Annotated in this window: 103 protein-coding genes, 4 tRNA genes, 1 other RNA gene and 2 pseudogenes; 26 read left to right on the forward strand and 84 right to left on the reverse strand. The window is 57.9% G+C overall.

From position 1 onward, the window contains the following. Window positions 1-502: 502 nt before the first annotated feature. From CLG94_RS10690 to CLG94_RS10710, 5 genes are all read right to left on the reverse strand, one after another. Window positions 503-578: transfer RNA gene (locus CLG94_RS10690), tRNA-Phe, on the reverse strand. 233 nt (window positions 579-811) lie between these two features. Then, window positions 812-1699, reverse strand: coding sequence for a 3-hydroxyacyl-CoA dehydrogenase family protein (locus CLG94_RS10695; protein ID WP_107563404.1), 888 nt, complete (start codon window positions 1697-1699; stop codon window positions 812-814). A 15-nt stretch (window positions 1700-1714) separates the two neighbouring features. Then, window positions 1715-3055: a replication-associated recombination protein A gene (locus CLG94_RS10700; protein ID WP_107563406.1), complete on the reverse strand. Its 1341-nt coding sequence runs from the start codon at window positions 3053-3055 to the stop codon at window positions 1715-1717. Then, window positions 3036-3764, reverse strand: coding sequence for an orotidine-5'-phosphate decarboxylase (pyrF, locus tag CLG94_RS10705; protein WP_107563407.1), 729 nt, complete (start codon window positions 3762-3764; stop codon window positions 3036-3038). The genes CLG94_RS10700 and pyrF overlap by 20 nt, the downstream gene beginning before the upstream one ends. Window positions 3765-3869: 105 nt before the next feature. After that, the gene (locus CLG94_RS10710) at window positions 3870-4622 is read right to left on the reverse strand and encodes an MBL fold metallo-hydrolase (RefSeq protein ID WP_107563409.1); all 753 of its coding nucleotides are present in this window, start codon (window positions 4620-4622) and stop codon (window positions 3870-3872) included. A gap of 89 nt (window positions 4623-4711) precedes the next feature. Here CLG94_RS10710 and CLG94_RS13340 point away from each other — a divergent pair, with 89 nt between their 5' ends. Then, window positions 4712-4870 (forward strand): hypothetical protein, encoded by a 159-nt coding sequence (locus CLG94_RS13340; RefSeq protein ID WP_161954143.1) that lies wholly within the window; start codon window positions 4712-4714, stop codon window positions 4868-4870. A 61-nt stretch (window positions 4871-4931) separates the two neighbouring features. Here CLG94_RS13340 and CLG94_RS10715 read toward each other — a convergent pair whose 3' ends face one another. The 6 genes from CLG94_RS10715 to smpB form a co-directional block, all read right to left on the reverse strand. Next, window positions 4932-5327 carry a Spy/CpxP family protein refolding chaperone gene (locus tag CLG94_RS10715; protein ID WP_107563411.1) on the reverse strand — a complete coding sequence of 132 codons (396 nt, stop codon included), beginning with the start codon at window positions 5325-5327 and terminating at the stop codon, window positions 4932-4934. Window positions 5328-5423: 96 nt separating this feature from the next. Continuing rightward, window positions 5424-6887 (reverse strand): glycogen synthase GlgA, encoded by a 1464-nt coding sequence (glgA, locus tag CLG94_RS10720; protein ID WP_107563413.1) that lies wholly within the window; start codon window positions 6885-6887, stop codon window positions 5424-5426. A 42-nt stretch (window positions 6888-6929) separates the two neighbouring features. Then, window positions 6930-7006, reverse strand: a tRNA-Asp gene (locus tag CLG94_RS10725). Window positions 7007-7113: 107 nt separating this feature from the next. Further along, window positions 7114-7188, reverse strand: a tRNA-Val gene (locus CLG94_RS10730). A 348-nt stretch (window positions 7189-7536) separates the two neighbouring features. After that, window positions 7537-7887, reverse strand: a transfer-messenger RNA (tmRNA) gene (ssrA, locus tag CLG94_RS10735). Window positions 7888-7975: 88 nt separating this feature from the next. Beyond that, window positions 7976-8455, reverse strand: coding sequence for an SsrA-binding protein SmpB (smpB, locus tag CLG94_RS10740; protein WP_107563415.1), 480 nt, complete (start codon window positions 8453-8455; stop codon window positions 7976-7978). Window positions 8456-8709: 254 nt separating this feature from the next. Here smpB and CLG94_RS10745 point away from each other — a divergent pair, with 254 nt between their 5' ends. Next, complete coding sequence (locus CLG94_RS10745) at window positions 8710-9084, forward strand: HU family DNA-binding protein (RefSeq protein ID WP_489752984.1); 375 nt, start codon at window positions 8710-8712, stop codon at window positions 9082-9084. Between the two features lie 158 nt (window positions 9085-9242). Here CLG94_RS10745 and CLG94_RS10750 read toward each other — a convergent pair whose 3' ends face one another. From CLG94_RS10750 to CLG94_RS10785, 8 genes are all read right to left on the reverse strand, one after another. Beyond that, window positions 9243-9767, reverse strand: a complete 525-nt coding sequence (locus CLG94_RS10750) for a YacP-like NYN domain-containing protein (RefSeq protein WP_107563419.1) — start codon at window positions 9765-9767, stop codon at window positions 9243-9245. A gap of 9 nt (window positions 9768-9776) precedes the next feature. After that, entirely contained in the window at window positions 9777-10484 is a 708-nt protein-coding gene (gene thiE / locus CLG94_RS10755) for a thiamine phosphate synthase (protein ID WP_107563420.1), read from the reverse strand. 39 nt (window positions 10485-10523) lie between these two features. Next, window positions 10524-11300, reverse strand: coding sequence for a thiazole synthase (locus CLG94_RS10760; protein ID WP_107563580.1), 777 nt, complete (start codon window positions 11298-11300; stop codon window positions 10524-10526). Window positions 11301-11329: 29 nt separating this feature from the next. Next, complete coding sequence (thiS, locus tag CLG94_RS10765) at window positions 11330-11536, reverse strand: sulfur carrier protein ThiS (RefSeq protein WP_161954144.1); 207 nt, start codon at window positions 11534-11536, stop codon at window positions 11330-11332. A 160-nt stretch (window positions 11537-11696) separates the two neighbouring features. After that, window positions 11697-12488 (reverse strand): enoyl-CoA hydratase/isomerase family protein, encoded by a 792-nt coding sequence (locus CLG94_RS10770; RefSeq protein WP_107563424.1) that lies wholly within the window; start codon window positions 12486-12488, stop codon window positions 11697-11699. A gap of 34 nt (window positions 12489-12522) precedes the next feature. Then, the gene (locus tag CLG94_RS10775; protein ID WP_107563426.1) at window positions 12523-13275 is read right to left on the reverse strand and encodes an NYN domain-containing protein; all 753 of its coding nucleotides are present in this window, start codon (window positions 13273-13275) and stop codon (window positions 12523-12525) included. Between the two features lie 219 nt (window positions 13276-13494). Further along, window positions 13495-14700 carry a sodium/calcium exchanger protein gene (locus tag CLG94_RS10780; RefSeq protein ID WP_107563428.1) on the reverse strand — a complete coding sequence of 402 codons (1206 nt, stop codon included), beginning with the start codon at window positions 14698-14700 and terminating at the stop codon, window positions 13495-13497. Between the two features lie 43 nt (window positions 14701-14743). After that, window positions 14744-15487: a TVP38/TMEM64 family protein gene (locus CLG94_RS10785; RefSeq protein WP_107563430.1), complete on the reverse strand. Its 744-nt coding sequence runs from the start codon at window positions 15485-15487 to the stop codon at window positions 14744-14746. A gap of 266 nt (window positions 15488-15753) precedes the next feature. Between CLG94_RS10785 and CLG94_RS10790 the strand changes: the two genes are divergently transcribed. Together CLG94_RS10790 and CLG94_RS10795 are read left to right on the forward strand one after the other, a co-directional pair. Continuing rightward, complete coding sequence (locus tag CLG94_RS10790; protein WP_107563432.1) at window positions 15754-16002, forward strand: hypothetical protein; 249 nt, start codon at window positions 15754-15756, stop codon at window positions 16000-16002. A 26-nt stretch (window positions 16003-16028) separates the two neighbouring features. After that, window positions 16029-16310 (forward strand): FmdB family zinc ribbon protein, encoded by a 282-nt coding sequence (locus tag CLG94_RS10795; protein WP_107563434.1) that lies wholly within the window; start codon window positions 16029-16031, stop codon window positions 16308-16310. 58 nt (window positions 16311-16368) lie between these two features. Here the strand turns inward: CLG94_RS10795 and CLG94_RS10800 are convergent, their stop codons facing one another. The 7 genes from CLG94_RS10800 to CLG94_RS10830 are packed head-to-tail and all read right to left on the reverse strand — an operon-like array spanning window position 16369 to window position 21368. Then, complete coding sequence (locus CLG94_RS10800; RefSeq protein WP_161954145.1) at window positions 16369-17214, reverse strand: menaquinone biosynthetic enzyme MqnA/MqnD family protein; 846 nt, start codon at window positions 17212-17214, stop codon at window positions 16369-16371. After that, window positions 17211-18476: an amidohydrolase family protein gene (locus tag CLG94_RS10805; RefSeq protein ID WP_161954146.1), complete on the reverse strand. Its 1266-nt coding sequence runs from the start codon at window positions 18474-18476 to the stop codon at window positions 17211-17213. Before CLG94_RS10805 ends, CLG94_RS10800 begins: the two co-directional genes overlap by 4 nt. A gap of 24 nt (window positions 18477-18500) precedes the next feature. Continuing rightward, window positions 18501-19112, reverse strand: coding sequence for a molybdenum cofactor guanylyltransferase (mobA, locus tag CLG94_RS10810; RefSeq protein WP_107563438.1), 612 nt, complete (start codon window positions 19110-19112; stop codon window positions 18501-18503). 2 nt (window positions 19113-19114) lie between these two features. Then, complete coding sequence (gene rpoZ / locus CLG94_RS10815) at window positions 19115-19555, reverse strand: DNA-directed RNA polymerase subunit omega (protein ID WP_107563582.1); 441 nt, start codon at window positions 19553-19555, stop codon at window positions 19115-19117. A gap of 19 nt (window positions 19556-19574) precedes the next feature. Then, window positions 19575-20183, reverse strand: coding sequence for a guanylate kinase (gene gmk / locus CLG94_RS10820; protein WP_107563440.1), 609 nt, complete (start codon window positions 20181-20183; stop codon window positions 19575-19577). Beyond that, window positions 20180-20461, reverse strand: a complete 282-nt coding sequence (locus tag CLG94_RS10825; RefSeq protein ID WP_107563442.1) for a DUF370 domain-containing protein — start codon at window positions 20459-20461, stop codon at window positions 20180-20182. The genes gmk and CLG94_RS10825 overlap by 4 nt, the downstream gene beginning before the upstream one ends. A gap of 25 nt (window positions 20462-20486) precedes the next feature. Further along, the gene (locus CLG94_RS10830) at window positions 20487-21368 is read right to left on the reverse strand and encodes a YicC/YloC family endoribonuclease (RefSeq protein WP_107563444.1); all 882 of its coding nucleotides are present in this window, start codon (window positions 21366-21368) and stop codon (window positions 20487-20489) included. 311 nt (window positions 21369-21679) lie between these two features. Here CLG94_RS10830 and CLG94_RS10835 point away from each other — a divergent pair, with 311 nt between their 5' ends. Further along, window positions 21680-22390, forward strand: a complete 711-nt coding sequence (locus CLG94_RS10835; RefSeq protein ID WP_107563446.1) for a class I SAM-dependent methyltransferase — start codon at window positions 21680-21682, stop codon at window positions 22388-22390. Here the strand turns inward: CLG94_RS10835 and queG are convergent. The 3 genes from queG to CLG94_RS10850 form a co-directional block, all read right to left on the reverse strand. After that, window positions 22353-23543: a tRNA epoxyqueuosine(34) reductase QueG gene (queG, locus tag CLG94_RS10840; RefSeq protein ID WP_107563448.1), complete on the reverse strand. Its 1191-nt coding sequence runs from the start codon at window positions 23541-23543 to the stop codon at window positions 22353-22355. The two genes, CLG94_RS10835 and queG, sit on opposite strands and share 38 nt — an antisense overlap. Window positions 23544-23579: 36 nt before the next feature. Then, a complete protein-coding gene (locus tag CLG94_RS10845; RefSeq protein ID WP_107563450.1) occupies window positions 23580-24347 on the reverse strand; it encodes a DUF72 domain-containing protein in 768 nt (255 codons plus the stop codon). Between the two features lie 171 nt (window positions 24348-24518). Next, complete coding sequence (locus CLG94_RS10850) at window positions 24519-25169, reverse strand: hypothetical protein (RefSeq protein ID WP_133174705.1); 651 nt, start codon at window positions 25167-25169, stop codon at window positions 24519-24521. A 136-nt stretch (window positions 25170-25305) separates the two neighbouring features. Between CLG94_RS10850 and CLG94_RS10855 the strand changes: the two genes are divergently transcribed. Further along, complete coding sequence (locus CLG94_RS10855; protein ID WP_107563454.1) at window positions 25306-25542, forward strand: CopG family transcriptional regulator; 237 nt, start codon at window positions 25306-25308, stop codon at window positions 25540-25542. Continuing rightward, window positions 25535-25885: a type II toxin-antitoxin system PemK/MazF family toxin gene (locus CLG94_RS10860; RefSeq protein ID WP_107563456.1), complete on the forward strand. Its 351-nt coding sequence runs from the start codon at window positions 25535-25537 to the stop codon at window positions 25883-25885. The genes CLG94_RS10855 and CLG94_RS10860 overlap by 8 nt, the downstream gene beginning before the upstream one ends. Window positions 25886-25940: 55 nt before the next feature. Here the strand turns inward: CLG94_RS10860 and CLG94_RS10865 are convergent, their stop codons facing one another. Further along, window positions 25941-27938, reverse strand: coding sequence for an ABC-F family ATP-binding cassette domain-containing protein (locus CLG94_RS10865; RefSeq protein WP_161954147.1), 1998 nt, complete (start codon window positions 27936-27938; stop codon window positions 25941-25943). Window positions 27939-28179: 241 nt separating this feature from the next. On the opposite strand from CLG94_RS10865, the gene CLG94_RS10870 reads away from it, so the two are divergent. Both CLG94_RS10870 and CLG94_RS10875 read left to right on the forward strand, forming a co-directional pair. Then, window positions 28180-28407: an AbrB/MazE/SpoVT family DNA-binding domain-containing protein gene (locus CLG94_RS10870; RefSeq protein ID WP_107563459.1), complete on the forward strand. Its 228-nt coding sequence runs from the start codon at window positions 28180-28182 to the stop codon at window positions 28405-28407. Between the two features lie 3 nt (window positions 28408-28410). Continuing rightward, window positions 28411-28797 carry a type II toxin-antitoxin system death-on-curing family toxin gene (locus CLG94_RS10875; RefSeq protein ID WP_107563461.1) on the forward strand — a complete coding sequence of 129 codons (387 nt, stop codon included), beginning with the start codon at window positions 28411-28413 and terminating at the stop codon, window positions 28795-28797. Between the two features lie 60 nt (window positions 28798-28857). On the opposite strand, the gene CLG94_RS10880 is transcribed toward CLG94_RS10875, so the two are convergent. The 7 genes and pseudogenes from CLG94_RS10880 to CLG94_RS13665 form a co-directional block, all read right to left on the reverse strand. Next, window positions 28858-29559, reverse strand: coding sequence for a hypothetical protein (locus tag CLG94_RS10880; protein ID WP_107563463.1), 702 nt, complete (start codon window positions 29557-29559; stop codon window positions 28858-28860). Between the two features lie 2 nt (window positions 29560-29561). Then, the gene (locus CLG94_RS13450) at window positions 29562-29795 is read right to left on the reverse strand and encodes a hypothetical protein (RefSeq protein ID WP_133174707.1); all 234 of its coding nucleotides are present in this window, start codon (window positions 29793-29795) and stop codon (window positions 29562-29564) included. Window positions 29796-29864: 69 nt separating this feature from the next. Beyond that, complete coding sequence (locus CLG94_RS14040; protein WP_432264765.1) at window positions 29865-30278, reverse strand: hypothetical protein; 414 nt, start codon at window positions 30276-30278, stop codon at window positions 29865-29867. A gap of 127 nt (window positions 30279-30405) precedes the next feature. Next, entirely contained in the window at window positions 30406-30528 is a 123-nt protein-coding gene (locus CLG94_RS13815) for a hypothetical protein (protein WP_275666231.1), read from the reverse strand. Window positions 30529-30629: 101 nt separating this feature from the next. After that, window positions 30630-31049, reverse strand: coding sequence for a type II toxin-antitoxin system VapC family toxin (locus tag CLG94_RS10895; protein WP_107563469.1), 420 nt, complete (start codon window positions 31047-31049; stop codon window positions 30630-30632). Further along, window positions 31019-31315, reverse strand: coding sequence for a type II toxin-antitoxin system Phd/YefM family antitoxin (locus CLG94_RS10900; RefSeq protein WP_107563470.1), 297 nt, complete (start codon window positions 31313-31315; stop codon window positions 31019-31021). Before CLG94_RS10900 ends, CLG94_RS10895 begins: the two co-directional genes overlap by 31 nt. A gap of 625 nt (window positions 31316-31940) precedes the next feature. After that, window positions 31941-32108: pseudogene (locus CLG94_RS13665) on the reverse strand (CRISPR-associated endonuclease Cas2); the annotation flags it as partial. Window positions 32109-32467: 359 nt separating this feature from the next. On the opposite strand from CLG94_RS13665, the gene CLG94_RS13140 reads away from it, so the two are divergent. Continuing rightward, window positions 32468-32650 carry a hypothetical protein gene (locus CLG94_RS13140; RefSeq protein ID WP_107563472.1) on the forward strand — a complete coding sequence of 61 codons (183 nt, stop codon included), beginning with the start codon at window positions 32468-32470 and terminating at the stop codon, window positions 32648-32650. Between the two features lie 31 nt (window positions 32651-32681). Then, entirely contained in the window at window positions 32682-32969 is a 288-nt protein-coding gene (locus CLG94_RS10915) for a nucleotidyltransferase family protein (RefSeq protein WP_107563474.1), read from the forward strand. 99 nt (window positions 32970-33068) lie between these two features. Here CLG94_RS10915 and CLG94_RS10920 read toward each other — a convergent pair whose 3' ends face one another. The 25 genes and pseudogenes from CLG94_RS10920 to dnaK form a co-directional block, all read right to left on the reverse strand. Further along, window positions 33069-33365, reverse strand: a complete 297-nt coding sequence (locus CLG94_RS10920; RefSeq protein WP_107563476.1) for a HEPN domain-containing protein — start codon at window positions 33363-33365, stop codon at window positions 33069-33071. Continuing rightward, window positions 33346-33687: pseudogene (locus CLG94_RS10925) on the reverse strand (HEPN domain-containing protein); the annotation flags it as partial. The pseudogene CLG94_RS10925 and the gene CLG94_RS10920, both read right to left, overlap by 20 nt. Before the next feature lie 56 nt (window positions 33688-33743). Beyond that, window positions 33744-34073, reverse strand: coding sequence for a nucleotidyltransferase domain-containing protein (locus CLG94_RS10930; protein WP_107563480.1), 330 nt, complete (start codon window positions 34071-34073; stop codon window positions 33744-33746). A 434-nt stretch (window positions 34074-34507) separates the two neighbouring features. Continuing rightward, window positions 34508-34642, reverse strand: a complete 135-nt coding sequence (locus CLG94_RS14045) for an ORF6N domain-containing protein (protein WP_432264766.1) — start codon at window positions 34640-34642, stop codon at window positions 34508-34510. 106 nt (window positions 34643-34748) lie between these two features. After that, window positions 34749-34973 (reverse strand): hypothetical protein, encoded by a 225-nt coding sequence (locus tag CLG94_RS10940; protein WP_107563481.1) that lies wholly within the window; start codon window positions 34971-34973, stop codon window positions 34749-34751. 185 nt (window positions 34974-35158) lie between these two features. After that, window positions 35159-35581 carry a type II toxin-antitoxin system VapC family toxin gene (gene vapC / locus CLG94_RS10945; RefSeq protein WP_107563483.1) on the reverse strand — a complete coding sequence of 141 codons (423 nt, stop codon included), beginning with the start codon at window positions 35579-35581 and terminating at the stop codon, window positions 35159-35161. After that, window positions 35578-35817, reverse strand: a complete 240-nt coding sequence (locus CLG94_RS10950; protein WP_107563485.1) for a type II toxin-antitoxin system VapB family antitoxin — start codon at window positions 35815-35817, stop codon at window positions 35578-35580. The genes vapC and CLG94_RS10950 overlap by 4 nt, the downstream gene beginning before the upstream one ends. Before the next feature lie 255 nt (window positions 35818-36072). Next, window positions 36073-36996 carry a UDP-3-O-acyl-N-acetylglucosamine deacetylase gene (lpxC, locus tag CLG94_RS10955; RefSeq protein WP_161954148.1) on the reverse strand — a complete coding sequence of 308 codons (924 nt, stop codon included), beginning with the start codon at window positions 36994-36996 and terminating at the stop codon, window positions 36073-36075. A gap of 189 nt (window positions 36997-37185) precedes the next feature. After that, a complete protein-coding gene (locus CLG94_RS10960; protein ID WP_107563488.1) occupies window positions 37186-37677 on the reverse strand; it encodes a DciA family protein in 492 nt (163 codons plus the stop codon). Between the two features lie 36 nt (window positions 37678-37713). Then, on the reverse strand, window positions 37714-38244 hold the full coding sequence (locus CLG94_RS10965; RefSeq protein WP_153062404.1) for a ribonuclease HI family protein: 531 nt from the start codon (window positions 38242-38244) through the stop codon (window positions 37714-37716). After that, a complete protein-coding gene (locus CLG94_RS10970) occupies window positions 38207-38911 on the reverse strand; it encodes a zinc ribbon domain-containing protein (RefSeq protein ID WP_107563492.1) in 705 nt (234 codons plus the stop codon). Before CLG94_RS10970 ends, CLG94_RS10965 begins: the two co-directional genes overlap by 38 nt. 92 nt (window positions 38912-39003) lie before the next feature. Next, window positions 39004-39080 (reverse strand) — tRNA-Ile (locus CLG94_RS10975). Window positions 39081-39203: 123 nt separating this feature from the next. After that, window positions 39204-41237: an RNA polymerase sigma factor RpoD gene (gene rpoD, locus CLG94_RS10980; protein WP_193450656.1), complete on the reverse strand. Its 2034-nt coding sequence runs from the start codon at window positions 41235-41237 to the stop codon at window positions 39204-39206. Between the two features lie 326 nt (window positions 41238-41563). Continuing rightward, window positions 41564-43357, reverse strand: a complete 1794-nt coding sequence (dnaG, locus tag CLG94_RS10985; protein WP_161954149.1) for a DNA primase — start codon at window positions 43355-43357, stop codon at window positions 41564-41566. A gap of 16 nt (window positions 43358-43373) precedes the next feature. Continuing rightward, window positions 43374-45794: an endonuclease MutS2 gene (locus CLG94_RS10990; protein ID WP_107563495.1), complete on the reverse strand. Its 2421-nt coding sequence runs from the start codon at window positions 45792-45794 to the stop codon at window positions 43374-43376. Window positions 45795-45951: 157 nt separating this feature from the next. Beyond that, entirely contained in the window at window positions 45952-46404 is a 453-nt protein-coding gene (locus CLG94_RS10995) for a GatB/YqeY domain-containing protein (RefSeq protein ID WP_107563497.1), read from the reverse strand. Between the two features lie 3 nt (window positions 46405-46407). After that, window positions 46408-46605: a 30S ribosomal protein S21 gene (gene rpsU / locus CLG94_RS11000; RefSeq protein ID WP_107563499.1), complete on the reverse strand. Its 198-nt coding sequence runs from the start codon at window positions 46603-46605 to the stop codon at window positions 46408-46410. A 208-nt stretch (window positions 46606-46813) separates the two neighbouring features. Then, entirely contained in the window at window positions 46814-47029 is a 216-nt protein-coding gene (locus CLG94_RS11005) for a peptidylprolyl isomerase (protein WP_107563500.1), read from the reverse strand. 9 nt (window positions 47030-47038) lie between these two features. Continuing rightward, window positions 47039-47533, reverse strand: a complete 495-nt coding sequence (locus CLG94_RS11010) for a peptidylprolyl isomerase (RefSeq protein WP_107563586.1) — start codon at window positions 47531-47533, stop codon at window positions 47039-47041. Window positions 47534-48006: 473 nt separating this feature from the next. Next, a complete protein-coding gene (locus CLG94_RS11015; RefSeq protein WP_133174708.1) occupies window positions 48007-48642 on the reverse strand; it encodes a hypothetical protein in 636 nt (211 codons plus the stop codon). 24 nt (window positions 48643-48666) lie between these two features. Continuing rightward, entirely contained in the window at window positions 48667-49515 is an 849-nt protein-coding gene (htpX, locus tag CLG94_RS11020) for a zinc metalloprotease HtpX (RefSeq protein ID WP_107563504.1), read from the reverse strand. 126 nt (window positions 49516-49641) lie between these two features. Beyond that, on the reverse strand, window positions 49642-50025 hold the full coding sequence (locus CLG94_RS11025) for a heat shock protein transcriptional repressor HspR (protein ID WP_107563506.1): 384 nt from the start codon (window positions 50023-50025) through the stop codon (window positions 49642-49644). A gap of 42 nt (window positions 50026-50067) precedes the next feature. Beyond that, the gene (gene dnaJ, locus CLG94_RS11030) at window positions 50068-51180 is read right to left on the reverse strand and encodes a molecular chaperone DnaJ (protein ID WP_161954150.1); all 1113 of its coding nucleotides are present in this window, start codon (window positions 51178-51180) and stop codon (window positions 50068-50070) included. A gap of 116 nt (window positions 51181-51296) precedes the next feature. After that, on the reverse strand, window positions 51297-51749 hold the full coding sequence (locus CLG94_RS11035) for an Hsp20/alpha crystallin family protein (RefSeq protein ID WP_107563510.1): 453 nt from the start codon (window positions 51747-51749) through the stop codon (window positions 51297-51299). Window positions 51750-51875: 126 nt separating this feature from the next. Next, window positions 51876-53792 carry a molecular chaperone DnaK gene (gene dnaK, locus CLG94_RS11040; RefSeq protein WP_107563512.1) on the reverse strand — a complete coding sequence of 639 codons (1917 nt, stop codon included), beginning with the start codon at window positions 53790-53792 and terminating at the stop codon, window positions 51876-51878. A gap of 267 nt (window positions 53793-54059) precedes the next feature. On the opposite strand from dnaK, the gene cutA reads away from it, so the two are divergent. The 3 genes from cutA to CLG94_RS11055 all read left to right on the forward strand — a co-directional run bounded on the left by cutA (window position 54060) and on the right by CLG94_RS11055 (window position 57036). After that, on the forward strand, window positions 54060-54386 hold the full coding sequence (gene cutA / locus CLG94_RS11045) for a divalent-cation tolerance protein CutA (RefSeq protein ID WP_107563513.1): 327 nt from the start codon (window positions 54060-54062) through the stop codon (window positions 54384-54386). A 265-nt stretch (window positions 54387-54651) separates the two neighbouring features. Further along, complete coding sequence (locus tag CLG94_RS11050) at window positions 54652-56703, forward strand: LysM peptidoglycan-binding domain-containing protein (RefSeq protein ID WP_107563515.1); 2052 nt, start codon at window positions 54652-54654, stop codon at window positions 56701-56703. A gap of 81 nt (window positions 56704-56784) precedes the next feature. After that, the gene (locus CLG94_RS11055; RefSeq protein ID WP_107563517.1) at window positions 56785-57036 is read left to right on the forward strand and encodes a hypothetical protein; all 252 of its coding nucleotides are present in this window, start codon (window positions 56785-56787) and stop codon (window positions 57034-57036) included. A 258-nt stretch (window positions 57037-57294) separates the two neighbouring features. On the opposite strand, the gene CLG94_RS11060 is transcribed toward CLG94_RS11055, so the two are convergent. After that, window positions 57295-58287, reverse strand: a complete 993-nt coding sequence (locus CLG94_RS11060; RefSeq protein ID WP_161954151.1) for a peptidylprolyl isomerase — start codon at window positions 58285-58287, stop codon at window positions 57295-57297. A gap of 230 nt (window positions 58288-58517) precedes the next feature. Between CLG94_RS11060 and CLG94_RS11065 the strand changes: the two genes are divergently transcribed. The 10 genes from CLG94_RS11065 to CLG94_RS11110 all read left to right on the forward strand — a co-directional run bounded on the left by CLG94_RS11065 (window position 58518) and on the right by CLG94_RS11110 (window position 71096). Next, window positions 58518-59552: a rod shape-determining protein gene (locus tag CLG94_RS11065; RefSeq protein ID WP_107563521.1), complete on the forward strand. Its 1035-nt coding sequence runs from the start codon at window positions 58518-58520 to the stop codon at window positions 59550-59552. Window positions 59553-59646: 94 nt separating this feature from the next. After that, the gene (gene mreC, locus CLG94_RS11070) at window positions 59647-60510 is read left to right on the forward strand and encodes a rod shape-determining protein MreC (protein ID WP_107563523.1); all 864 of its coding nucleotides are present in this window, start codon (window positions 59647-59649) and stop codon (window positions 60508-60510) included. Further along, window positions 60483-60989, forward strand: a complete 507-nt coding sequence (gene mreD / locus CLG94_RS11075) for a rod shape-determining protein MreD (RefSeq protein ID WP_161954152.1) — start codon at window positions 60483-60485, stop codon at window positions 60987-60989. Before mreC ends, mreD begins: the two co-directional genes overlap by 28 nt. Then, a complete protein-coding gene (mrdA, locus tag CLG94_RS11080; RefSeq protein ID WP_107563526.1) occupies window positions 60986-62827 on the forward strand; it encodes a penicillin-binding protein 2 in 1842 nt (613 codons plus the stop codon). The genes mreD and mrdA overlap by 4 nt, the downstream gene beginning before the upstream one ends. 16 nt (window positions 62828-62843) lie before the next feature. Then, the gene (rodA, locus tag CLG94_RS11085; RefSeq protein ID WP_161954153.1) at window positions 62844-63947 is read left to right on the forward strand and encodes a rod shape-determining protein RodA; all 1104 of its coding nucleotides are present in this window, start codon (window positions 62844-62846) and stop codon (window positions 63945-63947) included. A 134-nt stretch (window positions 63948-64081) separates the two neighbouring features. Further along, window positions 64082-66907 carry an isoleucine--tRNA ligase gene (gene ileS, locus CLG94_RS11090; protein WP_107563530.1) on the forward strand — a complete coding sequence of 942 codons (2826 nt, stop codon included), beginning with the start codon at window positions 64082-64084 and terminating at the stop codon, window positions 66905-66907. A gap of 113 nt (window positions 66908-67020) precedes the next feature. Continuing rightward, entirely contained in the window at window positions 67021-67509 is a 489-nt protein-coding gene (gene lspA, locus CLG94_RS11095) for a signal peptidase II (protein ID WP_107563532.1), read from the forward strand. Next, the gene (locus tag CLG94_RS11100; RefSeq protein WP_107563534.1) at window positions 67506-68582 is read left to right on the forward strand and encodes an RluA family pseudouridine synthase; all 1077 of its coding nucleotides are present in this window, start codon (window positions 67506-67508) and stop codon (window positions 68580-68582) included. The genes lspA and CLG94_RS11100 overlap by 4 nt, the downstream gene beginning before the upstream one ends. 1641 nt (window positions 68583-70223) lie before the next feature. After that, window positions 70224-70694, forward strand: a complete 471-nt coding sequence (locus tag CLG94_RS11105; protein ID WP_107563536.1) for a universal stress protein — start codon at window positions 70224-70226, stop codon at window positions 70692-70694. Window positions 70695-70736: 42 nt separating this feature from the next. Further along, window positions 70737-71096 (forward strand): Smr/MutS family protein, encoded by a 360-nt coding sequence (locus tag CLG94_RS11110; protein WP_239993223.1) that lies wholly within the window; start codon window positions 70737-70739, stop codon window positions 71094-71096. On the opposite strand, the gene CLG94_RS11115 is transcribed toward CLG94_RS11110, so the two are convergent. The 5 genes from CLG94_RS11115 to CLG94_RS11135 form a co-directional block, all read right to left on the reverse strand. Continuing rightward, the gene (locus CLG94_RS11115; protein WP_107563538.1) at window positions 71093-71800 is read right to left on the reverse strand and encodes a type 1 glutamine amidotransferase; all 708 of its coding nucleotides are present in this window, start codon (window positions 71798-71800) and stop codon (window positions 71093-71095) included. The genes CLG94_RS11110 and CLG94_RS11115 overlap by 4 nt on opposite strands. 89 nt (window positions 71801-71889) lie before the next feature. After that, on the reverse strand, window positions 71890-72324 hold the full coding sequence (locus CLG94_RS11120; protein ID WP_107563540.1) for a GlcG/HbpS family heme-binding protein: 435 nt from the start codon (window positions 72322-72324) through the stop codon (window positions 71890-71892). A gap of 100 nt (window positions 72325-72424) precedes the next feature. Next, the gene (gene corA / locus CLG94_RS11125; RefSeq protein ID WP_107563542.1) at window positions 72425-73345 is read right to left on the reverse strand and encodes a magnesium/cobalt transporter CorA; all 921 of its coding nucleotides are present in this window, start codon (window positions 73343-73345) and stop codon (window positions 72425-72427) included. 145 nt (window positions 73346-73490) lie between these two features. Continuing rightward, entirely contained in the window at window positions 73491-74879 is a 1389-nt protein-coding gene (locus CLG94_RS11130) for a nitronate monooxygenase (RefSeq protein ID WP_107563544.1), read from the reverse strand. A gap of 505 nt (window positions 74880-75384) precedes the next feature. Then, complete coding sequence (locus tag CLG94_RS11135) at window positions 75385-76062, reverse strand: transposase (protein WP_107563546.1); 678 nt, start codon at window positions 76060-76062, stop codon at window positions 75385-75387. Between the two features lie 98 nt (window positions 76063-76160). Here CLG94_RS11135 and thiI point away from each other — a divergent pair, with 98 nt between their 5' ends. Further along, entirely contained in the window at window positions 76161-77360 is a 1200-nt protein-coding gene (gene thiI / locus CLG94_RS11140; protein WP_107563548.1) for a tRNA uracil 4-sulfurtransferase ThiI, read from the forward strand. 118 nt (window positions 77361-77478) lie between these two features. Here the strand turns inward: thiI and CLG94_RS11145 are convergent, their stop codons facing one another. Then, window positions 77479-77868: a c-type cytochrome gene (locus tag CLG94_RS11145; protein ID WP_107563550.1), complete on the reverse strand. Its 390-nt coding sequence runs from the start codon at window positions 77866-77868 to the stop codon at window positions 77479-77481. A 204-nt stretch (window positions 77869-78072) separates the two neighbouring features. On the opposite strand from CLG94_RS11145, the gene CLG94_RS11150 reads away from it, so the two are divergent. Further along, on the forward strand, window positions 78073-78984 hold the full coding sequence (locus tag CLG94_RS11150; protein ID WP_107563551.1) for a branched-chain amino acid transaminase: 912 nt from the start codon (window positions 78073-78075) through the stop codon (window positions 78982-78984). 16 nt (window positions 78985-79000) lie between these two features. Here CLG94_RS11150 and CLG94_RS11155 read toward each other — a convergent pair whose 3' ends face one another. From CLG94_RS11155 to CLG94_RS11235, 15 genes are all read right to left on the reverse strand, one after another. Further along, a complete protein-coding gene (locus tag CLG94_RS11155) occupies window positions 79001-79969 on the reverse strand; it encodes a UDP-glucuronic acid decarboxylase family protein (RefSeq protein WP_107563553.1) in 969 nt (322 codons plus the stop codon). Between the two features lie 384 nt (window positions 79970-80353). Beyond that, entirely contained in the window at window positions 80354-81427 is a 1074-nt protein-coding gene (locus CLG94_RS11165; RefSeq protein WP_161954154.1) for a mannose-1-phosphate guanylyltransferase, read from the reverse strand. Continuing rightward, complete coding sequence (locus tag CLG94_RS11170; RefSeq protein ID WP_107563557.1) at window positions 81399-81758, reverse strand: phosphomannose isomerase type II C-terminal cupin domain; 360 nt, start codon at window positions 81756-81758, stop codon at window positions 81399-81401. The genes CLG94_RS11165 and CLG94_RS11170 overlap by 29 nt, the downstream gene beginning before the upstream one ends. A 175-nt stretch (window positions 81759-81933) precedes the next feature. Beyond that, complete coding sequence (rfbB, locus tag CLG94_RS11175) at window positions 81934-82956, reverse strand: dTDP-glucose 4,6-dehydratase (protein WP_107563559.1); 1023 nt, start codon at window positions 82954-82956, stop codon at window positions 81934-81936. A 112-nt stretch (window positions 82957-83068) separates the two neighbouring features. Next, window positions 83069-83530, reverse strand: a complete 462-nt coding sequence (locus CLG94_RS11180; RefSeq protein ID WP_107563561.1) for a polysaccharide biosynthesis C-terminal domain-containing protein — start codon at window positions 83528-83530, stop codon at window positions 83069-83071. 50 nt (window positions 83531-83580) lie between these two features. Next, window positions 83581-84645 (reverse strand): glucose-1-phosphate thymidylyltransferase, encoded by a 1065-nt coding sequence (locus tag CLG94_RS11185; protein ID WP_107563563.1) that lies wholly within the window; start codon window positions 84643-84645, stop codon window positions 83581-83583. Window positions 84646-85053: 408 nt separating this feature from the next. Beyond that, complete coding sequence (locus CLG94_RS11190) at window positions 85054-86673, reverse strand: MutS-related protein (protein WP_107563565.1); 1620 nt, start codon at window positions 86671-86673, stop codon at window positions 85054-85056. A gap of 25 nt (window positions 86674-86698) precedes the next feature. After that, a complete protein-coding gene (gene purU, locus CLG94_RS11195; RefSeq protein WP_107563567.1) occupies window positions 86699-87559 on the reverse strand; it encodes a formyltetrahydrofolate deformylase in 861 nt (286 codons plus the stop codon). 357 nt (window positions 87560-87916) lie between these two features. Continuing rightward, window positions 87917-89419 carry an NADPH-dependent glutamate synthase gene (gene gltA / locus CLG94_RS11200; protein ID WP_107563569.1) on the reverse strand — a complete coding sequence of 501 codons (1503 nt, stop codon included), beginning with the start codon at window positions 89417-89419 and terminating at the stop codon, window positions 87917-87919. 15 nt (window positions 89420-89434) lie between these two features. Further along, window positions 89435-91081: a sulfide/dihydroorotate dehydrogenase-like FAD/NAD-binding protein gene (locus tag CLG94_RS13850; RefSeq protein WP_320414624.1), complete on the reverse strand. Its 1647-nt coding sequence runs from the start codon at window positions 91079-91081 to the stop codon at window positions 89435-89437. Window positions 91082-92118: 1037 nt separating this feature from the next. Beyond that, complete coding sequence (locus CLG94_RS11210) at window positions 92119-92316, reverse strand: hypothetical protein (protein ID WP_107563571.1); 198 nt, start codon at window positions 92314-92316, stop codon at window positions 92119-92121. Next, window positions 92300-93280 (reverse strand): GAF domain-containing protein, encoded by a 981-nt coding sequence (locus CLG94_RS11215; protein ID WP_107563573.1) that lies wholly within the window; start codon window positions 93278-93280, stop codon window positions 92300-92302. Before CLG94_RS11215 ends, CLG94_RS11210 begins: the two co-directional genes overlap by 17 nt. 808 nt (window positions 93281-94088) lie before the next feature. After that, window positions 94089-94673 (reverse strand): retroviral-like aspartic protease family protein, encoded by a 585-nt coding sequence (locus tag CLG94_RS11225; protein WP_161954155.1) that lies wholly within the window; start codon window positions 94671-94673, stop codon window positions 94089-94091. A 35-nt stretch (window positions 94674-94708) separates the two neighbouring features. Then, window positions 94709-94945: a DUF5678 domain-containing protein gene (locus CLG94_RS11230; RefSeq protein ID WP_107563577.1), complete on the reverse strand. Its 237-nt coding sequence runs from the start codon at window positions 94943-94945 to the stop codon at window positions 94709-94711. A 293-nt stretch (window positions 94946-95238) separates the two neighbouring features. After that, a partial coding sequence (locus CLG94_RS11235) for an ISKra4 family transposase (protein WP_133174709.1) occupies window positions 95239-96167 on the reverse strand: 929 nt, incomplete at its 5' end.

Here is a 96167-nt window from a genome sequence, read left to right on the forward strand (position 1 = left end):
TACGGGTTATCCAACGCCGTGCGTATGGGCTGCGGGATGAAGAATATCTGAGGCTGAAAATACTCACGTCCATGCTCCCGGCACTCTGAAAAACATGAAATTCACCCACTCGATTACGCGAAGAGCCTTTTTTATAGGTCCTCATTCAGGTGACGATAGGAATCATGAGAGGGGTCTCCGCTCACTCTCCCTGTGCCCAGTTAACACAACAGCCATTATGAGACCTCGATGCCGCCCCCACCGGACGATAGCCGCCCGGGCTGGCCCGCGGGGGCACAGATGTAATGGAGATTACAACCACTGACCTGCACTAGCGTCGGAATGCTTGGCTGGTTTCAATCGGAATGGATGGCAGACATGATCGGAATGTGTACCTCCGCCGTGGCGCGGGCAAGTCAATATGGATAGTAGAATTAACACAACTCCGACACAATTTCTCACTGCCGCGCCTGAGTTGGACCACATCGGAAACTATAGCTTGGCGATGTTAGAGAGGAGGTAATGGTGGGCAGGGGCGGAATTGAACCGCCGACACCAGGATTTTCAGTCCTGTGCTCTACCAACTGAGCTACCTGCCCAAAATCGGAAAGGGGATGAGCCGTTCACGGAAAGACCCTTCTTTCTAGCACCGCGAAGCTCTTTTGTCAAGGAGTGCAGTTCCTTAGAAAATCCCCCCCGCCTGTATCCTCCCCCTCCGAGGGGGGAGGAGTCCGCGTAAGGTGAGGATGGGGGGGTGAAGATGCCTTTTCGTGCGCCGTGGTCCGGCGTAATTTCATGGGGTATTGCTGGTACACGGACTTATGCAAAAGCATCACAGGCCCAGGTCCGTCGCTTGCGGCGTTGGGCCGGAGTAGTCGTAGAAACCACGGCCCGACTTCCGCCCATGATAGCCGGCGATAACCATTTTCTTCAGAAGTGGTGGTGGCGCATACCGCTGTTCCCAATACTCCTCGAACATGATGTTAGCGATGGCGTAGGTCGTATCAAGGCCAACAAAATCAGCCAGCTCCAAAGGACCCATCGGATGGTTGCAGCCGAGCCTCATCGCCTTGTCGATATCTGCCGTAGACGCGACACCCGCCTCTAACGCTCGAATAGCATCCAACAGGTACGGCACCAGCAGGCGGTTCACGATGAAACCGCAGTTATCTTTTGCCGCAACCGGTTCCTTGCCGAGTGACGTGGCAAAATCGGAGACGATCTGAAAGGTCTCTGCGCTGGTGCGAATGCTCCGGACCACCTCCACCAGCTTCATCAGCGGAACGGGATTGAAAAAATGCAGGCCGACGAATCGGTCGGTCCGCCCAGTTACAGAGGCCAGCGCCATGATGCCGATGCATGAGGTGTTGCTGGCAAAGATGGTGCTCGGCGGACAGAGGCGATCCAGTGCCCGGAATAGATCCTGCTTCAGCGGCAGATCCTCGGTGATCGCCTCGATGATCAGGTCGGCCCCGCTCAGCTCTTCCAGGGCGAGTGTCCACCTGATCCGCTCAAGGAGCGCGGCCTGTTCCTCGACGGTCATCCGTCCCTTTTCAACCGCCCGTTGCAGCCTGCCGTCGATCGCCTGCCTTCCCTTGTCCAAAAAGCGCTGCTCCGCCTCCCTGACAATGACGGCGTAGCCTCCCTGCGCAACGACCTGCGCGATGCCAGACCCCATGATACCGGCACCGATAACTCCAACGGTCTTAATGCTCGTCATAGACGCTCCCATCGCTTACGACGGCGTTCCCGCTTTCCGGCGACGCCACTCGGCAAGTCTTCGGCCGATCTCGGCTTCGAGCCCGCGGTCAGTAGGCCGGTAGTAGATCCGGCCTTTCAACTGTTCAGGCAGGTAGTCCTGAAGCGCGATGGCCTGCGGGAGATCATGGGGATACTGGTAACCGGCGCCGTACCCCTGTTCCTTCATCAGGGAAGTTGGGGCATTCCGCAGGTGTAATGGCACCCCTTCGAGCGGCGCTTGCTCTACATCGCCTTGCGCCTTACCGAAGGCCACATAGATGGCATTCGATTTGGGCGCGGTGGCGAGGTACACCACGGCCTGGGCCAGTGCCAGATCACCTTCGGGTGAACCGAGGAAATGATAGGCGTCCTTGGCCGCCAGCGCTACGTGTAAGGCCTGTGGATCGGCATTGCCGACATCTTCCGACGCGAATCGGACCAGGCGTCTGGTAATGTACATCGGCTCTTCGCCCGATGCCAGCATGCGGGCAAACCAATAGAGGGAGGCATCAGGATCGCTGCCCCGCAGGCTCTTGTGCAGGGCGGAGATCAGGTTGTAATGCTCTTCCCCGGCCTTGTCGTAGCGCAGCACCCGCCTTCCTGACGCTTCCTGGGCCATCTTCAAGGTCAATCGCTTGCTCCCATCGGGCTGCTCATCTACCATCTGCGCCGCCAGCTCCAAGGTGTTCAGCGATACGCGGGCGTCCCCCGAGCCGAGCCCCGCGATGAAGCGTAGCGCCTCGTCATCGGCCTCGATGTGAAGGTGACCGAGCCCCCGCTCCTGATCGCCGAGTGCGTGCCGGAGGATGACCATCAACGCTTCCTCCGCCAGCGGGTGAAGTGTCACGACCTTCGCACGGGACAGGAGGGCAGCAATAACCTCGAACGATGGATTCTCGGTGGTGGCTCCGATCAGTACGATCGTTCCCCCCTCCACGTGGGGGAGGAAGGCATCCTGCTGGGCTTTGTTGAAACGATGAATCTCATCGATGAATAGGAGCGTCCGCCTGCCATAGGCGCGCTCTTGCTGGGCGCGAGCGATCACCTCTTTGATCTCCTTGATCCCGGAGGTGACGGCCGAGAACGGACAGAAGGTCGCCTTGCACCGATCCGCTAGTAGAAAAGCGAGGGTCGTCTTGCCTGAACCGGGCGGGCCCCACAGGATCAGCGACGGCAGTTCTCCCGCCTCCATGGCCCTCCGGAGGAACTTCCCTTCTCCGAGTAGGTGCTCCTGCCCGACGAACTCCTGGAGCGTCCTCGGGCGCATCCGGTCCGCAAGCGGCGCTGGAACCTTTTGGGATGGGGTGGGCAATCGTTCAAAAAGATCCGGTGTCATCTTCCGCTACCGCCTTGAGCTCATCCAAAATCCGGCGAGTCGCCTTTGCCGGATCGGTTGCTGCCGTGATCGGCCGGCCGATCACCAGGTAGTCCGCGCCTGCGACGGTCGCATCGTGAGGCGTCATAACCCGGCGTTGGTCATCGGCTGCAGCCCATGCCGGACGGATGCCTGGGATGACGAGGCACAACGACGGTCCCAACGTGGCCCGCAGCAAGCCGATTTCGTGAGGTGAAGCCACAACGCCATCCAACCCGGCCTCCTGCGCGAGCGAGGCAAGACGAACGACCTGCGCCGTAAGATCGAGCTTGCTGCCGACAACCTCTTCAAGGCCTCGCGAGTCCAGGCTGGTGAGCACTGTCACCGCCAACAGCCGCATGGGAGAGCCGCTTGCAGCGACGGCTGCCGTTGCCGCCTGCAGCATCGACCGTCCGCCGGAGGCGTGGAGCGTACACATCGCCGCCCCGAGCCTTGCGGCCTCGCGGACCGCTCCGGCCACGGTGTTCGGGATGTCGTGCAGCTTCAGATCCAGAAAGACCGCTCCGCCCCGCTGCCTTACCACCTCTACCGCCAGAGGACCCTCAGCCGTAAAGAGTTGGAGGCCCACCTTGAAGAGTGTCACCGTCGGATACAGTTGCTCAACCAGCGCAGAGGCTGAAGCCAGGTCTCCCACATCCAGGGCCACGATCAGTTCGGGTGTCTTATGCATACCATCGCTTTACTGCTTAGGGGTTTAGGCTGAAGGCTGAAGGCTGAAGTATTCTGACAGCCATCCACCTTCAGCCTTCAGCCTATCTACCTAAACGCTGCTCCTTTACACATCCAGGCGCATCAGGTCTTCCGCCAGGATCACCTCACCGTCAAAGACCTTCTTGCAGGGGGTGACGAGATCGTACGCCTCGCAGGTCGGGTAAAAGTGCGTCAGAACCAGTCGGCGGCAGCCGGACAGGGCCGCGATCTGGCCAGCCTCCGTCGGGGTCAGATGGCCCTTCATCGGCTGTTCATCAGGGGCAGAGCACTCCAGGACAAGCAGGTCCGCCCCCTTGGCCGCCTCGATCATCGCGTCACAATAGGTCGTATCGCCGGAGAAGACCAGGCTCTTGCCATCGGCCGACTCGATCCGGTAGCAGAGGCTATGCTGAAGGTGCACCACCTCACGAGGAATCACCCGGAACCCTACGCCTTCCGTAACCTCCTGGAGCGTCTCAGTGAGTACCAACTCGTACGTCTTTGCAGCGATCCAGTCGCCGTACAGATGGATCAGGCCTTCGTAAAAGGCCAGAAATCCCTTTGGGCCTGTGAGGTGCAGCGGCTTAGTCCGTCGCCAGATCGGATTCCTGAGGGCGAACAGGAGCGGGACCAGATCACCGGTGTGATCCGGATGAAGATGGGTGTAGAAGACTCGGTCCAGTTCAGTGACCGAAATCTCCGCCTTGAGGAGTCTCGGCAGCGTGCCCGATCCGCCGTCGAACAGAAGCGAGGAACCAGCCACCTCGACCAAAAGGCCGGGTGATCCCCGTATGAGGCTTGGAATGGCGGTCCCGGAGCCAAGGATCGTGAGCTGCATGGCGTCACGATACCATGAAGCCTGGGCATTGACAAGGGAGGGCAGGATGGAGAGAAGGGTTAGGTGAACAGGGCGTGGAGGCGTATAGAATGGGGCTTAGGCCCTTCGCGCACCTGGCGCTCCCATCTGGCGATTACGAGCGAGGCTTGCGAGAGCTGACGGTAGCCAGCGAGACTGGTACCGTAGCCCTACCGCAAGGAGACGACACGCTAAACCTTACCAGTCACCGGGCCGGAGGAGAATACTGAATCGCCCTAGTTTAACCCTACCCACCTACTGACCATGCTGAGAGGGGTATTCACGCGATTATTACTTACTACCCCCTTTGCTCAGGGTTGTAAGCTGCTCCTGGGTGAGGGCCTGCCGTATCGTCTTATGAAATTTGATCTGTGACAGAAGCACCTCTTTATCGGCTGCTCCAAGTTGGTTGACCACCTGGTCAATATCCTTGTCCGACGCCTTCTTGTCAAAGATCAAGCTCACCAGCTTCTTTCGAAGATCCAACATCTTCTGCTCACTCGCGCCCAGCGCTGCCATCCGATCCTTCTTGGCCGCCTCAAGCTTAGTATGCTGATCGGCCGAAAGCCCTAGATTTTGGAAAGGGTCTGACTCCTTGGGCTGCTCCTTTTGAGCCGAAGCCATGCCCCCTCCGATCAGCATCGTTGTCGTCAGCAGTCCAATCCCCAATCTTTTCCACGTACTCATACGGTTCTCCCCTTTCCGTTAGGCCTGTCCCCGTATGCTTAAAGCGGGGACAGGATAACCCATCGCCAAACAACAACAAAGCGCAGTGCACTACTACTACTGTTCACCTTTCTTCTCGGCAGCGCGCCGATAGAGCCGCTCATATTCTCGGGCAGAGCGATCCCAGGTGAAGTCAGCGGTCATGGCATTCGTGATCAGCCGAGGCCACAGGGCTTTCTCAGGATACAAGGCCAAAGCCTGCCCGATGGCCTGCAGAAAAGCAGTCGTGGTCGATTTCTCAAACCTGAATCCGTTCCCCTCCCCCGTCACGGGATCGAACTGGACAATGGTGTCGTCCAGCCCACCTGTGGCGCAGACAACCGGAATCGTTCCGTAGGCCAAACTGTACATCTGATTCAGACCGCACGGTTCATACCGCGATGGCATCAGGAAGATATCGGCGCCGGCTTCAATCTGATGCGACAACGGGATGTCGAAGCCGATCTGGACGGCCAGCTTGGCCGGATACTTGGCCGCTGCCTCACGAAAGGCCACTTCGAGTTCCTTCTCACCGCTCCCTAGCAGGACGAGTTGCAGGTTCATCGCCATCAGCGGCTCCAGGATGTCGCGCAGCAGGTCGAGCCCCTTCTGCCCAGCCAGCCTGGAGATCACGGCTAACAGCGGCACAGTGGCCTTGACCGAGAGCTTAAATCGTTGCTGGAGATCCGCCTTACATCGGGCCTTTCCGGCAAGGTCATCGACCGTGTAGTGAGCAGCGATGTGAGGATCGCTGGCCGGGTTCCATTCCTCGGGATCGATCCCATTTAATACTCCGAAGAGATCGCTCTTCCGCTCTCTGAGGATGCCGTCCAGACCGAACCCACGCTCTGCGGTCTGGATCTCCTGGCTATAGCGACGGCTTACGGTGGTGAGCAGGTCGGCGAAGAGCAACCCGCCTTTCAGCAGATTGCCCTTCCCATAAAACTCGAGGCCCGCCGGCGTGAATAGCTCCAGCGGCAACAGCAACCTCGGCAGCACCTCCGGCGGGAAGAGACCCTGGTAACCCATGTTGTGGATAGTAAAGACGGTCGCGGTCTGCTGGAAAAAGGGGTCAGTTTGGAGGGTGGTCTTCAGGTAAACAGGGAGCAACGCCGTCTGCCAATCGTGGGCGTGCAGAACCTCCGGCTGGAAAGAGACCGCTCGGCATACCTCCAAGACCGCCCGGCAGAACAGGGCAAACCGCTCCGCATTGTCCGGGTAATCCTCTGCAGATGGGCTCTGATAGAGGCCAGTACGGTTGAACGAGGGATCGTGGCGAACAAAGTAGACCCGCATCCCGTTTGAGAGGCGCCCCTCAAGCAGATCCACTGCTTGCGGGCCAGAAGTCGCCGGAACCTCGATCCCTTTTGTAACGACATCGAGTCGGTGCCGCTCTACCTCTACGGAGCGGTAGAGCGGCATGATGAGCCGGACATCGTGCCCAAGCCGACTGAGCGCCTTTGGCAGCGCGCCAGCCACATCGCCGAGCCCCCCGGTGTGGGCAAACGGCACGGCCTCAGAAGCCGCAAAAAGAATTTTCACCTGGGCAATCCTGCCCTCTGTACGGCATGTGATAATGAGAAGTGGCGGGGCCGACGGGACTCGAACCCGCGACCTCCGGCGTGACAGGCCGGCGTTCTAACCAACTGAACTACGACCCCGCAAAAAGATGGTGATTAGTGGAGAGCGACGAGTGTCTGAGAAAGGCATCCCATGAAAGCGAATCGCCAAGAACCAATCGCCACAATTTCAGCTCCGCTAAACTTGGTGGTGGGCGAAGAAGGTGTCGAACCTCCGACCCCCTGCTTGTAAGGCAGGTGCTCTCCCGCTGAGCTATTCGCCCGGCTGCAACGCCACTCGCGACAGGATTCGCGGAAGAAACCGTTGCTCAGTATAGCTCATAGAGATTGAGTGTCAAGCCGAAACGCTGTCCAAAGCGGGACAAGATCTTCCAGGCTCCTCCTCGTAAGTGCATCGAAGAGAGGATGAACCATCTGAAGGACCTTCTGGAACGAAGGCCGGAGCGGTCGGCACTCCTACCGATGGGGCTGCCAGGGCAAATCCGACTGGAGCCAACCCGATGGGACATCGGCCGGTACGCTAACTCGCGCAGACCGCCATCGACATCCTGGCACTTATGGAACCGCCCTCCAGGTTGGGGAGCCCGGAGGGCGGTTCAACTGCATTGCGTTGGTGGAGGCGGCGGGAGTCGAACCCGCGTCCGAGAACATGTCGGAAAGAACATCTACGTGCGTAGCCCGTGTATGAATATTCGCCTCTCTTGGCCCCCACAGGCAGGGTCCCGGAGCGGCTAGCTCATGTGGATCTTACCCGCCTCCCCAGAGCACGAGAGGCAAGCCAGCCCGTCTAGTCGGCGCCCAGATCCCACCCGACGAGCGAGGTGGGGTGAACGTGGCCACTCTTAGGCGGCCAGTGCCAATTCGTGGTTGGCAGTTGCTTGTTTTCCCACCTTTTAACGAGGCGATGGGGCCTCGGCACGCAGCCCTTACTCCCTTATCCCCGTCGAAACCGGAGCGCCCCCGCAATAATAAAGCTAACGCTACGTCCAGTTGGGCCTGGAGGTAAAAGACTACTTTTATTCTATGCCGCCTGACTGAAAAAGTCAACAGCTACCGCCGATCCCGATCCGCACGGCCGCGAGTGAGCTGGTCCATCTCTTTCGTCATCGCGCGCTGCTTCAGGGTTTCCCGCTTATCGTACAGCTTTTTCCCACGGGCCAGCGCCAGTTCCAGCTTGATCTTCCGTCGAGTCAGATAGAAACTCAGCGGGATCAAGGTGAGACCCTTTTCTTGGACCTTCCCCACAAACCTGGCGATCTCTATCCTGTTCAGCAGTAGTTTCCGCTTACGGTTCGGGTCCGGGTTAAATCGATTTCCTGCGGTGTAAGGGCTGATGTGACAGTTAAACAGATACGCCTCCTGCCCATCAATGGCGGCATAACTATCTTTCAGGTCAGCCTTGCCATCCCGCAACGACTTCACCTCGGTTCCGGTAAGAACTATACCGGCCTCGATGACCTCCTCGATCTGGTACTCATACCTCGCCCGCCGGTTGGAGCAGAGGATTCTTCTTTCCTGTGTCGATGTCATTTTATGGACTATAGCGTAGCCCAACACTGTGCGGCAAGTGGAATTCCAGGTCCAACTACTTAGGTGTTTAGGCTGAAGGCTGTTAGTCGTTGCGCATGGACCGAATCAAGACAGCCACTTCGTCGGCCAGTTCAAACGCTCCGAGCTTGGTATGATCTCGCATGGCGCGTTCCTACAGTCTAAAAGCCTACAGTCTATCTACCTGAGTAGTTACCTACGTTTAATTACTAAGGTCTTTTTTCCCTTGACAGATCATGGGGGAGTTTGGTAAGAGCTTTCTAGGCGAGTCGGCAAGGACCGATGGTGATCTACTTATTATTAGTGCATTCATTGAGAAAGGGGGGGGCATGACCAAAGCGGAACTAGTGGATAAGATTGCCAAGGATGCGTGCATCACGAAAAAGGCGGCAGAACAAGCCCTGGCCAGTGTCGAGTCAGGGGTGCAGGACTCTCTCAAGAAAGGGAAGAAGGTCACCCTGGTCGGCTTTGGGACGTTCTCGGTGGCTAAGCGAGCGGCCCGGAACGGGCGCAATCCCCAGACCGGTGCTGTCATCAAGATCAAGGCGTGTAAGGTCGTACGCTTCAGGCCGGGAAAGACCTTGAAAACTGTCGTCAACTCTGGCAGGTAAGTGGGGTTTGCTGGTGCCCTGATCTGTCGACTATAGCATGCGACGTCATAGCAGACGACGAAGAGGAGAGACCGTGTCTCTCCTCTTCGTATTTATGAACGCTTGGTAACTGCTCAGGTTGATAGGCTGAAGGCTTTTAGCTTAAACCCCTGGAATTCTCACAAGCGCTTGAGAGTGGTGATCCGGCGCTTGGCTTGCCTCGATGGGCGTCTTGCGGGACCCTTTAGCCTTCCAGGCCCTGGGGATTCGGGGACCGAATCGTCATCTTTTTGAAACTCGCCACCATCCCCTTCTCGGAGTGCGAGATCTATGCGCTCGTGAAACTCCTCGGCCGAGAGGACCAAGGCGCCGGTTCGCGCCACGTCATCTGCCAAAGCCCGATCTGATGTAACCACTACCGCCCCTGAGGGGGCTTTCTCAACAAACCGCACGATGACCTGATCGGCTCGCTCCCCGCGGCGCGAGAAGACCACCTGCAGGCCAGCGGTGAGTCTCACCTGCTCGCTGATCCCGCCCTGTTCCCACCCATCGAAAACGACAGTGATCCGGTGACCCTTCAGGCGTCGGTAGGCGGCTAATGTTGTCAGGAGAGCTTCCCGCCCCTCCTGCAGGTCTCGGCGATCAATGGGGTGAAGTTGAGGGGAGCGGCGGATCACATTATAGCCATCAATCACAATCCACATAAACCAGACCTAGCGCCCTGCCGCACCCGTGGGGGCAGAGCGGATGATATGTAGCAGGGAAGCAACGGCGTCGGCTGGATCGTCCGCCGTCATGATGGCGGAGATCACGGCCGCCCCGTCGGCACCGGCCGCCATCACGGAAGCCGTGTTTGAGGCTGTGATTCCTCCAATGCCCAAGATCGGCAACCGAACCCGCCGCCTCACCTCCTCAAGCCGCGCCATACCAATGGGCGGTCCGTACGCTGCTTTGGATGGCGTCGGGAACAGCGGACCGAGCATGACGAAGTCGGCTCCCCCTCTCTCAGCCTCGATTGCCTCTTCGAGAGAGTGGCAGGAGACGCCGATCAGTCGCGTTGGTCCCAGTAGGGCCCGCGTCTCGGCAGGCGGGAGGCTCGTTCTGGAAAGGTGAATACCGTCGATCGGCAGGGCCAACGTCAAATCGACTCGGTCGTTGATGAGGAGGCAGGCGCCTCGCCCGCGCACAAGCGGGAGGAGTCGCTCAACCAGTTCATAGAGATCTCGCGTAGATAGGTCCTTCTCGCGGAGCTGGATGGCTTTCGCCCCACCGGCAAGCGCGGCCTCGACGACTACCTCAATGGGCCGACCTTTCGTCAGGGATCGGTCTGTTACGACGTACAGACCCCATGAAGACGGGTTTCGGGTTTCGGGTTTCGGGTTTCGGGTTGAAAGAAATGTTCCGGGTTCCACGGGTCGCATACCTAACTCGAAACTCCAAACTCGAAACTCGAAACCTGCCTATCCGATCATGCCTTCGAGTGGGCTTGAGGCGTTGGCGTAGAGCTTCTTCTGTATCCGTCCGGCCAGGTACGCCAATCGCCCGGCAATCATCGCGTGCCGCATCGCTGCCGCCATCGCGACCGGATCTTTGGCGCATGCGATCGCCGTGTTCATCAGGACGCCATCGCATCCCAGCTCCATGGCGATAGAGGCATCCGAAGCCGTGCCCACCCCCGCATCGATAATAATCGGAACCCGCGCCGCCTCGAGGATGATCCTGATGTTGTGCGGGTTTCGTATCCCAAGGCCGGAACCGATCGGGGCGGCAAGCGGCATCACTACGGCTGCACCGGCATCCTCCAACTTCTTCGCCATGACCGGATCGTCGTTGGTGTAGGGCAAGACCACGAAGCCCTCCTTGACCAAGACCTTGGTGGCCTTCAGCAGCTCCTCGGTATCCGGGAAGAGGGTCCGCTGATCGCCGATCACCTCCAGCTTAACCATGTCAGAGAGACCGACCTCCCGGGCCAGCATCGCGGTCTTGATCGCCTCGTCCGCAGTATAGCAGCCGGCAGTATTGGGCAGGAGCGCGAACCGTTTGGTGTCGATATAGTCCAGGAGCGACTCCTGGGTTCGATCCAGGTTCACCCTTCTGACCGCCACCGTTATCATCTCGGCACCCGAGGCCTCATGAGCCTGCTGCATCGTTCGATGGTCCGGGAACTTGCCCGTCCCAACGATGAGCCGCGACCGAAACTCCCTACCGGCAAATTTAAGGGTGTCGCCGTTCTCCATCACATTCTGCTCCAGCACCGTCTCGCTCCTCATTGGGATCCGCCAGCCATGAAGGTGATAATCTCCAGCGTGTCCCCTGCTTGCAGCGCAGTGCTCTCATACAGCTCGCGCTTGATGATCCGCTGATCAAGCTGGACCGCAACCCTGAGCGGGTTGATCTGCAACTCCCCCAGCAACGCGGTAATCGTGGCGCCGTCTGTCGCTTCGAGCTTCTTCCCGTTGACTGTAAGTTCCACTATAAAGCTCTTTCCGATCAAGGAAAGCTATCAGCGGTCAGCTTTCAGCAAAGAGAAGGTTGCTTGTCTTTCTACACCTCGCTGATCGCTAGCTGCTGACTGCTGAACGCTGCTGTATTTTGACCTTAGCCCACGTATGACGACTTGTCAACGCACCATCTTACTCCCGCCCACTGAATGCCGGTGTGCGCTTCTCGATAAAGGCTTGTACTCCTTCGCGAAAGTCCGCAGTCTGGCTGCTCAGCGCGATGAGCTGGGCCTCGTTCTCCATTTGGGTCTCCAGGCTTGCATGGTCGCTCATGAACAGGAGCCGCTTGGCTCGCCCGAGGGCGGGCGTCGGGCCGGCGGCTAGCTCGTTCGCCATGGCGTCTACAACAGTAACAAGCTCAGCGTCTGGCACTACCCGGTTCACCAGTCCCCATTCTTTAGCCTCTTCTGCCGTCAGAACCCGGTTGGTGAATGTCAACTCCATAGCGCGTCGCAACCCCACTAATCGTGGAAGAAAATAACTCGAGCTGGCATCCGGGGTAGCGCCAATTTTCGTATAGGCCATGGTGAATCGAGCAGACTCAGCCGCCACCGCCAGATCGCAGGCCATGACCAAGCCCATCCCGGCGCCGGCGGCTACCCCGCCCACTCCAGCGATGACCGGCTTTGACATACGACAGATGCATGTGATCACGCTGTGAAGAGACATCAACAGCCGTTTTACGTGCAGGGTGATGGTGTTCGTATGTTCGATGAACCCCCTGACATCTCCGCCGGCGCAAAAGGCCTGGCCGGCGCCCATCAGCACCACCGCACGAACTGCCCGGTCCTCGTGGCAGGCGAGGACCACCTCCAGCAGCTCCTCCACCATCTGCCTATTCAGGGCATTGTAACGATCAGGCCGGTTCAGGGTGATATTGGCCACCGAGCCCTTTACCGTGTGGATCAGTGTCTTGTAGGCCATTCTGCCCCCACCAAAGCCTTCAGTCTTCAGCCTATTATGTGCCTTCCGCGAAGCTGGTGATGATATACGTACCACTCTTAGGATCCCGCCTCAGCTCGATGATATTGTGTTTGACAGCGTCCTCTAACAGCTTGGAAAAGGTACTGTATCCGTAGTACCCTTCGTTAAAGGAGGGCCGCTTGCGGATCATCGTCTGTTTGACCATTGACCCCCAGAGCACCTCTTTGTTCTCCCGCATGAGAGCCTGGATAGAGTCGCTCAGGAGTTCGAATACCTCCACCTTCTTCTCAGGCAGGCCGGCGAGGACGGGTGGCTTCTTGGGGGAGCGAATCAGGTCTTCGTAGTAGATGAATTCGTCGCAGTTGTCCACCAGCAGCTCCGAGACCGAATTCTTAACGCCGAGACCGATGACCTCCTTATTATTCTCTCGCAATTTGGAGACCAGAGGCGAAAAATCGCTATCACCAGAGACGATGACAAAGGTGTTCAGGTGCTCCTTGGACCACGCCAGGTCCATCGCATCCACCGCCAGCCGGATATCAGCACTATTCTTGCCGCTGATTCGCTTCTGCGGGATGTCGATCAGCTCGATAGCCGCTTCGTGGAGGTGCCGTTTGTACTCAGCGTAGCGTCCCCAGTCGGCGTAGGCACGCTTGACCATAATCGTTCCCTTCTCCACGAGCCGCTCAAGCACAAGGCCGATCTCGAACTGCTTCTTGGCCTGTTTGATACCAATCGCGATGTTCTCAAAGTCGATGAAGAGGGCGAGTCTCTTCTCTTCGTTCATTGAACCCCTTTCTGCTTGACGCCCTTCAGGCGACGCCGATGGCATGACGGATGAGCCGCATTTCCGGCCGCAGTACCCCCTTGGCTCAAGATAAGCCTAAACATGCCACCCGTAGCCTGTCAACAGGTTTAATCGGACTGAGTCTCTGCTTGGGAGATACCGCTCCCTTCCTCAGCCCAGTTCTTCTACCGTCACCTACCCTCGCCGGATCATTTCTTCTCATTTCTGATGGGAAGCCGCCACGGTTGTACCGGCCCATCGCTCCACCACCATGGCGGCAAGGCCTTGCCGACTTGAGCGGCTGGCGATGAACCACGACACTGCGAGCACAATGTAGCCGATGGCATAGAGGTGGCGGGAAATGGGATCCGTGAAGAACAGTTGAGTGATAAAGAGAACGAAGATGAGACCAGCCTCTGTCAGAGAGAACGAAAGATTTACCAGCACGGCAATCGCGAAGAGGGATTGGGCCGCTGTCAGAAATATCTCCTCGGTCTGCCTGGCATCCAGGTGCATCGCCCCAAGATGGCCGGCAGAAAGGTTGTAGGCAAGCGGGAGCGTGCCGATCAGGAGGGTCCATTGATTGACCTTGGAAGACAGTAGCGTGCCCATGCTAGCCCCTGGGTTCCCACGAAGCGCGAAGACGATCGCCACGATGAACTCGGGCGACTCGGAGGCCAGCGGCGCCAGCCACTGCACCAGGAGAAACTCCTCAATAGCGAATATCCGGCCGGTAGCCAAAAGGCTCTCGGCGAAGGGCTCGGCCGCTAGAAAGATGCCGAGCCCGGCATAGACGAACATCGCGATGGTAGCCAACCGACGATAGTTCGGCTGTAGTTGCATCAGCAGTTCCCCGACCCCTCCATCCAGTTCTGGTTCGACGACCTGTGCCTTCGAGACGGAAATCATGTACGACACGAAAATCGCCACCAGGATTAACGAGTCGAGCGCCGAGAGGGTTCCTTTCAGTGGGATGATGAAGCTATAGATGGTGGCGAGCACAAGATGAAAGAGTTCGATGTAGCGAGATCGGTCAAGGACGACCTGCCGATGTCGGGTCTTAAGCCAGAATGTCACGACAACAGAGGCCCACCCAACGCCGATCAGTAGGCGATTTGCGCCGGTCATGTTGGCAGTGGCGTAAGGGATGTAAGTCGGGTCCTTGCCGGCAGACCAGGCAAAGTAGATGTCCACCGCATATTCCGGGAGCACGGCAACCAGCGCGAGGAAGGCAAGCGCGAGCGCCTGCGGGATATCGACTTGTGCCACCTCGGCCGCCCAGGAGAGGAGGAACGCGGCCCCAAAGATGGCCAATCCGGCGCCCACCATCTCCCATTGAGGTGGCAGGTGAACGTCGAAGAGCCGGATGCCTATCCACTGCAAGGGCAAAAGGATGGCGGCGATCAACCGCAGATTTACGCTCATAGCCAAGGTCCCGTTTGGCTTCCCGCACCTGTCTTCCAAGGACTCATCCGACTTCCTGGTCCCCTGCTATGTCTCGCTTTTGCCGCTGCCGCCGATAATGATCGAGCTTGATCCATCTGAAGAGCGGCTCGCGATACAGGTAGAGCAGCAGACACGCTATAGACAGGAAGAAGACAAAGGCAAAGAGGCTGCCATAGTGAGCGGTCCGGACTTGCCTTCCCTGCATGGACAGGAGCCAGGTACCGGGGATACGGCCCACGGTGGTGAGTAGGAAGAAGGCACCGAACGACAGGGGGCTGGCACCAAGAATGTAGCACAGGACGTCCTTCGGGAAACCAGGGATAAGAAAGAGGAGGAAGGTGATCAACTTGCCCTGGGTCCGCGTGAGAAAGAAGAACATCTCGTAGGTCTTGGGTGTAACGAATCGGCGAGCGAAATGGTGTCCCAGCCAACGACCTAGGCCGAAGGCGAGGCAGGAGCCGATGGTTAAGCCGATGGTGGAATAGATGAGACCTGCACGCGTCCCGAAGAGATACCCGCCGATGATGCCAGTCGCCTCACCGGGGATCGGCGAGACTATGACCTGAAGAGCCTGGAGCCCGATGAAAACGAGAGGTCCCCACGGTCCGGCCTGTTCGACGTACCGAGCTAAAACCTGTTCGTTGGTGTAGGGAGCAATCCACTCCCAGTACCCTCCCAGGTCGAGCCACTCGCCCCACAGGGTATAGGCGTATGCCAGGCCGGCCACGGCCATGAGGACCGTGGCAATCATCACGGTTTTCTTCATCGACGAACGTTGCTCGATCGACTTGGCCCACCAGGCCGTGAGTATAGCTCACCACAGAGCCCAGCCAATGAACGCGCTGAAAATGAACTACCCCACAGCAAGCTACGGGGTATCGTCTTCTGTTCTGACCCGTCATTCCGTGCTTGACACGGAATCCAGTCGGGCCCTCTGGATACCGGCTTCCGCCGGTATGACGAACTCGCGGCAAGCCGCAGGGTATCAACCCTCAACGGAATGAAACGGCAAGGTGTGGAGTTTGACTTGGAATGATTAGGGTGCAGTATCGTCATATCTCGTCACTCTCTTACCTGCTAAGCCACGTTACTGTCAAGAAAAATTCGTCCAACCTGTATGACGGCAGACTGGCGTCGGCCTCTTCGGCTCAGAACGATGGACTCGCCACCTTGACATTGCGGGACCAGCGGCTTATCCTATCGTACACGGCTGGACCGAACCAGCTTGAGCCGATGAGCGTGACCAGCGAAGGCGTACTGTTATCGGTCGTCTTCTGGTGAGGCCGGTCGAAAAGGAGGTAGCATTTGTGCCAATCTACGAATACGAGTGCGAGGTCTGTAATCACAGGTTCGAGGTAATCCAAAAGATCTCTGACAAACCGGTCAAAAAGTGCGTGTTGTGCCAGGGGAAAGTCTACAAGGTTTTCTCCGCCCCCGGCCTGCTCTTTAAGGGATCGGGGTGGTATGTGACCGATTACGCCAATCCAGAGCGGAAAAAGGCCGTAGAGGCAGATAAAAAAGCAGCTTCGGCCGATAGTGGAAGCGTAAAAGCCGTGAGCAAGGAGTCGAAGAAGAGCGAAACCCCCTAACTTGGCCTGAACGGCCGGCCTCAGGCGCGACGAAGCAGACGAGGAGTCACCTGCGCGTTCATCCGGGTGCGTTATCCTGCACAGCGTCGATAAACTCCAATGGAGGTATGGACTTGAGTTCCCCCTCCGCCTCCAGCAATGTGAAAAAAAGGCGGAGCCCCTCCAGATGCCGTGGAGTCAGATCGAAGGAGAGGCGCTCCTTCAGGTAGGTTGCACAAGCGTCTCGGTTCAGCCTGACCCGTTGACAGACTGCCTCGCAGATCTCATCAAGCCGAGCGAGGCTGTAGCGCTTGGAGCAGAGCAGGGCGCGATGGAGCCGATGCGTCTCATCCCGATGATCGCGATAAAAGTCTCGGCGGACCGCCCAGACGGCAAAGACAAACGGCAGACCCGTCAATTCCTTCCATCCCTGACCTAAATCAAGGGTGAAGGGAAGTTGTCCCCTCGCCCGAAGCGCCGGATCACCGATCATCAAGACCCCAGCAACATCTTCCGAGAGTGAGTCGGTTGTCTCTGCCCCGGCCGGCAGAAACCGAGGCCTCACCCCAAACGCCTTCGCAAGCAGGAGCTTTACCAGGAAGACCGATGTGAGGGAATCCCTGCTCAGGCGGACCGGTTTCCCATCGAGGTCGCATGGCTTCACCCGGCTCAAGAGCAGAACACTTTCAGTCGGGCCATCCGAACCTATCGCCAGGTCCGGGAGGATCAGATATCTGTCCGAATGGCACGCATACTCAATGGCGGAGATGACTGACAGATCAAGATCCCCCGCCCGGAGCATACCGTTCAGCTCGGCAGGAGTCCCCTCAACGATCCGGCATTCTGCCGGGATCGCGCCCTGCTCGATCCCGTAATAGACCGGCTCACAATTGATATATGCCACCTTGCCCAGTGCCGGCTTCACCGCTCCGCCCCCTCGCGTTGATACACGATCTTCCCTTCCACCATGCTCAAAACGACTAACCCATCCGAGGCCTGGCTGAGAAGCGATCCATACGGGTCGGCATCGTCGAGGCGATCGATGGCCAGGGCAGTAAGGTCAGCCCGCTTACCGGGCGTAAGCGACCCGATGGCCCCGGCCATCCCGAGTACCGCGGCCCCGCCGAGCGTTGCCATTGTCACAAGCTGCTGCGCCGTGACCGCCCCGCCATAGAGGCGATGCGCAAATCGCATCTCGTCCCAGAGGCTCAGCGTCTCATTGCTGGCCAGTGAATCGGTCCCCAGGCCGACTCGAAGTCCGGACGCCAGGTACCGGGGGAGGGGAGCAGTTCCCACGTTGAGATAGTCATTACTTCTGGGACACATGGCCAGTGCCACCCCTCGCTGTTTCAGCAACTCGAGATCAGATCCCCCCACATGCACCCCGTGCACAGCCAGTAACTGCTCCGAGAGTAGGCCGGCTCGGTCGAGAAGCGCGACCGGGCTTTCGCCGCAGACTCGATGGGATGGCGAATGCCGACCCACGGCTGGCAGCAGCTCACTAGCGATCGGCCCGATCCCGAGCCCGATATACGTCACCTCCTCGGGAGATTCGGCCAAGTGAATTGTCGCCGGGAGGCGCCGTCGCCGCAACAGTTCGGCACAGCGCAGCAGAAGCGGCTCTGACAGGCTGTACGGCGCGTGTGGTGACAGGCCGACCGACAACAGACTTCCGCTCGCTTGGAGCTGAAGCGACTGAAGGGCCTTCTCGGCAGCGTCGATCCGTTCCGTGGCCTGCTCAGGGTCAAGTCCCAGGATCTCCTGAAAGATGATACCCCTGAGCCCCGCTGCCTTGAGAGGGGCTACGCTTCTGCCGGACGTAGTAATGTCGGCTACACAGGTGACGCCGCTTCGGAGCAGAGCCGTGGTACCCAGGCGAGCCGACGTCGCAAAGAACGCGCCATCCAACTCGGAGCGGAGATTGAGCAGGGTGGTTGCCCATTCGGTAAACGATCTGCCAAAAGGAAGGCGGCCGTGCAGCCCGGTCAGCTCCAGGTGGGTGTGAGCATTGACCAGGCCGGGGAGGAGGACTGCGCCCCCCAGGTCGTCGTGAGGTTCTGTCGCGAAATCCCTTATGAGTGCAGACGCCTTGCCCACCGCGCAGATGACCCCATCGCGAATCAGGAGGCCACCGTCTAAAAGGGGAGGGCTGGAAATGGGGAGCAGGAAACGAGCGGTCAGGATCACGGTAGTCTTTTCAGGTGTCAGCTATCAGCTGTGAGCTGACCGCTGAAGGCTGCACTGCTGTCGTCTGATCGCCTCGGCCTGATCAAGCTCCGGTGGAGTATTGACGTTCATGAACCCGAGGAGATGAGGGTCCACCGCCCTGATCGCCGGCTCCTCGATGATTTTCACCTTGGCCTTCGGGAAGAACCGGGCAATCTTCAGCACGCCACCGTCGATGGCCTCTTTAATGAGCGGGAGGCACGACTTCGCGTACACGGCATGAAGCGGCTGTAACTCGCCTCCCACACGTGGGACTACTACATCCCAGCCTTCGGCCTCGCGGATCAAGAGCTTGATCAGGTCGGCGTTAAGGAAAGGCATATCACAGGCAACGAAGAAACACGCAGGATGACTAGCAGCACTCAGCCCGGTATAGATCCCGCCGAGAGATCCGGAGTCGGGGATCAGGTCCGGGATGACCTTGACACCGAGGTACGCATAGAGCGGAGGGTCATTGGCAATAATCAGGACCTCCGGGAAGAGCGCCCTCAGGCAGTCCACCGTCGCCTCGATCAGCCGTTTGCCCCCGAATTCGATACAGGCCTTATTGAACCCCATCCGAGAGGACTTACCGCCCGCCAGCACAATACCCGTCACCTTTAGGCTTCGTCCTCTACTTCCGCCGGCTCTTCCAGGACATCGAGATCGGTCACCTCCAATTTCTCTACCTCCTCGCCCGATCCGGCGAAATGCTCCGCTGGGGTCTCATCCAACTCGGCTCCCTCCTTTTCCTCTTCTTCCTTATCGACGATCTCCTCGTCGCCAAGGGCGTCCCCAACGGAGAGGCTTCGGAACCAGGTAGCCCCAGCCTCTGGACCAACCAGCTCCACTGCCTTCGCACCCTCTACGGGCTTCATGTCATAGGCTAGCCTCCCGGCGCCTATTTCCTCCAGAGCGATATACGGCGACTTACTGCTCTTCGGGGTGATCAGGTACTCGGCGCCGTGCATCAACTGCTTCGCGCGCTTGGCGGCGATGATCACCAGGCGATACTTGCTATCCACGTGCGTCAGAAGTTGTTCCAAAGGGAAAAGCGGCATGTCCAAGACCCTCCCTACCTCAGTCGATTCCCACATCCAGAAAGGAGAGATCTACTCGATCTCTTCGGGCTCGCTCGGCAGTGATAATGCAGCATAGTTGCTTAACGGTCTCTTCGAAGATATCGTTCACGACAATGTACTGGTAATGCCGGTAGTGCTGCAGCTCTTCTCTGGCCATGGCCAGGCGCCGACGGATCTCCTCCTCCGAATCAGTCCGCCGCTGCCGCAGCCTGGTTTCCAGCATATCGAAGGTGGGGGGAACGACAAAAACAAATACCCCCGTTCGGTAGTCCTGTCTAAGCTTGGCTGCCCCCTGCGTGTCGATGTCAAGGATGACATCAAGACCTTCCGCGAACTGTTTCTCCAGCAGCGGACGGCTGGTTCCATAGAGATGGCCATGCACGTAAGCCCACTCTGCGAATTCGCCCGCCTCGATCATCCTTCGGAAGGTAGGCTCGTTCACGAAGTGATAGTCGCGTCCGTCCTGCTCGTCAGGCCTGGGCGCACGGGTAGTATAAGAGACAGAGTGAATCAGCCGGGGCAACAGCCGTGCGGCCTCATGGCACAAGGAGGTCTTCCCAGCCCCGGAGGGGGCCGACACGACCACTACCAACCGATGCCGATTCATTCTGCTCGCAAGTCCTTACTCATTCGATCGGAAAGCGCATCGGCTTCGACTCGCTGGGCTATCGTCTCGGTCTGGATGGCCGACAGCAGGACGTGGTCGCTATCGGTCACGATAATAGACCGGGTACGCCTACCGTTGGTTGCGTCAACCAGCTTGCCGGCCCGCTTGGCCTCGTCCTTTAACCGCTTCATTGGAGCCGAACCGGGATCGACGATGGCGATGACCCTGGCTACCGCCACCATATTTCCGAACCCTACGTTCAGCAGCTTTGCGGCCAAGGCGGTTTGTCCCTTCTTACTCGTCTTACTCGACGTTCTGGACCTGCTCCCGGAGCTGCTCCAGAATGCTTTTTAATGTTATCACATCGTGCGAGGTCTTGGCATCGTTCGCCTTAGCGCCGATGGTGTTGGCCTCGCGCTGCATCTCTTGCAAGAGGAACTCCATCCGTCGGCCATGCGGACCCTTTTGCTGGATGAGATCCCGGAACTGCCCGAGGTGGCTTGTGACCCGCGTGGTCTCTTCCGCGATATCAGAACGCTCAGCCAGGATTGCGACCTCCTGTTCCAGTCGGCCAGGGTCCACCGATTTCCCATCCAGTAAGCGCTGGAGCCGAAGCTCCAGGCGACTCTTGTAGCTTTGCACCACTTCCGGCGCGCGGGCGGCGATCGTCGCCAAGGTCTCATCGACTTGCTCCAGGCGGCCGAGCAGGTCGGCCTTAAGCGCCCCTCCCTCTTCCCGCCGCATCTCAGCCAGGGCGTTCATCGCCCCTTCAAGGGCAATCTTGACCGCTGACCAATCAGCATCCGCCGCCCTCGGTTCCTCTCCTTCCAGACCGAACAGGTCTGATTGGGAAAGTAGTAGTTCCAGCGTCACCTCTCCCGCGAGACCGAGTTCTGACTGAAGCGTCTTGACGGCGTCAAGATACGCGTGGGCCAACGGACGATTGAGGTGCAGTTTGCAGGATCGCTCACCCGTCAACTCCTCAAGCACCGTCACGTCAAACCGCCCTCGTGCGAAGCGTCCCTGCAGGATCTTTTGGACCTGCAACTCCAGGGCGCCAAGCCGCTTTGGAAGCCGGGCACGAGTCTCCAGGTAACGATGGTTGACCGACTGCAGTTCGCATGCGTATCGTCTCGAGGAGGTGACACACTCCCCTTGCCCAAACCCGGTCATACTGTTCAGCATCTCATCATGGCCTCGATAATATTGACATGAGTGTTGCCACTACCTGGATAGGTGGACGCGAAGGGGGGCCGCACGGAGATCCCTAAAAATGATAGTTTAGCGATCACCGGCGGTTTTGTCAAATCAAATCCTCGACTCAAGGTAACCATTCAGTGAGAGGGGGGAAATCATTAAATAAAATGTGGTATATTTTTATAAAATCCCCCTTAATCCCCCTTTGTCAAAGGGGGAAACGGGTAGTCCCACTCTTGCCGAAAGAGTCGCGCTGTCTGACCTCGTGGTATACAATGCAACCAGAATAAGGAGGAGCGATGGTCGAGTGGAAGCGGCAGCGAATCGAGGGGACCTATCGGCCCGGCGAAGGGCACGAGGCGAAACACGGCAGCCTCAGCGAAACGCTCCTGCGCCTCATACGGGAAGAGCCGCTACGCGAGCGGACTGTTCTGGATGTCGGGTGTGGGACTGGGCGCTTGAGCTTTGCCCTGGCAGAAGAGGCCGGCCGGATCATCGGGATCGACTGGTCGGATCAGGTAATCCAGGAGGCAGGGCAGCATGCCCGTACCCTTGGCCTTGACCATATCACGTTTATGTGCGGCGACGCCGAGCGGATCGAGTATCGCGAGCTTGGTCCGATCGATCTGGTGGTCGCCCACCTCTGCATGTCCGACGAGATCATTCGACGAGCAGCCGCAGTCCTGGCGCCTGGCTGCTGCATCGCCTTTTCGACCCTTCACCGAGACCAGTGGAAGGAGAGTGGCAGGAGTTCCCGATTCGCCTACGGAGAACAGGATGTCGAAACGGCGCTCACAGCATCGGGATTCGACCCCATCTATCTCGAAGCCGAGCACGAGGTACTGTCCTTTGCCGCCGCGGCTGACGCCCTGGCCTACATGGAAGCCTTAGATCTCATCGGAAAATGGAAGACCGATAGCCGCTGGGAGGGGTTTCTCGCCTATCTGGAGCGCGGCGGGAGAGAGCTGACGATCAGGGCCCGGGTGACTGTGAAAGCGCGCAGGCGGTAAGTGCCTGCTCGATCTCCGCTTTGACGTCGGGATCGGTCTCGCAGTCAAGCGCTTCGGTCAACGCTGCACGCGCCTGCGCTGTCCCGATTCGGCCTAAGGCCCAGGCGACATGGCCCCGGACCAGCGATTCCGGATCGGAGAGGAGCTTCGCCAGACCCGAAACCGAGTCCGCGGAGCCCAGGTTGCCAAGCGCCACTGCCACGTTTCGTAGAACACCCCGTCGTTTTGAACGCCGGATAGGGCTTCCCTTGAACCGCAAACGAAACTGTTCTTCGTTGAGCGCAAGGAGAGGGATCAACTCCGGCGCATGAAGGCCCTCACGGGGCTGAAAAGTGGGCTCCTTCGAGGGCGCGATGTTGATATTATACGGACAGACCTCCTGGCAGATATCACAGCCAAAGATGTGATTGCCGATCAGCGGCCGTATCTGTGCCGGAATGCTGCCTTTCGACTCTATCGTCAGGTACGAGATACAGCGACGAGCGTCCAGTCGATGTGGGCCGACAAAGGCATCAGTTGGACAGGCCTTGAGACATAGATCGCACGAGCCGCACCGGTCCCCGATCGGTCCGTCCGGTGGCAGTTCGAGGCTCAGGAACAGCTCGCCCAGGAAAAAATACGAGCCGTGCTTTGGGGAGATGAGCAGCGTATTCTTACCGATCCACCCGATTCCCGCCAGACCAGCGAACCCCTTCTCCAGCACCGGCCCGGTATCGACGTAGACCTTACCCTGAACCTCCTCGCCGACAGTGTGTCGAATCCAGCCGAACAGCGCGTCAAGTCGGCTCTCCAGGATCGTGTGATAGTCCTCTCCCCACGCATAGCGGGAAATCCATCCCCTGGGTACGCCCGTCGGGTGTGTCTCGCGCGAAAAGGGGGTGTAGTAGCTCATGGCGACAGAGACCACCGAGCGCGCCCAGGGAAGCCACGTCTCCGGGTGGCGTCGGGCCTGCTCCGTACGCGTCAGATAGGCCATCTCGCCACCGTACCCCTCTTGTAGCCAGTCGGCGAATGATTGTTCATGGGGAGGGTCGCCGACCGGCGAGATCCCGACCAGATCGAGGTCCAGACGGCCGGCCTCCTCTTTAATCGCCTGAGCCAACCGCTCAGGGCTCCGCACGACCACGTCGCGATCCTTCCGCTTTGCCCCCATGGGCGCTTACCGTTCCACAATGCCTTGTCGCGCTCGTCACGGTTCCGCCTTCTCACCCAGCAGCGCCTGAAAATGAACCGCATCCTCAGCCATCAAGAGATTATTGAACAGGCAGTAGGTGGGGAGATCCCTCTTGCACGCCGTCTTCAGTCGCTCAAGGTCCTGATCGGTGTGGACGTACCGGTAGCCGGTGAGACCGTGCATCCTGTAGTAGCAGATCGCGCCATGAAGCGATGGCTCCTTGAGCGGATCGACCACGTGGATCAGCTCCAACTCGCGGCATAGCCCCAGAATCACATCCGCCGCCCAGGCGCCGCGTAGCTCCCAGGCAGCGTGCCAGCCGGTGCGGTCGATGTTGGTGAAGAAATGGCGCAGGTTCGCGATGTGTTCGGACGTCGGCGTGAAGCTCGGCGGGCACTGAAAGACGATGATCGAGGCGCCCAGGGCTGTCGCAAATGCCCGCGTCTGGGCCCAGGCTTCGAGGACTTCCTCCGTAGGCCGGAATGCCCCGTAGTACTCTTTCCGTTCAGGCGGGATCGGTTTGGCGAGGCGGCGATAGGTCGGGCTTGAAGGCTCGTGGGTAATGAGCTGCCATGCCTTCATCGTAAACTCGAACCCGGTCGGCGCCCCGGCTCGCCACCGTACCCCCGTGCTGACCCGCGGAAGCTTGTAAAAGGTTTGCTGGATCTCAACAACCGGGAAGGAGTTGTAGTACTCCTGCCGGCCCATGGCGAAGCCACAGGTCCCGACCTTGGTCCGGCCCGCGAAAGGATCAGCAGTGCCGCCCTGGTATGTACGCTTCATAACTGTATGTTACACCCATCCAGCAACTTCCCCCTTTACGAAAGGGGGATTGAGGGGGTTTTACCGATCGTTCAAAAACCCCCTTACCCCCTTTGCTAAAGGGGGAGGCAAGCTATTTTATGCTCTGAGTAATAAGTTACAATATCGGGCGCGATGCCACCCTGACTTGCGCTATCGAATCGTCCCTTCATCAAATGGGGTATCTTCGGATGGAGAAGAGGACGACTGCGGCCGGGGGATCCTCGCGCCCATCCACATTCGCAAGGCGGAAAGGCCGGATACGAAGAAAGCCGAGCTGACGACCAGGTATTCGGTGGTCAGCCAATGCACTACCCAGGGCGTCCCAGGCGAGGGGCTGACCAACAGCCACTGCACCGCCTTGATGAGGAGCAGCAGAAAGGCCCCCCATGCGATGGCTGTTACGAGCAGCCAGTACCGCGGCTCAGGTGTCCGCCGGTGAGCCCAACGCAGCAGTGCGGCCAGCAGGAGTGATGCGATGGGTATAAACCACAGAAGCGGCTCGTACGGTACAGGACGGCCTCGGAGTGCCCGGCCGAGGCAGAGTTCCAGGCCCGCAACCGAGATGACGCGATGGACCCCGTATGGACCGGCGACTACCCATGGCAGAAAGAAGAGTCCAAAGGGGATTACCCCCACCCACGGTAGATTGGCCCAGCGTAGAGGAGGAACAGGTGGGGTTGGCAGGGTGGCGAACGCCCCACCGCACTGCCAGCACGCGCTGGCTCCCGGTACTCTACGCGCACCACAGGCCGGACAGGCGCCACTCGTGTGAGTGCTCAACGATGGCCGCGCATCACTCATCGGAAGATCCACCTCCCCACACAACTATACTGCGAAGGCCAAGGCTCTGCTGTCAAGAAGAAAAGACTTGCACTGTAGACCCATACGGGATATTCTTTTTGCATATCGAATCGACATACCTTAGTGGAGGCGACCCATGGGAGCCATTTCCCTCAAACTTCCCGATGACCTGCTGGTGGCCAGCAGCCAGTGCGCCGAAGCCCTCAAGCTGCCGCGGGCGAAGTATATCCGGTACGCAATTGAGCGAATGAATCGTGATACGCGCGAGGGGCTACGCGCCAAGCGCCTGGCCGAGGTCTCCCGGAAGGTCCGGAAAGAGAGCATGCGGGTCAATGCCGAGTTTGCCGCCGTCGAGCGGGACCCTGATGCCTAACCGGGGTGAAATCTGGCTGGCAGACTTAGACCCTCGACGCGGTACTGAGCCCGGCAAAACGCGCCCCGTCCTGATCATCCAATCGCAAGCCCTCCTCGATGCCACCCATCCGTCAACAGTCATTATTCCGCTGACCACCAACACGGTTGATGACGCTGAACCGCTCCGGATTCGCGTCCCTGCTTCTGGCAGGATGCGCCGCGACTCCGATCTACTGATCGACCAGCTTCGGGCGATTGACAATCGTCGCCTCACCAAGGGTCCGATGACCTGCCTCTCCAACGCTCTGATGGCGAAGGTGGCCGATGCAATCCGGGAGATCCTAGACCTCGTCGAGGAGTGAGACCGGCCGTTCAAGACCTTCAAAGCCTTCAGTCTTCAGCCTTCAGTCTATCTACCTAAGTAGTTACCATCAGACTGGATATTCGGTCCCATTCCGCCGTCAATTCCGCCACCCTTCGCTTGGCCTGAGTATGCGCATCCAGCATTTCAAGGCATCGTGCCTTATTCTGGTATATCTCCGGGTCGGCGAGAGCCTGGGAGAGATCATGCAGGATCTTCTCGGCTTCGGCCACCTCCTCCTCGATTTTGGACAGGGACGATTGGAGGGGGCTTGATGTCCGGTGCGTCCGATTGCGCGCCTCGGCCTCGGCCCGTTTCTGCTCCTTCGTCTTCCGTTCCCTCGAACGTCCCTCCTTCACCTCGGACCCCTGTGCCAGGGCGACAGGGGTGTCGGGAGAAGAGCGAAGCTTAGTCCCGGCATCCAGGTCCGTGGAACCGGGTCCGGCCTGGACGCTACCGGCGGCCTCTTCCGCCATCAGTTGCTTTTTATAGAGGTAGTAATCGTAATCCCCGGCATACGACGTGGCCTCTCCATCCCGAACGTCGATGATCCTGTTGGCCACAGCCCGGATAAAATGCCGGTCATGGGTGATGAAGCAGATCGTCCCGGAAAAGTCGCGTAGCGCCTCTTCCAGAACGTCGCGGGAGGGGATGTCCAGGTGGTTCGTCGGCTCGTCCAACAGAAGAAGGTTGGCCGGACGGATCAACATCTTGGCCAGAGCCAATCGGCTCTTCTCTCCGCCGGATAGGACGGCGACCTTTTTCTTTACGTCATCCCCGGAAAAGAGAAACCGTCCCAGAATCGCCCGCAGGAAGGACGACTCTTCCATGGGGGCAGCTAATGTAATCTCGTCAAGGACCGTGTTGGCGGGTTCCAAAAGATCCAACTGGTGCTGGGCATAATAGGCGAGTGTCACGTTGTGGCCCAGTTTCCGTTCGCCCTTCTCGAACGGCAGGACTCCGACCAGAAGTTTGAGAAGGGTGGATTTTCCCGCCCCATTGGGGCCTGTCAGGGCCACCCGTTCCCCACGGCGAAGCTCAACATTCAGGGCGCGGTAGATAGGATTATCGTCATAGGACTTGTCTATATCGATCAGCCGGATGACCGTCTCTCCGCTCCGTGGAGGCTCCGGAAATGAGAACCGGACCCGTTTCTGCTGGGGGGCCAGTTCCGCCTTGTCCATCTTCTCCAGCAGCTTGATCCGGCTCTGGACCTGGCGGGCCTTGGTGGCCTTAGACCGGAAACGGTCGATGAAGGCCTGAGTCTCTTCAATCTTTTTCTGCTGGTTCTTCACTGTGGACTCTAAGATCTGCTGGGCCTCGGCCTTGGCCACCACGAACCGGTCGTAGTTTCCGGTGTAGGCAATCAGTTGTTGTTGTTCCACTTCCACCACCCGGTTGGCCAAACGATTCATGAAATTCCGATCGTGGGAGATGAGCAGGATCGCGCCGGCATATCCGGATAGGAACTTCTCCAGCCAGACGACCGACTCCAAATCCAGATGGTTCGTAGGTTCGTCCAACAGGAGCGCGTCCGGAGATGAGAGGAGGATCTGGGCCAACGAGGCGCGCATCCGCTGGCCCCCGGAGAAATTCTCCAGAGGCCTGGAAAGGTGCTTCTCCTTGAAACCGAGGCCGAAGAGGATCTCCTTTGCCCTGGCTTCCACGGAATATCCGCCGAGCTGTTCGTACTTGGTCTGGAGTTCACCGTAATGGGCTAACAGCTCGTCTACTACCCCCGGTGGGGCCGTGGCGATCTCCTCCTCCAGAAGGCGGAGATGGCGCTCGATAGACGACGCCTCCGAGCCGCCGGCCAGAACCTCTTCAAGCAGGGACTTACCCTGATGGGTCTCCAGCTCCTGGGTCAGGTAGCCGATGACGGCCTTTTTGTTGATCGTGATCACTCCGCTGTCGGGAGCAATATTCCCCGCGATCATTTCCAGGAGGGTCGTCTTCCCCGCCCCGTTAGGCCCGACCAGCGCGACCCGGTCCTCAAGCCCGATCCGAAGAGAGACTTCCTTGAACAGCACACGGCTGCCGAAGTGCTTTGACACCTGTTGAATTGAGATCATATGGCCAGTATAGGGGGACTCAAGCAGCAATGTCAAACATGGACGATTCGGGGCACATATTCATCCACGCCCCCGCGCGGGTGGCGACCCTTGATAACAAGGCTACGTAGAAGTCTAGTTATTGCACCGTGTCACCAAATCAAGTTGACCAGGCGATTTGACACCGGGCAGGGATGGTACTACACTGTGAGTACGTTAAGATATAATGAGAGGAGGGATCGCCATGGTGAAGCGCCTAACCAAGCATGGCAATAGCTTGGCTCTTGTGATCGATCGTGGGGTATTAGACCTTCTTGAGATCGATGCCGACACCCCCCTATCGATGACAACCGACGGGAAGTGCCTGATCGTCACCCCGGTGCGGGACCCGGAGAGACAGAAACAGTTTCGCGCTGCACTTGAGGAAGGACACCGGAAATACGGAAAGATGCTCAAACGACTGGCAGATTAGCGCATGGCGCCCGTCTTCCTCAGTCTTGATGAGGTCATAGAGATCCATTGGGACATGATCGAACGGTATGGCGGAAGCGCTGGCATCCGCGACATGGGCCTGTTGCAGTCGGCTGTTGCCATGCCCCAGGCCGGCTTTGGGAGTGAGTTTCTGCACGCTGATCTCTTCGAGATGGCCGCTGCCTACCTATTCCATATTGTACAAAACCACCCATTTATCGATGGCAACAAGCGCGTCGGATCGATGGCCGCTTTCACATTCCTCAAGCTTAACGGGCTGACACTTGCCGCCCCTGAAACCGACTTCGAGTTGGTCGTTCTGGAGGTTGCGCGGGGACGACTCAACAAAGCCGCGATCGTCGAGTTCCTCAAAACGCACTCCCACCGTTAGCATCGCGCCGGTGCGATGCCGGCCGGACTTCTAGCCCACACAATACCAGGGCAATCAGCCTCACTTGTTTATTCGTCTCCGTCGGCGAGGCGACGAACCCAATTTATTGACCACCCAGACCGGCAAGCCAATGACGATGACGATACCGTCCACGCCCCCGCGCGGGGGGCGACGTTTTCGTCTGTTCCGTGGGGAACCGAGGGATGAGGTTTCAATCCACTCCCCAGCGCGGTGGGCGACCGAGTCGTTTGCCGCGTCGAAAAGCTGACTGATCTTGTCCTTGAACTCGCGGGGCGTCGCGCCGCCGACACGGAATTGAAGGTAGCGGGCCTGCTTGCCCCCCTGGGCGGCGTTGGCTTCATCGTAGAGCTTGGCAGAGATGAGTTTGAAGACTTCCTCGAAGGCGTCAACGCCAGCGTTGGCAAGGACAAGGTTCTCCATGTCCAGGATGATCTTCTTCAGCGTGGCTTGCTCTTTGACCAGGACGTTATGCTCGGCAAGGTCGGTAAGGGTCCAGCGTTCGGCCGGGTAGCCGTAATCCTGCATGAGCATTCGTATGTAGAGCTGCCGGATGATCTCTTCCGGCTTGGCCGGGCGTTCCTGCCCGGTGGCGAAGCACTTGAGGTGGGGCTTGCCCCGTTTCAGGCAGATTTCGAGGGCGTCCGTCGCGCCCGACTTGAAGACCATCAGGGCGTGCGCGCTTCCCCGTAAGATGTCGTGAACCGTCTGGGCGTTCGCCCCCTTGCCGCTATTCCCAGCCATCGCTATTTTCCGCTTTCATCCAGTGAACGCTTGCCGTCACCTGCGGCACCGTGGACGTTCCCACCGACGACCACGGGCACCTTTCCCGCCGCCAGGTGCACGGCGAGGTTAACCCGATGACCTCGTGCAACAACCTCCTGGAGAAGCATAGCAGAGCTGGCCGGGTCATGGTAGTCCCGCCAGAGCTGCCTCAAGCCATGGCCGCCCTTGTCCCCCAGAGAGGGCTCGACCCTCATCGAAGGCGTTTGCGCCATCATGGTTGAGATAGGCGATGCCCGGGATGCCGCCCTTGCCGGATCGAATTTTCAGGTGGGGGGGATTGTGGGCGAGATCGAGATCTGGCAGTTCGAGGCTGACCACATCACCGAGTCGGAGCCCGGTCTGGAGGCACAGCTGGAGCATCGCGTGATTGCGCCAGCCGGCCAGTGTCGGGGGTGGGGGGTCTTGGCCGGCCGGTGGAGCTCCTGTTTCGAGGGGACGACGGGGGCAACGAGTGGAGGGAGCCGCAGTGACTGCAGGAGGTCTGGTGGAAGGCTGAGAGGAAGATATTGGGTGCGCGTGATCCACCGGGACCACTGGCGCAGAGCGGCAATCCGCCGGTTGACGGTGGTGGGTTCGAGGCGTTGATGGAGTTGAAGGTCCTGGGCATGCGCTCGAAGGGCTTGGGAGGTGATCTGTGCGGGACTTCTGACGCCTTGACCGGCGAGCCAGCGAGCCAACAGGGTGAGATCGCGCCGATAGGCCCGGATGGTCAGTGGCCGGCGGCCCTGGTCGCGAAGCTAGGTGGTGAAAGCCGAGAGCGTGGTGGACCAGTCTGGGTTCGGGAGTGGATCCACTGGGGGCCTCTTATTCTGTGGCCAGCGCGAAGCGGATCGCCGTTTCCACTGCCTCGATCTTCTCGGCGCTGCGCGTGGTGATATGCTCCCGGAGGCTGGTCTTGGTAATGGTGAGAATCGTATCCAGGTTCATGGCACACGGCTGGGGGAGGTCATCCTCAGGGCGAGTGGGACTTCGGCGGGGATCTGCCGGATACGGGTCGTGACGGAAGCGACCGTCATGGCGCTAGACTATCATATTGAGTGCGCCTCCCCCCAGTTGTGCAAGCGTAGCCCTGGGATTCGGGGGAAGTCCCTGTAATCAAGGGTCGCCACTTTAAAGTCGAGCTCCATAGCCGTGGCGGCGATTAAGAGGTCGTGGGCCCCGATGCGTTGGCCGCTCGCGGCAAGCTCTGCCCAGAGGCGGGCGTGGATCCTGGCCGTCTCGAGACCGAACTCGAGGATGGGAAATCGAGCGAGAATCGCCTCGACGAACCGTTCGCGTTGCAACCGGCGAGCGAGATCGGCGGCCCGGTAGACGCCATGGAGGAGCTCGCTGGCGGTGATGGCGCTCAGGACAACCGGTTCTTCCGCCATCGCGTCGGTGGTGGTCGTGAGCGCAAAGCGGCCTCGTTCCGCCGCGATTAAGACGCTTGAGTCGAGGACAAGGCCCATGGATCGGTCGGTAGAGTGAGGGTAAGGCGTGCCGCTTTCAGATCGTCGGCGAAATGCGCGGCGTCTTCAGGATCCAGGTGGGGGAGCTCAGCCAGGATGCCGGGCAGCTCGGCCAGGCGCACGCGGCCGGAGAGGGGCGTGGGGCCCAGCTCAGCTACCGGCTTGCCTCCCTTTGTGAGGATGACGCGCTCGCCATAGAAGCGCACCCTGTCAATGAGGCCAGAAAAGTGGCGGGTTGCTTCTGTGATCGTGATCGATTTCGGCATGATAATCCTCCTCTAATAATATGATTCTCTGTTTATAGTAGAGCGTGTACTGTATGTTGTCAAGGGGTCCAAGAACAGGGGGTTGCGGAACCCAAAAACAGAGATCGCCATAGCTGAGATACTGCTGGGTAATCGAGGAGCAGAACTACTCCGGACCGACTATGTCGATACCATCAACAACAGAAGGCGCAACGCAGCACGCTCACAGCCGGTGGAACGTGCTGCAGTGGAAGTCCGCACAGAGCATGGCTTCCTGCCGCAGTGTGGAAAAGCCGCTGGCTTTCCCACACCTCCCACAGGCCCAACTACCACCGAACAAGGGTGGGTCCTTTTTGCTTTATCACGGTGGGTCCCTTTTGCGTTGTCAAAACGAGGGGGCGACCAACGTAGCCACTTATCCGGCCGAACATACCAAGTTTCAATCCACGCCCCCGCGCGGGGGGCGACTGACCTTCTTTAAGTCCGCGCAGCGCCTGCGAAATCCAGGACGTTTACGCGAACTCCCACGCTGCGGCCTGTCATGTCCGCACGCGGGACAGCGGTTTCCCAAAATCCGTAGAATTCATAAGGAGATACGCCCCCGCGAACCACCCAGGGTTTTCCTGTCAGCTTTGGGTTCGCGCTACTAGAAAACAAGAGGGCCCTCCTGATCGAGAGTTGGCTTGGCGCCCACGTGCTCCACACGGTGTTTCCAGTTTGCGCCGAGGAAATAGAACCGCAGACTGTCCTTCTCCTGGTCCATCATCCCGATAAGCTTGCCCCGCAAGCTCGCCCATTGGGCTGGATCTACGATAAATCGGGACAGACACTATTATCGTGACGATTCGTGGTGTTTACGATCATGATCGTGCCTGCCACGGATTAGCCGAACCGTTGCATCCGGCCATCCGTATCATGTGAGGCAACGAGGGAATGATCGCCAGGCGATCTTTCGGAACGACAGCGATTCGAAGGCGCACGATTACAGAGCGACCGCTGCGCAGACGCGGGTTCATCTGGGAAGTGCGCAGGAAACTGGACGAGTAATACACGTGTTGCGGAGAGGAAGGCCAAGAAAGGATTTCAATAAATAGTGTCTGTCCCTATTATCACTATTATCAGACGCATGGATAATCGCTCAGTAGCCATTTGCCACTCCTTCCTGGAGCGGAAATGGCGCGCTGGACCATCCAACGTCGCTGCTGCTCTCGGCACCCGCTCATGGGAGTAAGGGTCGCCGATTTCCCGGGGGTTGTCTACGTGTTCACGATGACCGATCCTGGCGTTCACGATACCGATCCTGGCGTTCACGATCGAGTGATCTTTGCGTTCACGATGGACCGAAATTCGCAATAAACCAAACGGATCTCGTTTTGAGGGATGCGCAATGGCCCCCATTGACCTGATGCGACAAGGTACGGAGATCCGGCGTCTTGCGGCCACACATGGGGTCGTCCGCGTACGGGTGTTCGGATCGCGCGCGCGGGGTGAAGCCTGCGCTGCTAGTGACCTCGACCTCCTCGTGGACCTGGCCCCCGACCGTGACCTTCTGGATCTTATCGCCTTCAAGCTGGACGTAGAAGACCTCCTAGGGCGCCGCGTGGACGTTCTCACTGAGGCGGCCCTGAGCCCGTACCTCCGGGAGGGGGTCCTGGCAGAGGCGAGGCCCCTGTGAAGGACCCAGCCGTCTACCTGCGTCACATCCGAGATGCCATCGCCCGGATCGGGAAGTACAAGATAAAATCATCCGGAAACCTGGCCCGGTTCCGCTTCACTACGCGGTCAGCCGGCGGGTGATCTCATCGAGGAACTCGCGCGCGGCTGCGATCCCGCTGCGGGCCTGCTCCTCAGAAATCACCATCAGGGTATAGTCGCCTTCTGCCCGATCCTCAAATGCATCTCGCAGCCTAAGAAAATGATGAGGCGAGATCTCGCCGCTATGGATGAACTGCTGATTGAATGCCGCAATCACACCGGAGTGCTTGGATCGCCGAATATCCCTGGTCAGGAGAAGCGCCTGGGCTCCGTAGAACATGGCGTAATAGGCTCGGTCAGGATTCCAAAACCTCATCGGGAAAAAGCAATCCGATCAACTCGCGGACTACCGGCAATGCCTGTTTCACATCTTCCGTCAGCACTCCCTCTCCACCCACACTGGGATACCGCTCGGCGAAGTAGAAGCCGGAGATTCTTTCGCACGCCGGACGGAACGGCGCGAGTCTTGACTCAAAGGCTGCGGCGTCATCGAGGAGGCTATGCAGGGTGTGAATTTTCTTTAGCCTCCAGCCGTGGCCCAGCAAGTACGCTTTGAGATATTTCTCCAGCGCCTGCTGAAGGAAGAATCCGGCTCCATCGCCATCACCATCGGCCAGCATCACACGGATACGATGCCAATCCTGCCGCGCGACCTTTCGCTAGCCCTCAATGTAGAGCGATTCTTCGTGTGGGCTCATAGCGCGACTCCGGAATGAACAATCTCCCGGACGAATTGATCCCCTCGGCCCAGGCGATCAGCCAGTTCTTCCGGCGTCAGGACCAGCGGCGACAGGGGCATGCCACGACTCAGGTCCCTGACCACAGCAAGCACCGAAGCCATCCGTTCATAAAATCGCTCTTTCGTAACTGCGATCACCAACAGATCAATGTCGCTGTGCTCTGTCACCTCGTTCCGCGCAGCCGATCCGTACAGGATAACCTGTTGGGCGTCATACTGCTCCCGAAGGCGATTTGCGATGGCCTTGAGGCGAACGCTGTCAATGAGTTGCGACACATCTGCCATAGCGTCTCCTCACATTTGGTCTTTCACGTTCAGGCTGAACTGCTGATTGAACGCCGCAATCACTCCGGAGTGTGTGGATCGCCGGATATCCCTGGTTAGGGGAGGCGCCCAGGCTCCGTAGAACATATTCCGACAGCACCAAGAGTTGCCGGATGGTGTCGAAGACGGTCTTGAATTGGACGTCATATTTCTTCTCGAGTTCATGCAGACGCCGAGCCAGTGCTGTGTTGGAGGCAACCATCCGACGCAGCCGCACGAATGTCCGCATGATCTCGATGTTCACCTGCACGGCGTGAGCGCTTCGTAGTACGCTCGATCGCACCGCCACGCCTTCCTTAGAAATCCCCCCCACCCGTTCCCTCCCCCTCCGAGGGGGGAGGGGGTGAAGATGCCTTTTCGTGCGCCGTGGTGCGGCCCGTGCCGCATGGGGTGTGCTAGGTGAAGGTGTAGGGCAGGTACCGGCGACCGCCCCAGGAACTTGAGGCGCCAGAATGGAACCTCAAACTCTCGAACTCGTCGGGCGATAGCTGGAGCATAAAGTCGGGCGGAAATATGAAACCCTGCTTCACCAGCCACCGGATGCCCAAGGCCTTGCCTTGCCATGAGATAAGCTATCAGCGGCTCGGGAGTGCGGCCGGACAAAGCGACGTCGTAACGGACATCCTTTTCGGCGCATTATGCCGCATGCGACTCGGACACGCGGTCGCCGTGTGCGCCGGCCGCCATTGGCTCGGTGCCCTTCGATCCCGCCAACTCCCGCGCAAGTTCGGCCATCTCCTCCTGGGCGTTGAGGATCTCGTTAAAGGTGAGCTTGGACCAGCGCTCGATCTGCTCGCGTCGACTTCCCTCCCAGGTCGTGAGGCTCCAGTCGGTCCGATCTCGATCTGTCTCCTCAACCATTTTCCTCCTCCTTTCGGAATCTGAGATTGTCGACGTCCGCGAGATCCTGGGGCCGTCCCGCTTCCTGCTTCATGCGCTTTAACGTCTCCAGCGCCACCACCCGAATGCCTCCCACGTCCGATAGGTCGCGAACCGTAGCGTCCCTGTAGGCCTCCTCGAACGGACTCGGGTATGGTATAGTATCGTCAACTACGCTGACCTCGTCTTGAGGGGCACTCCAGCAATTCGACGGGCAGGGCCCGCTGGATGAGCCGAAAATCGCTATCTTTGGTAAAGATTACCTTGTCGTTGGCCCTGGCGACAACGGCAATCATGAGGTCCGGGATGCTGATCCCGTTAACCCCTGCCCGCTTCAGCCTAAACTGGACCTCCATGATCTCCTCCCAGAGCGACGCGGGCTCGGTTGCGAGCGGAAGGGCATCAAAATACTCCTTGAGCTCACGGAACTGCTTTGGCGTCCGGGCTCCGGGGATGATTTCGGCTTTGATCAGGTCGCTGGTGCAAACGCGTTCTTCCTCTAACAACTGGTCGAGCGCCTTCGCATAGGGGGAGTCCTTCGCTCTGAAAAATTCCAGCCAGACTGAGGTGTCTACCAGGACATCGCTCACAAGGGCCCAACCTTTGACTTTCGGCTAACGTCAGTGGTGACGGTTCGGTCTTTCCTCAATCGTTTCAAGTCAACGTCGAGGTCCAGCTTCCCTCGCAGGGATCGAAGCCGCTCAATCTTCTTGGACTGAATCAACTTCTGGAGCGAGAGAATCACGGTACCGGTCATCGTCTTGGTACCGCACATCTTTTTGGCTTCCTCTAGCAAATCCTTGGGCAGGTCCATCGTGGTTCTCATCGCATTGCCTCCTGTATGCATTAATATTATGCATTACAATGACGCATATTATGCATCACGTCAATTGTGAAACTTCTACGGCTCTCCGCCCTATCCGCGCTGTTGGTGATCAGGTTGCCGGCTACGACGAATGGGATGAACACATTTACGTTGACGATGGCAAAGAGCAGGATAGTGCTGGCTATGGGGGTGGGGGAGTAGAAGTTGGTAGATCAGAATCTGGACGGGCGTGGGAGGTCGTACGCGGGAGTCCGTTTACAACGGGGCAACCTCGAGGGCTCGTTCCGGCTGAAGCAGCGGCCTCGCCCATCGCTCAATCACGCCACTGCGAGCGGGGGCCATATGCTCCAGGTCCAGGTGACGCTGGATCTCCCGTACGAGCCTGGTGTGAAGGTGGTGACCGGCACCGTGTGCGATGACGGTCCCAAGGATAGGCCGACCGAGGAGATAGAGGTCCCCCAATAGGTCGAGGACCTTATGGCGGACTAGCTCGTCCCGGAAGCGGAGGGCGCCGTTGACCACGCCTCCCTCGCCGATTACGATTGCGTTTTCAAACGACCCGCCCAAGCCCAGGTTGCGACGGCGAAGCTCTTCGATGTCTTTAAGGAACCCGTAGGTCCGGCAAGACGCGATCTCATTAGCAAACGTCTCCCTGGTGATGTCGAAGGCGACCGACTGTTCTCCCAGAAGCGGGTGGTCGAAGGGCATCGTATAGATGACCTGAAGACGCTCCGAAGGGACGATCTGAATACTCGAGCGACCGGACTCGACGACTAAACGCTCTTTAATCTTGAGATACGTCTTGGCGACCATCTGTCGTCTGAGGCCTGCTTTCCTGATCAGCTCGACAAACGGTGCGGCGCTGCCATCCATGGTTGGAACCTCTTCGCCGTCGAGTTCTACCAGGACATTATCCAGCCCCGTCCCCGCAAACGCCGCCATCAGATGCTCAATGGTCCTCACCTTTACACCATTCTTGCCGATGGTGGTCGCATGATGGACATCGACGATGTGCGCGGGTTTGGCCTCAATGGTGGCGGCGTGGGGAAGATCGATGCGCGTGAATACGACGCCGGAGTTCGCGGGAGCAGGACGGAGAGACATCTTGGCTGATCGACCGGTATGAATCCCTATTCCTTCGCAGGTAGCTATAGTCTGCAGCGTTCGCTGATGACTCACTATGATCTCCCGATCAGATCTATTTTGTCTGAGGCAATCCTCATGCTAACTCACACAAATCAGCCGCCATCTTACTAGAAGTCCAGTGAAATGGCAAGCCTATACCAGTTACTTCGAAAATCCCTTCAACCCCCCTTTGGTAAAGGGGGGCACGGGAGGATTTCATGTGGCTATGTTGCAACAGGAATGTCACTCTGACCTCGCCCACCGTTGAAAGAATCGCTGCATGGCATCACCGCATGGCAGACCCATGAGAGGGCTCAGCAGCTTCGCCATGCTCGCCTCGACCGCAGGTGGAACCGCTCGAGCCCTATGCCCACCACGACTGGAGGGTGTTACAGGGGCACACCGACGGATTTGGCCAATTCTCAATACGATCTCTCCTACCGCCGGCTCGCCGACCTCCTTGTTCAGGATCGTCTTCAGCGTGTGACGCAGCATGTGGAGCTCATGCAGCCAGATGGGATCCTCGACGCAGAGGTACAGGCGTCCACCTCTGAAGTCCTCCACGCTCGCCCTCTCTTTGATGTGACTTGCTACGGCCCGATCCCAGGCTCGAAGGAGCGCGAGGTGATGGATCACCCGACCGAGACCCAGTCCTTGCAGGCTGCCCTCGATGATATCTGCGCACTTGGCAGGGGCGGTCTGCGCTCTCCTCTGTACCGGCCGGTTGGTCTTCACTTGGTAAACTCCACTGTCGGCGCCGCTCTCGCCGACTCAGCCACCAGGAAGTAGCGTGCCTGCTGCTGTCCGCTCACGGTCGTCCCCCTCGCGGGGGACTCCAGACAAGGCCTCATCGATGGCGCGGTTGGCGAGCGCATCCGCCTGACCGTTCAACTCGCGACCGATATGCTCAATTGAGAACCGACAGCCGAGAGCCGAGAGCTGATTGATGAGGTCGCGCGCCTGCGCGTGCAACGCAATGAGGCGTATGTTTTTGACTCGATATCTGCCCTGAATTTGTCTGACCAACAACTGGGAGTCGGATCGAATCTTGACAACGGTGGGCTGAAATTTCCTGGCCTCCCTTAAGGCAAGGAGCAGTGCTTCATATTCGGCCACGTTGTTGGTTGCCTCGCCGATGTATCGGCAAAAGCCCTGCTGCAACGGCCCGCTTCCAGCCTCCAGCAGGGCACCGATTCCGGCTGGGCCAGGATTTCCGCGAGCTGCTCCATCGATGTGAATCAGCAGTCGAAGTCCCTCCTCCATCTCATTCCTTCCAATAGAGGATCCGGCCACATCCTTCACAGGTGCGAATCTCCTCGTTCCGGCGAACCTCGTTGTAAAGCTGATGCGTGAGGGTCACATGGCAACCTTCGCAGGAACGACCCGCTGCTTGAGCTACCGCCAAGCCGCCCCGACTCTTAAGGAGGCGAAGGTACAACTGCAAGGAGGATAGCTCCACGCTCCCTGACCAGCGTTCCCTGGCCCTCCGTAATGTCAATAGGTGGCTCTGCAGCTCGAGCAGCTCGCCTTCCCGCTGCTGTTTATTCTTCAGGAACTCCGCCTGTGTCACCCTGACCTTCGCTTCCTCATGATCCCGAGTCTTCTCAGCGCTGTCGATATCGTCGAGGCGTATAAGGACCTCTTCCTCTAGCGCCGAAATCTTTTGCTTCAGTCCCTCAACCTCCTTTAGGGTTGCAGTGTATTCCTGGTTGGTCTTGACCTCATAGAGGCGGCCTTGTCGCTTTTTGAGCTCTCCGCCAGCCTCATCCAAATCGCGCTCTTTCTGGCGGCGAAGTTTTTGGAGCCTCTCTACCTCTACGGTGGCCGCGTCGAGGGCCGCCTTGGCCTGAGCCAACTGCTGCTCCATCATCCGGATCTGGACGGGGATGGCCGCTGCCGCCGTATCGAACTCGGCGATTTCAGCGTCAAGCCCCTGTAATTTGATAAGCCCCTCCAAGTCCTGAAGCACGCTTTCCTCCACTATGATCAGTTGTCAGCCGTTAGCGACCAGCACAGCGTGAGTCTTAAGCTGACCGCTGAAAGCTGATAGCTGCTTTTACATGGTGGGCCCACCTGGACTCGAACCAGGGACGATCCGGTTATGAGCCGGAGGCTCTAACCAACTGAGCTATGGGCCCGCAGGCGAACCAGTTCAGAGTTCATAGTTGATAGTTTAGAGTTGAGCATGCTCAGGAAAGGTCCCCTGCCAGGCCTATCTCTGGACCATGAGCTATGAACCGTGAACTCTGAACTCATTCGGTCTAGCTTTCCACAAAGCTTCTGAGCTTCCTGCTCCGCGTAGGATGGCGGAGTTTCCGTAGCGCTTTGGCCTCAATCTGCCTGATCCGCTCTCGGGTGACGTTGAATTGCTGCCCGACTTCCTCCAGGGTATGATCGCGTCCATCCCCGAGTCCGAAGCGGAGCTTTAAGATCTTTTGCTCTCGTTCCGTCAGTGTCTCGAGTACCTGCTCGGTCTGACCGCTCAAGTTCATGCCGATGACGGCCTCGATCGGGGAGATCACGCCTTTGTCCTCGATGAAGTCACCGAGATGAGATCCTTCCTCCTCTCCGATGGGCGTCTCCAGCGAGATCGGTTCCTGCGCGATCTTCAGGACTTTCCTGACCTTATCAACAGGTAGATCGATCTTCTGGGCAATCTCCTCCGGGGTTGGCTCTCTGCCATACTCCTGAACCAGGTACCGGGAGGCGCGGGTCAGCTTGTTGATGGTTTCGATCATATGAACAGGGATCCGGATGGTGCGGGCCTGATCGGCAATGGCTCGCGTGATAGCCTGGCGGACCCACCATGTGGCGTAGGTGCTGAACTTATATCCTCGCTGGTATTCAAACTTATCTACTGCCCGCATCAGGCCGATGTTCCCCTCCTGGATCAGGTCAAGGAACTGGAGGCCCCGATTGGTGTATTTCTTCGCGATGCTGATGACCAGACGGAGGTTGGCCTCCACCATCTCCTTCTTCGCCAGGTGTGCCTTTCGCTCGCCGCTAGTGATGGTATGAAGCAAGGACCGCAACTCTTTGGCGGAGGCATCGGCCTCCTCCTCGACCTTCCGGATCTTTTGCTGAATAGCCGCGACGGTGCGTTCACATTCATCCAGTTCCTTTCGGGCGAGTCCCGTCCGACGTAGAATCCCTCGCATAGCAGACGTCTTGCCCCGATCGTTGCTGGAGATGACCCTGATATCCTCCATGGACAGGTGGTGGGCTCGTCCCGCATCACGAAGCTCCTGCTCACCCTGGTCGAGCCGTTCCAGGAGATTACGGGTCCTGGCCACTATCCGATCGATCACCCGCTGGTTCACGTGCAGCCCTCGAATCAGCGTGGCCTGCGCCGCCTTGCGACCTGCTATCTCATCCAGGATCTTCTGTTGCCACCGCTCGGTGAGACGATCAGCACCGCGTTGGTAACGGCGCCGAAGGCCATCGATCTTGATCTGCTCCTCTCGGAGAGCTTCCAGGGACGGGGTGTTTTCGGCCAGCACCTCCTGCTCCTTCTGTTCGGAGATCTCGTCAAAATCATTGAGCAGGAACAGCTCAAAAACACGGGCCTTACCGCGCAAAAGTCGCTCTCCGATTTCCGTAATCTCCCGAACGGCGACCCCCGCTCGGCAGACAGCCTCGGCGATCTCTTTGTGACCCGCCTCGATCCGTTTCGCAATCTGAATCTCTCCCTCTCGGGTCAGCAGAGGGGTTTTCCCCATTTCCCGCAGATACATCCGTACCGGGTCATCGGTCCTGCCGATGCTCGACGGAACAAACTCGGGTCCCGCCTCGGCGCTCTCTTCTTCCTGCTGGGGCGCTGGCGCTCCCACCGCTTTAGGCCGCTCCACCTCATCCACAACCTCGATATCCATGTCATCAAAGAGAGTGAGGATCTTCTCGATCTGGTCGCCAGAGGTGACCTCTTCCGGCAGCAGGTTATTCACCTCGTCGTAGGTCAGGTAACCCTTTTTACGCCCAAGCGACACCAGCGGCCGGATCCCCTCTTTGAGAGCTGCCGGCACTATCGCAATCGGCTCCTTCGCGTTTTTGGGATCGGCGTTCCGACGAGAGTTCTTTGCTGGCGAGGTACCTGGAACCGCCACCGTCTTATCCTGTTTGCTCACGATAGCCTGCTTGCGAACCGTAGAAAGATGACGCGTGGCCTTGTTAGGCGTTCTCTTTCGAGGGGCGAGCGGGATTGATTGCCGCGATGGGAGGTGTGGACGCGTGGACTTGCTGGGCGTTTTCCGTTGAGTGGCTTTCGACGGTTGTTCTGGCTTGTGCGTGATTGCCATACTGTCTCCCTTTTATCTCTAGCTATCAGCTACGGAACTATGAGCGTAACTACTCAGGCGTTTAGGCTGAAGGCTCTGAATGATCTCGCAAAGCACGAATCAAACCATTCAAGACCTTCTCGATTTCTACTACCTTTGGTTCTCTCAGAGAGGACTCCTCATTGGCTAAGAAGCCTACACGCTTCGACGCATTGCGACGTCATCGCTCTACCCCTAAAAGCCTTCAGTCTATCTACCTGAGCAGTGTGATCACGCATGATTTACCCCTAAAAGCCTTCAGCCTTCAGTCTATCTACCTTGTCGTTACCTATGAGCCGTGAGCTTCTCTAGGCTCCACGATACTGCCTGGGCACAAGAGGAGGTCGGTCGTGGCTGAGCGCAAGAAACTGGGCCTGCAGGCGCGCAACCGTCGCATGATCGCCCGCCCGTTCGGCCGTGTCCATCTGTTTCCGGAGCTCCTCACCCGTCCGGCGTTCACGCCTGACTTTGATGCGCGCAAGATAATCGGAGAGGGCCCACTCGATCGCCTCCTCCCCGTCGTACTCCTCGAGATCTGTCGCCAACAACTGCGTGAGTACCCGCTGCACCTCCGGTTCTACCGTAGCGAGGGATATCGTACCCTGCCCACCTCCAGGCCCCATCACCGCATACTGAAAGATCCTGCGAAGGATCTGATCCTGCAGCTCCTCCGGCCGCACGCTCTCCCGCATACGCTGGGCCGCGCCGGGATGGTGGAGAGCCAGGTGAATGAGCTTCCAGTCTATGGACGGCAAGCCTCTGGGTTGCAGTGATGGCGGTATGGTTTCTCGCTTACGGCCTTTCACCTGGAGATTGAGCTCGCGGATGATGGCATCATTGGAGAGGGACACGCGGCGTGCGAGCTTTTCCGTGTAACGTTGCCGCGTGATCTCATTACCGACGGTACTCAAGAGGGGCAGGACGGCATTCACCGCCTCAGCCTGACCCTCGGGGCTGGTCAGATTAAACCCGGAGACCTTCTGATCGAGCAGGAACTCCATCAGGTCCTTCGATTGTGTGAGCGCATCGGCGAAGGCCGAGGGGCCGCGCTCCCGCAGAAAACGATCAGGATCTTCTCCATCCGGGAGCAGAATCACCCGCCAGTCGAGCCCACTGTTCAGCAAGCTCTCGACGCAACGCCTCGCCGCGGCGATCCCGGCTGCGTCCGGATCGAACACCAGCAATGCCCGTGTCGTATATCGGCGGAGCAGGGCAATCTGTTGGGCCGTCAGCGCAGTGCCCAGGACTGCCACAGTGTGCTGCACACCATGAGCGTGTAGCGCAATCAGGTCGAAATACCCTTCCACGACAAGAGCCGACCCACGATCGCGGATGGCGGAAGCCGCCAGGTGCAGGCCATACAGGTGCGCCCCCTTCTTGTAGATAGGCGTTTCGGGAGAGTTCAGATATTTCGGTAGGGAATCGTCAAGGACGCGACCACCAAAGGCAATAACCTGACCTACCGAATCGCAGATCGGGATCATCAGCCGGTTTCGGAATCGATCATACGCCCCACTCCCATCTTTGCGTGGCAACGCCAGCCCCGCCTCCTCCACCTGCTTCTTGGAGAATCCCCTGCGCAGCAGGTGGCGAAGGAGTTCCTCCCAGGATGCCGCTGCGTACCCGAGCCCGAACTCCTCAACGACCGCATCCGGGATGCCCCGGCTTCTCAGATACTGACGGGCGGTCGCCCCGACCGTCTGATGTTGGAGTTGGTGGCGAAAGAATTCTGCCGCCACCTTGTGAACTTCCAGCAGCCCCAGGCGCGCGCGCTCGTTCTGCCCTGTCCCGCTCCCGGCATTGACGTGGGAATGCGCTGGGAGGCTAATTCCAGCTCGGTCGGCCAGCGCTCGGATCGCCTCAGGAAAGTTGAGGTGCTCCTGCCTCATCATGAAACCGGCCGCATCCCCGCCCTCCCCACAGCCAAAGCAGTGAAAGATCTGGCGTTCGGGGTTGACCGTGAAGGAAGGGGTCTTTTCGTTATGGAAGGGGCACAGGGCCTTATAGTAACGTCCGGCAGGCTTCAGTGGGAGGTATCTCCCAATGAGCTGCACAATGTCGGTGCCGGCCAGCACCTTAGAGACCAACTCCTCCGGGATCACTGTCCGTTCATCCTCTTCATGCCGCTCCGCCAATGCACATGGATAACGTACGGGAGCACAGCTCCACAATAGTAGCGCCGATCCCCCCCTCCTGATAGTCAGCTACTCGAAAGTTTTCGACCAGGGGGTGGTCCTGGAGAAGCTCTGCAACTGTCTTTCTGAGGATACCTGAGCCCTTTCCGTGGATAATCCGAACGGTGGGAACTCCAGCCAAATAGGCATCCCCTATATACTGGTCGAGGCGTCGAGCCGCTTCAGTCGCATCGCAGCCAATCAGCTTCAACTCGGCCTTCACATCATCCGTTGCCCTGAACAGCCGGATCGACCCGCTCGTCTCGCCTGGACCCGATCCCCCCTGGGACACGACCTCGTCTACGGACACTCTTACCCTCCCCAGGGAAAGCTGGATCTCTACCATCCCAGCAGAACTTGGCGCACCCTTCACGATCCCACGCTGTCCGAGCCCTTTGATCAACACCGCTTGCCCGTCGCGAATCGAATCGCCGCCAATACTGCTTGTCATGTGATCCGGATCGATTGCGTCGCTCAGCTCGGTCTTAGCCTGCCGCTCCAGGTCGCTGAGCCGGCGGCGAACCGCCTGCACCGACTGCTCGCGCGACTGCGCTGACCGAAACTCCAGGAGAAGGCGATCGATCTCAGCCCGGGCATCGGCGACAGCCTCCTCGGCCTGTTGGAAAGCCTGACGGTAGATCTGCTCGGCCTCGACCCTCGCTGAAGTGCGGCGCGCCTCGGCCTCGCCCCGCGCCTTGGCTGTCTCGGTCGCGTCACGGGCCAGCGCCTCGCGTTCCTCAGTGAGGCGCTGCTGCTCGCCTTCCAGACGATCCAGCAGCAGCCGTAACGGATCGCGTCCTTCGCCAAGCAACCCCTCGGCCCGCTGAATCACACTCGAAGGCAACCCAACCCGAGAGGCAATCGCCAGTCCATGGCTGCGGCCAGAAAGTCCAATTACTAATCTATACAGCGGTCTCAGCGTGTCAAGGTCGAACTCAACACAGCCGTTTTCGATTCGAGGATGTGAATAGGCATAGGCCTTGATGGCGTCCAGGTGCGTGGTCGCCACAACCAGCGCGCCCCGATCGAGAAGCGCCTCAAGGATGGCGATCCCCAGGCAGGCCCCCTCGACCGGATCAGTCCCGGCGCCCAGCTCGTCTAACAATACCAGGGTCCCGGGGCGCACTACCTCCAGGATTCGCCGAATCTGACCGATGTGGGAGGAGAAGGTGCTCAGGCTTTGCTCGATACTCTGCTCATCTCCAATATCCGCCAGGACTCCGCTGAAAAAAGGGACCTCGGAGTCCGGCGAGACCGGCAGATGCAAGCCGGCCTGCGCCATCAGCGAGAGCAGGCCCGCGGTCTTCAACGCGACCGTTTTGCCGCCGGTATTAGGTCCGGTGATGAGTAGCACGTCAAAGCTATCGCCCAGGCGCAGGTCGATCGGGATGGTCTGGATCGTCCCAGCCGCTTCTGTCTGTTCCAGCAAGAGTGGGTGCCGGGCCTCCCGCAGCACCAGGGGACCTGTGTCCTTCAAGGAGACAGGGGCACAGTGAAGCCGGTCAGCAAATCGCGCCGCGGCACATCGGGCGTCCAGCTCAGCCGTGAGAAGTATCGTCGAGAGAACCGCCTCCGCCTGAGATCGGAGAGAAGTAGTGAGCGCGACCAGCACCCTTCGAATCTCCTCCTCTTCGGATCGCTGCAACAACCGCAGATGGTTATTGAGTTCTACAACCTCCTGGGGTTCCAGGAAGATGGTGGCGCCGCTGACGGATCGATCCTGGACGACACCCTTCATGACGATCCGGTAGTTGGGCTTGACAGGGATCACGAACCGCTCGTTTCGAAGCGTCACGAGCGATTCGGCGATAGAGGGCTGAAGATGAGGATCCGTCAGTAAGGACTGTAGACGGGAATAGATCAGATTGCGGAGCTCATGGAGTCGAAGTCGAAGTTGGGTGAGCTTCCGACTGGCGGTATCCTTGACCTCTCCGGCTGCATCGATAGCCGCGTGAATCTCCTTTACCATGCCAGTATGATCATCGAGTCTGGAGGCGAGGGCATGAAGCTGCGGGCACAGGCCCCTCCCGCGGGCGATCGCGTGACGGATCGTCTCCGCCGCTTCCAGCGATGTGGCGACCCTGACGAAATCCATTGCCGCCAGGATGGCCCCTTCCGGTCGAGACCGTCGAATCGACTCCCTGATGTCAAACAGTTGGTCAAATGGAAGCGCGGTTTCCCTGGACAGCAGTGCCCGGAACTCATCAACCTCGTTCCGGACTTTCTTCGCTTCCTCCAGCGTGGGGAGGGGGCGGGTAGCCTGTGCCAACTCCCTTCCCACAGACGATCCGGCCAGGGCGGCCAATCTCGCCTGGATGGCAGGCCACTCCAGGACATCGAGGGTGTGCTGATCGATCTGATTCATCTGACGCGAGCCGCCATAGATGGCTTCAGCCGCAACGCGCGCACATCCCGAGCGCGTGGATGCAGTATAAATACTACAGGGGACTCGAAATCGAGTCCCCTGAGCGCGGACCACCCTAGCACGACGGTACACTCACGATGAGGTAATTGCGCAGTTATCACCGCCGCGACAATGCATCTTTTACCATCTGGCTCACTTCCTTCCCATCAGCCCGACCCGAGATCTCCGGCATCAGGATGGCCATAACCTTCCCCATATCCTTGAGGGAGCTCGCCTGCGACGCAGCAAGCGCCCCCTCTATCTTTTTTCGAAGCTCTTCAGGTGAGAGTGGTGGAGGTAGATAGGCCTCAAGGAGCTTGAGTTCGGCCTCTTCCTTCGCGGCCAGATCATCTCGTCCCCCCTTCGCATACTGTTCGATGGCCTCTTTTCGGAGCTTGCAAGAGGCAATCACTGCCTGGATGATTTCAGAGTCGTCTAGCTCTCCCCGCTTTTCTATTTCCTTATTCTTGATGAGCGCGCAGAGAAGCCGAAGCACTGACGTCCTCAGCCGATCCCCACCCTTGAGGGCCGCCTTGAGGTCTTCGGCCAATCGTGCCTTTGAAACGCCCACGTTCTACTCTACAGTGCCGCTGGCGCGTTTCAAGGTCTTCTTCCTGGCGGCTATCGTTTTTTTCTTGCGGCGGACACTGGGCTTTTCGTAATGCTCGCGCTTGCGGAGCTCTGACAGGACTCCAGTCCTCTCGCACAGTTTCTTGAAACGGCGGAGAGCAACCTCGATCGGCTCGTTCTCCTTGACCGTCACACTCGCCATCCCCTTCACACCCCCCTAGTAATAGCGATGAGTTAGGCTACAGCTTGATACCATGCTCGACCGAATCCGAAAGCAGCCACGTCGAGTTTCTACGGATGCTATCCTCGCACTTTTCGCACCTAAATGTCAATATGTTTGCCGGCGTCGGGTTTCTCTAAACTCGGGGATCCTAATGCGCTCAGGTTCGATTCCCCGCCGCCTGATCGGCTTAGCGGGTGGCCTCGACAACGGTAACCTTCGTCATGATGTCCCCTTTCTTGATCTTCATTACGACATCCATTCCCTCCACGACCTGGCCGAACACTGTGTACCCGCTGTACAGCGCGGGTTGTGGCGCCAGAGTGATATAGAACTGACTCCCGGCGCTGTTTTGGGCGCAGCGACTTTCGCTATGGCTACCGTTCCGGTCAGATTTTGCGCGTATTAACCTTCACTATTCTCGAACGATAGTCACTTTGGTTATTTTCACATCTTCGCGCGGTCGATCATTGCCGTCGCGGGAAACGTTGCTAATGGCGATGGCCACATCAAGACCTTCTACGATTTCACCGAATACTGAGTGCTTGCCGTCAAGAAACGGAGTGGGAGCAACGGTGAGAAAAAATTGACTTCCGTTGGTGCCGGGGCCCGCATTAGCCATAGAAAGCATTCCAGGTTTAGAATGATTGAGCTCTTTATGAAACTCGTCGTCAAAACGATAGCCGGGGCCACCGCGGCCTGTGCCCGTGGGGTCGCCACCTTGAATCATGAATTTGGGAATAACACGGTGAAAAATAAGCCCATCAAAGTAATGAGATTTCCCCTTTTTTCCAGTGTTAGGATCGTTCCATTCTCTCTTTCCCTCAGCGAGCTCGGTAAAATTGGCCACCGTCTTTGGGGCTTCTTTTTCGAATAATTTGATTTTGATTTTGCCTTTTGTGGTTTCCATTATTGCGTACAACACTTTGTCTCCTTGTTTTTGTTCTGTTTTGGCGTAGCCAATTGTTGGAATTGCTAAACTCAATAGAATAGATGCGATGAAGACGCGAAGCATATTTTGCTCTCCTTTACCATTCTAAGTAGGGTGACCAACGTGCTTTGCAATAATTTGCTCGATTAACGGTGAGCCGTCTCTCATTGGTGCCGTCGGCATTCATAATGAAAACATCAAAGTGGGTTTAGTCTTACCCGGCAAAGGTTCCTGGCGCGTCCTTCTCATAGAACTCTACGACGATCTTACCGTCCGCCATCTCGATGATGGTCTGGGGCTCTTCGCAGGCTCCGCCTCAGCCACACTATGAAGACCCGCGAATAACAGCCCAACACCCAGCATCCCGATTACGCTTCGCATTTTATTCCTCCTGTAAGGTTAGAAGTTGCACCGATTTTCAATACCACCACCCCCATCCTTCGAGTGTTGGGTTACGGCGAGCGCCTGACCTCGAACTCGAACAGCAGCAATTGCTCGGTCGAGCCGATATAGAAGGAGCCCACCTCAAGGATGACCATTTTTGCTTCCGGATCAAGTGGCGGAAAGAGGAGCAAGCCCTCTCGATCGACCTTCGGCGGCACAACCAACAAGTTGGTCAATACCGTCTCATCCAGCGTTCGCAAGACCTTTGCCGACTCGGCCTTTTCGGAAAAGAGGCTGTACAGCTCATCGTATAAGAGCACTGCCGAGCGGCGGTTCTGCTGGTCCACCAACAGCGCCTGACCCGGATCGAAGTTGACACGATTCTGGCCCACGTTCTGGATTCGGAGGATGAAGGCGAGGGGACCCTTAGTCCCCTTTGGACGCTGCTTAAACGGATTGATGAGGGCTGGTCGCCGGGCGTAGTAGTCGTCAAGGCCTTTGTCCGTCAGAGACTCAACGGTGACGGTCGCCCCGGCCAGGGTGGCAATGACCAGGTCACCCTGAGCCCGCAGAGTGGGCAGACGTTGCGGGACGGGGCGAAGCATCGCCTCGCCGCTGGGACCTGACGCGCAAGCGGTACAGGATATCACCAGCAGGAGAGAAAAAAAACGGGCCAAAGGCCCGCTGGGAAATAAAGATTTCACGCGCTACCGTCTACTCGAACTGTTTCAGGCCACAAGCGCTTGCAAACGGGCAATGCGCTCCTCGACGGGTGGGTGGGTGGAGAACAGCTTGAACAGCGCATTCCCCCGGATTGGGTTCACAATGAACATATGCGAGGTAGCAGGGTTGGCATCCATGGGCAGACGGGTGGCTCCAACCTCAAGCTTTTGCAAGGCCGAGGCCAATGCATACGGCTTGTGGGTCAGCCGGGCGCCCGTCTCGTCGGCCTGAAACTCTCGGGACCGCGAGATCGCCAACTGGATCAAGGTCGCTGCGATAGGGGCCAGGATGGCCAGAAACACAAATCCCAGCGCGCCGCCCCCGCGGTCCTCATTATCGCGGCCGCCGCCACCAAAGTACGGCATCCACATCGCCATCCGGGCCAGCATCACAATCACGCCGGCAAGCGTCGCCGCGATCGTGCTGATCAGCGTATCGCGATTGCGCACGTGGGCCAGCTCATGCGACAGCACCCCCTCCAACTCTTCTTCATTGAGAATCCGCAGGATCCCCTGGGTGGCGGCGACAGCCGCATGCTCAGGGTCCCGCCCGGTCGCAAAGGCGTTTGGAGCCTCGGTGGGAAGGATGTAGAGGCGAGGCATCGGCATATTAGCCCTCAGCGCCAGCCCCTGGACGATCCTGTGCAACTCCGGCGCTTCAGCCTCGCTGACAGGCTGGGCCCTGTACATCGCCAGGACAATTCGATCCGAGAACCAATAGGCCCCAAAGTTCATCAGAAAGGCCATGACGAAGGCGAAACCCATCCCTTGGCTCCCGCCAAAGTAGCCTCCAATCAAGACCAGTAGACCGGTCATCAGCCCGAGCAGGGCTCCAGTTTTCAACGTATTACTCATGCATTCATCCTCCTTAATTCAACGCGGAGACACACTCGCATCCACGTTGACATCACACTGCCAGCATAGTGCAACACTTTCGCCCTGTCAAGCACAACGGGTCACCAGCGCAGCAATATCACGCTCTTAAGGGGCGCTCCGCCGGAGCAGCCCGCGTCTTTTGACCGGCACAAGCCCCTCCTCCTCGCGGCTCTCCCAGTGTTTCATCTCGGCATCGAATTGTTCGGACATCGCCCGCAGCAGTTCATTCATCTGGCGCTGCATCCTTTCCATCCGGTCCCGCATGTTCAGGATGACCTCCACTCCCGCCAGATTCACGCCGAGCTCTTTTGTCAGCCGCAGGATCAGCTCAACCCGCTCCACATCCTCTTGCGAATACACCCGCGTGTTGCCCTCAGTGCGAGCCGGACGAAGCAGCCCCTCCCGCTCATAGACCCGAAGGGTCTGCGGGTGGATATCGAACATTTCGGCTACGACGCTAATCGAATATCGACGCCGTCGCTGCCCCACCCTCGTCCCCCTTTCAGTTCCCATCGCCACTATGGAAGATGGTTACTTCCAGATCGTGCGCCTCGGATCTTCCGGGTGCAGACGCCCCAGTTCTCTGAACAGCTCTTGCGATTGCGTATCGAGATTCTGCGGCAGAACGATCTTGACGGTAACGAACTGATCGCCACGCCCCGATCCCTTCAGATGCGGTACCCCCATGCCACGAAGTCGAAAGATCTGTCCGCTGCACGTCTCCGGGGGGATGCGCATCGAGGCCTTCCCGTCTACAGTTGGGACCTCGATCTTGGCCCCTAGCGCCGCCTCAGTTACGGTAATCGGCACCTCGCAATAGATATTATCCCCCTTGCGCTCGAAAAAGGGATGAGGGCGGACGCGGGTTACGATGTATAAGTCTCCAGGTGGGCCTCCCTGCCGTCCCATATGGCCTTTCCCTTGGACCCTGACGTTCGATCCATTTTCCACGCCCGGTGGGATCTTCACGGAGATTCGCTCAGCCTTGAGCACTGTCCCCGTCCCATGACAGGAGCTGCAACGGGATGAGGGCAACTTTCCGGTCCCCTTACACCGAGAGCATGCCTGCTGTCCACCAAAGAGCCCAAGCTTCCCTCGCGCCCGCCCGCTGCCTTCACAGGCAGGGCAGGCGTGAAACTGGCCCCCCGTCCCGGCACCCGTACCTGAGCAGGATGGACAAGGGGCACGTCGCTCGAGGCTGATCTCAGTAGACAGACCCCTAACCGCATCTTTGAACTCAAGGTCAATGGTGTAATGGAGATCTTCACCCTTTGATGGTCCGGTCTTGGCCTCCTGCCCGCGTCGGCCGAAGATGTCAGAGAAGAGATCTTCTATTCCGCCATGGCCCCCGAGGTCAAGCTGGCTGAAGTCGAACCCACCCGGTCCCGCTCCTGGCCTCTGGCCTGTCTCACGCCCCACGCCAAGTGGCTGGTGCCCGAACTGGTCGTACTGCTGGCGCTTGGGCGTGTCACTCAAGACCTCATACGCCTCGGTGATCTCCTTGAACTTCGCCTCGGCCGCTTTGTTGTTGGGGTTGACGTCAGGGTGGTGCTTCCTGGCCAGACGCCGGTAGGCCTGCTTGATCTCCTTGTCCGAAGCGCCTTTGCGGACGCCAAGGACCTCATAATAGTCGCGTTTACTCATTCTTGCCACCAGCGTACCGGCTTGCATTCTCGTGCGGACTCAACGAACGCGGGGGTTCAGGCGAAGCGTTAGCCCCATCCATAAACCCCCGCTTTTGCCACAGTCGCTTCAAGCGATCACGTTACATCGATCTTTACTTGCGTGGGTTTGGCCTCTTCCGCTTTCGGCATGGTGACCTCCAGTACACCATCCTTGAAAACCGCCCTGATCTTGCCCTGTTGGACACCGGTGGGCAAGTTGAAGGTGCGCTGAAATGCCCCGTATGAGCGCTCGACTCGAAGGTAATTTTCCTCCTTGACCTCATGCTCGGATTTTCGCTCGCCCTTCAGTGTCAGGGTGTTGTCCTGCACCTGGATGTCGATGTTGTCCCGGCTTACCCCAGGGAGCTCTGCCTTCATGACGATGCTATCTGGAGTCTCGAAGATATCCACGGAAGGCGACCACATGGAGGCCGTCAGCCCCTCCTTATCATCCCCACGGGTCCGGGACAGTGCATGATCGAAGAGGTGATTCATCCGCTCCTGAAGCGTCATGACATCGCGGAATGGATCCCATCGAATAATCGCCATCTGCTTCACCCCCTTTCTCAGAAAATAGCCGTCAGCAATCAGCCTTTAGCTGTCAGCCTCAGATAACAGCGGGAGACGTATCAGAAGAGCTGGTAGCTGATCGCTGAAAGACGACAGCTCCTCATCCTATTTTTTGTCGCCTTTACTGCCGAGATCCTCGAACTCAGCATCGACCACCCCACCCTCTGGCGCTCCCTGCGATGGCTCACCCTGGCTCTGTTCACCGGGGGCAGCCTGCTTGCTCTGGGCCTGCTGATAGAGCAGCTCAGCAAGCCGGTGGGAGGCTTTGGTGAGCTGATCAAGCGCCTCGCGCTGCTTTCCCGCCTCTTCGTCCTTCAGGGCCTCCTTGGCCGCGCTGATGGCGGTCTCCAGCGTGCCCAACTCGGCGATCGGGAGTTTTTCGCGATTCTCGTTCAGTAACTTCTCTGTCTGATAGCACATACTGTCAAGCTGGTTTCGGACCTCGATCTCCTCGCGCCGCTTCTTATCTTCCTCGGCGCACCGATCGGACTCTTTGACCATTCGCTCGATCTCGTCTTTGGTGAGCCCGGAGCTGGCAGTGATGGTAACCTTCTGCTCCTTGCTGGTGGCAAGGTCCTTGGCGACAACGTTGAGGATCCCATTGGCGTCGATGTCGAAGGAGACCTCGATTTGCGGAAGGCCGCGCGGTGCCGATGGAATTCCCACCAGGTGAAAACGGCCCAGCGTCCGGCTGTCCCTGGCCAGTTGCCGCTCCCCCTGGAGGACATGGATCTCCACGCTGGTCTGACTATCTGCCGCCGTCGTGAAGAGTTCGCTCTTGCGGGTCGGGATGGTGGTGTTACGTTCGATCAGCCGAGTCATCACCCCACCCAAGGTTTCGATCCCCAGCGAAAGAGGTGTCACGTCCAAGAGGACCACGTCCTTGACGTCACCGACCAACACGCCGGCCTGAATGGCTGCGCCGATCGCGACCACCTCATCGGGATTGACCCCTTTATGCGGCTCCTTTCCAAAGAGCTCGCGCACGAGCGCTTGAACCTTCGGCATCCTGGTCTGTCCGCCCACCAGCACAACCTCATCGATATTGCTTGGATCGAGACCGGCGTCCTTCAATGCCTGACGGCAGGGCCCGATGGACCGTTGGATCAGGCCATCGACCAGTTGTTCGAGCTTCGCCCTAGTGAGCTTGATGCTCAGGTGCTTTGGGCCGGAAGCGTCGGCCGTGATAAATGGAAGGTTGATCTCGGTTTCCAGTACCGTACTGAGTTCGCATTTGGCCTTTTCCGCAGCCTCTTTCAGGCGCTGAAGCGCCATCCGATCCTTACGCAGGTCGATCCCCTGATCCTTCTTAAACTCATCCACCAGCCACGAGATGATCTGCTCGTCGAAGTCGTCGCCTCCGAGGTGGGTATCGCCGTTGGTGGATTTGACTTCAAAGACCCCTTCACCCAACTCCAGAATCGAAACGTCGAAGGTCCCCCCTCCCAGGTCATAGACGGCAATCTTCTCATCCTTTTTCTTGTCCAAACCGTAGGCCAGCGCCGCCGCCGTAGGCTCGTTCACGATCCGGAGTACCTCGAGACCGGCGATCTTGCCGGCATCCTTGGTGGCCTGGCGCTGCGAGTCGTTAAAATAGGCGGGAACGGTGATGACCGCCTGCGTGATCTTCTCCCCGAGATAGGCCTCGGCATCCGTCTTCATTTTCTGGAGGATCATGGCGGAGATCTCTGGTGGCGAATAGCCCTTCCCTCTTACCTCAACCCCGACATCGCCATTGCTGGCCCGAGCCACCTTGTACGGCACCAGCTTGATCTCCTGGCTGACCTCCTCATTACGCCGACCCATGAAGCGCTTGATAGAAAAGATCGTGTTTTCAGGGTTGGTGGTTGCCTGCCGCTTGGCGACTTGACCTACCAGTCGCTCCCCCTCCTTCGAGAAGGCCACGACCGAAGGGGTCAACCGACCGCCCTCGGCATTGGGGACCACGACTGGGTCTCCAGCCTCCATGATGGCCATTACGGAATTGGTTGTTCCGAGGTCAATACCGAGAACTTTTGGCACCTCTTACCCTCCTGATAAGAAATTGTCACGGTCAAGTGAACCAATGATGGATCTGCTCTTCACTATTCTCGTACGTAAAGATAGTACATTAGTCTGCGCCTGTCAACTATCATTGCAAGAATTCTTTTAGGTTTTGATCTCACATCTTCTAGTGTCTCCAGTTGGAAAACCCCTTGACCCACCGTATCGTGTGGAGTAATGTTGCGATAATCCATTGAATATTAAGGGAGAATACTCGGTCTCCGATCTTTATTCGAGGAGGGGAGAATGGAACCGACAACTACCTATATCGTCGTCCTGATTACAGCAAGCTCCAGACAGGAAGCTGAGACGATCGGTAAGGCGCTGGTCGAGTCCCGGCTGGCAGCCTGCGTGAACATCTCGGCCGGCGTGACCTCCCTCTTCCGGTGGCAGGGAGCGATCGAACACCAGGAGGAGGTGCTAATGCTGGTGAAGAGCCGCAGCGATCTCCTCCCCTCCATTATTGAGGTCGTAAAAGGGTTACACTCTTACACTGTACCGGAAGTGGTGGCATTACCCATCCTCGCCGGATCCCCTGACTACCTCGCGTGGGTGGACGAGTCGTTGCGGTAAACGCCCGAGGCTCGCCGAAGGTCACCCTCCACGGCGACCCGGCTTCCCCATCTTCAGGCCGAGTTGACCCTGGCACGACCCTTGCTGCAGGTATAGTTCCTACGAGGAACGCACGTTCGCATTTGAAATGCTTGACAATCCGATCGAAGAAGGGTATAAAGCCCTACAATTGCCTGCTGTTGTTAGGGCCCTACAGAAAGAGCATATCACCGCGGCTTCTTGATGCTTGTCGGCTTTGGGTTCACAACCCTCACAGGAGGTCAAGATGTACCAGCGATTCCCTCGAAGGCCCCTAGGGGTAGCGGTCGCCATGTCGTTGGGCGTATCGCTCCTTGCCTTTACTCCAGCCTTACCTTCCGAGGAGCCGACCCGCCTGCCTGTGCGTGGCACGCAGACAAGTGGTCATAGCCTACAGCCGCTGAGCTACTCTAAGCATCAGCTCACAGCCGCTGTCGTCTTACCCCATGGCATTCAGGGTGTCCAACCCCAGAGCGCAGCCGTTGACAGCACACCTCGAAAGACAGGAGAAGACGAGGGGGTCCTTCGGAATGGGTTGGTCCATTCTTCCAGTGGGTTGCAAGCATTGGCGGCAGGGAATCGAGCCAAGGCCCAGGAAGAGTTGGAGATCTCAACGAGTATCCTGGCGAAGATCTCCGGGGTAGCGACTTCAGGTAATCTTCGCTTCCAGCTCATTGAAGAAATAGCTCTCCTCAAGGCGGCACTTTCTGGCGCCTCTCCAGGTCAAGAAGTCATTGGCCAGGCAAACGAACAGGATGAGGAAGAGGACGAAGCCGATACGGAGGCGGCCCCTGACCTTGTCGCTCCCGAAGAAGCGCAGAGGCTGGCGCCTGCGCAGGGCGAGATCGTTTCGATGCCTGATCTGGACCTGAGCAACTTTGACGTGCCGATCGTACTCAATGAACAAGTCAAGGCGTACATCCTGTACTATCAAGGCCGAAAGCAGGGGGTGATGAACCGGGCCTTTGAGCGTTCAGGGCGGTACCTGCCGATGATGCGCGGAATCTTTCGGGATCAGGACCTCCCGTTGGATCTGATCAATCTGGCGTACATCGAAAGCACCTTCAACTATCGCGCTTACTCCAAGGCAAAGGCCTCCGGGATCTGGCAGTTCATCAAAGCGACCGGGAATCGGTATGGAATGAAGGTGACCTACTGGCTTGATGAACGACGGGATCCGGAAAAAGCAACCCGCGGGGCAGCCGCCTACATGAAAGAGCTGTACGGGATGTTTCATTCCTGGCCGCTGGCGCTGGCCGCGTACAACGCAGGCGAGAATCGAATTCAGCGGGCTATCGAACGGCAGGGGACTACTGATTTCTGGTCATTAAAGCTTCCGAAAGAGACCCAACTCTTTGTCCCGGCCTTCATGGCGATCACCATCATTGCCAAGGACCCAGCTCGGTACGGTTTCACTGCGCCGGTTGAGGAGCCCTGGGAGGTAGAGCGAGTGACGGTACCCGGGGCCATTGAGCTTCGTGCTATTGCTCGGGCGGTGGGCGTTCCGTCCGATGTCATCCGTGATCTCAATCCAGCCTTGATGCGTGGGGTGACCCCTGTCACCTCCGCTGGGCATGAGATCTCTCTGCCGCTTGGCACGAAGGGAATCCTTTTGGCCAACCTGGATCAGTTGCCGAGATCCACTTCCCGTGAGGTGGTTCAGGTCGCAGGCCGGTGGCATCGGGTGAAAAGAGGGGAGAGTCTGGGGTCGATCGCGTCGCAGCACAAGACGACCGCTGCCGGGCTCGCCAACCTCAATGGGGTAAAAGTTAGCGATGGGCTGAAGGTAGGGGCGCTGCTCCGATTGTCGCCAGCCAAACCATCGAGTGAGCGAGCCACAATCGTTGCTCGATCTACCCGCCCCCAGACAGGCGCAACGCGGACCCAGGAGGCCACTCCACCCTCCCGCTCCAGCACCCACATCGTCAAGCGCGGCGACACACTCTTTGGCATCGCCAGGGCCTACGCTGTCACGCCTGAGGAACTCCGACGATGGAATGATAACGATCTGAGAGGCCAGACGAAGATCAGACCTGGGCAGTCCCTTCGACTTAGCTCAGAGCAGGCATTACAGGTGGTCGCTCAGGCTGGTAAGAGCAACCGTGAGGTTCACCGGAGCGCTCCTGCTGCTTCCACAGTCCCTGCCCTGTATCACCGGGTGAAAAGAGGCGATACCCTATGGGCGATCGCCAGAATCCATGATGTCACGCCGGAAGAACTCCGCCGATGGAATGACCTTGGGCGTCAGGCCAAGCTCCGTACGGGTCAGGATCTGATGATCCGTCTCAGCGAGAGCTAACACAGGTCTCTTCGACCTCTTACCCAGCTTCCCTATTCAGCTCTTTTGGCATCATAGCCCGAGGGTAGCTCTTTCAACTGCATGCAAGGACCAGTCGTCCCACCAGGCGGTCCTGACCGACGTATTCGGTTCAAGGCAGGCGTTGCCTGCATTGCTGTGAGCTTCCTGGTCTATCCAGCCTATGTTGCAATTCCTTTCCTCTCACTTTCAAGTACGACGAAGCTCACCATCACTCTCATCGCTTCGATCCTGAGCTGGGGGACCTTTTGTGCCGGCTCCTACCTGAGCGGGCGAGACGGGTATGAGTGGCTCAAGCGACGACTGCGTCGCTGATCTGTATCGGACAAATCGATCGCTGCCTTACCCTGTCTCCCCCTCTGAACCCCATGCTCCTTTTCAAAGGGGATATCTCCGTGTTAGGCGAAAAGGATGTAGGCCATGATCAGCATTGTGGGATGGGATAGATATGGCAGGTAGATAGACTGTAGTCTTTTAGACTGTAGGAGCGTGCACAGACGAGCCACGCATTTCCGAATACGACGCGAACATGATGGAGACCGAAGCGGGATCTACTTGGCTACCATACCACGCTCAGAGGCTAGCCGTCTCGATCTTCACCTTGGCCCGCGCCCGCACTTGGCGAATCCAGTCGGTAAACACCTGATCCCGCTTCCTTCCCAAAAGCCCATGGCTGAATTGGGCTTTCTCGCGTTCGAATTCTGCGGGACTCGGGTCTTTTCGATCGGAGACTCGGAGGATGTAGCTCGCCTTCGTACCTTGGATGATCGGGCTGATTGTCCCCCGCTCCAGCGCCAACGCGGTCTCTTTAAACGTCTGCTGATCCAGTACCTGCGGGAGATCACGATCCCATGAGAAGAAATCGCTGACAAGCGGCTTGAGTCCGGACGCCTTGACGATCTCCTCCCAGGATTTTTTCTCCTTGGCCAGTCCGGCAACTTTCTGAATGGTGGCCTGTTGTGTCTTTGAATCTGAGAACAACAAGTACTCGGCCTTCACGGAAGCTCGGTTAAAGCGAAACGCCTCCCACTCCTCATCCGGGAGGAGATGAATCCCTCCCTTCACCCACTCTTCAACCTTACGAATCAGCAGATCCTCACGCAGGCCCTCCTCGAACCTCTCAGGGGTCAGGCTCGCAGATTGGAGGGTCCGGAGATACTGGTCGCGGTTGAAACCGGTCGCGTTGCTGAAGACCGGCATCTTTGTGATCTCTGCGACCAGTTCGTCAGGGCTAATCACAATGCCCAATCGCTTCGCCTCGTGAAGCAGTAGACGACGCCCAATGAGCGCTTCTACGATCTGCCCTTTCAGGTTCAGTTGTTCGAGGATTTTTTCATCAAACTTATCACCCAATTTCTCTTGGTACTGCCGATACTGACGCTGGTAGGCCTGCTGATACTCCGTATAGGGAATTTTCTCACCCTCAACGGCAGCAATGGGATTCTGGGTGTCCTGCCCGCCAGGACCAGACGCGGAACGGAATCCCCAGACTAGGAAGGTGGTCCCAACAAAGGCAAAGATCACTAGCCACATCGTAATGCCTAGCGCTTTTTTATATCCTCGCATTCGCCTCAGCACAGCAATGCCCTCCATTGAAGTTTCCAACGCCAACACGTTCATGTTGTTTAATAACTCTTTATGCTATCGCATTGTGACGATCGGCGCAACCCTTTTTATTTCTCGATCCAATTTCCGCCCTAGATACTACTTGTATTTCACGTTCTTATATGCTACAAAAAGTCCTAAAATCGTGTACGGCCTGCATAGCAGTGGGCGTCACAAATTAGCATAAGGAGTTGCTCGTGATCTTCGATTGGTTTTTCGGTATGTTCTCTAGTGATCTGGCCATCGATCTTGGAACCGCTAATACGGTCATCTACGTGAAAGGCAAGGGGATTGTCCTTAGCGAGCCGTCGGTGGTGGCGGTCAAAAAAGGAACCAACATAGTCCTGAAGGTGGGACGCGACGCCAAGGAGATGCTCGGCCGGACCCCTGGTAGCATTGTCGCTATTCGCCCGTTGAAGGACGGCGTCATCGCCGACTTCGATATTACTGAGGCGATGCTCAAGCATTTCATCGTCAAGGTCCACAACCGAAAAACGCTGGTCCGACCTCGAATCGTGGTCGGCGTCCCCTCCGGTATCACGCAGGTCGAGAAACGCGCCATTCGCGATGCTGCGGAGCAGGCTGGGGCGCGCGAGGTCTACCTGATGGAAGAGCCCATGGCCGCAGCGATCGGGGCTGGACTCCCGATCCAGGACCCCGTAGGCAACATGATCATCGACATCGGGGGCGGCACAACCGAGGTGGCTGTCATCTCCCTGGCGGGGATCGTGTACGCCAAGTCGATCAGGATTGCTGGAGACGAGATGGATGAGGCGATTGTCCAGTACCTGAAGCGGAAGTACAACCTGCTCGTAGGAGAACGGACCGCAGAGAGCGTGAAGATCCAGATCGGATCGGCGTTTCCGTTCGACGAGCCGCGCAAGATCGAGATCAAGGGGCGCGATCTGATTGAGGGTATCCCCAAGGCGGTCACCATCAACGACAGCGACATTCGAGAGGCCCTTCACGATCCGATCTATGCCATCCTGGACGCGGTCCGAACAGCTCTAGAGCGAACACCGCCGGAACTGGCCGCCGACATCGCGGATAAGGGGATTGTGATGGCCGGCGGTGGGGCCATGCTTCACGGCCTTGATCTCCTGATCTCCCATGAGACCCACCTCAAGGTCCGGGTGGCTGAAGACCCACTCTCGTGCGTCGTACTCGGAACAGGGAGGGCGCTGGATGAGCTGGATCTCCTCAAGAGGGTGTGCCTCGAGACGTAGTGCGGTCTGCCGACGGCCCGTCGATCCTTTCGCTTGAGATACCAAGACTTCACGTCTCCCCGCAACTCAGTATAAGTAGACAGTAGGGACAGGCATGACTCGGCTGCTGCTTCGATATCGGCGGATGCTAGTCCTCCCGACCGCCCTGCTCTTGGCCTTCGTGCTGATGACACTGCAGGCGCGCAGCGGCAGCGCCATCGCTGACTTCGCGAAGCTCATCCTTCTCACCTCCATCTCCCCATTCCTTCGACTTACCACGAAGAGCTTCGACATAACCGCTACGCTCTGGAATGAGTACGTCGATCTCCGCCGGGTCAGCCGCGACAACCAGCTCTTGAAGGAAGAGGTTCGGCAGCTCCGGACTGAGGTGGGAGAGCTACACGAGACAGCCCTGGAGCACTCTCGCTTGAGCCAACTCTTCCAGATGAGTAGTCGAGTGGGTACGGAGGCGATCGTTGCCAAGGTGATCGGAAAGGACGCCACGAACTGGTTCAGAACGATCCTGATCGACAGGGGTGCGGACCAGGGGATCGCGCGCCACATGGCGGTCGTGACCGCCGAAGGGTTGGTAGGGAGAGTGGTGGACGTGATGGCGCGCACGGCTCGGGTACAGCTCATTACCGACCCGGAGAGCGCCGTGGGCGTTCTCATCCAGCGAAGCCGCGTCGTCGGGGTAGCAGCGGGGAGCCTGGGGGGGACCACCCAGATCAAGTATCTTCCGTTAATGGCTGACGTGGCCGTCGGCGATCGGGTCATCACCTCGGGGATGGGCGGTATCTTTCCGAAAGGCATCCCGGTGGGTAGGGTCGTACGATCAGGTCGGCCGACGAGCGGGGCCTTGTTCCAATCTACTGAGGCGCAGCCTCATGCTAACTTCTCGCGTCTGGAGGAAGTGCTGGTCCTGAAATGGCCACCCTCGCGAGACTTGTCATGGGCAGACAGGGAGCCTCTGCCGTGATCGCATTCCTGCTCGCGCTCTTCAGCACTTGCCTCCTTCAGACCGCCATCGTCCCTAGCCTGGCCATAGGCGGTATTCAGCCGGACCTGTTTCTGATCCTTCTCTTCGGGCTGAGTCTGTCGGCAGGACCAGAGCTGACAGCAACCGCCGGTTTCTTCATCGGGCTATACCAGGACTCCCTCTCCGGCGCCCCCCTTGGCCTAAACGCGTTCGCGTTGAGCCTGATCGGCTTCCTGGTGAATCGGTTGAGTCGACAGGTAAAGACGACGGATCTCCTGGGGCGATTTGCTATGCTCTGCCTGGCTGGCCTGTTGTCCGGGCTTATCACCCTCCTGCTCCTCCGCTTCTTCCATGCTCCCCGCCCCATCGCTTCAGCTCTCCTGTGGACCGCGCTGCCAGGAGCGCTCTACACCGCGATGGTAGGGACCGGGCTGCTCGCCATGCTAAAGCCACATACCACCATGGGTCTCACCCGATGAGCTGGGAACATGAGACCCCGAACCCCTATGCCCCCTTCCAGAAGCGGATCATGGTTGGAGCCTTTCTGATCTCCGGAGCCATTCTGTTACTACTGCTCCGTCTCTGGGCTCTACAAATTCTGGAAGGCGAACGCATGCTCCTCCTCTCTCGCAATAACCGCCTGCGCTTGCGTCCGGCCGAGGCACCCCGAGGGCTCATTCTCGACCGAAACGGAGAGCTCATGGTGGAGAATCTGGCGTCCTTCGACCTGTATGCCTTGCCGGAGGACATGCCTGATATCGAGGAGACTACGCGCCACCTCGCCGCGATCCTTCAGTCCTCACCAGACGAGCTGAGACAGCGCGTCTCGCAACGGCAGGGCTCGCAGCTAGAGCCTGTGCTGCTGCGCAAAGGAGTAGATGAGCGAACTGTGATGGCCATCGAGGAGCAAAAGATCGATCTTCCGGGGGTCAGCCTTCGAGTCAGACCGGTGCGCACCTATCCGAAGGGCAGCTCGGCCGCCACCCTGCTGGGCTACGTTACCGAGGTGAGCCAGGCGCAGCTCAAGTCGAAGGATTTTCAGGACTTCCGCTCGGGTGAGACAATGGGGCAGGCCGGTATCGAGCGGCGATACGACGCGTTCATTCGAGGCGTCGACGGTGGGGAGCAGGTGGAGGTGGACGCGATCGGAAGAGTCAGTCGGTTGATCCAGGCGGTTGAACCGCAGTCCGGGTTTAACCTGCACCTCACTCTCGATAGCCGGCTACAGCGGGTCGCAGAGGAGGCCTTCCAGGGCAGAAGCGGCGCGCTCATCGCCATCCACCCGTCCACTGGTGAAATCCTGGCCATGGTGAGCCAACCAACGTATGACCCAAACCAGTTCTCCCAGCGGATGACCCCGGAGCAGTGGCGTGGGCTTATCTCGAGTCCTCATCATCCCATGCAGAATAAAGGGCTCCAGGGCCAGTACCCACCCGGCTCCATCTTCAAGCTGGTGACCGCGCTTGCCGCCCTCGAGAAGGGCGTCATCACTCCCGAGACGAAGTTTTCCTGTGACGGCTCCTTCAGCCTCGGCTCCCACGTCTTCCATGACTGGAAGAAGGGCGGTCACGGGACGCTGAATCTTCAGCAGGGGATCGCCAACTCTTGCAACATCTACTTCTACATCACCTCCCTCAAAACCGGGATAGAGGAGATCGCCCGCGTTGCCCGGGAGCTGGGGCTTGGCGCCACCTCCGGGCTTGGGCTGAGCGATGAAGCGAGAGGGGTTATCCCATCCCCTGGGAGTACCTCAAAAAAGTCTGGTGGATGGTATCCCGGCAACACCTTGATGGCCGGGATCGGTCAAGGGATGGTCACCGTCACACCGATACAGGCAGTGATGATGGTCTCCGCCATCGCGAACGGGGGAACCCTCTACCGTCCATGGGTCGTGCGAAGGGTAGAGACGCTGAACGGGGAACCGATTGAAGAGTACGGCCCGGAATTCGTCCGAAAGGTGAACATCGACCCCGATAACCTCGCCATCGTCCGGGAGGGGATGCAGGCGGTCGTAAGCGAGGGAACAGGGATCCGCGCCAAAATCCCCGGGCTCAGGGTGGCCGGAAAGACAGGGACGGCCCAGGTAGTAGGGAATGGTGGCTCGCAGAGAGGTGATCAACGGGACCATGCCTGGTTCGTCGCCTTCGCGCCCGCAGACGATCCCCAGATCGCTATTGCCGTAGTGGTGGAGCATGGCGGGTTTGGCGGCCAAGTAGCTGCACCGATTGCGAAGAGCCTCCTGGAGGCGTGGTTTAAGCTCCCCAAGGAGCCACAGACAGTTCAGGCTGCTGAGCCGGAATCGGCTGAAGGGGACTGATGAGAGATCCTGTCTCGTGTTGATCGACCGCCGCGTCCTGCCCGCCGCCTTCGACTGGCGATTGGCTGCCTCTGCTGCCGGGCTTGCCGCCCTGAGCGTACTGATTATCTACAGTACGAGCGGTCTACACTCCTCCCTCTTCCGGAGATCGCTTTACCTTAAGCAGGCGGCCTGGGCGGTGATGGGGCTCTTCGCCATGATCCTGCTCTGCGGGCTCCACTACCGGACGATCTGGCGTCTTGCCTATCCTATCTATGGCGTGATCCTTGCGAGCCTACTGCTCACCAGCCTGACCGGCCGAGCCGGCATGGGCGCCCAGCGATGGCTCGGCATCGGATCGTTCGCATTCCAACCGTCAGAGTTCATGAAGCTGTCACTCATCCTCCTGCTGGCCCGCTACTTTGAAGATCACAAGGACGATCTGCGCGCGCCTCGGACCTTTATCCCACCGATCCTCCTGACCCTCTTGCCTGCAGCTTTCGTCATGCGGCAACCCGACCTTGGCACCGCCATCATGCTGCTCTTGATCTCCGCCAGCATCCTGGTGCTGATGGGGCTGAAGGTGCGCTACTTCGTCATGCTCGGCACGTTGGGAGCGGTCATCGCCCCTGTACTCTGGCGCTTCCTGCATGACTACCAAAAGAGCCGGATCCTCGTGTTTATTGATCCTGACATGGATCCCATGGGTGCGGGCTATCACCTCGCCCAATCGAAGATCGCCGTCGGCTCTGGAGGACTCCTCGGAAAGGGATGGATGGTGGCCACGCAGAGCCAGCTTAACTTTCTGCCGGCGAATCACACCGACTTCATCTTCGCCGGCCTTGCGGAGCAATGGGGCTTCATCGGCTCCATCGGCCTGCTCCTGCTCTACGCCTATCTCTTTTCAAAGGGCCTGCGCCTCGCCAAAGATGCCCGCGACCTGTTCACCATGGTCACTAGCTTCGGCGTCGTCAGCATGATGGCTATACAGGTCGTCATCAACATCGGGATGGTGGTCGGGATCATGCCGGTGGTCGGCATCCCTCTCCCGCTACTCTCCTACGGCGGCTCTGCCATGCTAGCGAATATGCTGGCCGTCGGTCTCCTGCTCAACATCCGGATGCATCGCTATCTGTATTGAGGCTGCACTGAAGCCTTGACAGGTCCCGTTGTCGCTGCTATGAAATACAGGGTTTAGGGTCTAGGGTAAAGGGTTTAGTTCAGCCTCTGCGTCCTGTACCCTAGACCCTAAACCCTATACCCTGGAGTTTGGGGATGAATTATAAAGAAACGCTGAACCTGCCCAAGACCGCCTTTCCGATGAAGGCGGATCTCCCTGTGCTCGAGCCGTCCATCCTAAAGCGGTGGGAAGTCTTGGATCTCTATGGTCGGCTCCGAGAGGTCCGAGCTGATCGGCAGGCTTGGATCCTCCACGATGGCCCCCCCTACGCAAATGGCCACATTCATATCGGCCATGCACTCAATAAGATATTGAAGGACATCGTCGTCAAGTCGAAGTCGATGTTCGGCTACGACACTGCCTTCGTCCCAGGATGGGATTGCCACGGGCTCCCGATCGAACACCAGGTCGATAAAGACCTGGGTAGTAGGAAAGCGGAGGTGTCGCTGGTCGAGAAGCGGCAGCTCTGTCGGGAGTACGCCGCCAGGTTCATCGATATTCAGCGGGAAGAGTTCAGGCGTCTCGGAGTGCTCGGCAACTGGTCAGACCCCTATCTCACCATGGATTACAAGTATGAGGCGACGATTGTCCGCGAGTTGGGGAGGTTGTTCGGCGCGGGGGTCGTCTACAAGGGGAAAAAGCCGGTTCACTGGTGCGCCTCTTGCCGGACCGCCTTGGCTGAGGCCGAGGTCGAATACGGCGATCATGCCTCTCCGTCCATCTACGTCAAGTTTCCCCTCGACCCGGGCGCCGCGGAGCGTCTGCCGGTACTGCAGGGCGCACGATCGTTCGTCGTGATCTGGACCACGACACCATGGACGCTGCCGGCGAATCTGGCTATCGCCGTGCATCCGGATGCATCCTACGCGATCGTCGAAACGTCCGGTGAGTTCTTCATCATCGCCAAAGATCGGCTACAAGAGACGCTTGCAGCCGCAGGAGTAACAGAGAGCCGGGTCGTCGAGGAGATGCCTGGCCGTGCGCTGGAAGGGCTTATGGCCAGACACCCCTGGATTGACCGGGGCTCGAAGGTCGTGCTGGCCGATTACGTCACCATGGATCAGGGCACCGGGTGCGTACACACGGCTCCGGGGCACGGGGTAGAGGATTACGAGACCGGCATGAAGAACGGCCTCGACATCTATAACCCCGTAGACGCTGCCGGGAGATTCGTCGCGGACCTGCCGCTTGTCGGAGGCCTGAGCGTATGGGCGGCCAACAGCACGATCGTTGCAGAGCTTCAGCGCCGAGGTCTCCTGCTATCGGAGGCGAAACTCTCGCACTCCTATCCTCATTGCTGGCGGTGCAAGAAACCAACGATCTTCCGGGCGACGGAGCAGTGGTTCGTCTCCATGGACGCCGCGGTCCTGCCTGACGAGGGGGGCGGGCAGACCGGCCTCCGCGCCAAGGCCCTGGCGGAGATCAAGCAGGTCCAATGGATCCCCTCCTGGGGCGAGGAGAGAATCAGCAATATGGTCGCTTACCGCTCCGACTGGTGCATCTCGCGACAACGAGTCTGGGGGGTCCCGATCGTCGCCTTCTACTGCACCCATTGCGGCCACATCCTGGCGGACCAGCGACTCGCAGAGCACGTCGCGACCATGATCGAACGCGGGGGAGCTGACATCTGGTACACGGCTGCGGCAGCGGACCTGCTTCCGCCCGGGACCGCCTGTCCCAACTGTGAGAGGGCCGACTTCGAAAAGGAACGCGACATCCTGGATGTCTGGTTCGATTCCGGTGTGAGCCACGCGGCCGTCCTTGAGGTCCGGCCCGACCAACGATGGCCCGCCGACATGTACCTCGAAGGGAGCGATCAGCATCGGGGGTGGTTCCATAGCTCGCTGCTCACCGCGGTCGGAACCCGGGGACGCGCACCATATCGTGCGGTTTTGACCCACGGCTTCGTGGTGGATGGTGCGGGGAAGAAGATGTCCAAGTCCCTCGGCAACGTCGTGGCCCCACAAGAGGTGATTGAACGGTATGGCGCCGAGATTCTTCGCCTCTGGGTGGCGGCCGAGGACTACCGCGACGATATCCGGATCTCTGAGGAGATCTTAAAGCGGCTGGCTGAAGGATACCGACGAATCCGGAATACCTGTCGCTATCTGCTCGGCAACCTGTCCGACTTCCAGCCTGCTCACGATGCGCTGCCGCTCAACGAACTCGATGAGATCGATCGGTTCATCCTGCACCGGCTAGGGCGGCTCACCGAACGAATACGCCGGGCCTACGAGACCTGCGAGTTTCACCTCCTCTACCATAGCCTGCATAACTTCTGCGCAGTGGACCTGTCGGCTTTTTACCTGGATGTCCTGAAGGATCGGGTCTATACCTCCGCCCCCCGCTCCCGCGCCCGGCGCGCGGCCCAAACCTCGATGTATCAGATCCTTGACGCGCTCGTCAGACTCATGGCCCCGGTCCTCTCCTTCACCGCCGATGAGGTCTGGCAGGCGATGCCTAAGCAGGGCGGCGAGATGGAGAGCGTGCACCTTGCCGAATTCCCGCCCATCCGATCCAGTCTTCTGGACGAAGCCCTTGAAGCCCACTGGGAAGACTTGCTGTCAGTTCGGGATGATGTGCTGAAAGCCCTCGAAGCCGCTCGCAAAGCCAAGCTCATCGGGACATCACTGGAGGCACGCGTTGACCTCCTGGTAGAGCCCACCTTACTGCCAGTCCTCACTCAGTACGAAGCCGATCTGCCGACGCTGTTCATCGTCTCGGCCGTGAGCGTAGGGAGCCTGGCAGAAACAGAGGCGGCCGGAAAAAGGGTTGAGGTGCGAGTAGGGCGAGCAGAGGGACAGAAGTGCGCCCGCTGCTGGACCTACAGCGAAAGCGTGGGCCGATCCATCCCTTATCCGGATGTCTGCGGCCGCTGCGCCGGCGTCCTGGAAGAAATAGGGTATGGGGACAGGGTATAGGGTAAATGACCAAGGATTTATGCACCTCGCACCCCCCACTCCGCATCCTAAATCCTCCCACCCCCCCTTTGCAAAAGGGGGGCACGGGGGGATTTCGCACCACGCGCTAATCCATGCGGTTCTATGCTGTCGCTCTGACGGTCATCCTGCTCGATCAGGCTTCAAAGCTGTTGATCCAGGCCACGATGCCACTCGGCCACAGCATCCCCATCATCTCCGATCTCTTCGCGATCGTCCATGTCATGAACCCAGGCGCGGCATTCGGCCTCCTGGCCGATCAAGCTGCATGGGTTCGCAAACCTCTCTTCATTGGCGTCTCTCTCCTGGCCATCGGGTTCATCCTGTACCATCGCCATTGCAGGGTTGACGATCATCCGCTTACTATGCTCGGGTTGAGCCTGATCCTTGGGGGCGCTGTTGGCAACTTGGTGGATCGATTGAGAATCGGCATGGTCATCGACTTCATCGATGTTCATTACTATCAGTACCACTGGCCTGCATTCAATGTCGCGGACTCCGCCATCACCGTCGGCGTGTCGCTCATGATGCTCACGTTGATCCTTGGAGAACGTCGGGAGCGAGATCGGGGGCGGGCCTCATGAGCGGCGATGAGATTCGCGAACTCATAGCTGACGGCTCGGCCACCGACCTGCGCCTGGACCGCTACCTCTCTACCGCGACAGGGCTCCCACGATCACAGATCCAGCGCCTCATCAAAGCCGACCGGGTGCTGGTCGATGGTCGCCACCCAAAGGCGAGCGCCACGGCTCACCCGGGCCAGCACATCAGCCTCTCTATCCCTCCGCCACAGCCGTCCACCCTCACACCCGAACCGATTCCCCTCGACATCCTGTACGAAGATACTGACATTCTGGTCCTGAATAAGTCGGCTGGGCTTGTCGTGCACCCCGCCCCCGGGCATCAGACCGGGACGCTGGTCCACGCCATCCTGCATCACTGTCCGGATTTACCCGGGATCGGCGAGGAACGACGGCCAGGGATCGTTCACCGGCTCGACAAAGAGACCTCTGGGGTGATGGTCGTGGCTAAAACCGATACGGCCATGGCCTCGCTCGCCACACAATTTAAAGGACGTCGAGTGAAGAAGACCTACATCGCGCTGGTGCATGGCGAGGTCAAGCAGCCGGAGGGGAAAATCGAGGCCGACATCGGCCGTCACGAACGGGATCGAAAGCGGATGGCGGTGTGCACACGCAAAGGTCGGGAGGCGGTGACCATCTACCGGGTGATGAAGCGCCTCAATGGCTCCACACTGCTACAGCTCCAGCCACACACCGGCAGAACCCACCAGATCCGGGTCCACCTGTCCGCGATCGGACACCCGGTGGTGGGCGATAAGCTATATGGGGGACGAAGGGAAAGGAAATGGCGAATGGAGAGTGGAGAGTGGAGAGTGGAGGCGGAGCGACACCTCCTGCATGCCTGGAAACTCGGTCTGTTCCACCCGAGGACTGATGAGTGGATGGAGTTTGAAGCCCCGCTGCCGCTGGACTTCACAAGCTGGCTTCACGCAGAACCATCGACGGGAACCACCCCGCTCGGATCCCCTCCCGCCAGCGGTTCTTCCGGGCACCTCGCACCCCGCACTTCGCACCGTTCACGGTTTCTCCACCGTCACGATTCTGGTGGAGCCACACCGCAGGATCTTTCCTAGTGACAGGTCGAGTGCCATCACGCGAAGGTCCGCACTCCAATAGCACTCGGGGTCCTTGCAAGGACAAGGCCTGACAACTAAGCCATTGATCGTCGGTTCTATAGGGGCGGAATGTTCAGTAAAAGCCCCAACCGCTGCCGCGTAGTCGGCGCGATTGGCGGCGCACCATAACTGCTAGTCCCCGTTCGAATCGATACAGGCTCAGCTAAAGAGACACCGCGATTCGAGCCAACGGCCAGTGACGTTCTCGGCCTTCCGACTGACTACAACATCCTTAGTCCATCGAGAGGCGAGACAATTTGCTCGCGGTTTGAAGGTTCACTACGAGCGGCGGGTTGTCACTTACTCACCTGCCAACCGCTGCAACATGGCGACTTTCCCCTATCAGGCAGAGAAGAACTCCGGCGGTGTAGCAGTTTTATTGGAGAGGTACCCCAACCTTCAGCTTGCTGAGGCGTTTCTACGACGATTTTATGAGATTGCGTGATCCTGAAGCTGCATCTACTGGAACAACTAGGCCATGAACGAAAGTACCATAGCAACCGTCACGAAGAGCAACAAACCACCAGCCGCAATCCACAGCAATATTGTATCGCCACCATCCATTGAAGTCCCCCTTAGTTTAGATAAACGAAATCACCATAGCAACCGTCACGAAGGTCAACAAGCCACCAGCCGCAAGCCACAACAGTATCGTATCACCTCGATCCACTGAAGCCCCCTTTATTTTACTGGTTAGTGATTACCCCGGTCATTCCACAACATCCACCGCCAGATGTGTTTCGGATTGTATCCTACAGAGGTCAACCTTGCAACTATCTATGAAGAACCGGTCTCGTAACGAGTATAGCAACGACGGAGCCACCCTACCAGCGTAGTATAACATCCCGCAGTTCAGAAACCTAACGAAAGCTTTGCCGCATCGGCCCACACCATTCTTCCCGGAACCCGTAAGGACGGCAGCTCGCAACCCCGCTTTTTTTGCTGCCATGAGCCTTTGTTCCATGCAGATCAATCTTAGGTAGATCTTCTCTGTGTGCCTGATTGGAGCCGACGGCCAACGCCAACGTAGAAGTCGATATGTCCTTCGATTAAGAGCAGTCCGGAACTCTACTCTCTGACATGCAAACTTCGTGAAGAAAGTTAACTGAGGTAGAACCTATTGTCAAGACAAAAATGCAGTATCTGGACAGGGCGATGTGACGTCCCATCCACGCTCTCTCGTTCGCCTAACAAGGGCTCTCTGGCGTGGTTGACGAACGCCTCAAAGACCGCGCCAGGGAAGGGGGGTTCCTCGCACCTTTTGGGGTGGTTTACTGGCCCGAGCAGGCGCACCGGGAGCAATGGAAAGAAGGAATCCCCTGAGCACCGCTGACTAGAACTCCTCGGAATGGGCATCAGTGAGCCGGCGAGTATGCCAATGTCAATATAGGGATCGCTCGTACCACTCGCCGCAGAAAACGGGTACTATTTTAGAGTGGTTACTCACCCATTGACACGATACCCGGAGAGAGTTATATCTTGAACATGCCCCAAGATGCTCAGCGTAAGAGGCGCACCAGGGGTCGTCTGGACGGTCTCCACAATGTCAGCGTAGCGGATAGCAACATAACCCTGCTTGACGCGAGGAGGTATCGTGCCATGTTGCCAAAATATCAGAAACTGCTGGTGACTACAGATCTCTCACCCCTCGGAAACACCGCAGTCCTCCATGCCTATGCTATCCTGGCAGAGCGTGGCGGCACTGTCATCCTTTGGTGTGCGGTTGACGTGTCAGGGATTCCGGACCCGCTCTACGCTCAGCCCACGCCTGGGGAGACGCTCGCTGAGGAGCGGACGGAGATCCGGGAAAAGCTGTTCTCCTCACTGGAAGCACTTGTGCCTGAGGAGGTTCGTGCAGAGGGAAAGGTGACCACGAAGATACGGGTAGTGGAGGTCTCCGGACCGATCCATGATACGATATGCCAAGAGGCTGCAGCTCAGGAGGTGGACCTCATCGTGATGGCATCCCATGGCTATTCCGGGATGAAGCACCTGCTCCTGGGCTCAGTGGCAGAGCATGTGGTGCGGTCAGCCGATCGCCCCGTTCTCATTATCCGCGGCCGAGAGTGAGGACTCTCACCGCTCACTTCGCTCGTCATGGCGCGACGGTGGATGATGGACTGCGAATTGCTGACGCCGAAGATTGAGTCGCTGGACAAATCAGATATGGATACTCGTGGGGCGCAAGAGCCATTCGAGGAACCGGTGATCCTACCCACCGAGGATATCCTCGATCTGCACGCCTTCGCGCCCAAGGAGATCCCGTCGGTAGTCGAGGAGTACATCGAACAGTGCAGGGAGGCGAAGATGTCAGAAGTTCGGCTGATCTATGGGAAAGGGACGGGGACGCAGCGGGCGATTGTCCAGCGCCTGATGGCGAGCCACCCAGGCGTCATCTCCTTCACCGACGCCCCACCCGAGGCGGGGGGATGGGGAGCAACGATCGTCCGGTTGAGACCATCGGAAATCTAGCGGAGGCCCTGGCAGAAGCGCACAAAGAAGGTCTGGGCCAGTCGGTTGAGCGTATCAATCCGGACCGGAAGCTGATCAAGGATCGCATCAGGCCGGATATAGTCCTTGACCCAGTCAAGCTCCTGCGTGAAAGTCCTGACCCAGTCAGAGACCATCGATGCCGTCACCTCGAGGTGAAACAGTAGGCCATAGACATTCCGGCCAATCGAGAAGGCCTGACACTCATAGAGTGCCGAACCGGCCAGGTTGACTGCCCTGGACGGCGCATCGAAATACTCGCCGTGCCACTCGAACACCTCAATCGACTCGGGGAACCCGCCGAACAGCCGATCGTGCTGCGCCGCCGTGGTGAGCCGGACCGGGTACCAGCCGATCTCCTTGCGCGGCCCCTGCCGGATCGCCCCGCCGGCCGCCTTTGCGATAAGCTGCGAGCCGAGACAGATGCCCAATGTGGGAACATCGAGCGCCAGCGCCTCTTTCAGGAGTCGATCCTCCGTCCTCAACCAGGGGTAATCAGCTTCGTCGTTGACACTCATCGGCCCGCCCATGACCAGGAGCCCGGAATACGGTGACAAGCCTTCCGGTACCCGATCGCCCTCATACAGCCTTACCGTCTCCACTGGGCGATTCTGCTTCTCAAGCAGGTCAAGGAAGATGCCCGGGGTCTCGCATCCGACGTGCTGGAGGACCAAGAGTGGTTTCATCGCAACGGCAGGTAGGGCTTAACGCTTCGGCTTCAAGCTCTTTAACGGTGGTGGGCATGCACCGCTCTCCATGCCTTTGTTGGGCGCACCTAGGTCCGCCATGGGTGCTCCGGAAGATCGGAAAGCCCAACGATCTCAACCCCCGCCTTTGCAACAAGATGATCGTTCTCAACCGAACTGCCGCTCACTCCAATCGCTCCGATAAGAATGCCTTCTGTATTCACAATGGGAAGCCCTCCAGGAAATGTAATTAATCCTTCATTGGAGTGCTCAATCCCAAACAGCGGACCAGCGGGCTGAGAGAGCTTGCCGATCTGGCCCGTGGGCATCCCGAAGAAACAGGCAGTCTTAGCCTTCTTGATAGCAATGTCGATACTTCCCACCCAAGCATCATTCATCCGAGCAAAAGCTTTTAAATTAGCCCCGGAGTCCACCACTGCGATACACATCTGGGTGCCGACTTCCTCAGCTTTTTTTATGGCAGCCTCAACGGCTTGCTGCGCTTCTTCAAATGTCACATGCATTGTCTTCTCCTTCTGTTAGGGCCTCATAAAAGGCGAGGCGTCCATGGTCTTGCTCAAAACTACAACTCCCCCCGTCTATTGCATGCAGCTTGGGTCATCCTCAGAACCAGCCTCGGTACTTGAAATATACTCCCATCGCCACTCCAACGGTAATCATCGCCAGTAACGCATACATCCAGCCAAGTGAGCTTTCGAGCCATGGCAGGTTGGGAAAATTCATTCCAAAAAAGCCGGTAATGAGCAGGAAAGGAATGGCCACGGTGGCCCAGAAGGTCAGGCTCTTCATGATTTCATTGGTGCGATTGGCGGTGGCGGAAAGGTGGACGTCAAGCACGCCGGTGAGGATGTCGCGATAGGTTTCAGCAAAATCGAGAGCGCGGACGATGTGGTCGTAGATGTTACGGAAATATGGCTGTTGCGAACGGAACCATGGTTCGGCGCGGTAGAGAAGATGATTGATCGCCTCGCGCCCAGCCAGGGCCACGCGGCGAAAATCAATCAACGCGCGGCGGAGCGCAAAGATATCTGCCAGCAGCCGGGGCGTGGGATTATCGAGGATCTGCTCCTCGATTTGCTCGATGCGGTCCTCCACGGTGTCGAGCACGGGCAGATACTGGTCGGCCATGAAGTCGAGCATGTGCTGAAGCAGGCGGCCCGGATGGGCCATCGTGGGGTCGGAGCGAAATGTCGGAAGCACGGCCGCCACGGTGCGGCTGGGCGTGGGGCCTTCGCGGACGCTCACCAAAAAATCTTTGCCGACAAAGAAATTGATCTCGCCAAACCAGCACTCCTGTTTCTCCGGGTTAAAGTGGATGGAGTTGAAAATAAGGAACAGGTGGCCATCATACTCTTCGAGCTTGGCGCGCTGGCGATAATTACGGCAGTCCTCGATGGCCAACTCGTGCAGGCCAAGCTGAGCGGCCAGCTCGTCGAGCGCAGGGCCCTTGGGATCGTCCACGTGATACCAGCAAAAGCCATTGCGCTCCCCGATCAGGCATGCGGCAGCAGCAGGGCCGATCATCTTTGTACCGTAAGTCCCTTGTTATTCATATCAAGAGATTGTTGGCCTGTTCGCCGGCTTCTTGAAGCATGGGTGTGAGGCTTGGCGGGGGACTTGCGCCAAGTAAGATCGGAGGAAGAGAGGGAATGAGTTAGGCCGAACGACCCTAGGCCTCACAACGACCTGACAACAGATAGGCGACGACGTCTGCGGCAGTGTAGCTCGTCCGGCCGCCCAGGAAGCCACCGATAGTCGCGAGGTCGTCGCCGCTGGTAACGATCGGCGGCTCCTCGGTGCCGTTGGGATTGATCTGCGGGTGGCCGATGACGGAGAGCAGCGCGTTGCACAGGCACTGGCGGTCGATCGTGTCCTCCAGCTTGCCACCCTTTTTCACGTAGGCGGCCTCAGGCTCACTGGGACACCGATAGTCCACTTTTCCATCCGCCGTCATGAAGGCGACGCGCAGGTACCCCATATCGCAGATCCGCTCGCGCGTTGCGCCCACGGCGGGATTCTCGGCCCATTCCACGACCTTGATTGGAAAGCCGGTGGGCGATACGCGGGGCTTCGTGCGAACGTCTACCTCGCCGCGGGCCGCATGGGCTAGCACCGAACGCTTGATCGGCTCTGCTAGTCCCGATTCGTCGCAGAAGGCGAAGAGCGTCCCGACCTGGACTCCGGCGGCTCCATCCTTACGCGCCTCAATCAGGCGCTCGGGGTGTCCGGTCCCGCCCGCCACCCAAAACGGCAGCCCCAGCTCCTTGATCTTCGCGAGGTCCACCTTGTCGTTTTCGCTGTAGATCGGCTCGCCGCGCTCGTTGAATCGTGGCTCACCGCGGGGCGGGGCGTTGTGGCCACCGGCGGTGGGGCCCTCGATCACGAATCCATCCACCTGGCCGGTCGCCTTACGGGCGAGCATCTTCGCCAGGGAGTTGCTCGCCACGATCGGGAGGAACTTCGGCCGCGCAAGCGGTGCCGGCGGCGTCTCCCAATGGATGCCGGGGTCAAACTCGAGGTATTCGACGGCGCCGGAGGGTAGTCCCTCCACGTCGAATCGGAGCCGGGCCGGCTGGTGCCCAGCGAGCAAGTCGAGCACCCCTCCGATCTCTCGCGGGATCCCGGCGCCCATCAGAACGTAGTCGACCCCGGCGAGCATTGCGCCGTAGAGCGTCGGCAGTGCGAGCATCTGAACTTTGGTGAGCAGGTTGATGCCGACCGGCGCATCGTGTCCCTCCTTGGCGAGGAACACTTCGACGAATGTGGCCAACATGGTGAGCTCCTGCCGAGCGGGAGAGACCACCTGGCGGTACATGGGGAGCATCGTGTACGGCTCGCCCGGCGCCCGACCCTCGGGCCGATAGTAGCGGCGTATGGCCTCGTCCGCGGCGCGACGGATCGGGAACTGCTCGATCCCGCGGCGCATGTGGCCGCCGCGATCGCCATCCTGCAGGCGACGTACGAACACCGTATCGATGCCGGTGCCGGAGACGACACCCATCTGGCCAGTTCGTGCCACGGCGTTGGCCAGCCGCCAGTTGGAGACAGCGGCACCCATACCGCCTTGAATGATCAGGGGAAGCGTTGAGCGCTCTTTGATGGAAGAAGCATGGCACCGATGATCCGCTCCCGCGCCTTCCCCGGGTGCGCTCGATAAGGGCTTCTTCATGCTGCCACGCGACCGGTTGCACAACCACGCGAGAGCGAGTGGTGGGGCTCGGCTCGATCCGCATCGCAGGCCCGGCATGCTGTAGTGAGTCGTGCGCGATTTGAGCCGGCCACCAGCCCGCTCCGCGCACCACCGCCTGCTATTGCCGAGCACCCTTCCCAAATATGAGATCGTTGATTGTGGCGCATTCTAGGGGGTCACTGTTTTATACATCTTGCGCAAAAATCTGCTTAGGGACGTTTTCTACAGCCTCAATCGTGATAGGGAAGAGCCTCGCGGCCCCGCTCCTCCCACACCACCTTACATACGGATCACGTATGTGTGTCACTGGTCACAAGGAAATGTACCACAAATGGTCATGAAAAGTGTATCAGAGTTGAAATAGGTACGGGCACTATTTCGTAAGACCCTTTCTTGGTCTTCCTCTATGCGAAACGCTTATAACTCGCCCCAGTTTCCTGCTCAATTCCCCGATGAACCCATCCCTCCCCAGTGGTCGCCCTGTCATAGTGTGCCTTCGAATCGTTTCCACGTCTGGGGCATTATCGTCCAAATCGATGTGTTCTCTCCATGACTCCATGGAAACGCCCACTGATTCCTTTATCTCAATGACATCGACCATCTCACTCGTTCCACCGATGTGAGCGGCCGCACTGGACCATTTCCATTGCCAAGGCCTGTTGACCATCCTGGCCCGCACCGGATTCCTCTCAACATATCGCATTGCCGCCATAAGATACGGCTCATCAAGCAGACAGGAATAAAAGCGTCCCTGCCACAAGTGCCCGGAGGCCTTTCTCTCTTTGTTGAAATACTGAGCATACCGCATATGGGCCACGCTGAACACTTTAGCCAACGATGCCTCTTCCTGCGGTTGGACAATGAAATGAACGTGATTGTCCATTAAGCAATAGGCCCATATCGACAGGTGAAATTTGCGGCTGTATTCATTAACCCAGGATAAGTATCGAGAACGATCTTCGTCGTTACGAAAGACCGCCTGGCGATAATTCCCTCTTTGCGTAATATGGTAAGGGTGGCCGGGTGCAACGATTCGAGCAATCCGTGGCATGCAAGATCATTAGAGCAAACACCCTAAATTGTCAAATAAATAGTGTCTGTCCCTATTTAATCTGCTAGGATGAGCGAAACAGGAAGCGAGGAGGCTTTATGAAGAGAACAGGCGGCGCGAGCGCGCGACCACCGGCGAGGGGCGCTCTCATCCATTATCACGAGATCGCCCTCAAGGGGAAAAATCGGAGCTTCTTCCTGAAGCAGCTTGAGGCCAATATCCTGCTGGCCACGCGTGATCTCGACTGCGGTCCACTCAAGCGACTAGCCGGTCGGCTGTTCCTGGAGATGCGCGAGGAGACCTCGTGGGAGGTCCTGCGACAGCGGCTGAGCCGTGTCTTCGGGATTGCGAATTTCGCCCCTGCCGTCATGATGGCGCCTGATCTGGAGTTACTCGCGCAGCGGATCGAAGAGGAGGTCTCCAGCCGTTCATTTCACAGCTTTCGCGTGGCGGCCCGTCGCGCCTTCAAGACCTTTCCGCAGACCTCCCAGGAGATCAACGAGATAATCGGGGCCAGGGTGCAGCGCATCTGTGGCGCCCGCGTCGATCTCACCAATCCGGAGCTGACGATATACATCGAGATACTCCCTGCAGAGGCCTTTGTCTACTTCGATAAACTGTTGGGCCCGGGGGGCCTCCCGGTGGGGACCAGCGGGACGGTCGCGTGTCTGCTGTCAGGCGGGATCGATTCTCCGGTTGCGGCCTACCGGATGATGAAGCGTGGGTGCCGTGTCGTCTTCGTCCACTTCCATAGCCAGCCGTTCGCTGACCGAACCTCACAAGAAAAAGCGATCGAACTGGCGCGACTCCTCACCCGGTACCAGTTTGCTTCTCGCCTCTACCTGGCGCCCTTCGGCGAGCTCCAGCAGGAGGTCGTCTCCCACGTCACCGGACGCATGAGGATCGTTGTGTATCGACGGCTGATGCTGCGAATCGCCGAACAGATCGCCCGCAAGGAAGGCGCCCAGGCTCTGGTGACCGGCGAGAGTCTCGGTCAGGTGGCGTCACAAACCATTGAAAACATCGCCACCATCGAGCAGGCATCCACCTTACCGATTCTACGGCCCTTGATCGGTATGGACAAGGACGAGATCACGCAGCAGGCACAGCAGATTGGCAGCTACGAGGTCTCCATCATTCCCGACCAGGACTGCTGTTCGATGTTTCTGCCAAGGCAGGTGGCGACGCACACGACTCACCGCGAGGCCGAACTCGCCGAGCGCCCCCTTGACCTTGAGCGACTCGTGGCGCAGGCTCACTCTGCCGCGTACTCCCTTGAGCTGTCGTTTCCTGGTTGAGCAGCGATTCGGCTTTCAGCAATCAGCGGTCAGCGCCTTCGCTTCCAGAATTGTGGATCGCCTTTCACGGCCCATCATTTTGCTGAAAGCTGATGGTTGATCGCGCAAGGGCTGTACTTCACTTCTCCGACTGGTACTTCGGGACGGCCAGTAAGCGGATATAGGCGACGATGTCCTTGATCTCCATGTCGTTGAGCACCCCCCCAAAGCCACTCATCAGCGGGCTGAACTTCTCTGACGCGCTGCCATTTTTGATGACATTGATCAATTGCGCATCGGTTCTGACATTCATGTACTTGCCGTCCGTAAGGTTCCGCGGCTTGGGATTTAGAAAAGCCGCTGCCGGCCCATTCCCATCACCCGCTGAACCGTGACACGGAACACAGAAGGTCGTAAACTTCTCCGGAGCCTTGGGCTCGGCGGTAGCCGGCACGGCTGTCCAGGCCCCTGCGCAGCCCACGACCAAAGCAGTTAGCAGAACCACTTGAACGGTCGCTTTTCTCACCATCGATTCCTCCTGTAAAGTGGTTCCCACTCATCGCATACAATGAGCAACTAGCAACTTGCTAAAGTCTGCGCTCCAGATTTTCCTATGTCAAGAGGAAGTTGACCTATCCTTTAGAAGCCCAAAACCTGTTGACTTTTCATGTGATTCCGGCTAGGTTGAGCCCGATATTTGGGTATTGTTTGGTGATGCGAAGAGAGGGGTACAATGGCGCACGCGTATTTCAAGGGGCAGTTCGTTCCGCTTGATCAAGCCAAGGTTAGCATCCAGAACAATACCTTCCAGTACGGGACCGGCATCTTCGAGGGAATTAGAGCCTACTGGAACCCGGATGAGAGGCAGCTCTACCTGTTCCGCATGGTGGAACACTACGTCCGGCTGCTCAGAAACTGCCGAGTCCTGAAGCTCAACATCGTCAAGGACGAGAAAGAGTTGTCGGAAATCACCCTGGAATTGCTCAGGAGAAACCACCCCGAAACCGACACCTATATCCGGCCGATTGCGTATGTCGATTCTGATGGGATCGGCCCGAAGTTCATCGGCTATTCCGCCGGTTTCGCCATGTACACACTCCCGCTTGGCGACTACATCGACGTCTCAAAGGGGATCAAGGTGGGCTTTTCTTCCTGGCGCCGCATCAACGATAACGCCATCCCGGCCCGCTGCAAGGTCACTGGCGGCTATGTCAACTCCGCATTGGCCAAGACCGAGGCTCTCGAACATGGTTACGATGAGGCGATCTTCCTCACCGAGGGGGGCTTTATCTCTGAAGGATCGGCAGAGAATATCTTTCTCGTCAGGGGGGGAAAGTTGATCACGCCCGCCCTGTCCGAGGATATCCTGGAAGGGATCACGCGCGAGACAGTGATCGAGCTGGCTCGGGAGGAGCTGGGCATCGAGACGATCGAGCGGCCCATCGGCAGGACGGAACTGTACGTCGCCGATGAGGCGTTTCTCTGCGGTACGGGCGCCCAGATATCGCCGATGATCGAGGTGGATAAACGGCCGCTGGGCACCGGTAGGATAGGGCCTATCAGCGCGAAGATTCAAGCGCTCTATTTCGACGTGGTCAAGGGAAAGCAGAAGAAGTACGCGCACTGGCTGACGCCAGTCTATTAAGAACAGGGTGGAGGGTTTAGGAAGACCCCTCCAACTGCTTGCGGAAGTATTCGATGGTGAGCACAAGCCCTTCAGCGATCTGCACCTTCGGCTCCCAGCCGAGTTTAGCCCTTGCCAAGCCAATATCCGGTTGACGGACACGAGGATCATCCAGCGGCAACGGGCAGATCTCAATGCCTGTGGTGAGGGCTGTCGAACCAGCAGACTGACCGCCGATTGACTTCAAGACCATGTGGGCAAGCTCAATCACCGTGAATTCATTGGGGTTCCCAACGTTGACTGGGTTGACCTCGTCCGACATCAACAGGCGGTACAGCCCTTCGACTAAATCAGAGACGTAACAGAAGCTTCGGGTCTGTAACCCGTCACCATACACCGTCAGGGGCTCGTCGCGCAGCGCCTGGTTGATGAAATTGGACACGACGCGTCCGTCGTTGGGTCGCATCCGGGGTCCATACGTATTAAAGATCCTGGCGATTCGGGTATCAAGCCCATGATACCGGTGATACGCCATAGTCATCGCTTCAGCGAACCGCTTCGCCTCGTCATACATCCCACGTGGTCCGATCGGATTCACGTTGCCCCAGTACTCCTCCCGCTGGGGGTGGATCAAGGGGTCGCCGTAGACCTCTGATGTCGATGCGAGCAGGAAGCGGGCGCCTTTGGCCTTGGCCAGGCCCAGGGCCTTGTGAGTTCCGAGAGAGCCAACCTTGAGGGTCTGGATCGGAAGGCGCTGATAATCGACGGGACTGGCCGGAGAGGCGAAATGGAGCACATAGTCCAGCGGGCCGTCGATGTACAGATACTCGGTGACGTCCTGCTTGATGAAACGGAACGCATCGTGCCCGCCCAAGTGGGCGACGTTGTCTATCCGGCCGGTGCTCAGGTTATCGAGACAGACGACCTCATGTCCTTCCTCGATCAAACGGTCGCACAGGTGGGAACCCAGAAATCCGACCCCACCCGTAATCAGTGCACGAGACATGGAACTCCTCTCATCGCCCGATCCCCATGTATTCGAACCCCATGGCCTTCATCTTGATCCAGAGCTGATCCTTCGGCTTCTTAAGCGCCTGCGCAATCGTAACTCTCAGGTGTTCAGGCTGTAGGCTGAAGGCTGTTAGTCTCTGCGCATGGACTGAACCAAGGGCCCAGATACCTTTTCGGTCTCCATCATTTTCGCGTCACATTCAGAAAACGCCTGGCTCATCTGTGCGCGTTCCAACAGTCTAAAAGACTACAGCCTATCTACCTGAGTAGTTACGCAGGATCTTCAATAACATACTCCTGCCAATCGAGCCCTACCCTCGCGAACGCGATCTGGACGAGCTACCGAACTGAATAGGTCTCGCCTGTGGCGATGACGTAATCATCGAGGCCCACCCGCAAGCTTCCTGACCTCCTGTGCCCGCTCCTTGGGACAGACCAGTACACCGTCCTTGGACGCTACCACAATCATCTCCGACAGCCCGACGGTTGCCACCCGCGGCCCGGTCGAGACAATGACCGACTGCGTCGTATCCAGGAGATGCACCTCACCCACGATCACGTTGCCGTCATCGTCTACGGGCAGCACTCGAGCCAACGCATCCCAGGTTCCCAGATCATCCCAGGCGAAATCGGCCCTGACCATCGCAACCCCCTCCCCCATCCGCTCCAACACGCCGTAATCTACCGACTGCTTCTTGAACGCGCTGTACTCCCGTTCCAGCGCCTCCTGTACCCCCCACGCCTCGCGGATGCGACAGAGGCCCGCCCACACCTCCGGCATATGCCTGGCAAGCAGACTTTGAATGGCGACATTTCGCCAGAGGAAGATGCCGCTGTTCCAGTAGTGATACCCGTCTGTTGCCAAACGCTCGGCCGTCTGCCGATCCGGTTTCTCCAGAAATCGACGGACGCGAAAAGCGCCGGGAGGCGAGGCCAGCGGCTCGCCGACCTCCAGATATCCGTACCCGGTCTCTGGCCGGGCAGGGGGGATTCCGAACATCACGACCCAGTCCGAGTATGAGGCGAGCAGCTCGGTCGCCCGGCGCACTCCTGCCGCAAACGCCTCGCCATCAGGAACGTAGTGATCAGCCGGCAAAGCAATCATGACCGCTTCAGGGTCAAGTCGCTCGAGGTGCAGCGAAGCGATCCCAATGGCTGCTGCGGTATCCATACCCTGCGGCTCGAGCAGGAGATTAGCTACGGGGAGCTCCGGGAGCTGCTCTCGGACGAGGTCGCCATGCTTTTGCTCAACGACCACGACAATCTGGACCCAGGGCAGCAGGAGCCGCACCCGCCGGACCGTCGCCTGCAGGAGCGATTCGCTCCCGATCAAGCGAAGGAAGGCCTTGGGTTGTGCTTCCGTGCTGAGCGGCCAGAAGCGCTCGCCCTTCCCGCCGGCAAGCACCACCGCGAAGACATGGGGGTTACTGCTCGTCGCTCCGCCCGTAGTCATCCTGGAGTCGAACAATGTCATCCTCCCCGAGGTAGGCGCCGTTTTGAATTTCAATAATGGTGAGTAGATGTGGCCCGGGATTCTCGATCCGGTGATCTGTCCCTGCCGGCACGAACGTCGATTCCTGGGCGGAAATGACTAAGGCCTGGTTCCCGATTATCACCTTGGCCGTGCCGGCCACAACAACCCAGTGCTCGCTCCTGGAAGCGTGTCGCTGCAGACTCAGACGATGCCCGGGATTGACCTCAATCCGCTTGACCTTGTATCCCTCTCCCTCCCCAAGGACTGTCCAGCGTCCCCAGGGCCGCGTTGAGGTCAGTACTGTTTGCATGTGATCCCTCGTCTGCTCCTTAGAAATAAGCGTTCAGCCATCAGCACTCAGCCGTTAGCTTCAGATAAAGCAGAGGGGTACATCAAAAGAACCGATAGCTGATCGCTGAAAGCTGATAGCTTCCCCAGAGTTACATTTCCGTGGGCCGCAGTGCGGTAGTGCCTCTCATGGGGTGTTACTGAGATACGTGCGAGAGGTCCCCGTACGTCTTTTGGTAATACTCCCGATACTCCCCCGCTTTGATGCGCGTCCACCAGGTCACGTGATCCTCATACCAGCCGACCGTTTCCTTGAGCCCCGTCTCAAAGGGAATGCGAGGTCTCCAGCCCAGCTTTCGCTCCAACTTCGACATATCGAGGGCGTACCTTCGATCATGTCCGAGCCGGTCTTCGACGTGTACGATCAGAGAATCGGGCTTACCCAGGGTCCTCAGGATATGGCGAGCTACGTCAATGTTGGCCCGCTCGCATTTGCCGCCGATATTATAAATCTCACCATTATGCCCATTCCTCAAAATCAGCGCCAACGCCTCGCAGTGGTCCTGCACGTGCAGCCACTCGCGGACCTGGAGGCCGTCGCCGTAAAGCGGAAGCGCTTCACCGGCAATGGCATTGGTGATAAAGAGCGGAACCGCCTTCTCTGGAAACTGGTAGGGACCATAGTTGTTGGAGCTCCGGGTGATGATCGCCGGTAACCCGTAGGTACGAACGTAGGCCGCAACCAGAAGGTCTCCCGCCGCCTTGCTGGCGGCATAGGGGCTGTTTGGAGAGAGAGGGCTGTCTTCCCTAAAGTACCCTGAAGGCCCGAGCGAGCCATATACTTCATCAGTCGATACCTGCACCATCCTTGGAACCCGATGCCGACGGCACGCATCCAGAATGACCTGCGTCCCAAGCGTATTGGTCTCCACGAATGCCCTCGCATCCTGGATACTTCGATCCACGTGCGATTCGGCCGCGAAGTTCATCAGCGCATCGAACCGCTCCTTCAAGATGGCGTCTACCAACTCAACGTCGCAGATACTCCCCTTGATAAATCGGTATCGAGGATCGCGCTCAACGTCGGCCAGATTCTCGAGGTTGCCGGCGTAGGTCAGCTTGTCGAGATTCACGACGCCGCAATCCGGCTCTGTCGCGAGCATGTGGCGAATGAAGTTCGACCCGATAAATCCGGCTCCACCGGTCACCACGATTCTCATTGTTCAAACACGTTTCGAGTTTCGGGTTTCGGGTTCCAAGACGGACACGCATCTTCAGCCGTGGAACCCCGGCCTGGACTCGAAACTCGCAACTCGAAACTCGAAACTGGCTTCATCCCAGCTTCACTGCCCAATCGTATGGGATATCCGGACTGTCAGGGGGGATTCGAAACTCATCCGGCTCCTGGTAATTGTAGAGCTCGGTCGGGAAATTCATAATCGCCGACATCCGGTCGCCTACCGCCTTGTACCCATGGATCACCAGGGGCGGGATCTTGACCAACATCGGATTCTGCTCACCGATGAAAAACTCATTGAGCAAGCCTTTTGTGGGAGAGTTGTCGCGGGAATCGAACAGAACAACCTTGGACATTCCGAGGACCCCGACAAAGTGGTCGGTCTGTTTCTTATGATAGTGCCACCCCTTCACCACCCCGGGATAGGCGGCAGTGATGTAGGCCTGCCCAAATCGCTCGAACTCCTCCCAGTCGCTGCGCAGCATCTCTGTAAGGAAACCTCTCTCATCAGGAACCCGCCGTAGCTGTCTAGTTTTCACACCATCAATAAGCATCATCACCCCTCAACCTTGAACCTTGCACGTTGAACCTTGAACGTTGAACTTTTTTACACCAACCCCACCTGGCTGCTATCCCCGAGCATCAGTCGATAGGCCTTCGGTTTCCCGTCAGACCGGAACACCTCGACGTTCTTTCCGATGAGACTATCCTCCAACCTCCCGCCGATATCGGTAATGCGGCACTGGTCGAGGATGATGCTATGCTCGATCTCACTATTCTGCACCAGTGTGTCATGATATATGGAGGTGAACGGCCCAATGTAGGAGTTGATGATGCGGCAGCGCCTGCCGATGATTGCCGGCCCTCGAATGGTGCTGGCCGTAACGCTCGCCCCCTGCTCCACGATCACCTTTCCGATAAGGTGTGAGGCCTCGTCCACTTCTCCCTCTACCCTGGGGGTGATCGCCTCCAACATGATCCTATTTGCCTCGAGCATGTCTTCAAGCTTCCCCGTATCTTTCCACCAGCGGCTGATGATATGGGGATGGACCTGATATCCTTTGTCGATCAGATACTGGATGGCGTCGGTGATCTCCAACTCGCCCCGCGCCGAAGGCTGTATGGCATGAACCGCCTCAAAGATCGTCTGGTCGAACATATAGACACCCACGAGCGCCAGATCGCTTTTAGGGTGCGCCGGCTTCTCCTCCAGAGAGATTACCTGACCATCTCGAAGCTCCGCCACCCCGAACCGCTGTGGATCGCGAACCCTTGCCAGAAGGATCTGAGAGTTGGCGCCCGACCGCTCGAACTCTTCTACCAGGGAGCAAATCCCGTCCTTGATCAGGTTATCTCCCAGATACATCACGAAGGGATGATTCCCCAGAAACGGCTCAGCGATCTTGACTGCATGGGCGAGTCCAAGGGGCGCTTCTTGCTCGATATATGAGACCTCGATGCCCCATTGCGCCCCGTCCCCCACCGCCCCCTGAATCTCACGCTTCGTGTCGCCAACCACGATCCCAACCTCCCGGATCTTGGCCGCCGCCATTGCTTCCAGCGCATAGAAGAGGATCGGTTTGTTGGCGATAGGCACGAGCTGCTTGGCGCTGGTGTGGGTGATCGGACGCAGGCGGGTCCCCTTGCCTCCGCTCAAGATCAATGCCTTCATGGGATTTCCTTGGTCACACTCAACTCCACTCCATCACACAGGACGATACGTAATGAGTGTTACCGATATTGAAGTCTGATCTGGCGAGAAGATTCAACGCTTTTTGTAAGACGGAGGGAATTGTACGGAAGGAGACTCGGCTTGTCAATTTTGAAATATTCGGCTACTGCGAGTGGAGAAAAAACGTAACTACCCAAGTGTTTAGGCTGAAGGCTGTTAGTCTTTGCGCATGGACCGAATCAAGGAGTCCAGAACCTTTTCGATCTCCATTATTTTCGCGTCGCATTCGGAGACGCCTGGCTCATCCGTGCGCGTTCCTACAGTCTAAAAGACTACAGTCTATCTACCTCAGTAGTTACGATGAGTCAACAGAGTGGCAGAGCAGACGCGTTGTAAGTAGTCAGTCGCTTACTTCCCTTCAGACGAGGTCTCGCACCCACCTACATAGCCTCGCTCAGCCAGGTGCCTTTCGATATCCTCTTTCGCAAAGCCGATTCGTCGAGCGACTTTATCGGCATGGCTCACTCGTGAGATCCCCTCGATCAACCGATGGGTTGGGGAGCCATGGATAAATTCTGCCTGGCGATACGATCCAACATCTCTTTGTTGAAACTGCTCCGCCAACTCGTGATTGTGGGTAACCAGGATCGTATTATTGCCGACTTGGTAAAATCCACCGAGGATGGTGCGGGAGATTTCCAGCTTCTCTTGATAGGTGGTTCCTTCCGCCAGTTCATCCAGAACGACCAGGCTTCTGGGCGACGATGCGAAAAAGATGGCTTTCGTGCGTTGTAACTCCGTCCCGAATCTCCCCTCCCGATCAGCCAGCGAGTTGCTTTCCGGAACCTGATAGAAGATCCGATCAGCCACCGAGACCTGCGCCTGTTCGGCAGGCACATAGCAACCGATCTGCGCCAACAGTTGCACCTGGGCAATGGTTTTACAGCAAGCGGTCTTCCCGCCTCCGTTTGGGCCGGTAATAAACGTCAATCGAGCCCCGTTCAGGTTGATATCGTTGGGTACGTAATCGACATTCCCTTTTCCCAGGATAGGGTTTCTGACCGTTTTCAAGACCATCGCGTGCTGATCTGATTCGATGAGCGTCGGTAAAACGGTAGAACTCCCGAAGGCCTTGGCATAGCGGTGAAAGGACAGCAGCTCATCGATCTGCCCCAAAGCCTCTAATGCCTGCTGCACATCGCGTGAGTCTCTATACCCATCCCGCAAGGGATAGATGATACTGTCCCGGTCAAAACCTCCGATGAGAGGTCCATACAGCAGGAGTGAGGGGAGTAAGACAACCATCAAGACGGGCATCGCGTGTCGGGAGACCCCAAGAGCTGGGGCGTAATGTAGCAGGAGACCCATGGCAATCAAGAGCGTGATAATCAATCGTGGCTTGAAGAGGGTTGGTCTGAATTTGATGGCAGGGGCCAGTAACCACTTTTCAGCCTTCGTCCTGATTGCCCTTTCCGTCAGGTAGACAGGCCCTTTCATCAAGGCATGCGATCGCGTGGAACCAAACGCCTTGAGAGCTTCGAGACGCGCTCGAAGATAGGGGCTTTCGGGTGTGGGCAGGCCTTGGGCGCCCTTGACGAGATCGAGCATGAGCTTCGTCCCTTGCCGGTACGTTGCATGCCCAAAGCTCCCTGTCTCCATTTTGCCCAGGGGATTCCCGAAGGTGCCGACAAAGGTCCCAAACAGCAGTCGGTAAAATTCCTCCTCATATTTTGCGGCATGCTGCACCAACCCCTCGACTTGTATCCTCAGATCAGCCTTCGAGTCCAGCTCTTTGAGCGCGTCCTGCTTGGCCGTGATGGCCTCGACCGAATTCAACGGGTGGGCTAATGAGCGGTAAAGCGTTGCTTGCCCGACAACGGTACTGGCGCAATTGACAGCATCAAAGAGTCGATCGACTTCTATAGTGTTGAACGTGCTCTCATCGAGCACGCCTTCTCCAGTTTTCGCCGCCCTGGCCGAACGAACCGATAGATCCTTGCCGATGGCTGTCAGAAGAGGTTCATGCATCCACACACTCCCATCGCGCCAGTGACTAGGCAAACACCACGGTTTTGTTGCCGTACACCAGCACCTTGTCCTCCAAGTGCCAGGTGACGGCCCGCGCCAGCACCATCCGCTCCACGTGGCGGCCGATCCGCTTCAGGTCCTCCACGTTGTTGCGGTGATCTACCCGCTCCACATCCTGCTCGATGATCGGCCCGGCATCCAGCGTTTCGGTAGCGTAATGCGCCGTGGCGCCAATCAATTTGACCCCACGAGAGTACGCCTGTGCATAGGGATCCGCCCCGACAAAGGCCGGCAAAAAGCTGTGGTGGATGTTGATAATCCGGTTGGGAAAGCGTCGGATAAAAGATGGCGAGAGGATTCGCATATACCGGGCCATGACAATCAAGTCAACCTTGCCTTCGACCAGTTGAAGCTGTGCGGCCTCGGCTTGATCTTGTCTCTCCCGCGTAACCGCGATGTGGTGAAAGGGAATGCCGTAGGCCTCTACAAGTCCGCGCAGGTCGGTGTGATTGCTCACCACCATGGCGATGTCAGCGACCATTTCTTTAGCCCTCCACCGCCAGAGCAACTCCAGCAGGCAGTGGTCCTCCTTCGACGCAAAGATGGCCATGGGCTTGAGGCGGGCAGCGTACGCCAACTTCCAATCCATCTGGAACCGGCTGGCGATCGGCTCGAGGGCTCTCGTGAGTGAAGCGCCACGGCTGTCCAACTCCGGGAGGTCGAACTCGATCCGCATGAAGAAGACGCCCCCTGCCGGGTCGGTGGTATGCTGGTCCGAGTGCACAATATTGGCGCCCTGTTCACACAAGCACTGCGAGACGGCCGCAACGATGCCTGGACGGTCAGGACACGAGATAAGCAGGCGGGCACGAGCGCTCGACGTCATAAGCTCTCCTCCATTCAGAACCGCAACAGAAGAAGCGTCGTCCAATGCGAGAATAGAAGGTTCTTCCGGCATTAGCGTGGGTACGAGGGGGATCAATATCCCTTCCGGGGAAGAGGGTAGCTGTGTCCCTCCCCCTCAGTGGGGGGAGGGGATGCTGGAAGGCCCGGGTACCCACGGAACACCCGGAAGAACCGAATAGAATAGGGAGTCCGGGGATGGCCTATACGCGTGAATTGAAACGAGAAGCGGTCGAACGCGTCGGGGGCGAGTAATGGCAGGCGCTCATTGCGCACCACGTAGACACCTATCCCGCGAGTCGGTCCACGCCGGGGGATGTCTGTCGATTAGAAGCGGAGTCTATCGCTTCCCCTTGGCAAAGCGCCCTTCCCACTGCACGCCAGGGGCGTTGGGATCAGTAGAAATGTTGAGCTCGTAGTTGAACTGACCCATAAGGTATTCATGGACGTACCCGGCAGCCTGCTTTGCCTGCCCCATGGCCAGGATGACCGTGGAGCCGCCGGTAACGACGTCGCCACCCGCGAAGACCCCCTTTTTGCTCGTGTGGTAGGTCGTGTGGTCCACCATGACGACACCCCACTTGTTGACCCGAAGCCCTGGCGTCATGCTGGGGATGACCGGGTTCACCTCGCACCCTAATGAGAAGACTACCGTATCCACCTCATCGATGAAGTACTCGCCGGTTGGGAGGGGCTTTCTTCTGCCGGACTCATCCGGTTCGGACAGCCTCATCACCTCGCACTTGATGGCTTTGACGAAGTAGCGCTCGTCGCCGATGAACTCCACAGGGCTGGAGAGCCACTTGAAGTCGATGAACTCCTGCTCGGCATGCTCCAACTCCTCCGTCCTGGCCGGGGCCTCCTCATGGGAGCGGCGGTAGTAGCAGGTAACATCCGCCCCAAGTCTCTTCCCGGTGCGGAGCACATCCATGGCGGTGTTGCCCGCACCGATGACCGCCATCTTCTTACCCTGGTAGAGGGGCGTGGAAGCGCGTGGAAACTCGTTGGCGTTCATCAGGTAGATTCGGGTGAGGTACTCGTTGGCGGAATAGACACCATTCAGGTTTTCGCCGGGGATGCCCAGCATCTTTGGCAAGCCTGCGCCGGTGCCGATGAACACCGCATCGAACCCTTCCTTTTCCAGAAGGTCCTCGATGGTGAGGATCTTACCGATCACCATGTTATAGACGAACTCCACTCCCATATCTTCAAGCAGCTTGAGATCTTCGTCGATGACCTCCAGTGGCAGGCGGAACCGGGGGATACCGTATACCATCACACCCCCGCCCCGATGGAATGCCTCGAACACCGTGATCTCGTGACCGCGGGTGCGAAGCTCGTAGGCGCAGGTAAGCCCCGCTGGACCGGCGCCGATGATAGCCACTCGCTTGCCGGTGGGAGGTGGGATGACCGGAGTACGGTCCAGCTTGTGCTCCCGCTCGTAGTCCGCCACATACCGCTCCAGGTTGCCGATACCCACCGGGTCATTCTTCTTGCCTACGATACACACCGCTTCGCACTGCTTGTCCTGGGGACACACCCGCCCACATGCGGCGGGGAGGAAGTTGGTCTCCCGAATCTTTCCAGCCGCGCCAGCGATATCCCCCGCTTCAACCAGTTTGATGAAGGCAGGGATGTCAATGCCCACTGGGCACGCGGGTACGCATTCCGGCTTCTTGCACTGAATGCATCGTATAGCCTCGTCCATGGCCTGCTCTCGTGAGTAGCCGATGGGCACCTCCGTCCAACTGAGAATGCGCAACTCTGCCGGATGCAAGGGCATAAGATTGCGAGGCTTCTTTATCCGCTCCTTTGAACTTAATCCCTTAGTTGCTTCTGCCATATTCGCGCCTCTCCCTTATCGCTGCATCGCCTCGAAGGCGATCTTTTCTTGTGCCACGAACATCTGCTGACGCTTCACCAGCTCGCCAAAGTCCACCTGGTACGCGTTAAAATCCGGCCCGTGATAGCAGGCGAACCTGGTTTTGCCGCCCACCGTCACCCGGCAGGCACCGCACATGCCGGTGCCGTCCACCATGATGGCGTTCAGCGAGACCCATGCTTCTATTCCCTTCCCCTCCGTCACCTTGGCGACGGCCATCATCATCGGCACGGGGCCGACCGCCAAAACCATGGACACCTTCTCCCTCTCCATGATCTTCTCCAGCGCATGGGTGACGAAGCCTTGAATACCAACCGACCCGTCATTGGTGGTGACGAATACCTCGTCGCACACCGCCTTAAGTTCGTCCACCAGTATCAGCAGGTCCTTCGTGCGGGCGCCCACTATGCCGTAGACCTTATTGCCGAGCTGCCTCAAATCCCGTGCCGTGGGAATGACGGCGCCCGTACCGTAGCCGCCGCCGAGCACCACGCAGGCCCCCTCATATTTGGCAACATGGGAGCGCTGGCCCAGCGGCCCGACGACGTCCTGGATACTGTCGCCTACGTTTTTCATCGTGGCCTCGGTGGATGTCCTGCCGGCAGCCATAATGACGAGTTCGAGATACCCCTTTTCCCTGTCCCATCCGGCGATGGAGAGGGGGATGCGCTCACTGTCAAGGTTGGGACGGATGATGATGAACTGCCCGGCCTGTATCTTTTTCGCGAGAAGCGGCGCGTTCACCTTAAAGTAGTAGGTGTTGGCGCACAGTTCTCGCTTTTCAAGTATCGTAAAATCCTGGTGGTACCTGCCCCTGGATGGGTTCTCGCTCTCTTTAGAGCTGCCATGGCAGTAGTGCAGTTGATGTTCAGCCTCACTGCGAACGATAAAGGCATCGTCCCAGTCGAAGTGATCCATTCCGAGGATGGCACGAAGAGCATTGTGGCTTTTCTCCACCTGCCCCGACGTGAAATAGGAGTGGCGAACGCCTTTCCCTATGGCGCGCACGGCATGCCTGCGAACAAGGGCCGACGGATCTGAAAGGCCGACGAACAGCTTATCGAACAGCGTCGACCGGTCCGCGTCACTGATCGTTTCGGGGGCAATGCGGTTGAAAATCCGCCCCATACAGTAAAAGGCGGCGGACTTCACCTGCTTATTGGCAGACCCTGCGCACCTCAAGGCCTCAGGCAGGACCCTGGCAATGGCCGGATCGGTGAAATGTCCCGCCGCCAACAGGAGGTTGATCTGAGAATAGTCGTCGCCCTTGCTCGTGTCGAACCGGGAAAGAAGCAGATCTACGGCAGGTGCGCCGATGCGCCCTAAGGCGCCGGCGAAATGCTCCGCCGATTCCGCATCAGCCTCAACAAGTTGCTCAATAGTCCATCCAGCCACCTCTACGCCAAGGGAGGCCAGGATCAACTCGCTCTGATCAATGAGTTGAGAAAGTTCCTCATCGCCGGAGGGGTCCCGGTAAAAGGTAGTGGAGATCGCTGCTGCCAACTCCTGCTTTTCCTCGTAAGAGAGGTCGGAAAGCGTAGAGACCTCCGCCAGGGCGGCCTTCAACTGGTCAGTGTTCTGGGACGAGATGTTCGCTGTAATGCTGTTGATTCTATTTGTCATCGCGACAAGCTTCCTCCAAAGATCCTTCACCTCTTACACTTTTACTATGCTTTGGGCAAGAATTCCCCACTGATGATACACGAAAGTTTACCTGTTCACAACCAAATCTGCAATCCCAAGGTAACCATTCAGTTACGGGTGGAAAATCTCCCCCCGGCTTAACACATGCCGGGGCAGGCCCGCATGGGCAGGCTCTAACCCTCTTTTCCAAAGAGGGGGACTAACCGTTTCCCCCTTTGAAAAAGGGGGCGGGGGTTTATCTTGAATGGAGGACACCATGATGCGCCGGAGGGCGGAGGGAGAAACCCCCTTCGATCCCCCTTTGCCAAAGGGGGAGATCGGAAGAACCAATTTTCTCTTGTGACTTACTCGATAATTTGGCCAATTTTTAATCGTAATGTGGCCACGACGGAATCGTAATCTGTTGATTTTAAATCGCACGCATTTCTCCACCTCGGCGCTGTTTACAGCATATGTTGGCCGAAAGTGCATTTTATAACCATAACGTTGCCAAAAGTGCAGTGTTGCGTATTCCGATCAAAGTTGCCACCCATTCCGATTGAACTCGGCCAGGCGTTTCGATACTCGTGTAGGTTAGCGTGGACATAATGTCCTGAAGGTTCAGGAAACTCCAAGACGAGTTGGGCAAAGGGTAGCGAACCGCAAACTCTTCGGGCCGTATTGTCGCAAACGTCCTTCGGAAATGCCGCGCTTGCGCACCTAGCTCACCACTACTAATCCACCCTCCGGGGAGTCCACATTACGGGGGTGGAATCTTTTAAAGAGTTTAGCGGCAGGGAGAAATGCGGGAAGGTCTTGGTGTGCGAGTCGTTTATGGTAGCCTGCGAACGACTCCGGCGATAGCGGCTGGGGTGACGGATCGTGTGGGGAGTTTAGAGGATTTTGTGGATGGGAAGTCGAATGGGTAGAACTGCTCAAAGACCGCCCTGTTTTTCGAAGGGATTTAGGTGCAGTAAGGAAACCAGGGGCCATCACTTTCCTACTTTGCTGGCCAGAGATCAGAGATCGACTCTTGGCTAGACCGTGAGGGCCTTGTATAGAAAGCGACGGATGTAGTTCCTGCTGTCCTTCGGCAGCGTTTGCCAGTAGGGTTTGATCTCAAGGACCAACAGGTCAGTTTCCTCATCCTCAAAACGCCGGGACTCTTGCGACATTGAATCCTGGGATTCTTGTCTCTCCGCTGCGACTTTCTCCTCTCTAGCCTTTGCTTCCATGCACCCCTCCTGTTTCTAATGAAACTTCCTTTGCGTTCTGGGTCGCAGGTAGAGCCTTACTTAATAGCAGATGAAGTCTATAAGTAAACCTTATAAGGGCAAAAAAAGGTTCTAATGTAGTTCTTACCGCTTCCTTAAATCGAGCCTCATCTCTGAAGTAATCAGCCACATCGCAGTCCAATGATAGCACACCTACGAATTCTTGAGACTTGTCGAGTTTATCGGTAAACATCACAGGAAAACAAGCTATCGATTTTATGCGGTGGTGTCGCTGGCTCTTTGATGTAAGGCCATGTAGGTCATCCTTGCGAACATCTGGCACAACAACGATTGCCTTTTCTGCCCAACATGTTCCCGCGCAACCCTCATTCAATATAAAGCCTTCTCTGTTCGAGGAGGGGGAGTTGTCTGAATTTACATATGCGACCACCTGAAGCTTCTGCCCAATCGGCATGAGGAAACCGACAGTAAGATGAATATTCAGATCCCGGTTGCCCTTAGCAACCACCCAGAAAACTTCCTTCAGGATCACCTCTACAATTTCTGCGTAATTGAACCTTGCGTGTTCAACTATTTCCATCAGAGTTGGCTGGCCGGCAAAAAAACGTTCCAGACCGTACATGGTGTTGTTTGTCAGCCGCCTCACTGATACAAGGACAGCCCTTAGATCCATCAGGACATCGTTAACAAGCTTGAGGTGCGTATTGATCTGGTCCAGAGTGCTCTGATTGGCTGTTGCCTGCATCTTGCGCCGCTTGAAGTGGCTGAACGGAAATATGACAAAAAAGTACAAAATAATGCAAGTCCAGAATGCTACTGCCTCATTCGGGCTCCTTGCTGAATCAATCTGCGAGCGCCATATTCCTAGACCGAGGGGTATGGCAACAAGAACGAACTGGAAAAAGAAACCATACAGTTGATTTTCTGGGAATTTCTGCTCTGGTGTCCTTATTTCAATATGCATTAGCTGTCAGCCAAGCGCCGTACTGATTGAGTCGGATGGTTAGGAGTCTTCCTGGGCTGTGATTGGCGACTGCGCCGCGCCACGGGACGCACAGGGGGATCTAAGCTGTAGCTGTTCCACGATCCTCCACAAATGGAAGAGTCTTGATATCCGATGACATTGCGCTCTCCTCGCCGACCGCGATCGTTAGGACTTTTTGGTATCATTTTCTCCGGCAATATTTCGATCAGTCTGGTGGCAACTCTTTCAGTCGCTTCGCAACTTCATTGGTTTTTGTGCTTCGTAGAGCTTTTGACGCTAGCATAACATCACTGGGACTAGAAGCAAAATACATACCAATCAAACCTGTATGCCCTTCAAATTTGGACAGCACCCCCTCACAATAGACTGCATTAACTAGTTGTCACGTTAGCTTTCCGAATGCGGCGGGTAGTTTCATGCTTTAAGCATCGGCACTAGGGCTTGATCAGTCAAGTGCTGTTCCGCCGCGGTATTGGGTCAGTTTGAAAATGGACAGGGCTTGCCAGCAGATGTCGGCAGCCCTGCATTTAGGGTATGCCTAAGCGCACAAGCAAGAAGCCACCCTCGGATATTAACCTGCTCGCCGTCTCAGTCGTCCAAGTGGCGACTGGAGAAAAACCCGCCAGTGAGAGCATCTCGCAAAAGAATCCTGCCGCTGTTCTACTTGGTAGGCTCGGTGGTCTCAAAGGCGGAAAAGCTAGGGCAGAAAAACTGACACCTTAGAAAGAAGCAAGATTGCTAGAAAGGCTGCTCACGTCAGATGGGGAAAGGGAGAAAGGTAAGTATTCTATCTGTGCCTAGCTTTTTTCCTCTTCTTGTCTCGATTCCTTTGTTTCCGCTTTTCATCTTGACTCAGAGGCACCGCATGGATTCCATGCTTTCTGTTGTGTTCATTAATTTCCTCAACAAAATCGATCGGTTCATTTGATGGCGTCCTGAACGTCCAATGCGTGTGCCCGTTATGATTTGTAATCGCAAAGTCACCAAACGCAATAATGTCCATGCCTAAGAGGACGTCCGCCCCAGCGATCCCTCCATCGGAAACACGAACACCAACAATCCAGACGTTGTTGGGCAAGTAAATGTTGACCAGGTATGTATTGGCTTCATATTCATGACTCTGATCACCAGCGCCAACACTGTGAACATTTTCTTTACCACTTGGTTGAAGATTTAGTTCTTGGGCAATCTTTGGGCTAATGACAGTAGCTGTGGCTCCACAATCCCAAACGGCAATGTATGGCCGTTTAATTGGCTCAGGTTGGCCCGTTGCTGGGTCATACGCTTCACTGATATGAACCTGATTCAGTAGTTCCCTGACAATTCCGTTGGATTTGGTGGTAAAGGCTCTGAGGCCAGGTAGGAATTTCACTGCGGAACTCAGTAACTGCGGATGAAATTAGACGGTTAGCCGAACGCCACACGCGAATGGTAGCGTTGGATGACGCGGTCTTTGCTAGGCACGCAATGCTGAAGAAGGAACTTCCCCAAGCCGTATTTTTTCTTCATCTCCTGGTAGGCTGTTAGTTCTGAATCAAAAACCCCTACAACCTCTTCATCTACAATGGCAATAAATTTGCCATTGTAGCGCTCTATAAGGTCGCTTTCGTGGGTCTTAAAATAGTGATATTCCCGGTCAAGCATGTTCCCCTCGCATTCATTTCCCGTTGAGGTTTTTCTATAAACCTCATATCGGTATATTAGTCACAGCTTCTTTCTTCGGTCAAGTGATTATTCTCTTGACATGCTTGACCGCTCAAGTCGGTCCACTGTCCGTATGACCGGAGTAGCCAAGGGCGCGGTCCTAAAGCTACTGGCTAACCTTGGGGCGGTATGTAGTGAATATCAGCGACCAACCCTCCTTCTATCACTCTCTCCATGCCGAAGTCAAGCCTGGCAGACGGTTTGGGTGTAAGACAAATTTATGGGTAAGCTTCTCACCCCGTTGCCCGATTTCCCCAAAACTCCTCCCACCGGCCACTGATCTGACAGCAACGTAGGGCGATAATTGCGTTGGCCCCTCTGACAGTCCATCTCATTCCCGACTGTTTGAGCCGTTGTCCCACGATCGTTTTACAGCCGGCTTCAATAACTCCGGATCCTACAAACAAGCCCTGCTTTATCCATTCAGCATAGAGCATGCGATCTTGATTCGTCTCAAAATACCCCACTGTTTTTTGAACTTCCCCCCAAACCGACGGGTTCTGCGGCTGCAGTCGTTTGATGGCAGCAATGACTTTTTTTACATCGCCTTCTTTCAGTTCATCCTTTTGCTTTTTAAACCATCGTGTCACTTCTTCTCCCGTCGATCCATACACTAGCTTTCCAATAGTCCACAGGTGTTCCAAGGCATGAAACAGATCCACGACGTGAATCGCGTTCGGAAAATGCTCGTCGCCGATCCCGCGAATCCATACAGCGCCATCCCCCAAAAGAATAACCTTCTGAGCCCGAGTCACACCTCGACGCACAGCCTCGGCATAAATCCTTTTGCCAAATTCCTCTGCCGTCTCAATGGCTCCTACGTAAGTGGTGGAATCCTCGTCACGGATGGGGAACCCTTTCTGATCGAGTTGGGTCTGGGTAAAGACGCATCCCAATTTGGCTTCCCGAGTCTTTGCTATGGGTGTTTGCTTGCCCTTGCGCCCTTCGGTCTCGGATGGAACAACCGGAACGCCAGTCCCGTCGATGGCGATGTAGAGCTTGGGAACAGGTGAAAAAAGAGGGATCACCTTGCCATCTGTGGCGATGCTTCCCTCCTCCACGGTCACCAGTTCGCAGCCCTTCGCACCCTGCTCTCTAATATGCCGGCCCTGAGGGTTGCCGGGATACACCACCCACGGATCCTTAGACACGATTTCCCTTG

This window comes from Candidatus Methylomirabilis limnetica (assembly GCF_003044035.1).
Taxonomy (GTDB): domain Bacteria; phylum Methylomirabilota; class Methylomirabilia; order Methylomirabilales; family Methylomirabilaceae; genus Methylomirabilis; species Methylomirabilis limnetica.

Coding starts and splice junctions, on each gene's coding strand:
- CLG94_RS11050 (WP_107563515.1), top strand. CDS start 54,652: ATGTACCAGCGATTCCCTCGAAGGCCCCTAGGGGTAGCGGTCGCCATG.
- thiE (WP_107563420.1), bottom strand. CDS start 10,484: ATGCGACCCGTGGAACCCGGAACATTTCTTTCAACCCGAAACCCGAAA.
- CLG94_RS10845 (WP_107563450.1), bottom strand. CDS start 24,347: ATGAAGCGTACATACCAGGGCGGCACTGCTGATCCTTTCGCGGGCCGG.
- CLG94_RS11145 (WP_107563550.1), bottom strand. CDS start 77,868: ATGGTGAGAAAAGCGACCGTTCAAGTGGTTCTGCTAACTGCTTTGGTC.
- purU (WP_107563567.1), bottom strand. CDS start 87,559: ATGACGTCGAGCGCTCGTGCCCGCCTGCTTATCTCGTGTCCTGACCGT.
- CLG94_RS10860 (WP_107563456.1), top strand. CDS start 25,535: ATGCCTAACCGGGGTGAAATCTGGCTGGCAGACTTAGACCCTCGACGC.
- CLG94_RS11150 (WP_107563551.1), top strand. CDS start 78,073: ATGGCGCACGCGTATTTCAAGGGGCAGTTCGTTCCGCTTGATCAAGCC.
- CLG94_RS10875 (WP_107563461.1), top strand. CDS start 28,411: ATGGCGCCCGTCTTCCTCAGTCTTGATGAGGTCATAGAGATCCATTGG.
- CLG94_RS13340 (WP_161954143.1), top strand. CDS start 4,712: ATGGGGCTTAGGCCCTTCGCGCACCTGGCGCTCCCATCTGGCGATTAC.
- CLG94_RS10920 (WP_107563476.1), bottom strand. CDS start 33,365: ATGAGGTTTTGGAATCCTGACCGAGCCTATTACGCCATGTTCTACGGA.
- mreC (WP_107563523.1), top strand. CDS start 59,647: ATGACTCGGCTGCTGCTTCGATATCGGCGGATGCTAGTCCTCCCGACC.
- CLG94_RS10760 (WP_107563580.1), bottom strand. CDS start 11,300: ATGGAGAACGGCGACACCCTTAAATTTGCCGGTAGGGAGTTTCGGTCG.
- CLG94_RS11105 (WP_107563536.1), top strand. CDS start 70,224: ATGTTGCCAAAATATCAGAAACTGCTGGTGACTACAGATCTCTCACCC.
- CLG94_RS11110 (WP_239993223.1), top strand. CDS start 70,737: ATGATGGACTGCGAATTGCTGACGCCGAAGATTGAGTCGCTGGACAAA.
- CLG94_RS10855 (WP_107563454.1), top strand. CDS start 25,306: ATGGGAGCCATTTCCCTCAAACTTCCCGATGACCTGCTGGTGGCCAGC.
- mrdA (WP_107563526.1), top strand. CDS start 60,986: ATGAGCTGGGAACATGAGACCCCGAACCCCTATGCCCCCTTCCAGAAG.
- CLG94_RS11165 (WP_161954154.1), bottom strand. CDS start 81,427: ATGACTACGGGCGGAGCGACGAGCAGTAACCCCCATGTCTTCGCGGTG.
- CLG94_RS10900 (WP_107563470.1), bottom strand. CDS start 31,315: ATGCCGAAATCGATCACGATCACAGAAGCAACCCGCCACTTTTCTGGC.
- corA (WP_107563542.1), bottom strand. CDS start 73,345: ATGATCGGCCCTGCTGCTGCCGCATGCCTGATCGGGGAGCGCAATGGC.
- CLG94_RS10915 (WP_107563474.1), top strand. CDS start 32,682: ATGGCCCCCATTGACCTGATGCGACAAGGTACGGAGATCCGGCGTCTT.
- CLG94_RS10710 (WP_107563409.1), bottom strand. CDS start 4,622: ATGCAGCTCACGATCCTTGGCTCCGGGACCGCCATTCCAAGCCTCATA.
- CLG94_RS10830 (WP_107563444.1), bottom strand. CDS start 21,368: ATGCTGAACAGTATGACCGGGTTTGGGCAAGGGGAGTGTGTCACCTCC.
- CLG94_RS11215 (WP_107563573.1), bottom strand. CDS start 93,280: ATGCATATTGAAATAAGGACACCAGAGCAGAAATTCCCAGAAAATCAA.
- CLG94_RS10715 (WP_107563411.1), bottom strand. CDS start 5,327: ATGAGTACGTGGAAAAGATTGGGGATTGGACTGCTGACGACAACGATG.
- CLG94_RS13850 (WP_320414624.1), bottom strand. CDS start 91,081: ATGACAAATAGAATCAACAGCATTACAGCGAACATCTCGTCCCAGAAC.
- pyrF (WP_107563407.1), bottom strand. CDS start 3,764: ATGCATAAGACACCCGAACTGATCGTGGCCCTGGATGTGGGAGACCTG.
- ileS (WP_107563530.1), top strand. CDS start 64,082: ATGAATTATAAAGAAACGCTGAACCTGCCCAAGACCGCCTTTCCGATG.
- queG (WP_107563448.1), bottom strand. CDS start 23,543: ATGGGGGCAAAGCGGAAGGATCGCGACGTGGTCGTGCGGAGCCCTGAG.
- htpX (WP_107563504.1), bottom strand. CDS start 49,515: ATGAGTAATACGTTGAAAACTGGAGCCCTGCTCGGGCTGATGACCGGT.
- CLG94_RS10745 (WP_489752984.1), top strand. CDS start 8,710: ATGGGGGAGTTTGGTAAGAGCTTTCTAGGCGAGTCGGCAAGGACCGAT.
- rpsU (WP_107563499.1), bottom strand. CDS start 46,605: ATGGCGAGTGTGACGGTCAAGGAGAACGAGCCGATCGAGGTTGCTCTC.
- CLG94_RS10895 (WP_107563469.1), bottom strand. CDS start 31,049: ATGGGCCTTGTCCTCGACTCAAGCGTCTTAATCGCGGCGGAACGAGGC.
- CLG94_RS10990 (WP_107563495.1), bottom strand. CDS start 45,794: ATGAATCAGATCGATCAGCACACCCTCGATGTCCTGGAGTGGCCTGCC.
- CLG94_RS11210 (WP_107563571.1), bottom strand. CDS start 92,316: ATGGAAGCAAAGGCTAGAGAGGAGAAAGTCGCAGCGGAGAGACAAGAA.
- rfbB (WP_107563559.1), bottom strand. CDS start 82,956: ATGAGAATCGTGGTGACCGGTGGAGCCGGATTTATCGGGTCGAACTTC.
- CLG94_RS10880 (WP_107563463.1), bottom strand. CDS start 29,559: ATGGCTGGGAATAGCGGCAAGGGGGCGAACGCCCAGACGGTTCACGAC.
- CLG94_RS10790 (WP_107563432.1), top strand. CDS start 15,754: ATGATTAGGGTGCAGTATCGTCATATCTCGTCACTCTCTTACCTGCTA.
- rpoD (WP_193450656.1), bottom strand. CDS start 41,237: ATGGCAATCACGCACAAGCCAGAACAACCGTCGAAAGCCACTCAACGG.
- CLG94_RS13815 (WP_275666231.1), bottom strand. CDS start 30,528: ATGAACCTGGATACGATTCTCACCATTACCAAGACCAGCCTCCGGGAG.
- CLG94_RS11230 (WP_107563577.1), bottom strand. CDS start 94,945: ATGCTTGACCGGGAATATCACTATTTTAAGACCCACGAAAGCGACCTT.
- CLG94_RS11060 (WP_161954151.1), bottom strand. CDS start 58,287: ATGCGAGGATATAAAAAAGCGCTAGGCATTACGATGTGGCTAGTGATC.
- CLG94_RS10870 (WP_107563459.1), top strand. CDS start 28,180: ATGGTGAAGCGCCTAACCAAGCATGGCAATAGCTTGGCTCTTGTGATC.
- CLG94_RS10785 (WP_107563430.1), bottom strand. CDS start 15,487: ATGAAGAAAACCGTGATGATTGCCACGGTCCTCATGGCCGTGGCCGGC.
- lspA (WP_107563532.1), top strand. CDS start 67,021: ATGCGGTTCTATGCTGTCGCTCTGACGGTCATCCTGCTCGATCAGGCT.
- CLG94_RS10940 (WP_107563481.1), bottom strand. CDS start 34,973: ATGGTTGAGGAGACAGATCGAGATCGGACCGACTGGAGCCTCACGACC.
- CLG94_RS11130 (WP_107563544.1), bottom strand. CDS start 74,879: ATGGGTGCCGCTGTCTCCAACTGGCGGCTGGCCAACGCCGTGGCACGA.
- CLG94_RS10780 (WP_107563428.1), bottom strand. CDS start 14,700: ATGAGCGTAAATCTGCGGTTGATCGCCGCCATCCTTTTGCCCTTGCAG.
- mreD (WP_161954152.1), top strand. CDS start 60,483: ATGGGCAGACAGGGAGCCTCTGCCGTGATCGCATTCCTGCTCGCGCTC.
- CLG94_RS11115 (WP_107563538.1), bottom strand. CDS start 71,800: ATGAAACCACTCTTGGTCCTCCAGCACGTCGGATGCGAGACCCCGGGC.
- CLG94_RS11180 (WP_107563561.1), bottom strand. CDS start 83,530: ATGATGCTTATTGATGGTGTGAAAACTAGACAGCTACGGCGGGTTCCT.
- gmk (WP_107563440.1), bottom strand. CDS start 20,183: ATGAATCGGCATCGGTTGGTAGTGGTCGTGTCGGCCCCCTCCGGGGCT.
- gltA (WP_107563569.1), bottom strand. CDS start 89,419: ATGGCAGAAGCAACTAAGGGATTAAGTTCAAAGGAGCGGATAAAGAAG.
- CLG94_RS10775 (WP_107563426.1), bottom strand. CDS start 13,275: ATGAACGAAGAGAAGAGACTCGCCCTCTTCATCGACTTTGAGAACATC.
- CLG94_RS10700 (WP_107563406.1), bottom strand. CDS start 3,055: ATGACACCGGATCTTTTTGAACGATTGCCCACCCCATCCCAAAAGGTT.
- CLG94_RS11120 (WP_107563540.1), bottom strand. CDS start 72,324: ATGCATGTGACATTTGAAGAAGCGCAGCAAGCCGTTGAGGCTGCCATA.
- smpB (WP_107563415.1), bottom strand. CDS start 8,455: ATGACATCGACACAGGAAAGAAGAATCCTCTGCTCCAACCGGCGGGCG.
- dnaJ (WP_161954150.1), bottom strand. CDS start 51,180: ATGAGTAAACGCGACTATTATGAGGTCCTTGGCGTCCGCAAAGGCGCT.
- CLG94_RS10695 (WP_107563404.1), bottom strand. CDS start 1,699: ATGACGAGCATTAAGACCGTTGGAGTTATCGGTGCCGGTATCATGGGG.
- rpoZ (WP_107563582.1), bottom strand. CDS start 19,555: ATGCCGCTTTTCCCTTTGGAACAACTTCTGACGCACGTGGATAGCAAG.
- CLG94_RS10750 (WP_107563419.1), bottom strand. CDS start 9,767: ATGTGGATTGTGATTGATGGCTATAATGTGATCCGCCGCTCCCCTCAA.
- CLG94_RS10850 (WP_133174705.1), bottom strand. CDS start 25,169: ATGAGTGATGCGCGGCCATCGTTGAGCACTCACACGAGTGGCGCCTGT.
- CLG94_RS10930 (WP_107563480.1), bottom strand. CDS start 34,073: ATGGCAGATGTGTCGCAACTCATTGACAGCGTTCGCCTCAAGGCCATC.
- CLG94_RS11055 (WP_107563517.1), top strand. CDS start 56,785: ATGCAAGGACCAGTCGTCCCACCAGGCGGTCCTGACCGACGTATTCGG.
- CLG94_RS11185 (WP_107563563.1), bottom strand. CDS start 84,645: ATGAAGGCATTGATCTTGAGCGGAGGCAAGGGGACCCGCCTGCGTCCG.
- CLG94_RS10770 (WP_107563424.1), bottom strand. CDS start 12,488: ATGGCCTACAAGACACTGATCCACACGGTAAAGGGCTCGGTGGCCAAT.
- CLG94_RS13450 (WP_133174707.1), bottom strand. CDS start 29,795: ATGAGGGTCGAGCCCTCTCTGGGGGACAAGGGCGGCCATGGCTTGAGG.
- CLG94_RS11170 (WP_107563557.1), bottom strand. CDS start 81,758: ATGCAAACAGTACTGACCTCAACGCGGCCCTGGGGACGCTGGACAGTC.
- thiI (WP_107563548.1), top strand. CDS start 76,161: ATGAAGAGAACAGGCGGCGCGAGCGCGCGACCACCGGCGAGGGGCGCT.
- CLG94_RS11155 (WP_107563553.1), bottom strand. CDS start 79,969: ATGTCTCGTGCACTGATTACGGGTGGGGTCGGATTTCTGGGTTCCCAC.
- CLG94_RS11100 (WP_107563534.1), top strand. CDS start 67,506: ATGAGCGGCGATGAGATTCGCGAACTCATAGCTGACGGCTCGGCCACC.
- CLG94_RS11035 (WP_107563510.1), bottom strand. CDS start 51,749: ATGGCGATTATTCGATGGGATCCATTCCGCGATGTCATGACGCTTCAG.
- CLG94_RS10835 (WP_107563446.1), top strand. CDS start 21,680: ATGGTCGAGTGGAAGCGGCAGCGAATCGAGGGGACCTATCGGCCCGGC.
- cutA (WP_107563513.1), top strand. CDS start 54,060: ATGGAACCGACAACTACCTATATCGTCGTCCTGATTACAGCAAGCTCC.
- CLG94_RS11135 (WP_107563546.1), bottom strand. CDS start 76,062: ATGCCACGGATTGCTCGAATCGTTGCACCCGGCCACCCTTACCATATT.
- CLG94_RS11010 (WP_107563586.1), bottom strand. CDS start 47,533: ATGGAAACCACAAAAGGCAAAATCAAAATCAAATTATTCGAAAAAGAA.
- CLG94_RS10950 (WP_107563485.1), bottom strand. CDS start 35,817: ATGAGAACCACGATGGACCTGCCCAAGGATTTGCTAGAGGAAGCCAAA.
- CLG94_RS11190 (WP_107563565.1), bottom strand. CDS start 86,673: ATGCATGAACCTCTTCTGACAGCCATCGGCAAGGATCTATCGGTTCGT.
- CLG94_RS13140 (WP_107563472.1), top strand. CDS start 32,468: ATGGCGCGCTGGACCATCCAACGTCGCTGCTGCTCTCGGCACCCGCTC.